Below are 108,763 nucleotides of genomic sequence, written 5' to 3' on the forward strand. Positions count from 1 at the left end.
GTGCGGTCGTTCGGGGTGCCGTCGATGGCCTCTTGCACCTCGGCATAATTCAGCGAGGCGACCGAGCGCATCAGCCCGCGCAGGAACCGATGGCCGATCTTGTGGCCCTTGGCGTCGATCTGCATCCGCGCCACGAGGCAGGCGCGCGGCACGCCTTCATGCAGTGAACAGAGATCGCCCGACAGCCGGTCAGGCAGCATCGGCACCACCCGGTCGGGGAAATAGCTGGAGTTGCCGCGCTTCCATGCCTCGCGGTCCAACGCGCTGCCAGGGCGGACATAGGCAGCAACATCGGCGATGGCGACCCAGATCACATGGCCGCCGGGATTTTTCGGATCGTCGTCGGCTTGGGCGAAACAGGCGTCGTCATGGTCGCGGGCATCGCTGGGGTCGATGGTGACCAGCGGCAGGTCGCGCAGATCCTCGCGCGCGCTCAGCCCGACCGGCTTGCAGCGGTCGGCCTCTTCGATCACCGCATCGGGAAAGGCGTCGGGGATGCCGTGCTGGTGGATTGCGATCAGCGACACCGCCTTGGGCGCGGTGGGATCGCCCAGCCTGTCGGTGATCCGGGCGCGCGGCAGGCCGATACGGGACTTGGGGCCGGATTGTTCGGCCTCGACCAGTTCACCCTCCTTGGCACCGTGGCGGGCGTCTTCGGGCACCAGCCATTCGCTGCTGCCGGATTTGTCGATCGGCACGATGCGGCCACCCTCTGCCCCCTGGCGGAAGATGCCCAGGATGCGGCGCGGGTTCGATCCGATGCGGCGGATCAGCCGGGCCTCGTAATTGTGATCCTCTTCATGCACCGCGGTTAGCTTGGCAAGGATGCGGTCGCCTTCACCCAGGGCCGGGTCCGAGGCGCGCGGGATCACCAGCACGATGGGTTCCACCCCTTCGCCATGCCATTCCAGCGGCCGGGCGAACAGATCGCCGTCCTGATTGGGCGCCTTGACCTGCAGCACCGTCACCGGCGGCAGCCGGTCGGGATCGCGATAGGTGCGCTTGCGCTTTTCCAGATGTCCCTCACCCTCGAGCTCTTTCAGCACGCGCTTGAGGTCGATCCGGTCCGATCCCTTGATCCCGAATGCCTTGGCGATGTCCCGTTTCGAGGACTGGGTGGGGTGGGCGGAAATCCAGTCGAGGATCTCCTGCTTCGAAGGGATGCGTGTCATGATTTCGGCCTATCACTTCGGCGCTGCGGCGTCATTTGAAATCGGCGGCAGTGTCGATGTCGCGCAGCCGGTCGGTCAGCGCGATACGCAGGCCGGGCAGGGTGGCGATGCTGTCGGCAAGCGCATGCCGGCTGGACCATCGGGCGCCCTTGAAGGTGTCGCGCGGCAGCCGGGCCGGGTGGCGGGCGCCGACCAGCCAGAAGCCGCCATCCGGTGCCGGGCCGAAGACTGCGTCGTGATCGCCAAGCGCGGCAAAGGCGCGGGCGATATGGGCGCGGGTTATGGCGGGGATGTCCGACCCGATCAGGCAGACCGGCCCTTGGCTGGCGCGGCCCTCAGGCCGCTGCAACCCTCGCAGCATCCGCGGCCCCAGATCGCCTGGCCCCTGTGGCTGGCGGGCCAGATCGGCGGTCCAGACCCGCGATCCTATGGCTCGGTCCGGGCTGACCGCCAGAACGATCCGCCAGCGCGGATCGCGCAGCCGGCGGAGCAGGCGTGCAGATTGGTGACGATACCACCAGGCCGCCGGAATCATGCCGATCTGCCGCCCCAGCCGGGTCTTGACCTGCCCCGGGCGCGGTTCCTTCAGCATGATGACCAGGGTCCCCGGCCTCACCCCGCCGCGCGCTCCATCGACCGGTGCGGGATGCCCTCGTCGTCATAGACGGGCCCATAGGCCAAAAACCCCAGCCCCTCGTAGAATCCAAGGACCGGGACCTGGGCGCTGAGCCTGATCTTGTCGATGCTGGGGCCGGCCTCGATGGCGGTAAGGGCGGCGCGCATCAGCGCGGCCCCCAATCCCTTGCCGCGTGCCGACTGGCGCAGGCAGACCCGGCCGATGCGGGCATCGGGCGCCTCGTAAAGGATGCGCAGGGTGCCGATCGGCTCCTCCCCCTCCAGCATCAAAAGATGGGTGGCGAGATCGTCCGCCGCGTCGATCTCGCTTTCCGGGGTGACGCCCTGTTCGTCGACGAATACCTCGAAACGCAGATCGTAACAGGCCTGGCGTTCTGCAGCGGTGCGCGCCTCGACGATTCTCATGCGAAGTAATCCCGCAGGATGCGGGAATAGATCGCCTTGAGTTGATGGATCTGTTCGATCGGTACGCATTCGTCGACCTGATGCATGGTCTTGCCGACCAGCCCGAATTCGACCACCGGGCAATGCGCCTTGATGAACCGCGCGTCCGAGGTGCCGCCCGAAGTGGAAAGCTCCGGCGTCACGCCGGTTTCTGCCTGGACCGCCGTTGCCACCAGATCGCTGAGCGCGCCGGGTTCGGTCAGGAACGCCTCGCCCGAGATCTTGATCTTGATGTCGATCTTCACCCCGAACTCCTCAGCCGCGCGCGCGGCCTCTTCGTTCAGCCAGGCGCTGAGCGTGGCGCCGCTGTGCAGATCGTTGAACCGGATGTTGACGGTGCCGCGGCATTGCGCCGGGATCACGTTGGTGGCCGGATTTCCGGTGTCGATGGTCACCACCGCCAGGGTCGAGGCATCGAAATGATCGGTGCCCTGGTCCAACTCGCGGCTGGCTAGCCGGTCCATCAGTCGCGCCATCGCCGGCAGCGGGTTCCTGGCCCGGTGGGGGTAGGCGGAATGGCCCTGAACCCCGGTTACGGTGAACCAGGCCGACATTGAGCCGCGCCGGCCGATCTTGATCATCTCGCCCATGGTGTTGGGGCAGGTGGGTTCCCCCACCAGACAGACGGCCATCGCCTCGCCTTCCTGGTTCATATAGTCCAGCAGCGCCACGGTGCCGTCCACTGCATCGCCTTCCTCATCCCCGGTGATCGCCAGGATAACGGCGCCCTCGGGCGGGGTGGCGATGACGAAATCCACCGCCGCCGCGGCAAAGGCGGCGACGCCCGATTTCATATCGGTGGCGCCGCGACCATAGAGGATGCCGTCGATCTCTTCGGCCCCGAAGGGCGGGTGGGTCCAGGCGGCAGCATCTCCGACCGGCACCACATCGGTATGACCGTTGAAGCCGAAGGTCCTGGCATGGTCCTTGTCCCCCCAGCGGGCGAAAAGGTTCGCCACCCCGCCGCGATCCACCCGGGCGCAGTCAAAACCGGCATTGCCAAGCAACCGCTCCAGCAGCACCAGCGCGCCGCCCTCCTCCGGGGTGACCGAGGGGCAGCGGATCAGATCGGCGGTCAGGCGGACGGGGTCGATGGGGGACATGGCGGTATATTCCTGTGATTTCGGGCGCCCGCGGTATCGCGTCGGGCTGATCGTTGCCAAATTGCGGCGAAAACGGTCGAAAGCCAAGCCCGCGCCCGGTTGTGAAGGCGCGACATGCGCGTAAACTTGCAGCGCAGTGGGAAACCTCGTAATCAGCGGAAAAAATCCGGGACAAATGAAACATCTCTTCGCTGCTATCCTACTGGCCGCGACGGTTCTGATCCAGTCCGCCGCCGCTGAAACCCTGACTGTGACCACGGTTGACCGACGGCCTTTCTCGATGGTCGAGGACGGCAAGGAGACCGGCTTTTCCATCGAACTTTTCCAGGCTCTGGCGAAATCGCTGGGCTGGGATTTTCAGGTCAAGCGGATGGACACCTTCGCCGACATGCTGACGGAGGTCGAGCAGTACCGGGCTGATCTGGCGATTGCCAATATCTCGATCACTTCGGCGCGTGAGGTGATGATGGATTTCAGTCAGCCGATCTTCGAGGCGGGGCTGCAGATCATGGTGCCTGCCGGCCAGACTACGGGGCCGTCACTGCTCAGGGCACTGTTGTCACGCGATCTGATGCTGGCCATCGGCGCCGCCTTTCTGTTGCTGCTGGCCGGCGGCATGCTGATGTGGCTGTTCGAACGTCGGGCCCAGCCCTATTTCGATCGTCCGGCGAAGGAGGCCTGGTTCCCGTCTTTCTGGTGGGCGTTGAACCTGGTGGTGAACGGCGGCTTTGAGGAGCGGGTTCCGCGCACGGTATTCGGGCGCATCTTCGGGGTGCTGCTGGTGGTGTCGTCATTGTTCATCGTGTCGGTCTTCGTCGCCAAGATCACTGCGGTGATGACCGTGGACGCGATCAGCGGATCGGTGAATTCGGTCAACGATCTTTATGGCAAGCGGGTGGCGACGGTCAGCGGCTCCACTGCCGCGGGGTTCCTCGACCGACGCGAGATCAATTATAACGGCTATTCCGGACTTGATCAGATGCTGCGTGCCTTCGAGGATGGCGTGATTGATGCCGTGGTCTTCGATGCGCCGATCCTGGCCCATTACGCGACCCATGCGGGGCGCGAGTATGCCAGCCTTGCCGGGCCGGTCTTCCTGCGCGAAAACTACGGTATCGCCTTCACCAGCGGCAGCCCGCTGGTCGAAGATGCGAATCAGGCGCTGCTGGCGCTGCGTGAAAACGGCACTTACGAGCAGATTTATCGCAAGTGGTTCGGCGCAATGCGCTGATATCGGCGGCCGGGAGCCAATCCCGGCCCGCTGGCTGAGGTTGCCGCCCTCAGTTCAGCAAGCTGTCGGGCTCTAGCTGATCGTCGCCGAAGAAGGGCACCATCTGCGCCACGATCACCGCGTTTTCCTCAAGTGCCCGCTGCATCAAGGCGCGTTCCTCGGTGTCGATTTCGTGGCCTGCGTCTTCGCGTTCGGCCAGGGTGCCGTAGCCGGTCACATCAAGCGGTGCTGTGTCGGCTTGCTTGAGGATCGCCACGGTTTCACGTACCGCCTCGGCTTCGTCGACACCGGAAGCATAGCACATCAGCGCCGCCCCGGTGGCCCCGTCGGGCAGGCCGTCGCCGGCCTTGCGGCCGATCTGGACCAGCAACGTATAAACCTGCTGGCGTGAACGTTTCGTTTTGTCAGTCATGACGCCTGCCTTATCTTTAGCCGGTGGATCTGGTCAACCGTTGCCTGAGAGTCTCAGGTTTATTCAAAATTTTCCTAAAATACGCGTGGAAGCGCATATTTTTGCCCAATTCCTTGCCCAGAGTATATGCCGGAACGCAACCGACTGCAGGCTGTCACTCTTAACGATTGAGGTATATCATGGTTTCGGCAACCGAGCTTCCTATCGACACGTCCGCATCCGCGATGGATATGGCCGAGGCCATGTTCGGCTCCGGGATCGAGATCAAATCGGCCAGCTATACCGGGTCGAATTCGGCCTCTGGGATTTATTCCGATGGCGATGCGGTCGCACCCAATCTGACGCCATCCGACACGGGGGTCATCCTGTCGACCGGGAAGGCGACAGATATCACCAATAGCTGGGGCAGCGCGAACCAGTCGGATAGGACCACGACCGAGTTCAGGACACCGGGCGATTCCGACCTGTCCCATCTGGCCGGTCAGCAGACCTATGATGCTGCGGTGTTCGAGGCGGAGTTTGTGCCCGACGGCGATACGCTGACCATGCAGGTGGTGTTTTCCTCGGAAGAATATCTGGAATATGTCAATTCCGGGTTCAACGATGCGGTCGGGATTTGGGTCAATGGCGTCAAGGCGGAGCTGACGGTCGGCACCGGCGACATCACCATCGACAACATCAACAACGAAAGCAACTCGAACCTCTATCTCGACAACCCGGTCAGCTCTGACCCCTATAACACCGAGATGGATGGCCTGACCGTGACCCTGACGCTGAAGGCGCCGGTGAACGCGGGCGAGGTCAATAGCATCAAGATCGGTATCGCCGATGCGGGGGATGCGAAATACGATAGTAACCTGCTGATCGCCGGTGATTCGATCCAATGTGCGCTGATCGCGGGCGACGATGTGATTACGGTCGAGGGCGATTCCGGAACCTTCGATCTGCTGGCCAATGACGTCAGCTATACCGGGGCGACGCTGACGATCACCAAGATCAACGGTCAGGACGTCGTGGCCGGCCAGACCATCACCCTGCCCTCGGGCGAGGATGTGACGCTGAATGCCGATGGTACGGTGACCATTCACCCCGATGGCGATGACGAGACCAACACGTTCACCTATGAGGTGACGGATAGCGACGGCAATACCGATACCGCCTTCGTCAAGATGACGACAGTGCCCTGCCTGGTGGCCGGAACCCTGGTGGCGACGCCCGAGGGGCTGGTCGCGGTCGAGGAGCTGCAGCCGGGCGATCTGGTGATGACCCGCGACGACGGCGCGCAGCCGCTACGCTGGGTCGGTCGCGCCACCCGCGCGGCCGAGGGGCGCGACGCGCCGGTGGTGATCGAGGCCGGCACTCTGGGCGAACACGACCAGGTGGAGCTGTCGCAGAACCACCGTGTGCTGCTGCGCTCGGCCCGGGCCGAGCTGTTGTTCGGGGAGAATGAGGTTCTGGTCAAGGCGAAGGATCTGCTGAACGACAAGACCGTGCGCCTGCGTCGTGACGGCTCTGCCGTGACCTATGTGCACCTGTTGTTCGACCGCCATCAGATCATCCGCGGTAACGGGCTGGAAAGCGAAAGCTATCATCCCGGCGACGAGACGCTGGCAAGCTTCGATCCCGATACGAGGGATGAGTTGCTGCGGTTGATGCCGGAGGTCGCCGAACATGGTGCTCAGGCCTATGGTCCGGCGGCTCGGATGTCGCTGAAAGGCTATGAAAGCCGGGCGGTTCTGTCAGACTGACCCGCAACCGGTTCGGGAAACGGAAAAGGGGCGGCCCGCTGGGACCGCCCCTTTCTTGTCTTGCCCGTTACGCCGGATCAGTCGCGCAGCAGCTCGTTCACGCCGGTTTTCGAACGGGTCCGTTCATCGACCCGTTTCACGATCACCGCGCAATAGAGGTTCACGCCGTTCTTCGACGGCATGGTGCCCGCGACGACCACGGAATAGGGCGGCACCTCGCCATAGCTGACGGCACCGGTTTCGCGGTCGACGATCTTGGTCGACTGGCCGAGAAAGACCCCCATGCCCAGAACCGAGCCCTCGCGCACGATCACACCTTCGGCCACTTCGGAGCGGGCACCGATAAAGCAGTTGTCCTCAATGATCACCGGGCCGGCCTGCAGCGGTTCCAGCACGCCGCCGATGCCGGCGCCGCCGGAGATGTGGCAGTTCTTGCCGATCTGCGCACAGGAGCCGATGGTCGCCCAGGTATCGACCATGGTGCCGCTGTCGACATAGGCGCCGAGGTTGACGAAAGAGGGCATCAGCACCGCGCCCGGCGCGATATAGGCCGATTTGCGCACCACGCAGTTCGGCACCGCGCGGAAACCGGCGGCGCCCCATTCATTGTCGCCCCAGCCTTTGAATTTGCTGTCGACCTTGTCCCACCAGCCGCCGCCCTGCGGGCCGCCGTCCTGCATCTCCATGTCCTTGATGCGGAAGCCCAGCAGAACCGCCTTCTTCGCCCATTGGTTGACGTGCCAGTTGCCGTCTTCCTGTTTCTCGGCCACCCGCAGCTTGCCGGCGTCGAGCGCGTTCAGCGTGTCTTCGATGGCTTCGCGGGTCTCTCCGCCGGTCAGGGGGGTGATCTGGTCGCGGGTTTCCCACGCGGCCTCGATGGCGGCTTCCAGTTGGGCGTTGGACATGGGTCTCTCTTCCTGTGCGGTCGTGGCGTCAGACCGGCTATAGACCGGGACGCGCGCGTGGGGCAAGATAACGATGGCTATGGCCGGGAAACGGCGTCTTCAGGCGGCTGAGCAAACGGGCATAGCTGTAGCCCAGATCCGAGGCCTTGGCGACGCGCTCGCCGGTTGACGCATGGACCAGGGCAAGGCCCGCGCCGGCTTCCCGCAGGGCATAGCCCCTGCGATGCAGCCGGTCCTGCAGCTCTTGCCAGTCTCGGGCATTGGCGAAATCCTTGGCGAGGAGCGCCCGTAAGGGGGGCGATGAGCCGCTCATCAGGCTTGTCGGCCTTCTTCGCGCGACTGCGAGGATAGAGATCGCAGCGGATCGCCTCGGCGATCAGGGCATTCACCTCGCCACCTTCCTGCGCGGCAATATGATGCAGCGCCGCCAGCGTGGTGCGGTCGAGCCGCAGGGGAAACGTGATCTTGTCCATGGCGATAGCCTGCGCGAGAGCGGTTAATGCCGGATTAAGTCGTAAGCGGGCTGGTGCTGCGGTAACTCTGGCGCCGGGCCATTGCATCGAACCAGCCCTGCAGCGCAGGATGGCCGGCGAGCATCTCCTTTCCTTCCGCGGTCGCCGCGAAGAAGCCCAACATCGGTGCAAGATGGACATCGGCCAACGTCAGTACCCGACCGGACAGGACCAGCCCTTCTTCCGCGATGTCGTCCAACGCCGAGAGAACCCGCCGTGCACGTTCCAGCCCCTCGGCAATGATCGCCTCGTCCGGGCGCTTCCCGTCCAGTGGTGCGAAAATCCGCTCGCCATAGACCTGGCGGACCAAGGGCCAATAGCCCCATGAATCGGCAATCCCCTCGACCTGGGCCATCCGCGCCAGGCTGCGTGGATCGCCGGGAGTGAAGCACCCGTCTGCATGGGCGGCGTCGAGATAGCGCAGGATCGCTGCGGTTTCGTAGAGCTGCAAGCCCTCCTCCTCCAGAACCGGCACCGCGTGGAACGGATGCGGGGTCGCATCGGTGCCGGCGAAAGGATCAATCTCGACAATCCTGGCCTCAAGCCCGCATTCCGCCAACATCATGCGCACGCTTTGGCAGTAGGAGCTGGGCGGATAGGTGTAGAGCGTCAGCGTTTCGTGCGGGGGGTTGGACATCGGCGGGTCCTCATGCGATCCGGGGGCTGATCCCATGGTCCGGCAAGACGGAGCCGGGCGCAACGCAAGACTGGAGAGGCAGATGGCCAAACAGATCCACAGCATGATCCGTGTGCTCGACGAGGCGCGCTCGGTCGCCTTCTATGACAAGGCCTTCGGGCTGAAGGTCGCCGACCGGCTGGATTTTCCAGATTTCACCCTGGTCTATCTCAGCAATCCGGAAACCGAATTCGAACTGGAACTGACCATCAACAAGGACCGGACCACGCCCTACGACCTGGGCGATGGGTACGGCCATCTGGCGGTTTCGGTCGATGATCTGGAGGCCGAGCACGCCAGGTTCGAGGCCGAAGGCCTGGCGCCGCGCAAGCTGGTGGAATTCGCGCCGGGCGGCGAGGTGATCGCCAAATTCTTCTTTGTCGCCGATCCCGACGGTTATCAGATCGAGGTCCTGCAGCGCGGCGGCCGTTACCTCTGATCCGGATGGGCAGCCCGTCAGGGCTGCCCGCGCATCGCTCTCAGTCCAGGAACTCTGCGGTCGAATAGCCCTGGATATAGAGCAGTGAAGTCAGATCACCGAAATTGACCCGCACGTCGCATTGCGCCGCCACCGTCGGCTTGGCATGCAGCGCCACCCCGGTGCCGGCGCGGCCCAGCATGCCCAGATCGTTGGCGCCATCGCCCACCGCGATCACCTCGGCATCAGAGAGGCCAAGCCGCGCGGTCACCTGTTCCAGCGCTTCGACCTTGGCGGCACGGCCCAAGATTGGCATCTGCACGGTGCCGGCCAGAACCTCGCCCTCGACGATCAGCGTGTTGGCGCGGTTCTCGTCGAAGCCCAGCCAGGCGGCCACTGTGCTGGTGAAGGCGGTGAACCCGCCCGAGACCAGCACCGCATAGGCACCATTCCCGCGCATGGTCGCCAGCAGCGTCTTGCCGCCGGGCATCAGGGTGATCCGTTCCTCAAGCACCTGTTCGATCACTTGCGCCGGCAGCCCTTTCAGCAGCGCGACCCGCTCGATCAGCGCGCCTTCGAAGTCCAGCTCTCCGTTCATCGCGCGGGCGGTGATCGCCTTCACGTGATCGCCGACGCCGGCCATGTCGGCCAGTTCGTCGATGCATTCCTGCTGGATCATGGTCGAATCCATATCGGCCAGCAGCATCTTTTTCTTTCGCCCCTCGGTGGGTTGCACCACCAGATCGACGGTTATCTTCTGCAGGTCGTTCCAGACGTCCCAGCGGTTTTCCGGCATTGCGGGCAGGGAGAATTCCGCGGCGCGACCGGGGGCCAGCCAGGCGATCTCGCCGCCGCCCCAGGCGTTGCGCAGGGACGAGACGAGGGCCGGGTCCATTTCCGGCCCGGCGGGAGAGGTCATGAGGGTGGCGACAAACATCGGCGCGCTCCGGTTCAAAGGGAGGATTCGCGCCGGTAATAACGCTGGCGGCGGGGCGTTTGCCAGCCCCTGTGGCAGTCCTGTGGGCTATTGCAGCCTCAGGGATCGCCAGTTTCCGACATCAGCACGGCGATGAACCGGGTGCTGGGCAGTTCAGCCAGGATGATCATCACCATGGCGGTCAGCGGGATTGCAAGGATCGCCCCCATCATGCCCCAAAGCGCGGTCCAGATCGCCAGCGACAAGAGTACGGTGAAAGGCGACAGGTTGACCGACCGGCCCAGGAACTTCGGTTCGATGTAATAGGCGACGATCATCTGCGGCACCATCAGCGCCACAAGCGCCAGCGCGGCATGGCCGAAAGAGGCATATTGCACCAGGCTGGTGGCCACCGGGAAGGCCACCGCGATCACCGAGCCGATATAGGGAATATAGTTCAGGATCGCGATCAGGATTGCCCAGAACACCGGAAAGTCGATGCCCAACGGCCAGAGAACGCCCAGCGAGACCAAGCCAAGGATCACGTTCACCAGCGTCTTCGCCGCCAGATATCCGCCGATCCGTTCGTTGATCTGGCGCACCACATCCAGCGTGCGCTCGGCCTGCTGGCTGCGGTCGAGCGCGCTGCGGGTCTTTTCCGGCAGACCGTCAAGTTCGGCGATGATGAAGATCGCATAGAGTGCCGCGGCCACCACTACCGAGCCGGCATTGGTGATGGTGCTGAGCACGATCGGCATCAGCGTCGAGATGTCGAGCATATCGGTGAGCTTTTGGCTCAGTTCGGCCCAGCTGGGTAATTCATCGACCCCCAGAATGTGCAGCAGCCTGGTCTGCAGCGCATCGAAATTCTGGGCATAGCGCGGCACCGCTGCCGAGATTGCCGCCGCATTCGAGGTGATGAAAGCCGCCAGAATCAGCACCCCGGCGACGATGCCGACCAGAACAATCAGGCGTCGCCAGCGTCGCCCCAGCTTGCCGATCAGCGGCAGGCGGACCATCGCGTCGGCGGCGGTGGTCAGGATGTAGACGACGATCACCGCCATCAGCACCGGCAAGAGGATCGACTGGCCGACCCGCAGAAGCCAACCGATCATCAAGAGCAGTGCGATGGAATAGGTCGTCACCATCAGCCGGTTGCGGCCTTCGATCTGCATGTTGTCGTCTTCCTCTTGGGGCAAAGCCGCGATGCGGCGGCACGGACCACAAAAGCAGGCCCGGCGAATGCGGGCAATGGGGCGATCGGAAATGTCATCGCTGTGGCCCCATGTTTCCGATAGGAGACGGCATTCCTCAGGCATCACGAAAAAGCGACCTTTCGGCGATAGCTTGCGACAAGAGGCGTATTGCGCGGATTTCGAATCGCACGTATATCCCGCCTCGGGACACCCCTCCCCAACGAGGGGCGCTTATCTGGAAGGTTAAGTCGAAATGACTGACAAGCATCCGGCAACGCGGCCGGCAAACCCGCGTTTCTCCTCTGGCCCCTGCGCCAAGATCCCCCATTACAATCTTGAGATGCTCGCCGACGCCGCACTTGGCCGGTCGCACCGTGCCGCTGTTGGCAAGGACAAGCTGAAAGCCGCGATCGAAACGACGCGCGACATTCTCGGGGTTCCCGCTGATTACAAGATCGGCATCGTGCCCGCGTCGGACACCGGTGCGGTCGAAATGGCCCTCTGGTCGATGCTCGGTGCCCGCAAGGCCACCATGCTGGCTTGGGAAAGCTTCGGCGCTGGCTGGGTGACCGATGTGGTCAAACAGCTCAAGATCGACGCCGAAGTGAAAACCGCCGATTACGGTCAGATCGTCGATTTCGCCGATGTCGATTTCAACACCGACGTTGTCTTCACCTGGAACGGCACCACATCTGGTGTGCGCGTCCCGAACGGCGACAAAATCCCTGCCGACCGTGAAGGTCTGACCATCTGTGATGCGACCTCGGCTGCCTTCGCTCAGGACCTGCCTTGGGACAAGCTCGATGTCACCACTTTCTCCTGGCAGAAGGTGATGGGGGGCGAAGGCGCCCACGGCATGCTGATCCTGAGCCCGCGTGCGGTCGAACGGCTGGAAAGCTATACCCCCGCCTGGCCGCTGCCGAAGATCTTCCGCATGACCAAGGGCGGCAAGCTGAACGAAGGCATCTTCCGGGGCGAAACGATCAACACGCCCTCGATGCTGGCGGTTGAGGATTATCTGGTTGCCCTGGATTGGGGCAAGAAGATCGGTGGTCTGCCGGCGCTGATGAAACGCGCCGACACCAACGCCAAGGTAATCTGGGACTTCTGCGACGAACACGACTGGATCGACAACCTGGCCGAAGATCCGGCCACCCGGTCGAACACCAGCGTCTGCCTGAAGTTCACCGACGACCGGATCAAGGATACCGCAGTCTTTGCCAAGGCGGTCGCCAAGAAGCTGGCCGATTACAACGCCGCCTATGACATCGGTGCCTATCGTGATGCGCCGGCTGGCCTGCGCATCTGGTGTGGCGCCACGGTCGAAGCTGCCGATCTGGAAAAACTGACGCTCTGGCTGAAGTGGGCCTTCGAGGCCTGCATCGCAGAGCAGGAATAAGATCGCGATCGGGCCCGGGGCCCGCGCAGAGCTTATCGGCAGGGCGGGCTCAGGCCCGCCTGCCTTTCCCCATTTACGACTTTTGAAGGAGCGCCTGACATGGCCCCCAAAGTTCTGATTTCCGACAAACTGTCGCCCGCCGCCGTTCAAATCTTCAAAGATCGCGGCATTGACGTCGATTTCCAGCCCGACCTGGGCAAGGACAAGGACAAGCTGGCCGAGGTGATCGGCGCCTATGACGGCCTGGCGATCCGTTCGGCCACCAAGGTGACCGAGAAGATCCTGGAAAACGCCACCAACCTGAAGGTGATTGCCCGCGCCGGTATCGGCACCGACAACATCGACAAGGAAGCGGCAAGCAAGAAAGGCGTGATCGTGATGAACACGCCCTTCGGCAACATGATCACCACCGCCGAACATGCCATCGCGATGATGTTCGCCGTGGCACGGCAAATCCCCGAGGCCTCGGCTTCGACCCAAGCCGGTAAATGGGAAAAGTCGAAGTTCATGGGGGTCGAGCTGACCGGCAAGACCCTGGGCGTGATCGGCGCCGGCAACATCGGTGGCATCGTCTGCGACCGCGCTCGCGGTCTGAAGATGAAGGTCATCGCCTTCGATCCGTTCCTGTCGGAAGAGAAGGCCGACAAGATGGGCGTCGAGAAGATCGAGGAGCTGGACGATCTGCTGAAGCGTGCCGATTTCATCACCCTGCACGTGCCGCTGACCGATTCCACCCGTAACATCCTGAGCAAGGAAAACCTCGAGAAGACCAAGAAGGGCGTGCGCATCATCAACTGTGCCCGCGGTGGCCTAGTCGATGAGGTCGCCCTGGCCGAGCTGATCAAATCCGGCCATGTTGCCGGCGCCGCCTTCGATGTCTTCTCGGAAGAGCCGGCGAAGGAAAACCCGCTGTTCGGTCTGCCGAACGTGGTCTGCACCCCGCACCTGGGCGCCGCTACCACCGAAGCGCAGGAAAACGTCGCCCTGCAGGTCGCTGAGCAGATGTCGGATTACCTGCTGACCGGCGCCGTCACCAACGCGCTGAACATGCCGTCGGTCACCGCCGAGGAAGCCAAGGTCATGGGGCCCTGGATCAAGCTGGCCGGTCACCTGGGCAACTTCATCGGTCAGATGACCGAGGAGCCGGTGAAGGCGATCAACATCCTTTATGACGGTGTCGCTGCCGAGATGAACCTCGAGGCGCTGAACTGCGCCGCCGTGGCCGGGATCATGAAGAAGTTCAACCCGGACGTGAACATGGTCTCTGCGCCGGTTGCGGCGAAGGAAAAGGGCATCAAGATCTCGACCACCAATCAGGACAAGTCGGGTGTCTTCGAAGGCTATATCAAGCTGACCGTCGTGACCGAAAGCCGCGAACGTTCGGTGGCCGGCACCGTCTTCTCGGATGGCAAGCCGCGGTTCATCCAGATCAAGGGCATCAACATCGACGCCGAAGTGGGCGAACATATGCTCTATACTACCAACGAGGACGTGCCGGGTATCATCGGCAAGCTCGGCTCGTTGCTGGGTGAGCATAAGGTGAACCTTGCCAACTTTACCCTTGGTCGCGCCACCCAGGGCGGCGAGGCAATCGCCATCGCCTATCTGGACGAGCCGCTGAAGGCCGATGCGGTTGACGCGTTGAAAGCCACCGGCATGTTCCGTCAGGTCAAACCGCTGGAATTCAAAGTCGCCTGATCGCGCCTGCGCGAGAATGAACTGAAAACGACACTTAACGGGTCGCCGCATGAACAGATGCGGCGGCCCGATTCGTTTCATGCTGCAGGCTGTTGGATACCCTTCTTGCACATGAGGCTCGGGACACGGATGCAGCAGACGACTGTTCTGGATTTCTTCGCCGCCATGGCCGCAATTTTCGAGGCTGAAGGCCGCCCGGAGGCGGCCGAGACGGCGGCGGCGCTTTGTGCGCTGGCCAATCCGGAACTTACTCCGCTGACCGGCATGGCCGACGCCGATCCCATCCGTGACCTGTTGTTGACCTCGTCTCTACCGGTCGCGGCGGCAATGCTTGGCGTTCTCGATCAAATTCCCTGGGGCATTAACCCGGTCGCGGGTCAGGCCTCGGACGAAGCATTGTCTTCCTATGTCAGCAGCGACCTGATGGGGCCGGAATCGCCGATCCATTCGGAACACCTGCGGGTCGGGCTGTTCTATCAACGGCCGGGCACCCGCTATGGGTTGCATTCCCATGCCGCTGCGGAAACCTACGTAATCGTGGCCGGACGTGCGCTCTGGACCGCGGGGGATCGCCAAAAGCAACTTGGCCCTGGCGATTACGTGCATCACAGTACCTATCTTCCCCATGCTTGCCAGACCGGCCCCGAAGGGGTTGTCGCACTGTGGCGGTGGAGCGGGGATATTGACGTCAGCTCTTATCGTATCCACGACGGTCTGGGCGCCTTCGGGATCTGAAAGGCGCCCAGGCCAGGGGGCTGACTGACGTCAGGCCATCGCGCGCGCCGCCGCGTCCTCTGAGCACCACCACAGCGAAGATCAGCATCGACAAGAGCGATAGCAGCGAACCGATCTTGGCCAGGGTTTCGCCGTCATGGCGCAGGGCCATGGCGATGCCGGGAACGATGGTAATCAGCCCGGCGGTGGCAATCAACAGATGGACCAGAGGCAGTGGGCCTTCCGCCGCGGTGGGGACTGCGTGGTAATAGAAGGCGAAGATGGCGCAGGTGACCCAACCCAGCAGGTTGAGATGCGCATGCGCCGCCGCCATGGAATGGTCGCCGCTGGCGGCCATCTGGATGCCCCAGGCCATCCCGAGAACCACCGAGATCACCCCAAGCAGCATGAAGTAACGTGCAATTCCGTTCATCTGTTCCGTCCCTTTCTGTTGGGCCGGCGCCGATACCGGCAGGCCGGCTTTGCCCGGACGTCCCGGTCCCCCTCCCCGCCGCGTCCATCTTCAGCCTGCCCCAGCTATGGCTATTCTCAAAGAAGATTGATCGCATTGGGGGTTTTCCAGAAGCCTGACCGGCCGTTGGCCTTTCCCCAGACTTCGGTTTCGGGCATCACGGGACCAAAGCAGGATCCCCGAGCCGGAGGCGTGAACAATGAGCAATGCGATCTATGCCGTGGCCGATATTCACGGAAGGCACGATCTGCTCGAACGGGCGCTCGATCTGATCGCCCGCGATGGCGGTGACCGGGCCGAGGTGGTGTTTCTTGGCGATCTGGTCGATCGGGGCCCCGACAGCCGCGGGGTGATCGAAACCCTTCGCACCGGGATCGAGGAAGGGCGGGCTTGGCGGGTGCTGCTGGGCAATCACGACCGCATGCTTGCACGGTTTCTGCGGGCTGGTGACATTCACGATCGGCAGATTCGCTCGGGCATCTCCTGGCTGCACCCCCGCGTCGGGGGGCTGGCGACGCTGGCGTCCTACGGTATCGAGACCGGGCCCGAAGTGCCCCCGGCCGAGCTGTTCGCGGCGGTGCAGCAGGCGGTGCCGGCAGAGCATCTGACCTTTCTTGAAACGCGCCCCCGGGCGCTGGAACGCGAGGGGCTCTTGTTCGTTCATGCCGGTATTCGCCCTGGCGTCGCGCTGGCGGATCAGGACCCGGAGGATCTGATCTGGATCCGCGACGCGTTTCTCGACCATCCCGATCCGCATCCCTGGCTGGTGGTGCACGGGCATACCGCCCTTGAACATCCGCAGCACTTCGGCAATCGCATCGACCTGGACGGCGGCGCCGGCTATGGCCGCCCCTTGCATCCGGCCGTGATCGAAGGCGGCAAGTGCTGGCTGCTGACCGAGCGTGGTCGCGAGGCGCTGGAGCCAGGGGCTGACTAACACAACCTAGTGCGGCAGAGCTCGGCGGCAAGGGGCCGTGTCACCCTGACCCGCGTCACTCAGGCGCGGTGCAAACGGCTGGCCTCTGGTTCGTTCTGAATTAAATTACGTGCGTCACCGGAACCCGGGCGATGCCGTTGCCCATGTCGCGCAACATCGGAGCCGAATTGCATATGCCAGCCAAACCCTCAGCCCGACAATTGATTACAGCCGCGCCGAAACGACTGCTCAGGCAATCGTCCTACTGGGCGCTGATATCAGGGGCGCTCTGGCCGGTGCAGGCCGGGATCATCGCCTGGGTGATCGCGCAATGGGCGACGGGGCACCTGGGCACCGGCGCCTGGGCGGCTGCGGGCGCCTTCGCGGCGCTGGGGATCGGCCGGGGCTGGGCCGACCGGATGGGGGCGCGGCGGGCCTTTGCCGCGGCCGATCAGGTGATTGCCGAACAGCGCCGGCTGCTGCTCGACCGCGAAACGCTCAGGATGGACGGCCGCGCCTCTTCGGCCGATCTGGCGGCGCTGTTGTCGGAGAAGCTGGCGATGGTCAGCCCCTATATCTCGCGCTATACGCCGGCGATGTCGCGCACCGCGGTGCTGCCGACCCTTTACCTTGCCTGCACCTTCTATGTCTCGTGGATCGCAGGTCTGATCCTGGTGGTCGCGGGGCCGCTGATCCCGGTCTTCATGGCGCTGGTTGGCATGGCCGCGAAAGAGGCCAGCGAACGCCAGATGGCGCAGATCGGCGACATGAACGCGTTGCTGATCGACAGGATTGCGGCGCTGCCTGACATCCTGCTGCTGAACGCCGCCGATCGGTCGCGCGCCGATTTCGCCGACAAGGCCGAAGGGCTGCGCAAGCGCACCATGGCGGTGCTGCGGGTGGCCTTTCTGTCGTCGACGGTGCTGGAGCTGTTTGCCGCCATCGGGGTGGCGATGGTCGCAGTCTACACCGGCTTTTCCCTGTTGGGAGAGATCACCATCGGTGCCTGGGCAACGCCGCTGACCCTGGGAGAAGGCGTGTTCATCCTGCTGCTTGCGCCGGAGTTCTTTCAGCCGCTGCGTGATCTGGCCTCGGCCTGGCATGACAAGGCCTCTGCCGATGCGGTCAGTGCCGAGCTGCAGGCTCTGGAAGCTGCGGAAACCCCGCCGGTGCTGGGCCATGGCGCCCCGGCGTCGCGCCTCGAGGGGCCGGCGCGGCTTGAGATGACGGGGGTCAGCCTGACCCGGGGAGGTGTCAGCCGGGCCTTGCCCGATTTGGCTGTGGAACCGGGCGAAAGCGTCGCGCTCAAGGGGCCCAGCGGGGTCGGGAAATCCACCATGCTCGACCTTGCCGCGGGGCTCCTGCGGCCCGAAAGCGGCGAGATTCGCGTGGCTGGCCAGCCGCTGGATGACGAGACCGCGGATGGCTGGCGTGCCCGCTTGGCCTTCGTGCCGCAATCGGTGCATGTGCCCGATGTCACCCTGCGCGATTTTCTCGATCCGCATCGCAGCGGGGCCGACATGACTGTGGCGCTGGCGCGGGCCCGGGCGACGGGGATCGTCGATGCCCTGCCCGAGGGGCTTGAAACCCGGCTGGGCGAAACCGGTGCAGGCGTGTCGGGGGGGGAGGCACGGCGGCTGTTGCTGGCGCGGGCTTTCCTGTCGGGGGCCGAGGTGATCCTGGCGGATGAACCAACTGCCGATCTCGATCGTGCGACGGCAGCAGAGATCACCGCGGCCTTGGCTGATCTGCGCGCATCAGGATGCACGGTGATCGTGGCGACCCATGACCCGGTTCTGTGTGCGGCAATGGATCGCGTGGTCGAATTGGAGGGCGCGGCATGAAACGTCTGTGGGTGATCCTGAAACTGCTCTGCTCGGCCGATCCCTGGGCAATGGGGCGCGGGGCGGCGCTGACCGTGGTGGTGCTGATCATGGGTGCGGCTCTGCTGGGGCTGTCGGGCTGGTTCATTACCGCGACCGGGCTGGCGGGTATCGCCGGTATCGGTATCGCCTTCGATGTCTTCCGGCCCTCTGCTGGGGTGCGCTTCCTAGCCCTGGGCCGCGCCGCGGCGCGTTACGGAGAACGGCTCTTGACCCATGATGCGACGCTCCGGGCGCTGGCCTCGCTCAGGATCACGCTGATGCGCCGGCTCGAGCTGTGGCCGATGGAGGCGCTCAGGCGTCTGCGGGGGGCTTCGGCGCTGACCCGAATCACCGCGGATGTGGATGCGCTGGATGGGGTGGCGCTCAGGCTGGCGCTGCCGCTGACGGCAGGGGTGATCACCCATCTTGTGGCATTTGGGCTGCTGGCGTGGCTGGTGACGCCGCTGATCGCGCTGAGCCTGACTGCCGGGTATCTGATCGGGGGCGCGCTGGTGCTGCTGCGGGTGGCGGCGCGAACCCTGGCGCCCTCGACCCGGGCCGAGACTGCGATGCAGGCATTGCGCCGCGGGGCCATCGGTCTGTTTCGTGGCCAGCGCGAGGTGATTTTGCAGGGGGCGCTGCCGGATTGGCGCGCGCGGATCGATACCGAGGAGGCCGAGGCACGCGCCGCCCACGATCTGCTGGATCGTATCGACGGTGGTGCGGGGTTTGCCCTGTCGTCGCTGGTTGCGTTGCTCACGGCGCTTGTGCTGGGTCTGTCCGGCGGGTTGATCGCGGCGGGGGGCATCGACGCGGCGCAGGCGGCGATCGGTGTCTTTGTGGCGCTGGCGCTGGCCGAAACCGTGTTGCCGCTGCGCCGGGGCGTGGCCGAGATCGGTCGGATGCGCGATGCCGCTGCCCGGGTTCTTGCCGATGTGCCCGATGGGCCGGCTCCGGTGGCGGCGGCGACACGTTCGCCCGATCCGGACCCCGACGCAGGGATCGAGCTGTGCGATGTCACCCTGATGCGCCCGGGCCGCGACCTGCCCCTGGTCGAGGGGCTGAGCTTTTCGGTCGCGCCTGGTGAAATGCTGGTGCTCAGTGGTGCCAGCGGTGCCGGCAAGAGCACTTTGCTGGATGCGCTGGCGGCGGTCTCGCCGATCGCCGGGGGAGAGATTCGCTGTCTGGGCGTGCCTCTCGCGGATTGGCCCGAATCGGAATTGCGCCAGCACCTGATGCTCTTGCCGCAACGCAGTGCACTGCTGGGTGGAAGCATCCGCGACAATTTGGCGCTCTCGGTCGGGGAGCTCACGGATGCGGCTGCCTGGGAGGTGCTGCGGGCGGTTGAACTGGAGCGGGTGGTGGCCGACCGTGGCGGTCTGGATGCCATCCTGGGAGAGGGGGGCGCAGGCCTGTCCGGGGGCGAGGCGCGGCGTCTCTCCCTGGCTCGTGCGCTGCTCAGGAAACCCAATATCTTATTGCTGGACGAGCCTACGGAGGGGTTGGACCCGGCGACCGCCAGGGCTGTGATTCAGGGCGTCCGCAGCTATCTTCCGACCGCTGCGATCATCGCGGCGAGCCACCGCGCAGCAGAAGCCGAAAGCGCCGACCATCATAGGGAGCTGAATGGGCCGCGAGGAAATTCGATTATGAATCAATAACTCCTTTGACGCAGATCAAATCAGCTTCCCGCCTCAAGGGTGTAGCTGGTAAAAGTAGAAAATCATGCATTTTCAAGGCAGGTTTGTGTCCTATGGACCTGCAGAACCAAACCCGAGGAGATGCACATCATGCATATTGATGTCGTCGAGCTGTCGCGCCTGCAATTCGCGATGACGGCTATGTACCACTTCCTCTTCGTGCCGCTGACGTTGGGTCTTTCGATCCTCGTCGCGATCATGGAGACCGTCTATGTAATGACGAACCGCCCCATCTGGCGTCAGATGACCAAGTTCTGGGGCTCCCTGTTCGGCATTAACTTCGTTCTCGGTGTCGCCACCGGGATCACCATGGAATTCCAGTTCGGTATGAACTGGTCCTACTACAGCCATTATGTCGGCGACATCTTCGGCGCGCCGCTGGCGATCGAGGGGCTGATGGCCTTCTTCCTCGAAGCGACCTTCGTGGGGCTGTTCTTCTTCGGCTGGGATCGGATGTCGAAGGTGGCGCATATGGTCGTCACCTGGCTGGTCGCCCTCGGGTCGAACCTGTCGGCGCTGTGGATCCTGATCGCCAACGGCTGGATGCAGAACCCCGTCGGTGCCCAGTTCAATCCCGACACCATGCGGATGGAGATGACCTCTTTCTTCGACGTGCTGTTCAACGAAGTGGCGCAGGCGAAATTCGTGCATACGGTGTCGGCCGGTTATGTGACTGCCTCGGTCTTCGTGATGGGGGTCGCGGCCTGGTACATCCTGAAAGGCCGTCACATCGAACTGGCGCGCCGGTCGATCACTGTCGCTTCTGCCTTCGGCCTGGCGGCATCGCTGTCGGTCGTGGTTCTGGGGGACGAGTCGGGCTATTCCGCCAGCCACACCCAGAAAATGAAGCTCGCCTCGCTCGAAGCGATGTGGGACACCGAAGAGGCCCCGGCCAAGTTCACCCTGATCGGTATTCCCGACCGCGAAGCGCGCGAAACCCACTATGCGGTGGAAATCCCGTGGGTCATGGGGCTGATCGGCACCCGGTCGTTGACCCAGGAAATTCCCGGCATCAACGATCTGGTTCTTCAGGCACAGGACAAGATCCGTTCGGGCCTGATCGCCTATGATGCGCTGATGACCATTCGCACGGAACGGGCCAACACCCCACCCGAGGTTCGCGCCGCCTTTGAGGAACATTCGGCAGATCTGGGCTTTGCCTTCCTGCTGAAACGTTATGTCGACGATCCGCGCAGTGCGACGGACGCACAGATCGCGATGGCTGCCGACGATACCGTGCCGGGGGTCGGGCCGCTGTTCTGGGCATTCCGGATCATGGTAGGTCTGGGCTTCAGCTTCATCGCGGTGATGATCTATTTCGCGGTAACCGCGAACCTTCGGGGCATGCGGTTCCCGCGCTGGGCACTGCGTCTGGCCGTGATCATCATCCCCTTCCCTTGGATCGCGGCTGAACTGGGCTGGTTCGTGGCCGAGTTCGGGCGTCAGCCTTGGACGGTGGATGGCGTGCTGCCCACGGTTCTGTCGGCCTCGCGCCTGAGTGTGGCAGACCTGCTGATCACGCTGGCCGGCTTCGTGACGCTCTACACCATTCTCTTCATCATCGAGATGGGCCTGATGATCAAATACATCCGGAAAGGCCCGATCGAGGATGTGGAGGAAACCGAAATCTGGATGGCACGCCATGAAGACCGTCTGAAAAACAACGGCGGCCTGGCCGAGCCTGCGGAGTAACAGCCATGATCCTTTCTGAACTGATTGATCTCGATATCCTTCGCGTGATCTGGTGGGTGCTGCTGGGCGTCCTGCTGATCGGCTTCGCCCTGACGGACGGCTTCGACATGGGGGTCGGCGCGCTGCTGCCCTTCGTGGGCAAGTCCGATGTCGAACGCCGGGTGGTGATCAACACCATCGGCCCGGTGTGGGAAGGCAACCAGGTGTGGTTCATCCTGGGCGGTGGCGCCATCTTCGCCGCCTGGCCGCCGCTCTATGCGGTCAGCTTTTCGGGTTTCTACCTGGCGATGTTCACCGTTCTGGCGGCGCTGATCCTGCGTCCGGTGGGCTTCAAGTACCGGTCGAAACGCGACAGCGCGGCCTGGCGTAATGGCTGGGACTGGGCGCTGTTCGTCGGCGGCGCGGTTCCGGCGCTGCTGTTCGGTGTCGCGGTCGGCAACGTGCTGCTGGGCGTGCCCTTCCATCTGAGCGATGATCTGATGTCCTTCTATGACGGCAACTTCTTCACCAAGTTCGTCGGCCTGCTGCGCCCCTTCGCGCTGCTGTCCGGGGTGGTGTCGCTGTCGATGCTGCTGATGCATGGCGCCGCCTGGCTGACGCTGAAGACCGAGGGCCCGGTGCAAATCCGCGCCCGCACCATTGGCACCTATGCCGGGATCGTCGCCGCGGTTACCTATGCCCTGGCCGGTGTCTGGCTGGCCTTCGGGGTGGAAGGCTTTCATATGGTCGGTGAAGTGCCTGCCAATGGTCCGTCGAACCCGCTGTATAACGAAGTGGCGCGCGGCGGGTCTTGGCTGGCGGCCTATAGCCTGCGCCCCTGGATCGTCATTGCCCCGATCATGGGCTTTGTCGGTATCGCCATGGCGGTGATGGGCCTGCGGGCGGGGCGCGAGGTCTCGACCCTGCTGTGGTCGAAACTGGCGATTACCGGGATCATCTCCAGCGTCGGTTTGACGATGTTCCCCTTCATCCTGCCGTCGATCGTCGATCCCAACAGCTCGCTTTCGGTCTGGGACAGCTCTTCGTCGCAACAGACGCTGTTCGTGATGCTGGTGATGGCGGTGATCTTCGTGCCGATCATCCTGGCCTATACGGCCTGGGTCTACAAAGTGCTCTGGGGCAAGGTGACGGAAGAAGAAATCACCGGGTCCGGCCATAGCTATTGAGGAAGGAAAAAGAGAATGTGGTATTTCGCCTGGGTCTTGGGCCTTCCGCTGGCTGCGATGTTCGCCGTGCTGAACGCCATCTGGCTTGAGATGCGCGAAGATGCGCGACTGACTGAGGAAGACGGCAAAAAGTAAGCCGCGGCCTTTATGAAGTTTAGGGAAACGGGCGTCTTCTGGGCGCCCGTTTTTCATTGCCGGCCCAAGGCGGACCGCGCATCACATGTGTCGTCTTGCGGCCAGATCAACGGCTGTGCTGCCGTTGCCAAGGCAGATATGCCCACCGGATTATCAACTGGACTACACCTTTCTCGCCGATTGGGCCGAGGTGCCTGAAGAGCTGGTGATGAATTGCATCGGACCAGCCAGAGCGCACCAATACGACAACTATATGTTGTGGATATGGGGCGGAAGGCACAAGATACGTGTCTGTCCAGGTTGCCTATGTTGCACGTGGAACACTTGGTGTCAGCCGGCGTCCCGGGGATGGGTGATCCCCTCCATCACCGTCACGGGCGGCAATGAAACAATCTTTTGTGGCATCGCGGGATAGCGGCTGAACACAAGTGGTTCGTTTCACAAGATGCAAGTATGATGATCAAATATAACTGTTATGATGTCCTTTGAGACATAATGTTTCTCTTGTCGATTGGCAGGTGCGGGCAGACCGGCTGGCATGTCGAAGAACCGCAGGATTTTGTCCCGCATGCCACATGTGGAGCCGCGGCCCGACCCGGGGAAGAGGAGCCCCGTCCGGGACCGCGTGAGGGGAGGGGAAATTGGACATCTTGCAACTGCTGGTCAGCGGGCTGGCAAATGGCTGCGTGTACGGTCTGATCGCGCTGGGGTTCGTCCTGATCTACAAGGCGACCGAGGCGGTGAATTTTGCCCAAGGCGATTTGATGATGCTGGGGGCCTTCGTCACGCTGGGCCTGAGCAATGCGGAGTATGTCGGCCTGCCGTTCTGGTTGGCGGCGCCCTTGGCCATCGCGATCATGGCCGGGGTGGGCTACTTGCTGGACCTGCTGATCCTGCGCCACATCTTCGGGCAGAACCAGACAGCGGTGGTGATCCTGACGATCGCCTTGGGTTTCGTGTTGCGCTTTGTCGCCGGGGCCATCTGGGGGCACGAGCCGCAGACTCTGCAAAGCCCGCTGGCGATGGGGGACATCCGGCTGGGCGGCGTGGTGCTGGGGATGGCGGATGTGGCGGTGATCGTGGTCACCGTGCTGCTGACCATCTGTCTGTATCAGTTCTTCCAGCGCACCAAGCTGGGGCTGGCGATGCAGGCGGCGTCGCAGAACCAGATGGCGGCCTATTACATGGGGATCCCGGTGAAGCGGGTGCAGGGGCTGATCTGGGGGCTCTCGGGCGCGGTGGCCGCCGTGGCGGGTATCCTCTTCGCGTCAAAAGGTGCAATCGATCCTAACGCAGGGCTTTTGGGCATAAAGGCCTTTGCCGCGGCGGTGATTGGCGGTTTCGGCTCGCTTCCCGGGGCGCTGGTCGGCGGGCTGATCGTCGGGGTGATCGAACCCTTCGCCTCGCGTTACCTCGCCGCCGGTTATTCGCAGATCGCGCCCTATGCACTGCTGCTCTTCGTTCTGGTGTTCCGCCCGCACGGCCTGTTCAGCCAGGTCCGCGTCAAGAAGGTCTGACCCATGCGTATCCACTTTAAGACCTCCTATGACCACGACATCCGGTTGTTCCCGGATTGGTGGAGCTTTTCGATATATGCCGCGCTGGTGATCGTCGCGGTGATCCTGCCCTGGCTTCTTGGCGATTTCTTTCTGGGCGAGGTCACCAATGTGCTGATCTGGGCCATTGCCGGGCTTGGCCTGATGCTGCTGACCGGCCAGACCGGGCAGGCAAGCCTGGGGCACGCGGCCTTTCTGGCGGTGGGCTGTTATTCCTGCATCATCCTGATGGAACACGGCTGGCCCTTCCTGCTGGCCTTTCCGGCGGCGGGTATCATCACCGGGCTGTTCGGCACGCTTTTCGCCATTCCGGCGGTGCGGCTGCATGGCATCTATCTGGCGATCGCCACCATTGCCCTGTCTGTGCTGGCTGACGATATCATCGTGCTGCTCGATCCCTGGACCGATGGGGTCAGCGGCAAGTTCGCCCCGGTGATCGACATCTTCGGGCTGGAAATCGAACGTTGGAGCACGCCGGCGCGGTTCTATTGGCTGGTGCTGGCGGTGACGATCCTGTGCACGCTGGCCTATCGCAACCTGCTGCGCGCGCCCCTGGGCCGCGCCTTTGCCGCAGTGCGCGATTCCGAGGTTTCGGCGACCGCCATGGGCGTGCATATCGCCCTTACCAAGGCGGCGGCCTTTGGCCTGTCCTGCGCGATCACCGGCTTGGCCGGGGCACTGATGGGGTTTTTCGCTGGCGCCTTCAATAACGAGACATTCTCGATCACCATTTCCATCAACCTGCTGATGATGATCGTCATCGGCGGCCTGGGGTCGATCCACGGGGCGTTTTTCGGCGCCATCGTCATCGCCTTTTTGCCGCAGGTCCTGTCGATGGTGACCGATACGCTGGGCGGCGGTATTGCCATTCCGGGGCTGGAGATGGGGGTGTTCGGCGCGATCCTGATCCTCTTCATCCTGTTCGAACCGATGGGCATCTATGGCCGCTGGCTGAAGATTCGCACCTGGCTCGAGCTTTTCCCCTTCGCGCGCAAGGACATGTTCCGCCGACAGAAATCCTATCTGAAGACGGAGCGGCTGAGATGAGTCTTCTTGAGATCGACCGCGCCACCTTGAAATTCGGCGGGGTGACCGCCGTGAACGACCTGAGCTTTTCGGTCGAGGAAGGCGAGGTTTACGCCATCGTCGGCCCCAACGGGGCGGGGAAATCCACCGTCTTCAACCTGATCTCGCGGTTCTACGAACCCTATTCGGGTCGCATCAGCTTTGCCGGGGAAAACCTGCTGGACCGGCGCGCCGATGCGGTGGCCGATCTGGGCATCGCCCGGACCTTCCAGAATATCGAGCTTTTCGATCACGCCACCGTCCTGCAAAATCTGCTGGTCGGCCGCCATCGGCACCGCCGTACCTCCATGATCGAGGAGCTGCTGTTCACCCCCCGCGTCCGGCGGGAGGAGCGGCGCCATCGCGAGGTGGTGGAGGAGGTGATAGATTTCCTCGATCTCCAACCCTATCGCGACAAGATGATCGCCGGCCTGCCTTACGGCGTGCGCAAGGTGGTGGAACTGGGCCGGGCGCTGGCCTCGGGGCCCCGGCTGTTACTGTTGGACGAACCCGCCTCGGGTCTGTCGGTCGAGGAGACGCAGGACATGCGTTGGTGGATCGACGATATCCGCAAGCAGATGGGCGTCACCGTGTTGATGGTGGAACACGACATGGGGCTGGTCGCGGGCGTGTCCGACCGGGTGCTGGCGCTGGCCGACGGTGCCAAGCTGGCCGAGGGCACACCGGTCGAGGTGCAGAGCGATCCGGCGGTGATCGCCGCCTATCTGGGCGCCCCAGCGGATGGGGGGGTGGCCTGATGGGAAAAACCATTTTGGAGATCAAGAACCTCGAAAGCTTCTATGGCCCGATCATGGCGATCCGGGGCGTCAGCCTGAAGGTGGAAGAAGGCAAGGTCGTTACTGTTCTTGGGGCGAACGGTGCCGGCAAATCGACCCTGATGAAGACGATTTCGGGTATCATGGACCCGGAAAAGGGCCAGATCCTGTTCGACGGGGAAGAGATTCAGGGCCGCGAACCCCATGCCATCGTGCGCCGCGGCATCGTGCATGTCCCCGAGGGGCGCGAGGTCTTTCCGCTGCTGAGCGTGGACGAGAATCTGAGCCTGGGCGCCTATTCGCGCCACGACCGGGCCGAGATTGCGCGAGATCGCGACATGGTCTTCGATTATTTCCCGATCTTGGCCGAGCGCCGCAATCAGGAGGCCGGAACCCTGTCCGGCGGGCAGCAACAGATGCTGGCGATCGGGCGCGGGCTGATGCTGCGCCCAAAGATCATGCTGCTGGATGAACCGAGCCTCGGCCTCTCTCCTCTGCTGGTGCAGGAGATCTTCGCCATTCTCAAACGGGTGAACCGCGACGAGGGGGTGACGATGATGCTGGTCGAACAGAACGCCCGCGTGGCGCTCGATCTGGCGGATTTCGGCTATGTGATGGAGATCGGCCGCATCGTGATGGAAGGCACGGCAGATCGCCTGATGCAGAGCGAGGATATCAAATCCTTCTATCTCGGGCATCAGGAGGAAGGGCAGCGCGGTGAACGCCGCTGGAAACGCAAGAAGACCTGGAGGTAGGCCGATGAATGCGCAGGCGCCCAATATGACAGATGTTCGCGGCGTTCAGGTCAACGCCCGCCCAGGCAGCAGGCCGGCGCTGGTGGATGGCTGCGATACGATGGTGAAGCTGTTCGCCAAACGCTGCGCCGAACTGGGCGACCGGGTGGCACATCGCGAAAAGGATCTGGGGATCTGGCAGTCCTATTCCTGGCACGATTATTGGACCCATGCCAAATGGCTGGGCCTTGGTCTGCGCGCATTGGGGCTGCGGCGGGGAGAGGTCGTTTCGATCCTCAGCGAAGACCGCAAGGAATGGCTCTATGCCGATCTGGGCATCCAGGGGGTGGGCGGGATTTCCTCGGGAGTCTATACCACCGATTCCGCCGCGCAGCTCGAATACCTGCTGCGCGATTCCGACAGCCGGTTTCTGTTCGTCGAGGATGACGAACAGCTCGACAAGTTCCTCGAGATCGAACATCTCGCGCCGCAGGTGCTGAAGGTCATCATCCTCGAGAAAGAGGGGCTGCACGACCTGCGTCACGAAAAATGCGTCTTCATCGACGAGCTCTATGAGACCGGCCGCGCCTTCGAGGCCGAGAACCACGGGTTTTTCGAGGCGGAGATCAGCAAGGCCCGGCCCGAGGATGTGGCGCTGCTGATCTATACCTCGGGCACCACGGGGGCGCCCAAGGGGGCGATGCTGACGCAGGAGAATATCGTCGCCGCGATGATTTCCGGCATGCACGCGCTGCCGGCCTATCCCGAGGATGAACAGCTCTGCTTTCTGCCGCTGTGTCATATCCTCGAACGCGATGTGTCGATCTATTTCCCGCTGGCTGCGCGGTCGACAGTCAATTTCGCCGAAAGCGTCGAGACAGTCTTCGACAACCTGCAAGAGGTGTCGCCGGCGCATTTCACCGCCGTGCCGCGGGTCTGGGAAAAAATCTATTCCAAGGTGCGGGTGCTGACGCAGGAGTCGACCGCCATCGGCCAATGGGCCTTTGGGCGGGCGCAGAAGGCGGGGGCGGCGCGGGCCGAGTATCTGATCGCCGGTAAGCGGGCACCGGCGCCGGTCTCGGCACGCTATGCGGTCTGGGATTTTCTGGTGCTCAGAAACCTGCGGCGGATGCTCGGGCTCGACAAGATGCGCCGCTGCACCACAGGGGCGGCGCCGATCTCTCCCGAACTGCTGAAATGGTATTGGTCGATCGGTGTGCGGCTGATCGAAGGCTATGGGATGACCGAAAACACCGGCATGGCTACGATCAACGCGCCCGAGACCAACCGTGTCGGCACCGTGGGCCAGCCCGTACCGGGCGTGCAGGTGCGCATCGCTCCGGATGGCGAGATTCAGACCCTGAGTCTCAGCAATTTTCCGGGCTATTGGCGCAATAGTGAAAAGACGGCCGAGACCTTTACCGAGGATGGTTGGCTCAGGACAGGCGATATCGGCAGTCTGGACGCGGATGGCTATCTGCGGATCACCGGGCGGTTGAAGGACATCATCATCACCGCGGGCGGCAAGAACATCACACCGTCGGAAATCGAAAGCCGGCTGAAGTTCAGCCACTATATTTCGGATGCGGTGGTGATCGGCGACCGGCGCAAGTTCCTGACCTGCCTGATCATGATCGACCAGGAGAATGTCGAGAAATTCGCCCAGGACACCAAGGTGCCGTTCAGTGATTTCGCCTCGCTCTGCGCCGCCGAAGAGGTGGTCTCTCTGATCCGGGCCGAGGTGGAGGCGGTGAACGGGGAATTCGCCCGGGTCGAGCAGATCAAGGATTTCCGTCTGATCAATATCCTGCTGACAGCCGAGGACGAGGAACTGACCGCAACCATGAAGCTCAAGCGCAGTTTCGTGGAGAAGAAACACATGGCGCTGATCGAGGAGATGTACTGAGCTAGTCTGATCTTGCCGGCCGGAAGGAGGAGCCGCGCCGGCGCAACGGGAGGAACGACAATGAAGAGACTGACCAAGGCCCTTGCTGCCATGGCCATCGCCGCCGGGCTGTCCGGCATGGCGCAGGCCGCCACCCAGGGGGTGAGCGATGACGAGGTCGTCATCGGTTCCGTCAACGACCTGAGCGGGGTCTTCGCCGCCATCGGCGTGCCGGCGGTGAACGGGGCGCAAATGCGGTTTGACGAGATCAACGCGCAGGGCGGCGTTCATGGCCGCAAGATCCGTTTCGTGGTCGAGGACAACGGCTATCAGATCCCACGGGCGATGCAGGGCTACAACAAGCTGCTCAATCGCGACAAGGTCTTTGCCATGCTGTTGTCGATGGGCACGCCGATGAACCTGGCCGGGTTCAAGCTGCTCGATCCCAAGGGCATCCCGAACGTCAGCCCGCTGTCGGCTGCGCGTGAAATGCTGAAAGAGCCGATGCACAACAAGTTCACCGGTTTTTCCAGTTATTGGGATCAGGTGCAGATCGGGGTGGAGTATCTGGCCAAGGAAAAGCAGGCGACCAATATTTGCACCATGTATCTGCCCACCGATTTCGGTGAGGAAATCGCCAACAGCGCTAAGGACGTCACGGCCCGGTTGGGGCTGACCTTTGCGGGGGAGACCACCCATAAACCCGATGAGCTGGATTTCGTCGGCTCCCTGACCAAGCTGAAGGCCGAAGGGTGTCAGGTGATCGTCATGGCGCTGGGCGTGCGGCAGGCAATCACCGTGGTCGGCACTGCCAAGAAACTGGGCTGGAACGACGTGACCTTCATGAACACCTCGGCCGGGTTCTTGTCGGTGGTGGCCGCCGTGCCCGGCGGGGTGACGGAAGGGCTTTATGCATCCTCCGGTTGGGTCGATATGAAAGCACGCGCCGATCAGCCTGAGGTCGCCAAGTTCATCAATGACTACAAGGCGAAATACGATCAGGACCCGGGTGGCTTCGCGTTGTTGGGCTATGCGGCGGCGGATACGCTGGTGCGTGCGCTTCAGGCCGCTGGCCCCGAGCTGACACAGGACAGTTTCATCGCCGGGATCGAGTCTCTGGATTATTATGATCCGCTCTCGGACATGCAGGTGAGCTATGGTCCTGACGATCACCAGGGCGTCAACGATGTGGTGATTTCCATCGTCGAAAATGGCCAGTGGAAGGTGCTCGACCGGCGCTGAGCGCCTTTTGCCATCAGGCAATGTTGAACCGATGCGCGGTGGCGCATCGGTTCCTTTGGCTGCCGCCATGCCGCAACTACACGCCCAAAAAAATGCTAGTTACAAAAATCCTGATTTGCACAGCGTTCCTGTTACATTAAACAGGTCACTCAGTCGTACGCGCTGCCGAAGGGAAGAGGAATGCGGCGGGCTCCGTCAGCAGGTGGTCGCGAACGGTGGAATTGGCATTTCGTTGCCATGACTGGTCAAAGGGAGGACTCACATGACCAATCGGAGAACTGTGCTGCGCGCGGTGGGCGGGGCGGCCCTGGCTGCCTTGACCTCTGGAGTGCTGGCGACCTCGGCGCTGGCGCAGGAGGTTACGCTGAAGCTGCATCAATTCCTGCCGGCTCAGGCCAATGTGCCCAAGCTGGTTCTGGATGTCTGGGCCGATAACATCGAAAAGGATTCCGGCGGGCGGATCAAGATCGACCGCTATCCTTCGATGCAGCTTGGTGGCAAACCGCCAGAGCTGATGGATCAGGCGATCGACGGGGTCGCCGATGTGGTCTGGACCGTGGTCGGATATACGCCGGGCCGCTTTCCCTCGACCGAAGTGTTCGAACTGCCCTTCATGATGACCAACGCGCGTGCCACTACGCGCGCCTATTACGAGATGTTCGAAGAGCATATGAAGGACACCGAATTCAAGGATGTCCATATCCTGGCTGCCTGGGTGCATGGCCCCGGGGTGATCCACAGTGCCGATCCGATCGAACATCCCTCGGATATGCGGGGGATGAAAATCCGCGGTGGCTCGCGTCAGGTCAATACGCTTCTGACCCAGCTCGGCGCTACCCCGGTCGGCATGCCGGTGCCCGCGATCCCCGAAGCGCTGAGCAAGGGCGTGATCGACGGCACCACCATTCCCTGGGAAGTGACCCAATCGCTCAAGGTGCCGGAACTGGTCGAGAACCACACCGAATTCGCCGGCGCCGCGCTTTATACAGTGACCTTCGTCATGGCGATGAACAAAGAGAAATACGAAAGCCTGCCGGATGACCTGAAAAAGGTGATCGACGACAACTCAGGGCTGGAATTCTCGATCTTCGCCGGCGGCACCCAGGCCGATGCCGATCTTCCTGCGCGCGAGATTGCCATGGAGATGGGGAACACGATCATCACGATGACCCCGGAGCAGACCGAGGAATGGCGCAAGGCGGCCCAGCCGGTCTATGATCAGTGGCTGGCGGACATGCAGTCCAAGGGCATCGACGGTCAGGCGTTGCTGGACGAGGCGCATGCGCTGATCGCGAAATACACCCCGATGTATTCGAACTGATCGCCTGAGCGATCGGACCCGGGCCGCGGCGGCGCTTGGCGCCGCGGTCTCGTCTTCGGAGGTGAGAACCAATGCAAAACATGATGAGGAGACTGGCCCGCCTGATGGCAGTGGCCGGCGGGCTGGTGCTGAGCGCGCTGATCGTGATGACCTGCCTGTCGATTATCGGGCGCCGGCTGGGGATCGGCCCGATCACCGGGGATTTCGAACTGGTCGAAGCCGGCGTGGCCTTTGCCATTTTCGCCTTTCTGCCGCTGTGCCAGATCACCGCCGGACATGCGTCGGTGGATGTGCTGACCAATCTGTTCCCGGCGCGGGTGAACCGGTTCCTGCGGATGGTGACCGAGGCGATCTTTGCCGCCGTTCTGGTGCTGATCGCCTGGAAACTGTTCGACGGGATGCTGGCGAAAAAGCAGCATAACGAAACCTCCTTCCTGCTGCAGTTCCCGCTCTGGTGGGCCTATGCGGCCAGTCTGTTGGGCGCGGTGGTCGCGGCCGTGGTGGGGATCTACATGGCTGGCGTCAGGATTTCGGAATGCTTGACCGGCCGCATTCAAATCTGGGACGGGGTCGAGACCGGCCACCCGATGGAGGCTGAACAATGAGCGCACTTGATGTCGGGATTGCCTCCTTTCCGGTGTTGATGGTCCTGATCTTTCTGCGGGTTCCGATCGGGCTGGCGATGTTCGTGACCGGCCTGGGTGGGCTGGTGATCGTCACCGGCGACACCACCGTCGCTTTCGCCCGGTTGAAAAGCGAAACCTATACCACCTTCTCCAGTTATTCGCTGACCATCGTGCCGATGTTTCTGTTGATGGGCCATTTCGCCACCCTGGGCGGCATGTCCTCGGCGTTGTTCAAGGCGGCGGAAAGCTGGCTGGGCCACCGCAAGGGCGGCGTCGCCATGGCGGCGATCGGCGCCTGTGCCGGTTTCGGCGCGATCTGTGGGTCGTCCCTGGCCACCGCAGCCACCATGGGCCGCGTCGCTCTGCCCGAGCTCAAGCGCTATGGGTATGATGGTGGTTTCTCGACTGCGACGCTGGCTGCGGGGGGGACGTTGGGCATCCTGATCCCACCCTCGGTGGTCCTGGTGATCTATGCCATCCTGACCGAACAGAATATCGCCAAGCTGTTTCTCGCGGCCTTCGTCCCAGGGCTGCTGGCGGCGCTTTGCTATGTCATCGCAATTTCGGTCTATGTGCGGCTCTATCCCAAATCCGCCGGGGTGCGGGCGCGGGTGCCTTATGGCAAACGCTTCCTGGCGCTGCTCAAGGTCTGGCCGGTGCTGCTGGTCTTCGGGCTGGTGGTGGGCGGCATCTACCTGGGCTGGTTCACCCCGACCGAGGGCGCTGCCGTGGGGGCCGCCGGCACCGGGCTGATCGCCCTGCTGAACGGCGGGCTCAACCGGGTCACTCTGGTCGACAGCTTCTATGTCACCGCGCGCTCGACCGCGATGATCTTCTTCATCGTTCTGGGGGCCGGGTTCTATAACGGCTTTCTGGCGCTGACGCAGGTGCCGCAGGAACTGTCTAACTATGTCGTCAGCCAGGGTTTCAGCCCCTGGGTGGTTCTGGCGCTGATCCTGGTCTTCTATCTGGTCTTCGGCTGCCTGATGGACAGTTTGTCGATGATCTTGCTGACCATCCCGATCTTCTATCCGGTGATCAGCGCGATGGATTTCGACCTGGTGCATCTGGCCGATCTGCAGGCCAGCGCGGCTATGGAGGTGCTTAAACACGGTGTGCCGGACGGCATGGGCGCGGATATGCTCGCCTCGATCAAGAGCGCCATCGCCGCGGGGGCGGAACTGACCCGCGATCAGATGAAGGCTCTGGATATCCGCGTGAGCCGGGCCATGGCCAATCGGATCGAGACCGAACATGTCGCCATCTGGTTCGGCATTCTGGTGCTGATCGTGGTCGAGGTCGGCCTGATCACCCCGCCGGTGGGCATGAACCTGTTCATCATCAACGCGATGGATCGCAAGACGCGGATGGTCGACACTTATAAGGCGGTGATGTTCTTCGTCACCTCGGACATCCTGCGGGTGATCCTGCTGGTGGCCTTCCCCTCGATCACCCTGTTCCTGCTGCGCTAGCGGCGGGAGCCTTGGACAACTTCAGGCCCGGTCCCCCAGGTGGGGGCCGGGTCTTCTGCTGCCGGGGCAGGGGGATCAGATCGGCTGACCGCGCAACAGGCGGGGCAGATCGCCGGTCAGACCGGCTGCCTCGCGGATGAAGGTGCGGCGCAGGGGCGGCAGGGCATTGACCAGCCCCAGCCCCAGATCGCGGCCCATTCGCAGGATCGGGTTGTCGTTCGAGAAAAGCTTGTTGAATGCGTCCGTCGCCAGCGCCAGCGTCGCGGTGTCGAACCGGCGCCATTGCTGATATTGCTCCATCACGTCGCCGGCGCCGATGTCCTGGCCGCGTCGGGCGGCTTCGACCACTACCTCGGCCAGTGCGCCGACATCGCGCAGCCCGGCGTTCAACCCCTGGCCGGCGATCGGATGCATCCCATGCGCCGCGTCGCCCACCAGCGCCAGCCGCTCGGCGATGAAGCTGTTGGCGATTGTCAGGTTCAGCGGATAGCTCCAGCGCGCGCCGGCCAGCTTGATCTCACCCAGGAAACCGCCGAAGCGCGGCCGCAGCGCGGCCAGGTATTCATCTTCGGGCAGGGCGTTGATCGCCGCCGCCATCTCGGTTCGTTCGCTCCAGACGATGGAGCTGCGGTTTCCGGTCAGCGGCAGGATCGCCAGCGGCCCTGGCGGCATGAAGAACTGGTGTGCGATGCCGTGATGCGGTTTTTCGTGTTCGATGGCGCAGACCAGCCCAGTTTGGCCATAGTCCCAGCCGGTGCGCTTGATGCCGGCGCGGCTTGCGGTGCCGCTGGCGCGCCCGTCGCAGCCGACCAGCAGCTTGGCCGACAGCACCTGTCCATCGGCCAGCGTCACGCTGATCTGGCCCGGTTCGACCTCCTGCGCGACGACGGTGCCGGCGATCTGGGTGATGCCGGGGTCTTCGTCCATCGCCTGCAGGAAGGCGGGGCGCAGGTGGCGATCCTCGACCATGAAGCCCATCGGCCCTTCCTCGATCTCGGAATGATCGAAATGCAGGAAGAAGGGCGAGGGGCCTTCACCGGCATGGCCGTCGGTAACCTTGATATCCAGCATCGGCTGCGCTTCGGCCACGATGCGGGGCCAGACGCCGATGCCATCCAGCAGCCGTTTAGACGCCAGCGCCAGCGCATAGGCACGCCCATCAAAACCCGTGTCCTTGCGGGTGCTTTGGGGCATCGCGTCGATGACGGTGACGCGCTGGCCCGCTTGGGCCAGTGCCAAAGCCAGCGCCGGGCCGTTCAGCCCGCCGCCCACGATCAGGATATCGGAATCTGCAGTCATGGCGCGCACTATGCCTCTGGCTTCGGGATTGTCCATGCGTGGAGCTGTCGCTACCGTCACGAAAAAGCAAATCAGCAGGGGAACCGGGATGCAAGACTGGTTGAAGATGACGGCGGCGGATCTGGGGCGCGGTATCGGCATGGGAGAGATCGACCCGGTCGAGCTGACGCAGACCTATCTGGAGGCCATCGCGGCGCATCCGATGCAGGATCGAATCTATGCCCGGCTGACCCCGGAGCGGGCTCTGGCCGAGGCCGGCGCCGCGCGGAACCGCGCCAAGGCGGGGCTGCGGCTGTCGCCGCTCGACGGTGTGCCGGTCAGTTGGAAGGATCTGTTCGATACCGCTGGCATCGGCACCGAGGCGGGTTCGGCGTTGCTGAAGGGGCGGGTGCCTGCGCATGACGCGCTGGTTCTGAAGAACGCGACAGCCATGGGGCTGGTCTGCCTGGGCAAGACGCATATGAGCGAACTGGCCTTCTCCGGTCTCGGGCTGAACCCGATCACCGCCACCTCGCCCAATGTGAATTATCCCAATGGTGCGCCGGGTGGCTCCTCCTCCGGTGCCGCGGCTTCGGTCGCCTTCGGGCTGGCGGCGGCTGGGATCGGGTCGGACACCGGTGGATCTGTGCGCATCCCCTCGGCCTGGAACGATCTGGTCGGGCTCAAGACCACCTCGGGGCGGCTCAGCCTCGAAGGGGTGGTGCCGCTCTGCCTGAAGTTCGATACCGTCGGCCCGCTCGCCCGCAGCGTCGAAGATGCCGCGTTGCTGTTCGCGGCTCTCGACGGCAGTGCCCATGCGCCCGATCTGCGCGGTGCCACGCTGGAGGGCAAGCGTCTTGCGGTGTTGAAGACTGTCGCGCTCGATGATCTGCGCGAGGCGCCGGAACGCGCCTTTTCCGAGGCATTGACCCGGCTCAGCATGGCCGGCGCCGAAATCGTCGAGATCGAGGTGCCCGAACTGGCCGAGGCCTTCACCCTGACACCGGTCCTTTATACCGGTGAAGCCTATGGCCTGTGGCGCGATGTGATCGAGGCCAACCCGGAGGCGATGTTCGCCGAGATCCGCGACAGGTTCCGTGCCGGTGCCAAATTCTCCGCCCCCGATTACGTCGCCGCCTGGTCGCGACTTACCGCGATCCGTCTGGCCTGGGACGAGGCGGTGGCCAGTTTCGATGCCGTGGTTTGCCCGACCTCGCCGATCCTGCCGCCCGATCTGGATCGGCTGGAGGAGGATTCGGATTATTACGTCACCGAAAACCTGCTGGCGCTCCGCAATACCCGGATTGGCAATCTGATGGGGCTCTGTTCGGTCTCGTTGCCGACGGGGACGCCAAGCTGCGGGCTGCAGATCTTGACCCCGCCCGAGACCGAGCCGGCACTGTTGCGGCTTGCGGCGGCGGTTGAGGCAGTGCTGGCCTGATTGCCACATTTGCCCAAGGCTTCATCGGGTTAGTCTGGACGCAAGCGCCACCTTTCTGTAACCTCCCTTGCAAACGGGACGTGAATGATCCCGATCCAGAGGCAGACATCAATGGACTATCCCGAGCGGTTTTCGAACCTGCCGCCCTATGCGTTTCCGCGCCTGCGCGCGCTGCTGGACGATCATGCGTCCGGCGGCGACGTCGTGCATATGACCATCGGGGAACCCAAGCATGCCTTTCCCGAGTGGGTCACGAAGGTGATCGTCGACAACGCGGCGGGCTTTAACAATTATCCGCCGAACGAAGGCACGCCCGAGCTGCGCGGCGCCATCGCCGACTGGGTGGGGCGCCGTTATGGTGTGACGGTCGATCCCGACACCCAGGTCATGACGTTGAACGGCACCCGCGAGGGGCTTTATAACGCTGCCATGGCGCTTTGTCCCGAAGTGAAGAATGGGCAGAAGCCGGCGGTATTGATCCCGAACCCCTTCTATCAGGTCTATATGATCGCGGCGATTTCCGTGGGGGCCGAGCCGGTGTTCCTGCCTGCCACCGCCGCCAGCGGTCATCTGCCCGATTTCTCCGCCCTGTCGGAAGAGGTGCTGAACCGCACCGCCATTGCCTATGTCTGTTCGCCGGCGAACCCGCAGGGGGCGGTGGCGAGCCGGGAGTATTGGGCCGATCTGATCGCCTTGGCCGAGAAATACGATTTCCGCATCTTTGCCGACGAATGCTATTCCGAAATCTATCGTGACACCCCGCCGCCGGGTGCCTTGAGCGTGGCGAAGGAGATGGGCGCCGATCCCGAACGGGTGACGCTGTTCAATTCGTTGTCGAAACGGTCGAACCTGCCCGGGTTGCGCGCGGGTTTCGTTGCCGGCGGGCCGGCCAGCGTGACGCGGATGAAGACGTTGCGAGCCTATTCCGGTGCGCCGATCCCGGGGCCGCTGCAAGCCGCCGCCGCCGCGGTCTGGGCGGATGAGGCGCATGTGATCGAAAACCGCGCGCTTTATCAGGCGAAATACAAGGTCGCGGACGAGGTCTTCGCGGGCGTGCAGGGCTACATGCCGCCCGAGGCGGGGTTTTTCCTCTGGCTGCCGGTCGACGATGGCGAGGAGGCGGCGAAAAAGCTCTGGTGCGAGACCGGGGTCCGGGTGTTGCCCGGTGCCTATCTTGCACGCGAGGCGGACGGCTTTAACCCCGGCAAGGGGTTCATCCGGGTGGCGATGGTCGCCCCCGAAGATCAACTCCGCGAGGCGCTGGGGCGCCTGCGGGATTGCCTCTACGGATAACAAGAAACGAAGCAGAACCGAGGACAGGCATGGCATATCAGACTCGCAGCCGCGACCCGCTGCTCGACAGCGACATGCAGGCGGTCATCGAGAAACGCGGCAAGGAACTGATCGGGATCGCCCTGGTCTGCCTGGGCCTTGCGGCGGCGGCGATGATCGGCTCTTACACCCCGGACGATCCGAACTGGATGGTCTCGACCGATGCGCCGGTACAGAATTGGCTGGGCCGGCTGGGCGCCTCGATCGCCGCGCCGCTGTTCATGGTCGTGGGTGGGGGCAGCTGGGGGATCGCGCTGGTGCTGATCGGCTGGGGGCTGCGCTATGCCTTCCACAGCGGCGAGGAGCGCGCGGTGTCGCGGCTGATCTTCGCGCCGATCGCCATCGCTCTCGGGTCGGTCTATGCCGCAACGCTGGTGCCGGGCGATCTGTGGCGCGCCACCCACAGCTTTGGTCTGGGGGGGCTGTTCGGCGATACCGTCGTGGGCGCGTTGCTGACGCTGCTGCCGCTCGGGTCGCATTTCGCGGTCAAGCTTCTGTCGCTTCTGGCTGCTGGCGCCATGCTGGGCATGGGGGCCTATGTGCTGGGTTTCACGCGCCCTGAAATTCAGCGCGCCCTGCGATTCATCGTGGTCGGTCTGATCATGGTCTACGGTTTCCTTGCCAGCCTGCTGGGCAAGGGCGGTGTCGGCGCGGCGCATGTGGCGCGGCGCAAGATGACCGATTTCATCAGCCATCGGGCCGAGCGGCGCGAAAGGGTCGCGGCTGAAAAGGCTTATCAGCAGCAGATCGCCTGGGAGGCAGAGCAGGCCCGTGCCGTCGAAGAGGCTGCGGCGCTGGCCGCGGCTGAAGAGGAGGCAGAGGCGCAGGTGATCGAACCGGTTTATGCCGCGCCGCGCGCGCAGGCGCCGATCCCGGTGCACCGCGCGCAATCCGCCGATTACGACCTGCCGCCGGCACGGATGCAGCCGGAACAGGCTGCTGCGCCGCGGGTGGAGCCTCGGGTTACCGCACCGGCGCCGGTTGCCACTCCGGTTTCCACTCCGGCCCCGGCGCCCGTTTCCGCTCCGGCCGCATCCGCGCCGGCGCCGGCCGCGCCGCGTCGCGACCCGCAGCCGGCCGAGGAACGCGTCGGCTTCCTGTCGCGCATGCCGTCTTTGCTGCGCCGGTCCGAACCTGCGCCCGAACCGATGCCGGCGTCAGAACTGGTGGAGGCCGAATGCCTCGCCGACGATCAGGATATGCCCGGCAATGATCGTATTCGCGCCAAGATCGCCGATGCGATCCGCGCCAGGTCGCAATCCGGTCAGCCGGTTGAGCCGGAACCCGATCCGACGCGTCCGCTGACCAAGGGGCGAGGGCATGGGCCAAAGCCTCTGTTGTTCAATCCGCTGCGCAGGGTGTTGCCGTCGCCGCAGGCCGAACCGCAGGTGCCCGCCATGCTGCCGCCGGAACCGCCGGTGACGGCAGCCCAGGCCGCCATCGCGCCGCAGCCTGATATCGCCATGCCGGAGCCGGTTCTGCACGCGCCCGAACCCGTCGTGCCGTCAGCGCCCGAGCTGGACGCTCATCCTGCGCCGCAGCCGCAGGGGCAGCCCGGGTATAGCGATCCATACGCCGAGGCCTATGAGGCGGCCTATGCGGAGAGCTACGTCGAATATCAGGAGCCGGCGCAGGTGGATTACGCGCTCGAGCCGGCATATCAGCCCGCCCCCTCCCCTACCTCCGTGCCCGCGGATGCGGCGGTGGAATATGTTCCGCAACCGGTTCCCGAAGTTGCGCCGCAGCCGATCGCCGCGGCGGCGTCCCTGCGGGCCGCCATCCCGCCGGCCCCGGAGCCGCGCAAGGTGGTGCAGCCCCCGGTTCGCAAGCCGGTCCAGCCCTCGCGCCGGGCGCAGGCTGAGGCGCAGCCGGGTCTGACCTTCGAAGAACATCACAGCGATTTCGAACTGCCGCCGCTGGGTCTGCTGGCCAATCCTTCCGAAATCGAACGCCATTATCTCAGCGACGAGGCGCTGGAGGAAAACGCGCGGATGCTGGAAAACGTGCTCGACGACTATGGCGTCAAGGGCGAGATCGTCAGCGTGCGTCCCGGCCCTGTCGTCACCATGTACGAGCTGGAGCCGGCGCCGGGCCTCAAGGCGTCCCGGGTGATCGGCTTGGCCGACGATATCGCGCGGTCGATGTCGGCGCTGTCGGCGCGGGTGTCCACCGTGCCGGGCCGGTCTGTCATCGGTATCGAACTGCCGAACGAGAATCGCGAAAAGGTAGTGCTGCGCGAAATCCTTGCTGCCCGCGATTTCGGTGACAGCAAGATGAGCCTGCCGCTGGCGCTCGGCAAGGATATCGGTGGCGATCCGGTCGTCGCCAACCTGGCCAAGATGCCCCACCTGCTGATCGCCGGGACCACCGGGTCGGGTAAGTCGGTGGCGATCAACACCATGATCTTGTCACTGCTTTACAAGCTGACGCCCGAGGAATGCCGGCTGATCATGATCGACCCGAAGATGCTGGAACTCTCCGTCTATGACGGCATCCCGCATCTGCTTTCCCCCGTTGTGACCGATCCGAAGAAGGCGGTCGTCGCGCTGAAATGGACCGTGGGCGAAATGGAGGATCGCTATCGCAAGATGTCGAAGATGGGCGTGCGCAATATCGAAGGCTATAACGGCCGGGTGCGCGATGCCTTGTCCAAGGGAGAGATGTTCTCGCGCACGGTGCAGACCGGCTTCGACGACGACACCGGCGAACCCGTGTTCGAGACCGAGGAATTCCAGCCGGTCGCGCTGCCCTATATCGTGGTGATCGTCGACGAGATGGCGGACTTGATGATGGTCGCGGGCAAGGAGATCGAGGCTTGCATCCAGCGTCTGGCGCAGATGGCGCGGGCGTCGGGCATTCACCTGATCATGGCGACGCAGCGGCCGTCGGTCGACGTCATTACCGGCACCATTAAGGCGAACTTCCCCACCCGGATTTCGTTCCAGGTGACTTCGAAGGTCGACAGCCGCACCATCCTGGGCGAACAGGGCGCCGAACAGCTTCTGGGCATGGGTGACATGCTCTATATGGCAGGCGGGGCCAAGATCACCCGCTGTCACGGGCCTTTCGTCTCCGACGAGGAAGTCGAGGAGGTGGTGACTCATCTCAAGCAGTTCGGCCCGCCGGATTACATCGGCAATGTGCTGGACGGTCCGGACGACGATAAGGCCGAAAGCATCGACGCGGTGCTGGGGCTTTCGACCGGGGGCAATACCGACGGCGAGGATGCGCTTTACGATGCCGCCGTGCAGGTGGTGATCAAGGATCGCAAATGCTCCACCTCCTATATCCAGCGGAAACTGGCGATCGGCTATAACAAGGCCGCGCGTCTGGTCGAGCAGATGGAAGAGGAAGGTCTGGTGAGTCCGGCGAACCATGTCGGCAAGCGGGAAATCCTCGTTCCGGAACAGTAATAAGACCGGGCGCCGCAGCAGGTCGGCGCCCCTTCGCACACCGCGCCCGTGCCGGCTTTTATTCCGCGCGGGCGCTCTTATGTTGGGATCCATGAAACAGATCGCTTTCGCCTGTGCGCTCGCCCTGGCTGCTCCGCTGGCCGTATCCTTGCCCCTGACCCTGATGGCGCCCGCTGCTGCCCGGGCCGCCGAGAAATTGCCGTTGTCGGCGATTTCTGCCTATCTGAACGGGATCACGACGGCGAAAAGCTCGTTCACGCAGATCAACGATGACGGCAGCCTGTCGACGGGCCAGCTTTTCCTCAAGCGGCCGGGACGGGCGCGGTTCCAGTATGATCCGCCCAGCGGCGCGGCGGTGATCGTCGGGGCCGGTGCGGTGGTGATCCATGATCCGAAATCGAATCAGCCGCCGGAAAGCTATCCGCTCAGCCGGACGCCGCTGTCGATCATCCTGGCAAGCCATGTGGATTTGGGGCGCGCCAATATGGTGGTGGGGCACGATTTTGACGGGACCGCCACCATCGTGACGGCGCAGGACCCCGATCACCCGGACGCGGGCAGCATCCAGTTGATGTTCACCGCCGCGCCTGTCGAATTGCGCAAATGGGTGATCGAGGATGCCAGTGGGGCCCGGACCACGGTGATCCTTGGCGCTCTGGAGACGGGAATGGAGCTGCCGGGCAGCCTGTTCACCTCTGGCGGTGGCGGGGTGCCGTCGAACCTGCGCTGAAGTCTGGGAACGGGTCAGCGGCAACTGGACAGTTGCGCGTTGTACATCTTCGCGCGCTGATCGACATCGTCGGCGACCCGCAACAGCCAGCTTTTGCCATTGTGACTGCCGCGGGCATAGCCCGAGTGGCCTTCGTGATAGGCCAGATACTGGTTGCGGGTGTCGGTCAGGGAGATGCCGTTGCGTTCGTAGGTGCGTGTCATGTACCAGCCGACGAAATCGGCGGAGTCGCGCATCTTGTCCCGCTTGGCCCGCCGGTTGCCGGTCGAACGGCGATATTCGTCCCAAGTGCCGTCCAGCGCCTGGCTGTATCCATAAGCGCTGGATTGCCGCCCCATCGGCAGCACCCCCAGCACATAGCGGAACGGCGTCCGGGCATCGGCGCGATACCGGCTTTCCTGATAGATGAGCGCCATCTGGACATGCATCGGCACGCCGTATTTCCGCTCGGTCGAGCGGAAGGCACGTTTATACTCGGGACGCTGGGCCAAGATGCTGCAAGCGTTGTCCAAATTCCGTGGGGGCGCCTTGTAGCCGCCGCCACAAGACGCAAGAATCAGGATCAGCATTAGCGCGCTCAGAGGTCTGCTCATCTGCCTCGTGCCTTTTTTTGCGAATTTTAGCGTATATCTGCGGGGATGGAAACACATTCGCCGTGACCGGGCGGAGAGCCTGAGGGAAACAACTTTTGCGTGTGAGGACTGTCATGTTTGGTGCCACAGATTGTTTCTTGGAAACCGGCCGGGAGGGTTGGACAATCGGGGACGGTTACGGTTAAGAACGGGGAGTAGGGGCTGTACAACCAATGCTGAAAACACGCGCGAAATATCACCTGGGCCAGGTCGTTCGACACCGGAAGCATCCGTTTCGCGGGGTGGTTTTTGACGTGGACCCGGAATTTTCCAATACCGAAGAGTGGTATGAGGCGATTCCCGAGGAAAGCCGCCCGATGCGCGAGCAGCCTTTCTATCACCTCCTGGCCGAGAACGAGCATACCTACTATGTCGCCTATGTCTCGGAGCAGAATCTGATCGCCGACTACTCGGGCGAGCCTGTGGATCATCCCGATATCCCCGAGATGTTCGGCCCGTTTCAGGACGGGTCTTACCCCCTTCATTTCCAATTTAACTAAAATGGCCGGTGTCTGATCGCGCGGCTGGCGCTGTGCCGGCCCTCGGTGCGGGCCCGGCACAGCGCGTCGTGGTTCAATACCCCAGGGCGCAGCCGTCCTTGCGCGGATCGCTCGCGGCTTCGAGCACGCCGTCGGGGCGGATGCGGATCGCCTGGGCACCACCGATCGGGTCGGCGGGGATTTTGACCTGATGGCCCATGTCTGCCAGCTCTTGCCGCACCGCGTCGCTATAGCCGCGTTCGACCTGCATCACGCCGGCGTCGGCGAAGCTGCGCGGGGCATCCAGCGCGGCCTGCAGATCCATGCCGAAATCGCGCAGGTTGCTGACCACCCGGGCATGGCCGTTGGGCTGATAAGCACCGCCCATCACCCCGAAGGGCATCAGCCCGCGCTCGTCGCGCAGCATTGCCGGGATGATCGTGTGCATCGGCCGGTTGCCGCCGGTCAGTTCGTTCGGGTGATCTGGTTCCAGGGTGAAGCCGGCGCCGCGATTCTGCAGCAGCACGCCGAAGCGGTCGCTGGCGATGCCTGAACCGAAGCCCCAATAGATCGAATAGATCAGCGATACCGCCATGCGATCACGGTCGACCACGGTGATGTAGATAGTATCCTTGTGCACCGCCTCGCTGACGGTCGGGGGATTGATCATGGCGCGATTGATATCGATCAGCCCGGCCAGCTTTGCCGCGGTCTCAGGGGCCAGCATATGCTCCAGCCGTGCGGTGCGATCGGGATCGGCGATGAAGCGGTTGCGCGCGTCATAGGCCAGCTTTGCTGCCTCGGCCTCCAGGTGGGCACGTTGGGCGCCGAAGGGATCCATGCTTGCGATGTCGAAATGCGACAGGATCTTCAGCATCAGGATTGCCGTCGCGCCCTGACCGTTGGGCGGATGTTCGAACAGATCGGCCCCGTTGTAGGGACCGGAGACAGGCCGCCCTTCGGTGCAGCGGGTGGCGGCGAAATCGTCCAGCGTATGCATGCCCCCCAACGCGTTGAGCGAGGCGCAGAGATCCTCGGCCACCTCGCCGGTATAAAAACCGTCACGGCCCAGCCTGGCGACCCGTCGCAGCACCTCGGCCTGGCCGGGGGCGCGGAAGATTTCCCCGACCTTGGGCACCCGGCCGTCGATCAGATAGGCCTCTCGCGCGCGGCCCTTCAAAGCCGGTTCGTCCTTGATCCAGTCAAAGGCCACCCGTGGGGCCACCGGCACACCCTCTTCCGCGTAATGGATCGCCGGGGCCAGCAGAGTGTCAATTCCCAGTTTCCCGACGGTTTCGGACAGGTGGCAAAAGGCATCCATGGCGCCGGGAATGGTGACGGCCTCGACCTCCTGGATCGGGACGGTCGTCAGCCCGCGGTCCCGCAGCGCCGCGGCGCTGGCGGCCTTGGGTGCCCGGCCCGAGCCGTTCATCGTTTTCATCTCGCCAGTGGCGGGGTCGGTATAAAGAACGAAGCAATCGCCGCCGATGCCGGTCATTTGCGGTTCGCAAATTCCCAGCAGAACCGCCCCCGCGATGGCCGCATCCATCGCATTGCCGCCCCGGCGCAGAATATCGACGGCCGCCTGCGCCGCCAATGGATGAGACGTGGCACACATTCCGTTTGTCGTCAGCACCTCGGACCGGCCGGGGGTCTGGAAATCGCGCATCTCGAAGTCTTCCCTGTTGTTGCCGGGGGAGATTAGGTCGCTCCCGGGGGATTGCCAACTGTCGAGAGCGGGAGAAAAGGCAGGAGGAAAGAAGTCCTCGGCGCCGCGCATCGGGTGGGGGCTATGACAGCGCGGCGCCGAGGGAAGCTAATTGCAGCTACGGCCCCTTTTATCACAGGGCATTCAGGCAGCAGTGTGCTCCGATTGCGGCAGATTCAGGGCGCGGTGTGAGATAAGGCTCCGTCGTCTTCGCCCCCCGGCAGAGCGAAAGCCATCGAAAGCGTGTTGCGCTGTGCGCGGCGGTCGTAGCGCACCGAATTGGTCAGCGCGTGGATCAACCCCCAGCCGAAGCCGCCTTCGGGCAATTCCGATGCGCCGGACAGATCATGGGTCTTGGGCTGGGGCAGTTTGCCTTCGGGCATCGGCAACCCATTGTCCGAAATCCGCAGCACCAGCCGCTTGTCTTCCAGTCGGGCGGTCACGGTGATGATGCCATCCTCGCGCTCGCGATAGGCATGTTCGGTGACATTGTTGATCGCTTCGGCCAGCGCCAGTTCCACATCGCCGGCAATCTGCTCCGGCAGTTCAAGAGTCCGCAGCCGAGCCATCACGGCGACAATGCCGCCGCGCGCTGCCAGCTCCGTGGCTCTGAACCTGTGCGTGAAACGCTCTGGCATCGCGGTTATCCGCCACTCCGGCAAGCACGGGGCCGCCGGTTCAGCCCTCCAGTCCGATCATGGCGTCGTCGATCGACGGAAACAGCGTGAACACCGTATCCATCCGCGTCAGCCGTAACACTTTGTCGACCAGCGGCGTCAGCCCGGCCAGATCCAGCTTCCGCCCCTCGCCCAATTGCTTCATCGAGGCCACGATCGCACCCAGACCGCTCGAATCTATGAATTTCACCGCCGAAAGATCCAGGATCACCCGATCAGGCCCGTTTGCCGTTTCGGTCCGCATGTCTTCCTTGAATTTGATCGCGACAGCCGCATCTATTCGCTCCGCGTTGACGGCAACGATACAGGTGTCGCCCCTTTGTGTACTGCTCAGGAACATGGTTCTCCTCAGGTGGTAATTCGGGCATTTTCACGCTAATCGGTAATTCTTACTATTCGGTTTTCCGATACCCGTGGAGGAGTGGGGATGAAAGAGGTAGTGATCGCCGGGGCCGCACGGACCCCGATGGGAGGGTTCCAGGGCATTTTCAACGGCGTCGCAGCGGCGGAACTGGGTGGAGCGGCAATCCGCGCTGCGCTGGCCGGAGCCGGGGCCACGACCGTGGACGAGGTGCTGATGGGCTGTGTGCTACCGGCGGGGCAGGGACAGGCGCCGGCGCGGCAGGCCGGTTTTCTGGGCGGTCTGGGCGAAGAGGTGCCGGCCACAACGCTGAACAAGATGTGCGGCTCGGGCATGAAGGCGGCGATGCTGGCCTTCGATCAGATTGCGCTTGGCCAGAACGACGTGATGATCGCCGGCGGCATGGAAAGCATGTCGAATGCCCCATATCTGCTGCCGGCAATGCGTGGCGGTGCCCGCATCGGCCATGGCCAGACCATCGACCACATGTTTCTCGACGGGCTGGAGGATGCCTATGACAAGGGCCGGCTGATGGGCACCTTCGCCGAGGATTGCGCTGAGGCCTTCCAGTTCACCCGTGAGGCGCAGGATCAATATGCGCTGGGATCGCTCGACAACGCGCTCGAGGCCGAACGCTCCGGGGCTTTCGAGGCGGAAATCGCTCCCTTCACCCTGCATGGCCGCAACGGTGAGCAGGTCTTCACCACCGATGAACAGCCCGGCAAGGCGCGGCCCGAGAAGATCCCGATGCTGAAACCGGCCTTCCGCGCTGGCGGCACGGTGACTGCGGCGAACTCTTCCTCGATCTCCGATGGCGCCGCGGCGCTGGTCCTCGCCTCCGCCGAAGCGGCCGAGGCTCAGGGGCTGACGGTTCGCGCCCGCATCCTGGGCCATGCCAGCCACGCACAGGCGCCGTCGCAATTTCCCACCGCCCCGGTGCCGGCGGCGAAAACCCTGCTCGACCGGATCGGCTGGCGCGCCGAGGATGTCGATCTCTGGGAGGTGAACGAGGCCTTCGCCGTCGTCCCGATGGCGTTCATGCGGGAAATGAAGGTGTCGCGCGACAAGATCAACGTCAACGGCGGTGCCTGCGCCTTGGGTCACCCGATCGGGGCCAGTGGCGCGCGGATCATGGTCACCTTGCTGAACGCGCTGGAAAAACGCGGGCTGAAACGCGGTATCGCGGCGATCTGCATCGGTGGCGGCGAAGGCACCGCCATCGCCATCGAATTGGTCTGAGACGCGGCAAGCGCTCCGCTCCCGCCCGGGACGGCGTCGCTTTTTCTGGCCTGAAATATCCTCGGGGGTGAATTGGCCGTCAGGCCAAGAGGGGGCAGACAGCCCCCTCCCTTGCCTGGCTGCGCGATGTTCGGGCTGTGGCGAAATGCCCGCGCCGTTCAGGCCAGAGGTTTGACGTTCGTCCGTCAATCCGGATACCGCTCCCGGCGCAGAGGGGGTTGCCGTCGCCGGTTGTTTCAAGAGAGGTTCTTTGCCGATGTCACTGGATTATCGCGCCCTGGCGCAGAATATCGCCGCGCTGACTGCGGGCGAAACGGATCAGATCGCACTGATGGCGACGCTTGCCTGCGAGGTTCACCATGCCGACAGCCGGTTCGACTGGACCGGATTTTATCGTGTGGTCGGGCCCGAACTTCTCAAGATCGGTCCCTATCAGGGCGGTCACGGTTGCCTGACGATTCCGTTTTCGCGTGGGGTCTGCGGCGCCGCCGCGCGCAGCGGAGAGGCGCAGCTTGTCCCCGATGTCGAGGCCTTCGCCGATCATATCGCCTGCTCCAGCTCGACCCGGTCGGAACTGGTGCTGCCGGTGCGCGATGCTGCGGGGCGGCTGATCGGCGTCTTCGATATCGACAGCGACCAGCCCGATGCCTTCTCCGAAGCTGATGCCGCCGCCTTGCAGGCCATTCTCGATGATACGTTCGCGCGGCCCTGATCTCGGGGCCGGGGGGGGCGGCGGTGCCATTGGCCACAGATGGCCGGGCCGGCGGAAACCGCCACCGGGAGGGCCTTGGGGAGAATGTCACAAAGAGGATGCGGAGCCGGGGAAAACGCCTCAGTCTGTGCCCGACATCGCTGAACTAACACATGGCACGGCGTCCGCCGCGTTTTTCCCGAAGGGACGATCAAGATGAGTTTCGAAGCCTGGAGCGTGTTCGCGTTGTTCTGGGTGGCGTTCGTCACCACGCCAGGACCCAATGCGGTCAATTGCATCTCCAACGGCATGACGCTGGGTTTTCGCCGGGCACTGGTGGGGGTGCTGGGCATTCTGACTCAGGCGACCAGCTTTCTGCTGTTGTCGGCGGCAGGGGTGACTGCGTTGATCGCGGCATCGCCCACCGGGTTTACAGTGGCAAAATTCGCCGGTGCGGCGGTGCTGATCTGGTTGGGGATACGGGGCTGGATGAACGCCGGCAAACCCGCCCCGACCGAACTCCGCCCGGCGCGCCATGTCTATCTGCACGCGCTGGCCATTGCCACGATCAATCCGAAAAGCGTGGCCGGGTATTTGGCGGCCTTCTCTGCCTTCGTGCAGCCGCAGGTGCCGATCTGGGATCAGATGGCGGTGATCGTGCCCACTGCGTTGGTGCTGACCACGCTCAGCTATACCGGCTTCACCGCTCTGGGCGCGCTGATGGGGCGGGCGGCGCTCGGGGCGGTGTTCAACGTCTGGGTGCGCCGTCTGTTGGCAAGTTGCTTCATCGTCTACGGCCTTCTTCTGGGCCTGGCCGCGGCTCCACAGCCGGCAGGCTAGGCCTTTGCCATTCGGCGAGGGGGCGCCTTGTCGTCCATTGCCTGCAACGGGACCTTGACCTAAAGCGATTGAGCAGAAGGAGATGCCGCGATGACAGCGCAGCCCATGACACCGCCGGTCGTGCAAAGCGGGGACAGCCCCAAGGGGCTGGCCTTTGCGATCTCCACCTATCTGATGTGGGGGGTGCTGCCGCTCTATCTCAAGCTCGTCAGCCATATCTCTCCGGTCGAGGTGGTGGCCCACCGGGTGCTCTGGTCGGTGCCGGTCGCGGGGGCGCTGTTGATTGCCCTGGGGCGTACCGGCGACCTGCGCCGGGCATTGGTTCATCCGCGCACCCTGCTGCAGGGCTGTCTGACGGCGGCACTGATTTCGGTCAATTGGGGCATCTATATCTGGTCTATTGCGAATGATCATGCACTAGATGCGGCGTTGGGCTACTATATAAACCCGTTGTTCAGTGTCTTTCTCGGCGCCGTCCTGCTGCGCGAGCGGTTGGGCCGGGCACAGATCGTGGCGATTGTCCTGGCGGCGGTGGCGGTGCTGATCCTGGCGGTTGAAAGCGGCCATATCCCCTGGCTGTCGCTCAGCCTGACGCTGAGTTGGGGATTTTACGCCTTCTTCAAGAAGTCGCTGCCGATCGGGCCCAATCAGGGATTCCTGCTCGAGGTCCTGATCCTGCTGCCGCTGGCCCTGGGTTACATCCTCTATCTGAGCCTTCAGGGGGAGAGCCACTTCAGTGCTGGCGGGCGGGACATGTGGCTGCTGCTGGGTTGCGGGCCGGTCACCGCGATTCCGCTGATCGTCTATGCCAATGGGGCCAAGCTGCTGCGTCTGTCGACCATCGGCATTCTGCAATATATCACGCCGACGATGATCTTCCTGGTCGCGGTCTTCCTGTTCGGAGAGCCGGTTGGCCGGGGGCAGATGATCGCCTTTCCGATGATCTGGCTGGCTTTGGCGATCTATACCGGTGCACTGATCGGCCAGAGCCGGCGCCGCGGATGAGGTGCTGAGAGCCGCTTTTCGGGCATGTCTGATCGGCGGGGCGAAGGGGGCCGTTCGCCTGCGGTCTGCGTTGCGTTTGGCTTCAGGTGCGCGCCAATACGATATTCGCAGAGTGTGGAAAGCGCAGTGCCGGACCCTGGAGATATTCTGCAAGCCCTGTCAGGAACGCTTCCACAGCATGTTCGGCGCTCTTGTTGGCAAGGCCGGAAAGCTTGTCTCCGGTATGCATTCCGCCCATTGCGCCTGCTGCAAACGCCTTGGCATCTGGGTGGTGCAGAATAAGAGTAACCGCCTCTATCTCGATGTCTTGAAATCCAGCGTCCTCGAAAAGATCGCGGAGGTCACTGCCCTCGGACAAGCTGCAAATTGCCCGCACCGCGTCACCGGCCTCTTTCCCGACATGGGCGTCGAGTGCTGCTGCCTGCGCGCTGAGCATTGGATTGACATCCAGCCCTCTCTGCACGCAGAACGCAACGCGGCCCTCGGGTTTCACGACGCGTCGAAGTTCACACAACGCGGCTGGTCGGTTGGGAAAGAACTGCAGTGCCTGCTGGCAAAGGGCGAGATCGAAATGATCGTCGTCGAACGGCAACTCGGCGGCATCTGCCTCCACCCAATCGGCATCAAGTCCGGCGCTCGCGGCGAGTGAACGTGCGACGTCCAACATCTCCGGGCTATGATCGACTGCGGTTAGACGAGCGGGGGCTAGTTTCGCCGTCTGCCTGGTGATCACGCCGGTGCCACAGGCGAGGTCAAGAACGTGTTCGCCTGCTCGGGGGCTGGCCCGGCGCAGCATCTCTCTTGTCCATGGTTCGAAAATGACCGGAACCAGAACGGATTGATAACGGTCGGCAAAGCCAGATGGTTTACGCATGGTCCCCTTCTCCCTTGGCCATTGCGCTTAAGGCGACCTGAGGTCACTTCTGATCGGGAACAGAGGGCCTTGATCACTGTGAAAAGCATAGGTGAAGCACCGTAGTTCCCAAAGCGAAGATTGATATCTGGATCGGGGGAGTGGCCGATCCGAGCCGTTGATATCCGCAAAGGCGTGCGCGTACCCCATGTCTCAAGCGCAGCCTGTGGCCGGCCCCCATCACTCACGATGCTGCAAGTCCTGAAGGCTCGCCCGCACGCGGGGGATGAAAACCGCTCGGGCATGCAGGCTAATGTCCCATTGGCACAGTGGGTGATCGGCGCCGGTGGATCGCGATTTTCAGTAAGCGATCGGATATGCCGGATCGGCTGCGCTCTGGCCTCCTCGGCGACAGGGCCGGTGTCCCGCCTTGGCTCAGGACAACGCCTTGCGGTATTCTAGGAACCTCGGATCTGTCTTGACGCGGGCCGCCATCGCCTCGCGCAGTTCGCCCACTGTCTTGTGCGGCCGCATCACCACCTCGAAAAGGCTGATCAGCCCATCCTCGCCCAGGGTGATCAGATCGACCCCTACCGCATCGAGCCCGTTGACCTTGCACTGGAACTCCAGCGCCCAGTCGTTGCCCGCGCCCATCACCCGGCGATAGCGGAAATCGCTGAAGACCTGGCCGACGTGGCCCAGGACGGCGGCCACCGGGTCCCGTCCGGTCCAAGTCGCCCAATAGGTCGGCGGCAGGAAACGGACGTCTTCGGCCAGCACCTCGGCGATCTTCTCGTGATCGCCCGAGGCGATGATCTCCAGCGCCTTGGCGATGGTCGGGTGCATGTCGGGGTGCAAATCTGCGGTCATCTCGGGGTTCTCCTCCTCCGGCTCCGGCGGCAGCTTGGCGGCGCGATGGCGTTCCGGCAAGCTTGACGTCAGGACGCGGTAGGGTAGGACCGGGACATGAGCGATTACAATCCCCCCATGGACCCTCTGGATATCCTCTACGAGGATGCGCAGCTTGTCGCCGTCAACAAGCCGGCCGGGCTGTTGTCGGTACCGGGCCGGGGCGCGCATCTGGCCGATTGCCTGCTGAGCCGGGTTCAGGCCGCCTTTCCCGACGCGCTGCTGGTGCACCGGTTGGACCGCGATACCTCGGGCGTGATCGTCTTCGCGTTGACACCGCACGCGCAGCGCAACCTGTCGATGCAGTTCGAAACGCGGGTGACCAGGAAGACCTATGTCGCGCGGCTCTGGGGCCGGCTGGAGCCGAAGACCGGCACCGTCGACCTGCCGCTGATCGTCGATTGGCCGAACCGGCCGCGGCAGATGGTCTGTCACGACACCGGCAAGCCTGCGGTCACCGACTGGAAGGTGATGAAATACGACACAGCCGAGACGCGGGTGCGGTTGTTCCCGAAAACCGGGCGCAGCCACCAGCTTCGGGTCCATATGCTGGCGCTGGGTCACCCGATCCTGGGCGATCCGTTCTATGCCGAAGGTCCGGCGCGCGATTTCCCCCGGCTGATGCTGCATTCCGAGGAATTGCGGATCAAGAACCCCGAGGGCGGTGTGTCACTCAAGCTGCGGGCGCCGGCCCCGTTCTGAGCCGTCGGGTCAGACCTCGATCCGCATCCAATCGGCAGGCAGGATATCGGGGTTTTGCAGCTTCGGATCGCCGAACCATTTGGCGGGACCCGCGACGCGCTTGTCGTCATGCGCGTTCAGCCAGGCGCCCCACCAGGAAAACGACGAATTGCCGATGATGTTGTGCCGGCAGAGCGACATCAGCCGCATATCCTCGAAATCCGTCTCCGGCCCGTTGAAATCGACCACCACCTTTTCCACCGGCAGGGGCAGGTTGGCCTTGGCCCAGTCTGGATCGTCGGAGAAGACGAAGACCGTGGGGGTGCCCTTCACCCCATCGAGCACGCGGGCAAGCGCCGCGTCGTAATAGGCCTGATCGCACAGCACATGCGCCCCGAGCGTCAGGTAATCGCCGCGCCGCACATGCAGGGCGATGGCCGTGGTCTCGGCGATTCGGGCGGCCATGTCGGCGTTCTGCGGCGTGCTGAAGGCGGGGAAGGTGAAGTCGCGGCGGATCACGTCGCCGACCCCGGCGAAATAGCGCTCGCTCTGCCAATAGCCATGCAGATAGGTGTCGTCGCCCCAATCCGTGAAGGCCGGGTTAAATCCAAGGCCACGTTCGCGGCGAAACCGCGGATGGCGGCCGAACCCGCGCCAGAGCGCATAGGCGAGAAACCCGTCATGCTTGGCCGGCGGCAGCACGCTCGGATCGGCCAGCGGCAGGTCGAAGACCCGGGTCAGGACGCCTTCGTTTCGCCGCAGCGCACCGCGCGAATCGATGGCCAAGGGCACACCCAGCCGGGCCGCCAGGGCGCGGCCGGCGGCATATTGGAACATCTGGTTGCCAAGACGGCCATGCAGGCGGGTATAGATCATCGGGGGTCTCGCAGGGCTTTTCATCGTCTTTAGGGGGATTTCAGCAACAGGGCCAGTCCGGCGCGCGCTGTCGGGGCTTGACCGGCGGGGGCGCGCGCGCCTATGGGGGCATCAGGTTCGGGTGCCCTGCCGTTCGCAAGCGTCACGCTTTGGTGAAACCCGGAATTTGCTCTGATGTCCTACTCTCCCAGGCATGCGAGCGATGGTAATGCGAACGCCCGTCACCCCCCGCGTCATGCCGTATTCGGAGACGAGGTTCAGGATGAGTGTATCCGAAGATCACCCCAAGATCGCGGGCTTCAAGGCCCGGGCGAAATCTCTGCGCGCCAAGCTGGCGGCGCAGGGCACCGAGATCAGCCATTCCCAGGCCCTGGAATTGGTGGCGCATCAGGAAGGCGCGCGCGACTGGAACACCCTGCGTGCCCTGGCATCGCGGCCAGTGCGTGACACCAACGCGCGGCCCCTGGCTGTGGGCGACCGGGTGACCGGGCGCTATCTGGGCCAAGCCTTTACCGGCCGGGTCCATGGGCTCAGCCACAGCCCCTATTCGCCGCATATGCGGATCACCCTGCATTTCGATGATCCCGTCGATGTGGTGCGCTTCGACAGTTTTTCATCCTTTCGCCAAAGGGTGACCGCGACGATCGACGAAAACGGCCGCTCGCCGCAAAAGACGTCGGACGGGGCGCCACAGATGATCGTGGTGCCGGCAGGGTTGTGAGGCGCAGACAGCCAGCGCCCCGTCGGCCGCATCTGACGACGTTGGAAAGCGGGGCACGGTCCCCTGCTTCTTCTCGTTTCAAATACGGCCTATCCCGCCCGGAACGCTGGCGCGGGGTCGCCGGACCGGGCACAAAAAGAAAGCCGCCCCGAAGGGCGGCTTTCCAGATGACGCGGACCTGCGGGGTTTATTCCGGGGTCCAGCCGCTGACGGCCTTGATTTCCATGAAATCCTCGATCCCGAAGATGCCGGCCTCGCGGCCGTTGCCGGATTTCTTCATGCCGCCGAAGGGCGCGCCGGCCGACCGCGGCTTGCCGTTCATCTCGACCATGCCCGAGCGCAGCACGCGGGCCATGCGGTTGGCACGGGCCGGATCCTGGGTCTGGACATAGTTGGTCAGCCCGTATTCGGTGTCATTGGCGATGGTGATCGCCTCTTCCTCGGTGTCGAACTTGATGATCGACAGCACCGGGCCGAAGATTTCCTCGCGCGCGATGGTCATGTCCGGGGTCACGTCGGCGAAGACGGTCGGTTTGACATAGAAACCCTTGTTGAAGTTTTCCGGCAGGCCGGGCCCGCCGGCGACCAGACGGGCGCCTTCGTCGATGCCCTTCTGGATCAGGCCCTGGATCTTCTCCCACTGGGTCTTGTTGACCACCGGGCCCATGTGGTTGCCTTCGTCATGAGCGCTGCCCACGGCGACTTTCGAGGCGACCTCGGCGGCGATTTCCACTGCCTGATCATAGATCTCGGATTGCACCAGCATGCGCGACGGCGCGTTGCAGGATTGGCCGGTGTTGTTCATCATGTGCAGAACGCCGCGCTTCACCGCCTTTTCGTCGGCATCGGCAAAGACCACATTGGCGCCCTTGCCGCCCAGCTCCAGGTGCACCTTCTTCAGGGTTTCGGCGGCATTCTTCGAGATCGCGATGCCGGCGCGGGTCGAGCCGGTGAAGCTGACCATATCGACGTCCGGATGGCCCGACAGGCGGGTGCCGACGCCGGTACCGTCACCGTTCACCAGGTTGAAGACCCCTTTGGGGAAACCGGCGGCATCGACCAGTTCGGCGAAGACCATGGCGTCGAGCGGGCTTTCCTCCGACGGTTTCAGGATCATGGTGCAGCCGGCGATGGCGGCGGCGCCGACCTTCAGCGTGATCTGGTTCATCGGCCAGTTCCACGGGGTGATCAGCGCGGCGACGCCGACGGCCTCATAGATGATGCGGTCGTTCGGGTATTTCTCATCGAGCGGCCGGTCGAACTGGAACTTCTTGGCGGCATTGATGAAATTCTTCAGGTGGAACGATCCCGCCCCGACCTGCTGGGTCCGAGCCAGGTCGATCGGCGCGCCCATGGCGATCGACATCGACTGGGCCAAATCCTCGCCCCGTTCCATGTAGATTTCCAGCAGCTTCTCGACCAGTGCGATCCGCTCTTCGACCGGGGTGGCCATCCAGCCCGGCAGGGCTGCCTTGGCAGCGGCGACGGCGGCATCGGCATCGGCAGCGCTGCCCAGGGAGATCACCGCGCAGGGCTCTTCGGTCGAGGGATCGATCACCTCGCAATCGCGTGCGTCAATCGGCGCGACCCATTCGCCATTGATATAGAAATTCCGCTTCTCGATCATTTTGATACTCCCAACTCGGCGGTTTTCGCCGACCGGGCGGTCGGCGTGTCGGCGTCACTCTGTCATTGCGAAGGAATGGGGACAAGTCAGGGATGGAACCCGGCGCAGGAACGGTTACATTTGCGGCAGAACGCAATCGAAACAGACCACGATGAGGAGAGATATCATGGGCCTGCGCATCAACGATACCGTGCCGAATTTCACCGCGATGACCGATCAGGGTGAAATCACCTTCCACGACTGGATCGGCGACAGCTGGGCGATCCTGTTCTCGCACCCCAAGGACTTCACCCCGGTCTGCACCACCGAATTCGGGGCGGTGTCGCAACTGGCCGACGAATGGGCCAAACGCGGCACCAAGGTGATCGGCCTGTCGGTCGATGGCGCCGAAGAGCACAAGAAATGGAAGACCGATATCGAGGGCTTCTCGGGCGCCAAGGCGGGCTTTCCGATCATCGCCGACAGCGATCTGAAAGTGTCGAAGCTGTTCGACATGCTGCCGGCCGAGGCCTATCTGCCCGATGGCCGCACCGCTGCTGACAGCGCCTCGGTTCGCGCCGTCTTCATCATCAGCCCGGACAAGAAGGTGCAACTGATCATGGTCTATCCGATGTCGGTGGGCCGCAACTTCGCCGAGGTGGTGCGCGCGTTGGACGGTCTGCAGCGGACCTACCAGCAGCCGCTGGCAGTGCCGGCGAACTGGACCGTGGGCCAGGACGTGATCGTGGCGCTGTCGCTGGACGACGCTGCGGCAGAAGAGAAATACGGCGCGCTCGACAAGAAGCTGCCCTATCTGCGTTTCGCCAAGAACCCGGACTGAGAGGTCAGGCCCGCTGCGGGCGCAGGGCGACCTGTGCCCGATAGACGGCCCGATTGAATTCCCGCGCCAGCTTGCCGCTGGCGCGGGTTTTTTGTTGGATGGTCGACCCGCCGATCTGCTGGGCGATCTCGCGGTTGCCGTTGGGCAGGATGGCGTGCACCGGCTGATGGGTGATCCAGTGCATCTGCAGGAAGGTATCGACGGGGCGGTCGATGGCCTCGGTCGCGCGCAGCAGTCGCGCGGCAGCGCCGCGCCCGACCACCTGGCAGATGCATTGCAAGCCGATCACCTTCGGCAGGATGAAGCGCATATCTCCGTCCCGTGCCAGAATGGTGGTGGGTGTCTCGCGCTGCTTGACCGGCAGGCGGATGTACATCTCCGGATTGCCGTGGCTCTCGATCAGCCTGAGCGCACGGGCAAGGCCGTCCGCATCCACCGCCAGATCATCCTCGACGATCAGGGCATAGTCCCAGCCGGCCGCCACGATCCGCTGCCAGCATTTGCGATGGCTGAGGAATACGCCTATCTCTGCCGGGCGCAGCGCAAAGGGATAGCGCGGCCGCCACAGATTGCCGGGCGCCGTCACCACATCGGCGATCTGCGCCGGATCGCGGCCATTCACCGCCTCGACCAGCTCAGCCGCCGGCAGATCGTGCAAAAGCCGCTCTGCATTCGGGCGGCGGGCGGTGCTGGCGGACATATGGATGATGAGGGAATTCATGGCGCGCTTTCTGGCCGATCCGGGGGCGGCGGTGGCTATTTCAACAAGCCTTTGAGGGTTTGGGAAAATTCCGAATAGTCGCCCTGTTCCTGTGCGCGTTCCAGGTCCATCGTCAAGAGCAGTTCGCGGATCAGCGCCAGCCGTTCCTTTTCCCGGGTCTCGACAATCGTCTTGGCTGCCTCGGCCCGGGCGCGTTCGGCTTCGGCCAAATCGCGCTGGATGCGGGCAACACGTTCGGCATTGCCGAGGCTCTTGCTTTGCAGCCAGGCATGCAGGGCATTGAGGCTTTCCTGCTTGAACTGGGTCGCCTCGACCATGACGGCGTTCTGTTCCTCGGCGCTCAGGGTCACATTGGCCAACTGGCGCACGATCGTGTCGACCTTGCGACGAAACTCCGGTTGGGCGGGCAAGCTATCTTCCGTCGCTACCGGGACAGGCGTCCGGTTTTGGCCATCGCGGCTGAGCCGCTGGACCTCGATAAAGGTGCGTATCACTGCCTTGGTCGCGCGGATCGCATTGTCCGAATTGAGGACGGTCGCCAGCAGGATCACGCCTTCCTCGGTAAAGGCGTTCGGGGTGCGCAGACGCTCTGTCATGTCGGGCCGTGAGGTCACGAAGTGTGATCTCACCTGCCGGGTCTGTTCCGGTGTCAGCTTCAGCACGAATTCATCGGTGAACCGGGCCTTGTGGCGTGACACCTGCTGGTTCACAACGCGCGTTTCCACTCCGAACAGCCGCGCCGCCTCGCGGTCGAGAAGCAGGGGCACGTCGAACAGGTCGATGATCGCCGGGGTGGGGTGGGTCATGAAGCGGATATCGTCCTGAGATCACAGTCTGTGATCTCAGTGAAAACAGGGCCGCGCCGGGGGCGCAACAGAAAAGCCCCGGCAGTGCTGCCGGGGCTCGTGAAACGCGGGGGGAGGGGGAGATTACTCCGCCTCTTCCTCGGTTTTCTCTTCTTTCTTCATCTCTTCGCCGGTCTCCTGATCGACGACTTTCATCGACAGGCGAACCTTGCCGCGGTCGTCGAAGCCCAGCAGTTTGACCCAGACTTCCTGACCTTCCTTCAGCACATCCGACGGATGGTTCAGGCGGCGGTTTTCGATCTGGCTGACGTGGACCAGACCGTCCCGCTTGCCGAAGAAGTTCACGAAGGCGCCGAAATCGACGATCTTCACGACCTTGCCCTTGTAGACCTTGCCTTCTTCCGGCTCTGCCACGATCGAATAGATCATGTCATAGGCCTTCTGGATGGCTTCGCCGTCGGCAGAGGCGATCTTGATCACGCCGTCGTCGTTGATGTCGACCTTGGCGCCCGAGGTTTCCACGATCTCGCGGATGACCTTGCCGCCCGAGCCGATCACTTCCCGGATCTTGTCGGTCGGGATCTGCATGGTTTCGATGCGCGGAGCGTGAACCGAGAATTCGGCCGCTTCAGTCAGCGCCTTGGACATCTCGCCCAGGATGTGCATCCGGCCTTCCTTGGCCTGCGCCAGGGCTTTTTCCATGATCTCAGGCGTGATGCCCGCAACCTTGATGTCCATCTGCAGCGAGGTGATGCCGTCGGAGGTGCCGGCAACCTTGAAGTCCATGTCGCCCAGGTGATCCTCGTCGCCGAGGATGTCGGTCAGAACCGCATAGGAGCCGTCGTCTTCCAGCACCAGGCCCATTGCCACACCGGCGACCGGCGCCTTCAGCGGCACGCCCGCATCCATCATCGACAGCGAACCGCCGCAGACCGAAGCCATCGAGGAGGAGCCGTTCGATTCGGTGATCTCGGACACCACGCGGATGGTATAGGGGAAGTCGGTCGGGGCCGGCAGAACCGCTTGCAGCGCGCGCCAGGCCAGCTTGCCATGGCCGATCTCGCGACGACCCGGCGACCCCACGCGGCCCACTTCACCGACCGAATAGGGGGGGAAGTTGTAATGCAGCAGGAAGTTCGATTTGAAGTTGCCGTGCAGCGCGTCGATGAACTGTTCGTCATCACCGGTGCCCAGAGTGGTTACCACCAGGCCCTGAGTCTCGCCACGGGTAAACAGCGCCGACCCGTGAGTCCGCGGCAGCAGCCCGGTTTCGCAGACGATCGGGCGGACCTGATCCAGCGCACGGCCGTCGATGCGGCGGCCGTTCTTGACCACATCGCCACGCAGCACGTTCGATTCCAGCTTCTTGATCGCGGAGCCGAGGTTCGCATCTTCAAGCTGTTCGTCGCTGAGCGTGGCCTTGATGGCCTCGACCGCGGCGGCGACGGCGGCTTGCCGCTCCAGCTTGTTGGTGATGGCGAAGGCGGCACGCATCTGATCTTCGCCGGCGGCTTTCACGGCAGCATAGAGATCGGCATAATTCGGCGGCGTAAAGTCGAAGGGTTCTTTCGCGGCGTCTTCGGCCAGGGCGATAATCAAGTCGATCACCGGCTGGATTTGTTCGTGCGCGAAGGTCACGGCGCCCAGCATCTCGGCTTCGGTCAGCTCATAGGCTTCCGATTCCACCATCATCACGGCATCCTTGGTGCCGGCGACGACCAGATCGAGGCGTTGTTCCGGGTTCAGGCGCAGCTGGTGCATGTCTTCGACAGTCGGGTTCAGCACGTATTCGCCATCGACGAAGCCGACGCGGCAGCCGCCGATCGGGCCCATGAAGGGCACGCCCGAGATGGTCAGCGCGGCCGAGGCGGCGATCATGGCGACGATATCGGGATCGTTGACCAGATCGTGGCTCAGCACGGTGCACATCACCAGCACTTCGTTCTTGAAGCCGGGAACGAAAAGCGGACGGCAGGGCCGGTCGATCAGACGGGCGGTCAGCGTTTCTTTTTCGGTCGGTCGGGCTTCGCGCTTGAAGAAGCCGCCCGGGATTTTACCGGCGGCATAGTATTTCTCTTGATAATGCACGGTCAGCGGGAAGAAGTCCTGACCGGGCTTTTGTTCCTTGGCAAAGGTCACGTTGGCCATCACGCTGGTCTCGCCGAGCGTCGCGATGACCGAGCCATCGGCCTGGCGCGCAACTTTGCCGGTTTCCAGAGTGAGGGTTTCCTCGCCCCACTGCATAGATTTCTTGGTTACATTAAACATCGTGTTTTCCTGTTAGGAAGCGCTCCCAGGCGTATCCCGGGTCTCCCGTTTGCGTGGCGGCCCCATTGCCGCCGCCCCCTATCCTCTTGCATGTGCCCAGGGGCTGAAGGCGTCACGTCTCAGATGGGGCGCGCATACAGGAGTTCTGGCGTTTTGGGAAGCAGGGAGTTTCCTGGCCCCGGGATCGTCATGGGGGTGTTACAGTGCTGTCAGCCGGGGTGGCTAAGGCCCGCGTCAACAGAACGTGACAGGGGCCAAAGATGCGCATTCCGGATTATCCCGCCGGTGAGGCGGGGCAATGGGCGGCGGTCGACCGGTATTTCAGCGACCCCTTGGCGTCGAGCGATCCCGCTTTGGAACAGACCCTGGCGGAAAACGCCCGCGCCGGTCTGTCAGATCGCGTCGACCTGGGCGAAGGCCCGGCGCTCGAGGTGCTGCCTTCGCTCGACGGGCTCTTCGATCTGGTTTTTATCGACGCGGACAAGCCGAACACCCCCGGTATCTGGAGCAGGCCTTGCGGCTGACCCGCCCGGGCAGCGTCATTGTCGGCGACAATCTGGTGCGTGGCGGCGCGGTGGCCGATCCGGGCAGTATGGATGCGAATGTGCAGGGTGTAGGCGCCCTTTTGCAGATGATTGCCGATCACCCCCGGCTGGACGCGACGGCGATCCAGAGCGGGGGAAGGAGGTGATGGCTTTGCCCTGGCAATCGTGGTTTAGCGCGGTCACCTTCATCCCCGCAGGATTTTGCCCAGCATATCGGTTTTCCAGTAATACTGATGGGCCAGCGCCAGGCTGACATGCGCGGTGATCAGCAGCCAGAACAATGGACGCAGCAGATCCGCATGCAGGGCCCTCGCCACTGCGCTGCCATCGTAATACGCCAGCGCTCCGGTCACCGGCATGGCGAAGAACAGCAGGTAGAACACCCACTGGCCGCTGCGCGCGAGGATCCGGTAAAACAGTGGCGCGCCCAGCGGTTCGGGTGGGACGCCCCGGATCAGCCGCAGCGCCAGCCGGATCGCAGCCAGTACCAAAATGGCGGCGCCCACTGCGATATGAACATGCGCCGGCGGGACGATCCCCAGATCAATCCCCTTGCCGCCCATGCCTTGCGGCAGCAGGAGGTTGAACAGGACCAGCACCACCATGGCCCAATGCAGGATCCGTTGCATAAGAGAAAAGCTCTGAGGTAGATCGCGCACGGCCCTCATCCTTCCAGTTCCGAAAATGCTGAGCCGGCGATACATCTATTGTCGGCCGGGCACATTGACCGAACGCAAATCCGCTGTGAATTTCCGGCGACATCCGGAAAAGGCGCAGAGAACCTGGCGCGCATGAAAAACGCCCGCTCCTTGGGGAGCGGGCGCTTTCAAGTCTTGAAAAGACCTCGGTCGGCTTAGCGACGCAGGCCGAGACGCGCGATCAGGGATTGATAGCGGGCTTCATCCTTGCCTTTGAGGTAATCCAGCAGCTTCCGGCGCTGGGCGACCATCTTCAGCAGGCCACGGCGGCCGTGGTTGTCTTTCTTGTGGGTCTTGAAGTGCTCGGTCAGCGTCGCGATGCGCGAGCTGAGGATTGCAACCTGAACCTCGGGCGACCCGGTGTCACCTTCCTTGGTTCCGTATTCCTTCATGACGCGGGCTTTTTCTTCCGGCGTAATCGACATCGGGGTCTCCTTTACAGAGCTAGAGTGGATGGCGCAGGCCGGGATGTCGTCCAGCACAGGCCCATGGAGAAAACCCGCGGCGATTCCGCCACGGGATGCGGGCGTATAGGCGGTTTTGCCCAGCTTGGCAAAGAAAAACCTCAGACTGTCCGGGAGGCCGGCGGCAGCCAGAGTTCGGGCTCCTTGGCATAGGCGATGTAAAGCGGGTGTTTCGGATGCCCCGCCTTGCTGAGCCCGAGGTGATGGAGCGGCCGGCCGGTGGCGCGCAAAAGCGTCTCGACCGCCGGGCCGCGATCCAGATGCGCGCCATGGGTTCCCCAGCCGCAGATCACCTGATCGGCCCAGCCGAGGCTATCCAGCAATGCGTCGTCATTGCCTGGCCCGATCGGATCGGAGGCGCGGCGCATTGCGCGCGGATCGGTCTCGCGCCAGGCGAAGATGTTGGTGACACGAAAGCCGCCGAATCCCAGCGCCCGGGCGCGGCGTTCGCAGCGTTCGACCGTGGGATCGTTCTGCACCTCGGTCGCGGTGGAGGGGTTCAGCATGATGAAGCTCACCCGCGCAGCTCCGGATTCCCAGACGCGGGTCAGGCTGTAGCGGTATCCCTCGCAATCGGAATAGACGGCGACAGAGGCCGTATCGTCCTTGGTATGGCTGCGGGTGATCATGGGTCCGTTTTAGCCTGGCCACCGATCGAGCGAAAGGCTCCGGCACAGGGGGCTCTGCCCCCGTCGCCCTGACGGGCGCCTCCCCCGCCGTATTTGCGCCGAGAAGAAGGGGCACAGTGCGTGCTCTTCTTCTCGTGTCAAATACGGCCGCCGGAGGCAGGCGCCCCGTAGGGGCGTTATTGGTTGAAGACCCGGCTCGGGTGCAGCTCACCCGCCTTGTAGATGCCGACAGCCACCGCCTTGCCATCGAAGGAGGCCCAGCATTCGTCGCCATATTCCACATCCGAAGGCAGTACGATGCCGGGGTTGCCGTTCCTGAGCTTGGCCGCACCTTCGGGGGTGCATTTCACCTCCGGCAGATCGGCGAGCCCCTTTTCGAGCGGGAGCAGGTATTGATCGAGGTCCGGCGTCTTCGCCATCTCGTCGATCTGCTCGATGCCCAGCCCGTCTTCGGCGTCGAAGGGGCCCGACCAGATCCGACGCAGCCGCACCACATGGCCATGGCAGCCGAGCACCGCGCCCAGATCGCGGGCGATGGAGCGGACATAGCCGCCCTTGCCGCAGGTCATCTCGAGCTCGACATGATCGGCGTTGGGCCGGTCGGTCATCACCAGTTCCTCGACCCAGAGCGGGCGCGCCTCGACCTCGAACTCCTCGCCGTCGCGGGCCAGTTTGTAGGCGCGTTGGCCGTCGATCTTCACGGCGGAGAATTTCGGCGGCACCTGCATGATGTCGCCGACGAACTGGCCGAGCGCCGCCTTGATCTGATCGTCGGATGGGCGCGCGTCGCTGGTCGCGATCACCTCGCCCTCGGCGTCGTCGGTATTGGTGGCCTGACCCAGTCGCACGGTAAAGCGATAGGCCTTCAACGCGTCGGTGATGAAGGGAACGGTCTTGGTCGCCTCTCCCAAGGCGACGGCAAGGACGCCGGTTGCCTCGGGATCGAGCGTGCCGGCGTGGCCGGCCTTTTTCGCATCGAGCGCCCAACGCACCTTGTTCACCACCGCGGTGGAGGTAAGGCCTGCGGGTTTGTCGACCACCAGCCAGCCGGAAATATCGCGCCCTTTGCGTTTGCGTGCCATGTCGTCCCCGATGTCATGCGAATGAGGCCGGGGGCCTAGCCGATGGCGGCGTGTCTGTCAATTTCGCAACCGCTGCAACGCCGGATTACTCGGCGGTCTCCACCACGCCGACGATGGGGCCGAGGGCAAAGCCCGGGTCGTCGCGATCGATCTGCGGCGCATAGAGCCGTGAGATATTCCCATCGAAATAGAGCGCCTGCGGCAGGTTCAGCTCGTCGCGGAAGAACCGGCCGAATTCATGAAAGGTCACCGCATTGCGCGACAGCGCGAAGACCGCGCGGGTCCCCTCGGCACTGGTTCCCACCCCGTTGCGGATATAGCGGGAGCTGCTGTCGGGCAGGAAGCGCGGGTGCAGCGCACCTTCGATCACCAGCATCGGCCCCGATTGGGTGGCATAGGTGCAACTGGGCTTTTCAGCGATATAGCGCAGGGTCTCGATCACATCGGCGCGGCCCGGGCGGATACAAAAGACGCCGTTCGGCAGCAGGCCGAAGTTGCCGGGCCCGGCATTGGGAACGACCTGTTTCAGCTCCTCGCCCCGCTCGACATAGAGGCCGACGGGAGAGCGATCCTGATGATACATGCCGGCATTCATCGCGAAGACCAGCCGCTCGCCCCGCGTCGCCAGCATCGCGTTGACCGCGCCGAACTGGCCCAGCCCCTGGCCCTGGTCGTCTTTCAGGAACAGGCGCAAGTCCTCCTGCGCGGGGTCAACCTCGCACAGGGTATAACGATTGCCTTCGAATTCGGTGTCGCGACACTCTACCGCTCCGGCGGGGGAGGCCAGGGTGAGGCCCAGCAGGATCAGAGCCGCGCGGATCACGTGTCCAGATCGCGGCGCACCGCGTCTTGCGACAGCATGCGGCGGGTTTCGTCCATCTGGTCGAAGGTCTCGTCAAGCTGGAAGCGCAGGTCAGGGGTGAACTTCAGCCCGGCCTTCTTGCCGATGATGCGCCGCAGTTCGCCCTTGTTGCGGGCCAGAAGCTTGACCACATCCTCCTGCCCCTTGCCGCCCAATGGCAGCACATAGGCAGTGGCGATCTTCAGGTCGGGGGAGATGCGCACCTCGCCCACGGTGACCGACATGCGGTTGAGGTCGGGGTCATGGATATCGCCACGCGCGAGCACCTCGGCCAGCGTGCGCCGGATCAGCTCGCTCACCCGCAGTTGGCGCTGCGAGGGGCCGGCCCCCTCATGGAATCTGTTCTTTGTCATTCTTCCGATCTAGGCGCTTGTCGGGGCTTTGCCAAGCGGTGCCTGAGGCGGTAGGAGTTTGCGGGACTGACAGCGAAAGGGCGCCGAGATGACAATGAAGCCGGGAATCGTGGTGACCGGGGCATCGGGCCGGATGGGGCAGATGCTGATCCGGACGGTGGCGGCAAGCGACAAGGCGCATCTGGTCGGCGCGGTTGAACGATCGGGGCATTCCTGGATCGGCCGCGATGTCGGCGAGGCGATGGGCGGCGCGCCGCTGGGCGTTACCGTGACCGACCAGCCGCTTGAGGCCTTCGCGCGTGCCCAGGCGGTGATCGATTTCACCGCGCCGGAGGCGACGCTGGAATTCGCGGCATTGGCGGCACAGGCGCGGGCGGTGCATGTGATCGGCACCACCGGCATGACGGACGCGCAGATCGCCAAGCTGGAGCCGGCGGCACGCCATGCGGTGATCATCCGGGCCGGCAACATGAGCCTTGGCGTCAACCTCTTGGTGCAATTGACCAAACGGGTGGCTGCGGCGCTGGATGAGGATTTCGACATCGAGGTGATCGAGGCGCATCACCGCAACAAGGTCGATGCGCCCTCGGGCACCGCGCTGATGCTGGGCGAGGCCGCGGCCGAGGGACGCGGCGTCAAACTGGCAGATGTGGCTGACCGGGGCCGCGACGGCATCACCGGCGCGCGCGAACGCGGCCACATCGGATTTTCCGCCATTCGCGGCGGCGATATCGTGGGCGAGCATGATGTGTTGTTCGCCGCTGATGGGGAGCGGATCATCCTGCGCCATGTCGCGACCGATCGGGCGATCTTTGCCCGCGGGGCGCTGAAGGCGGCGCTTTGGGGGCAGGATCAGGCGCCAGGCGAATACGATATGGTCGATGTGCTGGGGTTGTGACCCCGGCGGAACGTTTCGGGGCGATCCGGTCGCGAATCGCCCCGATCGTTCAGACCATGCGGATCACGTCTTTTTCGATCGCGAGCATGTATCCGCGCCGGGCGATGGTCTTAACCAGAAGTTCGCTGATCATCTGATTGCCCAGGGTGTCGCGTAGCCGCTTGATTCGGGTGGCGCCGGCGGCCTCTTCGCAATCGGCGGTATCGCGGCCCGAGATCATCGCTTCGATCTCAACGCCTGACAGAACCTCGTCATCGAGCCGCGCCTCGGCCAGAACCGCCAGGGTCTCCATCGCCGCGGCGGTCAGCTTGAACCCCATGTTGTTGAGATAGACGGTATTCTCCTCCCGGCTGATCAGCAGGGAATTGACCTGGATGCCCGCACGTTCGACCTGCGCCATGCGGCGGTTGAGGCCGGCCAGCAGCACCAGGAACACCAGGGCGGCCACCATCATCGCGGTGGCGAAGACCAGTAAAACGAAGATCACCATCCGATAGCTTGCCAGCGTGTCGGAAAAGGCGGTGCCGGACTGGGCGAGGATTTCCAGAAGCTTGATCTCGGCCTCTGTCGTCAGATCGGTTTCGACAAAAAGCTTTTCGACCTGTGCGTTGAAGGCATTGGCATCGGGCAGTGTCAGCAGCAGCAGCCCGCCGGCGGCTGCCAGAATCGCCACGATGGTCGCGATGCCCCAGGCGACCACGCGGCCCCCGGGAAAGCCGCGCCCGCGCGGCCGGCCAGATCGTTCAGAACCTGAGGAAGAAACGTCCGGCATTCGCCTTCCTCCCCTCAAGCCCGTCGGGGCCGAAGACCGACACCACGTTGAGCAGTGTCCAACCATTTTGTCTGAGCCGCGCCGAAACTTCCGCCCTGGCGGATTGTCGATCGCAGCTCTGCTGAAGCTGCATGACGCCGTAATGCAGCTTCAGCGGATTGTCCCGCTTGGCCTTGTAATCGGCGAAACACTCCGCCGCCGAGGCGGGAAGCGCAGCCAGAAGACCCAGCATGAGGACGAGGGAAAGGGTGATCTGTTTCATGGGGCCATCCTGCCGTGACTGCAGCGGTTATTCAATAACCACAGGGTCTTGGGGTCTTTGATATCAGATAACAAGGGGCTGTTATTGCCTGTCTTGCGGGGGGAAGGGCAGGGTCGGGGCATCCAAGACTTCGGCCACCCCGGTCGGAGGTCTCACGCAGAAAGGAGCCCCCTCATGCACCGCAAATTCATCGCTCTGGTTTCGGGTCTGGCCGTTGCTGTCGCCCTGACCGCCGCCAGCACCGCCCCCGCCCGCGCCGACAACGATGCCGCCAAGGTTCTGGCCGGGATCGCCGCGCTGGCGATCATTGGCGCCGCGATCGACAACAACAACCGTTCGACTGTGGTCGAACGCCAGGTGATCGTGCCGCCGCGCCCGGCCTATGGCTATGCGCGTCCGGTCTATGCGCCGCCGCGGACCGTCTATGTGCAACCGCAGCGCAATGTCTATGTGCAGCGCAATGTGGTCCGGCATGTCGACAAGAACGTCTATCGGCAGGTCAACAGGCATGTGAACAAACGCGTGGATGCGCGGGTCGACAAACATGTGAAGGTCTATCGCCAGCAGCCCGGTCGGCCGTTCCACGAGAATCGGCGCTGAACCTCGCTTTCCTCCTCTTGGCGCCACGGGGCGGCCCCATCGGGCCGCCCTTTTTGTCACATCTGACCCGTGGTTTCCCGGCGGGGGAGTTGCAACCGTCCCGGCAATGCCGTTTGATACGGCTATTCAGACTCGGACAGGACCCGCAGCGGCGTTTTGGCCCCGTATATTTCTCGGGAGAGCCCGCCGCTTGGTGCATTGGCGCCGCCGCCGTATTGAGGGCGACGACAGGGCCCTGCCCAATCAAACAGACATGAACGGGCGGGCGGAATGAAACCCAAGCTTTTGACGACTCTGAAAACCTATACCGTGCCGGAGTTCGGTGCCGATGTGTTGGCCGGTATCACCGTGGCGATGGTGGCCCTGCCGCTGAGCCTGGCGATCGCCATCGCTTCGGGGGCCGAGCCGGCGGCGGGGCTGATCACCGCCATCGTCGCGGGGTTCCTGATTTCGGCCTTCGGCGGCAGCCGGGTGCAGATCGGCGGGCCGACCGGTGCCTTTATCGTGGTGGTCTATGGGGTGATCGCTCAGCACGGCTATGACGGGCTGGTGCTGGCGACGCTGATGGCCGGGCTGATCCTGATCGTGGCCGGCTGGCTGCGGGCCGGCAGCCTGATCGCCTTCGTCCCTGAACCGGTGATCAACGGTTTTACCATCGGCATCGGGGTGATCATCGGCTTCGGCCAGATCTCGAACTTCTTCGGGTTGAGCCTGGTGCATGAGCCGGCCGATTTCATCGAGAAGATCCCGGCGCTCTGGGCTGCCCGGGATACGGTCAACTGGCAAAGCTTCGGCATCGGTCTTCTGACCATGGTGGCCATCGTGGCGCTGCGGCGGCTGTTCCCGCGATTCCCCGGGCTGATCGTGGCGGTGGGGATCGGGTCGGCGCTGGCGGCGCTTCTGGTGCTGCCGGTCGACACCATCTTTTCCCGCTTCGGCGCCTTGCCCGACCGGTTGCCGGTGCCGCATCTGCCTGCGATCAGCTATGCCCGGGTGATCGAACTGCTGCCCTCGGCGGCGGTGATCGCCTTCCTCGCGGGGGTCGAATCGCTGTTGTCGGCGATGGTGGCGGATCGGATGATCGGTGGCCATCACCGCCCCAATGCCGAGGTTCTGGCCCAAGGCATCGCCAATGTCGGGTCGTCTTTGTTCGGCGGGTTGCCGGCGACCGGGGCGATCGCGCGCACTGCCACCAACGTGCGCGCGGGTGGCAAGACCCCGGTGGCCGGCATCGTGCATGCCTTGACGATTCTGGTGGTGATGATGGTGGCGGCGCCGCTGGCCGGCTATCTGGCGATGCCGGCGCTGGCGGCGCTTTTGATGCTGACCGCCTGGAACATGACCGAGCCGCACAAGTGGCGCGACTACATGAAAGCGCGGCCTTCGGATCGGGTGCTGCTGTTGTTGACCCTGGTGCTGACCGTGGTGGCCGATCTGACCGTGGCCATTGGTGTCGGCGTCGCCGTCGGCCTGGCGCTGCGGCTCAGACGGCGCGAGGTGCCGCCGGCCGATTGGCACACGCCTGACCGCTGATCCCCCTTGCGTTGCCCCGTCCTGCGGGGCAGCAACGACACATGAGCACCCCTGATTATCATCTGGAGGAAGAGCTGCACGCGCAGGGCTTCCTCCGTGTTGCCGGCGTTGACGAGGTTGGTCGTGGCCCGATCGCCGGCCCGGTCACCGCCGCCGCCGTCATCCTGTCCCCCGGGGCTATCCCTGAGGGACTGAACGATTCCAAGCAATTGACAGCCCGCCGCCGCGAGGCGCTGGAACAGGCGCTGATTACGGCGGCCGAGGTCTCCATCGCCCATGCCAGTGTCGAGGAGATCGACGAGATCAACATCCTGCGCGCCAGCCATCTGGCGATGGAGCGCGCGGTGGCCGCGCTGGATCCGCCGCCCGATTTTCTGCTGATCGACGGCAACATGATTCCCCGCGGTCTGACAATTCCGGCGCGTGCCGTGGTGAAGGGTGACGCGACTTCAGTGTCGATCTCGGCAGCCTCGATCATGGCCAAGACCTGCCGTGATCGGCTGATGGTGGATTTGGCGCAACACTACCCCGGCTACGGCTGGGAGACCAACGCGGGCTACCCCTCCAAGAGCCACAAAAACGCGCTCCGAGATTTGGGGATAACCCCACATCATAGGCGTTCGTTCAAGCCTGTGCACAACATCTTGTATCAAGGCAAATCAGTAAGTAGCTGATTCAAAAAAGAAATTGACGAAGAATCACGATTGACTCATCTTTACTGCTAATATGCGAGCGCGAAAACGCGCCGTTCTATGAGGCAGTACAATGACAAGAACCAATGCAAAGGGGGCGCCCGCGCTCCCTCTCAATACCATATTGTCCGGCGATTGTATCGAGGTGATGAACTCCCTTCCCGAGGCGAGTGTCGACCTTATTTTCGCGGATCCCCCCTATAACCTGCAGCTCAAGGGCCAGTTGCATCGCCCGGATAACAGCCAGGTGGACGCGGTCGATGATCACTGGGATCAGTTCGATTCCTTCGCCGCCTATGACCAGTTCACCAAGGCCTGGCTCAAGGCGGCGCGGCGGCTGCTGAAACCCAATGGGGCGATCTGGGTGATCGGCTCCTATCATAACATCTTCAGGGTCGGCGCCTCGCTGCAGAACGAAGGCTATTGGATCCTCAACGATGTGGTCTGGCGCAAGTCGAACCCGATGCCGAACTTCCGTGGAAAACGGCTGACCAACGCGCATGAGACGATGATCTGGGCATCGAAATCCGAAGGCGCGAAATACACCTTCAACTACGAGGCGCTGAAGGCGCTGAACGAAGGCGTGCAGATGCGCTCGGACTGGGTGCTGCCGATCTGCACCGGTCATGAACGCCTGAAGGATGAAAACGGCGACAAGGCGCATCCGACCCAGAAGCCGGAATCGCTGCTGCATCGCGTTCTGGTCGGGTCCACCAACCCGGGCGACGTCGTGCTCGATCCGTTCTTTGGCACCGGCACCACCGGCGCGGTGGCCAAGATGCTGGGCCGTGACTTCATCGGTATCGAGCGCGAAGAGGCCTACCGCAAGGTGGCCGAAAAGCGCATCTCCCGCGTGCGGAAATTCGACCGCGAGGCGCTGCAGGTCAGCACCAGCAAGCGCGCCGAGCCGCGTGTTCCCTTCGGCCAGCTGGTCGAACGCGGCATGCTGCGCCCGGGCGAAGAGCTGTTTTCGATGAACAACCGCTACAAGGCCAAGGTGCGCGCCGACGGCACCCTGATCGGTGGCGAGGTCAAGGGCTCGATCCATCAGGTCGGTGCCGCGCTCGAGGGCGCGCCGTCGTGTAATGGCTGGACCTACTGGTGCTTCAAACGCGACGGCCAGACCGTTCCGATCGACGTGCTGCGCCAGCAGATCCGGTCCGAGATGCGGCAGAACTGATCCGGCATTTTCCGAATACCGCCAGTGTCCCGTGGCCAATCCCGGGACACTAACCTGTGCCCCGCCCTCGTGGCGGGGTCTTTTTGTTTTTGGGGGGCGGCGTGGCGTGTGGCGGGATGTTGCCGTGGTGCGCCTTCGGGGCCTCGCCCCCTGCCATTCTCCGCTTGGCCCGGCTAGGAATGGCCATCCGTTCTTTCCAGTCTCGAAGGGGGCGCAAAGAAGATGAGCGACAGCGAAGGCGGCCATCCCGATCGACAGGTGCGGCGCATGTCGGGCCTCGTCCCGCACGCCTCGTCCGCGGAGATGCCCGCGAAATACACGCAGGCGGTGCTCCGGCGTCACAAGCGCGAAGGCATGGAACTCGCGGTGCGTGCGCGTTGGCTCGCTCTCGCGGTGATCGCCGTCTTCATGGTCTTTGTGATCCCGCATTGGCAGGTCCTGTTCTATCACGGCATCCTCGCGCTTCTGGCGCTGAACGGTTGGCTGATCCGGCGGGTCGGTCGTGTCGGTCAGTCCCGGGCCGAGCTGACGCTGATCTTCGCCGATCTGGCGATCCTGACCCTGGGCATCGTGCTGCCCAATCCGCTGGCCGACGACAGCCTGCCGCTGGCGATGCATTATCGCTACGGCAATTTCATCTATTTCTTCGTGCTTCTGGCGGCGGGGACGCTGGCATTCTCCTGGCGCACGGTGATCGCGATCGGCACATGGACCGCCGCGATGTGGATCCTCGCGATGACGGCGGTCTGGTGGCTGGCGCCGATATATCCCGACCTGACGCTGGCGGTCCAACGCGCCTTTGCCGGGGCCTCCCCCGACCTGGTCGCGGCGCTCGATCCGAACTCGATCGAGATGCGGATCAGGATACAGGAGGTCGTGGTCTTCCTGATTGTTGCGGTGACGCTGGCATTTTCATCCCGCCGGTTCGATCAGCTACTGGTGGAAAATGCCGCATTGGAACGCGCCCGGGCGAATCTCTCGCGGTATTTTTCGCCTAATGTGGTCGAAGATCTGTCCCGGAACGATGAGCCCCTGTAGAAGGTGCGCCGGCAGGACGTCGCGGTGCTCTTCATCGACATCGTCAATTTCACCGGCTTTTCGGCAGAGCGTGACCCCTATGAGGTGATCGAGGTCCTGCGTCAGTTTCATACCCGGATGGAGGCCGAAGTGTTTCGCCATGGCGGTACGCTCGATAAATATCTGGGCGACGGCCTGATGGCGACCTTCGGCACGCCGATGATTACCGGCCGGGATGCCTCCAATGCGCTCGACTGTGCGCGTGGGATGATCTCGGTGATAGATCGATGGAACCTCGAACGCAGCCGGATGCACGGGCCGGAAATCCGCGCTGGTATCGGGGTACATTACGGGGCCGCCGTGCTGGGCGATATCGGCAACGATCGGCTGGAATTCGCGGTGATCGGCTCCGCCGTCAATATCGCCAGCCGGCTTGAGGCGCTGACCCGTCCGCTTTCCGCCCGGCTGGCGATCAGCGACCGGCTGCGCGCGCGGGTGCTGGAGGAAACCGGGGGCAGCGCCGCGGCCCCGGGGGGCGCGCTCGATGGCCTGGTCCGGCTGGAGGATCAGGTCGTGCGCGGTCTTGAGGACAAGATGACGCTCTGGGCGCTCCATTAGGGGGGCTCTGCCCCCCGGCCTGCGGCCGCCCCCCGCCGTATTTGGAACGAGAAGAAGTGGCGCGCGCTGCGTTTTCTCTTCGTCGCAAATACGGCCGCCGGAGGCTCCCTCATATGCCCTTCGCGGGGGGGAGGGAGGTGTCTAGAGGCTGCCGCGGGGCATCGGGTTCGTCGCCTTGGTATAAGGCGCCCAGTCGGTGATCTCGGGGTAGTGGGTCTTGCGCCAGGCGCGCACGCGCGGGTTCATCGTCCGGCGCCAGAGCGGCGGGATCATCGCTGCCATGGTCATGATCGGATAGCCATAGGGCAGTTGCGGCGCCTCTTCTTCGGTATAGTTCTGTAGAAGGGGGAAGCGCCGGTCGGGTTTGTAGTGGTGATCGGAATGGCGTTGCAGGTTGATCAGCAGCCAGTTGGTGGCCCGATGCGCCGCGTTCCAGGAATGCCGCGGCAGCACGTGTTCGTATTTGCCGTCTCCCAGATATTTGCGCGTCAACCCATAGTGTTCGACGTAATTGACCAGCTCCAATTGCCAGATCGCGACGCCTGCCTGCAGCAGGAACAGGCCCAGCCCGGCCCAACCGCCCAGGCCCGCGGCGAGTGTGATCATCACAAGCTGCAGCGCCCAATAGCGCCAGAAGGGGTTGCGTCGGTCGCTCCAGCGCAGGTCCTTGCGGGCGAGCTTGAGCTTTTCGGCGTGGAAGGCCGATAGCCAGACCTGCCGCAGCACCCGGGGATAAAAGCGATGGAAACCCTCGTTATAGCGCGCGGTGACCGCGTCGCGTGGGGTGCCGACATAGGAATGGTGCACCAGCAGGTGTTCCGAACGGAAATGGGAATAAAGCACCATCGACAGCAGCAGATCGCCAAGGAAGCGTTCGAACCGGTCCTTCTGGTGCATCAGCTCGTGGCTGTAATTGATGCCAACCGTCCCGGTGATCACCCCCATGCCGAAGAAGAGGGCGATCTTTTCCAGCAACGAGAGGTGATCACTGTGAGTGACGTAGAAGATCAGCCCGAAGAGGGTGATGAATTGCAGCGGCACCCAGGCGGTGGTCAGCATCCGGTACCAGAACAGATCCTCGGCCGGGGTATCGGGGTCGGCGTTTTCCAGGTTCAGCCCAGTCGCCGCGTCAATGGCGGAAAAAAGATGCCAGGTGATCAGGGGCGGCAGCAGCACGGTCCAGCCGCCGACGATGCCGCCCAGCCAGATGGTCGGGATCAGCAGGAGCGTGGCCCAGAAGGGCGCGGCGCTTTGCCAGCGGGCGATTACGTCGCGAGGGATCATCCGGCACCTCCTGCCGCCTGTGCAAAATCGCCGATAAGTCTAGCCGATCAACGGCAAAAGGCCATGGGTCACTCTGCCCCGCCGCGCCAGAGGTCATAAGCCTTGCGCATCACTGTCGGCAGGTCGGAGGGGCGGAAGTCGTGGCGCTTGACGATCAGCAACCCCTCGGGGGCGGGGCCATCGGGCAGCGGTGCGGTTTTAAGTGTCAGGATCAGGTGAAAATGGGTGAAGGTATGGCGCACCTCGCCCGGCAGGACCTGCCAGTCGGCAGGGAAGGGCGGGCAGTCCGCTGCCGGGCTTTCGGCCCAGGGCGAGCCTGGCCAGCCCAGCATGCCGCCCAGAAGGCCGCTGTCGGGGCGACGTTCCAGCAACAGCGCGCCATCGGCGCGTTGGGCGAGATAGGCGACGCCCCGGCGCACCGGCTTGGCCTTCTTCGGCTGTTTCTTCGGCAGCTCCGGCGCAGTGCCGGCGGCGCGGGCCCGGCAGGGATCGCGCCAGGGGCAGATGCCGCAGGCCGGTGATTTCGGCGAACAGATCGTCGCGCCCAGATCCATCACCGCTTGGGCATAATCGCCGGGACGGTCCTGCGGTGTCAGCTCGGCGGCGCGCGCCTTCAGTTCGGGCTTGGCGTCGGGCAGGGGCGTGTGGATGTCGAACATCCGCGCCATCACCCGTTCGACGTTGCCGTCCATCACCACCTCGGGCGCATCAAAGGCGATGGCCGAGATCGCGGCGGCGGTATAGGGGCCGATCCCGGGCAGGGAGAGGAGTGCGTCGTGATCCAGGGGGAAGACCCCGCCATGATCGGCGCTGACCGCACGGGCGCATTTCAGCAGGTTGCGGGCGCGAGCGTAATATCCAAGCCCCGCCCATTCGCCCATGACATCTGCATCCTCGGCCGCCGCCAGCGCCTGAACCGTCGGCCAGCGGCTGGTGAAGCGGTGGAAGTAATCGCGTACCGCGGCCACCGTGGTCTGTTGCAGCATCACTTCGGACAGCCAGACCCGATAGGGATCGGGCACCATTCCGGCCTGGCGATCGGCGGGGGCGACGCGCCAGGGCAGATCGCGGGCGTGGTGGTCGTACCACTCCAGCAACTGGGTGGAGAGGGCGGGCTCGGGGGCGGTGTCACGCAATCTTTATTGCTTTCTCTGGCCGGTTTCGCTGGCGCTTGGGCAGGTGGACCCTAGAATAGTGGGGAACCGAATGGAATCCATCAATGGCGCAGCGACGATCTTCGACAACACGCGGTTTCAAACGAACCGATACATTGCTGAACGATCAGATCCGCCGCGCCGGTGAAAGCCGTGGCTTTGCGGTGACCCGCGTGCTGACTCATTGGGCCGAGATCGCCGGGCCCGAGATCGCCAGTATCGCGCGCCCGGTCAATATCGGCTATGGCCGCCAAGGCTTTGGCGCGACGCTGACCATCCTGACCACGGGCGCCCAGGCGCCGATGCTCGAGATGCAGAAGGAAAAGCTGCGCGAGCGGGTGAATGCGGTCTATGGCTATAACGCGATCAGCCGGGTCCGTATCACCCAGACCGCGCCGACCGGGTTCGCCGAGGGCCACGCCCGGTTCGAACCGATGCCGCCGAAGCAGGCGCCACAGCCCTCTCCCGAGGTGGAAAAAGAGGTCTCCCGCACCGCCGAAGGCGTCGGCGACGCCGATTTGCGCGCGGCCCTTGAACGTCTGGGCCGCAACGTTCTATCCAAACGCAGTCACTGAGAAAGGGGTACATATGACCCGACTGGTTCCCGCGCTTTCCGCGGCCGCCCTGTTGATGGCCGGCGCTTTCGTTTTCTCCGATCAGCCGGGCCGCGCGCCGGCCTCCTGGTTGGTCGGCAGCGCCCAGGCAGCGGATGACGCCGCCGAGATCGACACCTCGACCATTCAGGATATGGTGCTGGGTGCCGAAGACGCGCCGGTGACCATCGTCGAATATGCCTCGTTCACCTGCCCGCATTGCGCGACCTTCGATCAGGGGCCGTTCAAGAAGCTGAAGGCCGACTATATCGACACCGGCAAGGTCAAGCTGATCTATCGCGAGGTCTATTTCGATCGTTACGGGCTGTGGGCGTCGATGATCGCGCGTTGTTCGGGCGATACCACCAAGTTCTTCGGGATCACCGATCTGATCTTCAAGGGACAGAACGATTGGGTGCGCGCCGGTGGCCCGTCCGAGATCGTCGACGCGCTGCGCAAGATCGGCCGTCTGGCCGGGATCGAGAACGATCAGCTCGAGGCCTGCCTGCAGGATAACGTCAAGGCGCAGACACTGGTGAGCTGGTATCAGGAACACGCCAAGGAAGACGGCATCGACGCGACGCCGACCTTCATCATCAACGGTAAGAAGGTTCCGAACCAGGCCTGGGACGACTTCAAGGCGGTGATCGACGCGGAGCTGGCCAAGCAATGACCTCCCCGCTCGAAGGCCTGAAAGTCGTCGAACTGGCGCGTATCCTGGCCGGCCCCTGGGCCGGTCAGACCCTGTCCGACCTGGGCGCCGAGGTGATCAAGGTCGAGGCGCCGCGCGGTGACGATACCCGCGCCTGGGGCCCGCCCTTCGTCGAGTGCGAAGGCGAGACCTCGGCCGCCTATTTCCATTGCGCCAACCGCGGCAAGGCCTCGGTCATCGCCGATTTCGCCACGCCCGAGGGGCAGGAAAAGGTGCGTGATCTGGTGCGCGACGCCGATATCCTGATCGAGAACTTCAAGCTCGGTGGCTTGAAGAAATACGGGCTGGACTATGACAGCCTGAAAGAGGTCAATCCGCGGCTGATCTATTGCTCGATCACCGGCTTCGGCCAGACCGGGCCCTATGCGCATCGCGCCGGCTATGACTTCATCATTCAAGGTATGTCCGGGCTGATGTCGATCACCGGCGAGCCGGGCGGCCAGCCGCAGAAGGCGGGTGTGGCGATCACCGATATCTATACCGGCATCTATTCGGTGACCGGTATCCTCGCTGCACTTTATCAGCGCGAACGCACCGGAAAGGGCCAGCATATCGACATGGCGCTGTTGGATGTGGCGGTTTCAGTCACCGCCAACCAGGCGATGAATTATCTGACCACCGGGGTGTCGCCGGGGATGATGGGCAACGCGCATATGAACCTGGCGCCCTATCAGGTGTTCGACTGCGCCGACGGCCATATCATCATCGCCACCGGCAACGATCCGCAATATCAGCGGCTGTGCCGTATCCTTGGCCTCGAAGAGATGGCCGAGGCGCCGGAGTTCCTGCACAACAAGGATCGTCTGGCCAATCGTGCCGATCTGATCGCCCGGCTGACGGCGGCGACGTCGCAGCGGGGTAAGGCCGATCTTCTGGCCGCCTGCGAGGCACAAGGCGTGCCTGCCGGGCCGATCAACAACATGGCCGAGGTGATGGCCGACCCGCAGGTTGTGGCTCGTGGCATGCAGATCGAACTGGACGGGGTGCCGGGTGTGCGCTCGCCCTTCGTCTTCTCGGATGCCGAGCTGAACCTCAGCCATGCAGCGCCGAAACTGGGGCAGGACGACCTCAAGTAAGCGATCAATGGCGGCGGGTCACTCCGCCGCCAGATGCCGTTCGCCGCGGGCCTGGGCCAGGGCGATCTGCTTTTGCCGCTCGCGGAACCGGGCCTTGTCCTCTTCCGAGGTCTCGTTGATGCAGTGATGGCAGGAGACCCCGGCCTCGTATTCCGGGCGCGCCTTGTCTTCCTCGAGGATCGGACGGCGGCAGCCATGGCAGAGGTCATAAGGCCCCTCTTTCAGCCCGTGCCCCACCGACACCCGGTTGTCGAAGACAAAGCATTCGCCCTGCCAGGTGCTGTTTTCCGCCGGCATTTCCTCAAGATAGCGCAGGATGCCGCCCTTGAGGTGATAGACGTCCTCGACCCCCTGGCCGAGCAGGAAGTTGGTGGATTTCTCGCAACGAATGCCGCCGGTGCAGAACATCGCGATCCGCTTGTTGTGGAACCGGTCCTTGTTGGCCTCCCACCAGGCGGGGAAATCGCGGAAGCTTTCGGTATGAGGATCCACCGCACCCTCGAAGGTGCCGATGGCGACCTCGTAATCGTTGCGGGTGTCGATCACCGCCACGTCGGGGCTGCGGATCAGGTCGTTCCACTCCTCCGGCTCGACATAATGGCCGACGCGGGCCTTCGGGTCGACATCCGGTTGGCCCATGGTGACGATTTCCTTCTTCAGCCGCACTTTCATGCGGGCGAAGGGGGGATGATCACTGGCCGCCTCTTTCCACTCCAGATCGGCGCAGCCGGGCAGGGCGCGGATATGCGCCAGTACCGCGTCGATGCCGGTGCGCGGGCCGGCGATGGTGCCGTTGATCCCCTCGTGGGCCAGAAGTAGCGTACCCTTGACCTGTTCCGCAAGGCAGAGGTCAAGAAGCGCCGGCCGCAGGATTGCGGGATCGGCAAAGCGGGTGAAGTGATACAGTGCGGCGATCGTATACATGGATGCGGATTTACGCCTTCATCCCCCGTCCGGCAAGGGCGGAGCGCTTGTGTCACCGTGCAGGATTGACGCGGGGGCATCGGCTTTCTACCCATTTGATAGGTATAAGGAGGCCGCCATGACCCATGCCATGATCGTGATCGACGTTCAGAACGATTTCTGCCCGGGAGGGGCGCTTGCCGTCGAGCAGGGGGACCGGATCGTTCAGCCGATCAACGAGGCGATGGGAGACTTCGACGCGGTGATCTTGACGCAGGACTGGCACCCGGCGGATCATTCCTCCTTTGCCGGTAATCACCCCGGCAAGGCGCCGATGGAGATGATCGAGCTGCCCTATGGGCCGCAGGTGCTCTGGCCGGATCATTGCGTGATCGGCAGCAAGGGGGCGGATTTCCATCCGGAGCTCGATACCAGCCGGGCCGATCTGATCCTGCGCAAGGGGTTCCGCCCGGCGATCGACAGCTATTCCGCGTTTTTCGAAAACGATCGCCGGACCGCCACCGGATTGGAAGGATATCTGCGCACGCGTGGTATCGAGAAATTGACGCTGGTCGGTCTGGCGACGGATTTCTGTGTCAATTACTCGGCTGTCGATGCGGCAAAGCTCGGGTTCGATGTCACGGTCCGGCTGGAGATGTGCCGGGGCATTGATGTCGGCGGCTCGCTCGATGCGGCGCTGGCGGGAATGCGCACTGCTGGCGTAACGCTTGGGTGATATCCGCGCGCTTGCACGACGATGACGCTGAATAATGATTTTGATTGTAAATTGTTAAGACCCGGCAGTGTAATTTGACCGGGGGCAAATCTGACACGGTCGGGGAGTCCGTCGATGCACCAGGCAGCGCCACCGGTCGGCGATCCATTGGCCGATTTCGAGTACCGGAACAATCAGGCCGGGTTGCTTGTCCGATATGCACGCGGGCGGGTGGCAAGTTTCGGTCGCCGCCAGATCATGACCGTTTCCGGCGGGCTGATTTTGTGGATGATGAACGGGCCGCTGTCGGGCGCGGTCGCCATGCTGATCGCGATCCTCGGCGAGGCTGTCGATTGTTATTATCTGCGGGGGATCGAGGCGCGATTGCTACGGGGGCAGCCGTTGGCGCGGGTGCAGCGGATCAGCACCCTGACCGCCGGGTTTCAGGCGCTGACCATCTCGATCTGCATCGCGCTTTCCTGGTTCGGCAGCCGGACCTCTGAATCGCCGCTTTTCGCTGTAGCCTTTCTGGCCGGAGCCGCAATCAACGGCGGGGTGGTGCTGCCGTATCATCGCGGTGCGGGGACTGTCCGTTTGGCGATCTTCGGCATCTTGCCGGTGATTCTGTTCGGGGTGTCCTATCTGAGGGACGGGCTTTCGGGCACACGTCTGGTCATGGATGCGGCCGGCACGATGTTGCTGGGCTTTATGATATATAGCTTCCTGGATTTCGCTGTCGCGGGGTTTCGGCGGCATCTGCGGGATACGCGCGAACTGGTCGAAAAAGGGGGGGAGCTGAAGGCGCTGAACCGCAGGCTTGCCGCCCAGCAGAAAGAGGCGCATCGCTTGGCGCTGGTGGCGCGTCATGCCAATGACAGCGTGCTTTTGTTGAACCGGAGAGGTCAGATTCTCTGGGTGAACGAGGCGTTCACCCGCACCACAGGATATACTGCGGAGGAGGCGATCGGGCGGATGCCCGGGGCGCTGCTGAACGGACCGGAGACCGATCTGGCGACGGTGGACAGGCTGCACGAGGCCTTGGCCCAGGGCATCCCCTTCCGCTGCGAGGTTCAGAACCGCACCAAATCCGGAGAAACCCTCTGGATCGAGACCAATCAGGTGCCGGTGATCGACGAACATGGCGAGGTCGAGATGATCGTCGCGGTGGAGCGCGATGTGACCAGGGCCAAGCAACACGAACAGGATATGATCGTCGCCCGTCATGCCGCCGAAGAGGGCGCGCGCGCCAAGGCCGAATTCCTGGCCACCATGAGCCATGAAATCAGGACGCCGATGAACGGGGTGATCGGCATGGCCGATCTGCTGGCGGAAAGCGGCCTGACCGAGGATCAGCGGGTTTATACCGACACCATTCGCAGTTCGGCCCAGGCGCTGCTGACGATCATCAACGATGTGCTTGATCTATCGCGGCTTGATGCGCGCAAGATGACGCTGGCGCCGGAGGATTTCGACCTGAAGACCTGCGTGCTGGAGCCGACGCGCCTGCTCAGGCCTCAGGCCCGTGGCAAGGGGTTGGCCCTCAAGCTGGAATTCGAGGGCGACGGCCCGTCCTATCTGCATGGAGACGACAGCCGGTTGCGCCAGATTTTGATCAATCTGCTCGGCAATGCCATCAAGTTCACCCACGCCGGCGGCGTGACGGTGCGCGTGCGCAATCGCCAGGCGGCGAAGGGCGGTGCCAATCTGGTCATCGAGGTGGAAGACACCGGCATCGGCATTCCGGAAGACAAGCTCGAGCATATTTTCGAACGTTTCGCCCAGGCCGATGCCTCGACCACGCGGGAGTTCGGTGGCACTGGCCTGGGGCTGACCATCTCGCGGATGCTGATCGAAGCCATGGGCGGGACCATCAAGGTCCGCTCCGTCCCCGGACAGGGGGCCTGTTTCACCGTTGCCCTGCATCTGCCCGAGGCGCAGGAGCCGCCCAGGGACGACACCTGCATCGCCGATTTCTCGGATGCGGAACTGCGCCGGATTTTGAAAGGCAAACATATCCTGACCGCCGAAGATGCCGAGGTGAACCGCACGCTGATCCGCAAGTTCCTCTCTGGTTTCGAGGTCGATCTGGAGTTCGCACATGATGGTCGCGAAGCCGTCGACAAGGCGCTGGCGCAGCGGCCTGATCTGATGCTGATGGACATGTCGATGCCGGAACTGAGCGGTATCGAGGCCACCCGCCTCATTCGCGCCGAGGCCGATCACCAGCCGGTCATCATCGCCCTGACCGCCAATGCCTTTGACAGCGATCGCGCCGCCTGTCTCGACGCGGGGATGGACGGGTTCCTCAGCAAGCCGGTCCGGCGATCCGATCTTCTGGCCGTCATGGCGCAGCAACTCTCTGTCGTGCGGGGGGAGGCCGTCGGATAAGGCCGCCCCGATGATCGACGACAGGGGGATTTCCCCTGTTTCTGCTTGGCCCCGGGGGTTTTCGTGACGTATCACCCTCGGGCAGCAAGAAAAGAGGCCCGCCGTGGTGGATATCGCAACCCGAGTCTATAATCATAAGTGGAAGATCGACCCGATCGTCCGCTCGCTGATCGACACCGATTTCTACAAGCTGTTGATGTGTCAGTCGGTGTTCCGCAACCGACCCAAGACACAGGTGACCTTTTCGCTGATCAACCGGACCGACAAGGTGCCGTTGGCCAAGCTGATCGACGAGGGAGAGCTGCGCGAACAGCTTGATCATATCCGCTCGCTCAGCCTCAGCCGGGGGGAAAGCACCTGGCTCAGGGGCAATACCTTCTATGGCAAGCGTCAGATGTTCCGCCCCGATTTCATGGAGTGGTTCGAAAAACTGCGGCTGCCGCCCTATTATCTGGAACGCCGCGGTGATCAGTATGAGCTGACCTTCGAAGGCGACTGGCCTGAGGTGATGCTGTGGGAAATCCCCGCGCTTGCCGTGCTGATGGAGCTGCGCAGCCGGGCCGTGCTGAACGATCTGGGCCGGTTCGAGCTCAAGGTGCTCTATGCCCGGGCGATGACCCGGCTGTGGGAAAAGATCGAACGGCTGCGGGAGCTCTCGCCGCTGGGCATCGCCGATTTCGGCACCCGCCGCCGGCATTCCTTCCTGTGGCAGGACTGGTGCGTGCAGGCGATGATCGAAGGGCTGGGGCCGAAATTCACCGGCACCTCGAACTGCCTGATCGCCAAGGAACGCGACCTCGAGGCGATCGGCACCAATGCGCATGAGCTTCCGATGGTCTATTCCGCCCTGGCCGAAACGGATGCGGAACTGGCCCAGTCGCCCTATAAGGTGCTGGAGGACTGGCAGGAGGAGCACGAGGGCAACCTGCGGATCATCCTGCCCGATACCTATGGCACCAAGGGCTTTTTGGAAAACGCACCGTATTGGCTGGCCGGCTGGACCGGCATCCGTATCGACAGCGGCGATCCGGCGGCGGGCGCCGAGGTGGCGATCGACTGGTGGAAGGCCCGGGGCGAGGATCCGACGAAAAAGCTGGTGATCTTCTCCGACGGGCTCGATGTCGACAAGATTGTCGAATTGCACAGTCAGTTCGCCGGCCGGGTCAAGGTCAGCTTTGGCTGGGGCACGCTGCTGACCAATGATTTCCGTGGTCTTGTGCCGAATGATGCGCTGGCCCCTTTCAGCCTGGTCTGCAAGGCGGTCAGTGCCAACGGCAGCCCGACGGTGAAACTGTCGGACAACCCGGAAAAGGCGATGGGCCCGGCGGCAGAGATCGAACGCTACAAGCGTGTGTTCGGGGTGGGCGAACAGAAGCGGATCAAGGTGGTGGTGTAAGCCGCCATCGCACCGGATTGCAAAACGGCCGCCCATGATGGGGCGGCCGTTCGCGTTTCAGCGCCTCAGCCGTGATAGGCGGCGACGGTCTTCAGTTGCGAGAAGCCGTAAAGCGCCTCAAAGCCCTTCTCTCGGCCATGGCCGGATTTTCCGACCCCTCCGAAGGGCAGCTCGACCCCACCGGCGGCGCCGTAGTTGTTGATGAAGACCTGACCGGCGTGCAGCTTCTTGGCCAGCCGCATCTGCCGCGATCCGTCGCGGCTCCAGATGCTGGCGACCAGCCCATAATCGGTGCTGTTGGCGATCTTCACCGCTTCCTCTTCGGTGTCGAAGGGGATCAGCACCTGCACCGGGCCGAAGATCTCGTCCCGCGCCAGTGCGTGATCGCCCGGCACATCGGCAAAGAGCGTCGGGCAAAGATAGGCGCCCTCGGCCGGGGCATGGCCCACCACCTCGCCCTGGGCGGCCACGGTTAGATCGGCCCCCTTGGCGAGAAAGCCCGACACGATCTCTTTCTGGCGGGCGGAGATCAGCGGCCCCATCCGCAGGTCTTCCATCGCAGGGCCGACGGTGATGGCGCCATAGGCCTCGGCCATCCGGCGCTTGACCTCGTCATAAACGCCGCGCTGCACCAGGACGCGGGAGGAGGCGGAGCAGGTCTGCCCGGCGTTCTGACAGCCGGCATTGACCAGGAAGGGCAGCGCCGCGTCCAGATCGGCGTCGTCGAACACCAGCTGCGGCGACTTGCCGCCCAGCTCCAGCGTCACCGGGATCACGTTCTTGGCGGCCGCCGTCTGCACCAGGATGCCGGTCGGCACCGATCCGGTGAAACTGATGTGATGGATACCCGGATGCGCGGTCAGCGCCGCGCCCGCCTCGGCGCCGATCCCCGGCACCACGTTCAGCGCACCGGCGGGCAGCCCCGCTTCCATCGCGATATGGGCAAAGGCCAGCGCCGTCAGGCAGGCCTCTTCCGCCGGCTTCAGCACCGCGGCATTGCCCATGGTCAGCGCCGCGCCGACCGACCGGCCGATGATCTGCATCGGATAGTTCCAGGGTACGATATGTCCCGTCACCCCATGCGGCTCGCGCAGGGTATAGACGGTATAACCCTCCATGAAGGGGATGGTCTGGCCATGCACCTTGTCGGCGGCGCCGCCGTAGAATTCGCAATAGCGTGCCAGCGCGATGGCATCGGCGCGGGCCTGGCTCAGCGGCTTGCCCACATCCATCGCCTCCAGCACCGCCAGGCGCTCGACATTCTCCAGCACCAGCTGACCGATGCGGGTGATGATCCGGCCACGCTCCAGCGCGGTCATCCGGCCCCAGTCTCCCTCCAGCGCGGCCTCAGCCGCCTGCACCGCCGCGTCGATATCGGCGGCGCCGCCACGGGCGATCTGGCAGATTGCACTGCCGTCCGACGGGTTGACCAGCGGCAGGGTCTCGCCGCTTTGCGCCGGCACCCATTTGCCGCCGATCAGGCAGAGGGTGGGATCGAACCAGATGGGGTTGGTCTCGCTCATGAAAGGCTCCTGACGTCTCGGGGCGGTATCCTGCCCCTTCTTCTCGTTCCAAATACGGCCGCCGGAGGCATCGGCGCAGCCGATCTGCCCGACAGGCCACCGGCGCCCCGATCCGCCCTGTTCAGCCCAGTGCAGGCAGGGTCGGCGCGGCGGCGATCAGGGTTTGGGTATAGGGGTGGCGCGGTGAAGTGAAGACCTGTTCGGTCTCGCCTTCCTCGACGATCTCGCCCGATTGCATCACCAAAACGCGATCGGTCACCGTGCGCACCACGCTCAGGTCGTGGCTGATGAAGAGATAGCTCAGCTGATAGGCGGCGCAGAGCTCCACCAGCAGATCGAGGATCTGCGCGCGCACCGAGACATCGAGCGCGCTTACCGCCTCGTCGAAGAGGATCAGCTCGGGTCGGATGATCAGGGCGCGGGCGATGGCGATCCGCTGCCGCTGCCCGCCCGAGAACTCGTGGATGTATTTCTTCGCGTCCGTGGCCTTCAGCCCCACCGCCTCCAGCGCCTCGGCGATCGCCCTGTCGCGGGTGGCCCCGGTCGGCGGCGTGTCGAGCAGATGGAAGGGTTCGGTCACCAGCCGGTCGACCCGGTGGCGCGGGTTGAAGCTGCCGAAGGGGTCCTGGAACACCACCTGCATCCGGCGTCGCACATCGGGATCCGGTTTGTGCCCGGACCAGACCGGTTTGCCATCTAGCAGGATTTCGCCGCCCTGCAATGGCTCCAGCCCCAGAAGCGCCCGGGTCAGGGTCGATTTCCCGCAACCGGATTCGCCCACCAGCCCCAGCCGCTCGCCACGGTTCAGGGTGAAGCTCACCCCCTTGACCGCGCGGTGATAGCCGGGATCGCGGAACAGGTGCTTGCGCGGCAGGCGGTAGTCGCGCACCGCCCCCTTCACTTGCAGCAGCGGCTCCGGCGCCGGCGGCTCGGGCAATGTCACCTGATGGCCCGAGGCTTCGAACAGCATCTTGGTATAGGGATGCGTCATGTTGCGAAACAGCTCGCGCGTCGGGCCTTGCTCGACCAGCTCGCCGTGGCGCATCACCACGATGCGGTCGGCCATGTCCGATACCACCGCCAGGTCGTGGGTGATCATCAGCAGCCCCATGCCGAAATCGGCGACCAGGCTTTGCAGCAGATCGAGGATCTGCGCCTGCGTCGTCACATCCAGCGCCGTGGTCGGCTCGTCCGCGATTAGAAGCTTCGGGCGCAGGGCGATGGCCATGGCGATGACGACGCGTTGGCGTTGCCCGCCTGACAGCTCGTGCGGGAATCGCGACAGCGGAAAGCGGTCCTCGGGCAGGCCGACGCGGTCCAGCATCTCACGCGCGCGGGCGCGGGCCTGATCCTTCGGCATCGCCTTGTGGATCAGGATGGTTTCCATCACCTGATCGCCGATGGTCTTGACCGGGTTCAGCGCCGTCATCGGCTCCTGGAACACCATGCCGATCTCGCGGCCGCGCAGGCTGCACATCTGCGCCTCGTTCCGCGCCAGCAGGTCCTGGCCTTCCAGCAGGATCTTGCCCTGTGTCTCGGCCCGGTCGGGCAACAGCCCGATGACCCCCAGTGCGGTCATCGACTTGCCCGATCCGCTTTCGCCGGTGACGGCGACGATCTCGCCCGGGGCGACGGAAAAGCTCACGTCTTTGAGGATCGGCAGGCCGCCGATTTGCAGGGACAGGTTCTGGATATCAAGAAGGCTCATGATCGGCGCACCCGCAGTCGGGGGTCGAGCAGGTCGCGCAACCCGTCGCCCAGAAGGTTCAGCCCCAGCACCGTCAGCACGATGGCAAGGCCGGGGATCAGCGCCATATGCGGCGCCAGGCTGACCATGGTCTGGGCATCGGCCAGCATTCTGCCCCAGCTTGGCACCGGCGGTTGTGCGCCGAGCCCGACATAGGACAGCCCCGCCTCGGCCAGGATGCCGAGCGAGAACTGGATGGTGCCCTGCACGATCAGCAGGTTCAGCACGTTGGGCAGGATATGTTCGAAGGAAATCCGCGTCTGCGACTTGCCGGCGACGCGGGCGGCCATGATGAACTCCCGCTCCCACAGCGACAGGGCGGCGCCGCGGGTGATCCGGGCGAAGACCGGGATGTTGAAGATCCCGATGGCGATGATCGCATTGATCGCACCCGGCCCCAGGATGGCGGTGATCAGGATGGCGATCACCAGCGAGGGGAAGGCGAAGACCAGATCGTTGCCGCGCATGATCAGCTCATCCAGCCAGCTGTCCTTGCGGGCGGCGGCCATCAGCCCCAGCGGGATCCCCAGCGCCATGCCGATGCCGACGGCCACCAGCGCCACCGCGATCGAGGTCCGGGCGCCGACCATGATCATGCTGAACATGTCGCGGCCGAAGTGATCGGTGCCGAACCAATGGCTGGCCGAGGGCGGCCTGAGCTTTGCCGGGATATCCATCGCGGCGACGTCGTAGGGTGTCCAGATAAAGGAGACCAGCGCCGCCAGCACCACGAGGCAGGACAGAAATCCGCCCAGTATCAGATTTCGTCTCATGTGCGCTGCCTCAGTCGGGGGTCGACCGCGGCATAGGCCAGATCGACCAGAAAGTTCACGGTGATGACGGCGAAGACCAGCAACATAACCACCGATTCCACCACGATCAGATCGCGTGCGGTGATCGCCTGGAACACCAGCCGACCGAGCCCGGGCAGATAGAAGACCTGTTCGATGATGATGGCGCCGGCCAGCAGGAAGGAGAATTGCAGCCCGATGATCGTCAGGACCGGGATCATCGCGTTGCGCAGGGCGTGGCGCCACAGCGCCTGCCGCCGGCTCAGCCCCTTGGCGCGGGCGGTGCGCATGAAATCCTCACCAAGGATATCGAGCAGCGCCGACCGCATCACGCGCGCCAGAATCGCCGCCTGCGGCAGCGCCAGCGCGATCGCCGGCAGGGTCAGCGAATGAATGCCGGTCCAGAACCCCTTGTTCCAGCCGGCAAAGCCGCCGGCGCCGAACCAGCGCAGGTTGATGGCGAAGATCAGCACCAGCATCATCGCGAACCAGAAGTTCGGGATCGCCACGCCCAGTTGCGTCGCCCCCATCACCGCCATATCGCCCGGCTTGCCGCGCCGTGCGGCGGCATAGATGCCGGCGGGAAAGGCGATCAGCGTCGACAGCGCCAGCGCATAGAGCGCCAGCGGCAGCGATACCCAGAGCCGGTCGGTGACCATCTTGGTCACCGGTGTGCGATAGGTATAGGAGGTGCCGAAATCGCCATGCAGCATGCCGCCCACCCAATCGAGGTAGCGTTCGATCTTTGGCACATCGAGGCCCAGCTCGGACCGCAGAGCTTCGATGGTGTCGGGCTGGGCGTTGATCCCAAGCATGAAGGAGGCCGGATCGCCCGGCGCGATTTCGATCACGAAGAAGATCACCAGGCTGGCGACGGCCAGGCTGAGGATCAGCGAGATCAGGCGTTTGAGTGAATAGCGTAACATTGACGGCACGTTAGGGGCGCCCTGCGGAGAGGTCCAGAGCCAGACTGACGATCTGCCGGGGCGTAAATCTCGCCTGCGCAGTTCGTCAGCGGTCCTGACCTTTCCTGAGGGGCCGTGGAGGGGTCAGGAGGCTGTCGCCCCGGTGGGAATGATCGCCGGTTTGGCGTTCAACTCGTCAATCGAAAACCCGGCGATGGATTTGAACCGCGCCGCATGGGCGGCCAGATCGGCGGTGGGGATCACGTCGTCGATATTCTCGAAGTCCCCGCCGCAGATATCCTCGACCATCTGCAGCACCGCGTCCGGTCCGCCGCCCTTGCGGTTGGCCAGGCCCACGGCGGTGGTCAGCGGGCGAATCTGGGCCTCATAGGCTTCGAGCGCCGCCGGGGTGACGCCATGGGCCAGCAGGCTGGCGCCGATGACTCGGGCATCGACGATCGCCTGGCTCGCCCCGTTGGAACCGACCGGATAGGTCGGATGCGCGGCGTCTCCCATCAGGGTGACCCGGCCCTCGGTCCAGCGCGGCAGCGGATCGCGGTCGACCATCGGGTATTCGAACACCTGATCGGCGCCGGTGATCAGCGCCGGCAGGTCGATCCAGCCGAACCGCCAGCTTTCGAAATCGGGCAGGAACTCCTCGATCTTCGCGGCGCGGTTCCAATCCTCGCGCCGCCAGTCGTCGCTGGGATCGAAGCGTTTCTCGGCGATCCAGTTCATGGTGACCAGGCCGGTCTCTGGATCGGCAGCGGAAATCGGATAGGCCACGGCGCGCAGGCTGTCGTGACCGATCATCACCATCGCGCCGCCGCCCTTGTAATCGGGGGCCTGCGTCGTCGCCCGCCAGAGGATGCGTCCGTCCCAGATCGGCGCGCCCTCATCGGGGTACATCTGCGCGCGCAGTGCTGAATGGATGCCGTCGGCGGCGATGACCAGATCGCCAGGGATGCGGCTGCCATCCTCAAGGATCAGTGTCGCGCCGTCCTCCTCGATCTCGAAGCCCTCGGCGCGGGCGCTGGTAACGATGCAATCGGCCCCGGCCCGGGCGATCAGCGCATCATGCAGCATCATCTGCAGCCGCCCGCGATGGACCGAAAACTGCGGCCAGGCATAGCCGGCGCCTTCGCCCCGGGGTTCCTCCCAAATGGTGTGGCCGAACTTCGAATAGAAGCCCAGTTGCCGGGTCCGTACGCCGATGGCATCAAGCTGAGCCTCAAACTCCAGGTCGAAGAGTTCGCGCACCGCATTGGGTTGCAGATTGATGCCGACACCCAGTGGCCTGATCTCGGGCGCGGCCTCACAGATGCGGAACGGCAGGCCGATTTGATGCAGCGTTAGCCCGAGGCTGAGCCCGGCAATGCCTGCGCCTGCAATAAGAATGGTCATCTGTCTTTCTCCTCCCGCGTCTCCCACGCGCAGAGAAAGCAGGCCTCGGGGCCTGATGCAAGCCGGATCGGCGCTCAGCGCTGTCGGGAGGTCAGAGCGCTGTCGAAAATCCGGTTGGCGTGCTGGTCCAGATATATCCGCAGCCAAGGGGTGAATCGGTCGGGCTGGTGCGCCACTTCGGCCAGCAGATCGTGATAATCGACCCAGCGTAGTTCCATCACCTCGTGCGGGTCGGGAGAGAGCGGCAGATTCTGCGGTGCCTGGGCCAGATAGACAGACACTTCTTCATGTTCGGTCAGGCCGCCGCCGACATCGGCGCGATATTCCAGCTGCTGGCGAAAGTCCGGGGAGAGGCCAGTGATCCCCAATTCCTCGCGCAGACGCCGGATGGCGCAGGCGCTGGCTTTTTCGCCCCAATGCGGATGGGTGCAGCACGTATTCGTCCAAAGCCCCGGGGTGTGGTATTTCTCCAGGGCGCGGCGTTGCAGCAGGATGTCGGTGCCGCGCTGAACGAAGACAGACACCGCCTTGTGTCTGAGCCCGAGGCGATGCACCTCCAGTTTGTCGACAGGGGTAAGCGTGCCGTCCACCCAGGCGGGGATCGACTGGGTCATCGTGGGGCCGCCTGTGGTGCGGAGCCATGAAGGGCGGTGCTGTGAAAATCGGTGCAAGTCATCATGTGGTCGACAGGGGCGTCAGTTTGGACCGGGACGGGGCGGTTGCCTCCCGGGATAGAAAGCTAGGCGGTGACAGCGGTGTCTTCAATGACCTGGCGGGATGTCAAAGGCCGCACCCCTGACACGGGATGCGGCCTGATCCGTCTGCCCTTGTGCCCCTCACGGGCGCGGGGTCATTCGCTGGCTGGAGTGTCGTCGCCGGCCTCTTCGGCAGGCGTCTCGGCGGGAACCGGCGCCAGGCTGACGAGGTAGGCATAGACATCCTCCCCTCCCTTGGGGAGCTTGAAGCTCATCATTGACTTGGCTTTCTTGCTGTCCAGATGATGCCGCAGGAATTTGCGCGGATCCTGAACGTATTCGAGAAAGGCCTCCTTATCCCAGATCAGCCCGGCCTCGCCGGCGGCGACCAGATCCTTGCCATAATTGAAATCCGGAAAGGTGCCGGCCTGGCGACCGATCACACCGTAAAGATCGGGGCCGGTGCGGCCGCCCTTGACGATGACCTCGCCGCTGTCGGTGATGATGGAATGGCAGGCCCTGCATTTCCCGAAGAGCTTTTCGCCCTTGGCGACGTTGCCGTCGTCGGCCAGCGCGGGGGCGGCGATCAGGGCGGCAAGGGCGGTTGCGATCATTCGGTTCATGGCTTCCTCTCCTTGATTTGCTTTCGCAAGATAGCGTCGGGCGCTTGCCCGGAGTCAATTGGCAACTTGCCGCGCGGGGGGCCGGCGTTTCGCCCTAGCGGGCGAGCTGCGACCAACAGGGCAAGATATCTCCCTCGGCGGGGGTGGCGGCGAAGGCGGCGCGGGCGATGGCGCGCGACAGGCAAAGCGCGGCGGCATGGCCGATCTCGGTCAGGTCGCGTTCGGGCGTTTGCATCTGGCGGGCGCCGGTGGTCAGGGCGAAAACCAGATCGCCATCGCCCGGCGCATGGGCCGGCACGCAGGCGCGCCCGATGCCGTCATGGGCGGCGGTGGCCATGCGCTGGCACTGGGCCTTAGTCAGTGCGGCGTCTGTGGCGACGATGGCGATGGTGGTATTGGCGCGGGTCTCGCGCAGAGGCTGGCCACCGTTGGCAGCCATCATCGCGGCGAACTTGCGGCTGTCGAGACTGCGGCCAAGCCCGGTTGTCGGGTCAGGGCCCATGCCGCCGAATTCGCCGTCCACCTCGAAGGGCGCCGCCCAGAAATGCCGATCGCCCGGCGTGGTCACTGCCCCCATCGGGTTGGCCGCGACCAGGGCGCCGACGGTGATGCCGTTGTCCAGCACGAAGGAGGCAGAACCGAGCCCACCCTTGACCATCGCGGTCAGGGCGCCGGTGCCGGCGCCGGCGGTGCCGATGGCGAATTCCTCGCCCAGATTGGCAAAGGCGGCCTTCCCCAGCGCGCGATAGGGGTTTTCGGCCCAATCCTTGGCGCCGCCGTTCAGCAGATCGAAGATGATCGCCCCGGGCACCAGCGGGATCAGCGCGGAGCCGAGCCTGAGACCGCGGCCTTCGGTCCGAAGCGCCTCCATCACCCCCGAACAGGCGTCCAGCCCATAGGCGGAGCCCCCCGAAAGTACCAGTGCGTGCACTTCGGTATTGGTCTTGTCGGGGGCGAGCAGATCGGTCTCCCGGGTGCCGGGGGCGCCGCCCATCACATGGACAGATGCGGTGAAGGGGCGGTCGGAGCTCAGCACCGTGGTGCCGGATTTCAGCCGGTGGTCATGGGCGTTTCCGACCTTGAGACCGGGGACATCGGTAATCAGATTGCGGGGGCCTGGGCGCATGGCGACCTCTGAAGTTCAGGGCAGTGATCGCCCCTTGCGGGACGATAGTCTTGGTTTGCACGCGCCTTGGCGCGCGGGTGACACCGGCGGCAGGGTTCGGGCCGAACCGATGCTGCCGTCCGGAAGGCATCGTCCCCACCGGTTTTCATCGACGCGGAGGGAACAACGCGGGGGTGAGGCTCTGTCTGGCATCGCGACGCGCTGGGCGAGGGTGTTTTGCGCCTCGAACCTCAGGATCGGCGCTGCCGTCCAACCGGATATCGTGGGGACAGTAGGGCGCGGGCAGGGGGGGCACAAGAGCAGGCGGAGGGTCACTCTTCCTCGACCCGGCCACGCAACGCCTTGACCTCGCCGCGCACCTTCTTGGCGGTGAGCCGGCGGCGGATCGACCCCTTGGTCGGCTTGGTGGCAATGCGGCGTTTGGGGGCAACCAGCGCCTGCTGGATCAGCGCCGCCAGCCGGTCGCGGACGATCTCGCGGTTGCGGGTCTGGCTGCGGGTCTCGTCGCACTGCAGGACGATGGCGCCCTCGGTGGTCCAGCGCCGGCCGGCCAGCCGTTTCAGCCGCCCCTTGACGGCCGGTGTCAGCGATGGCGAACGGGCGGCTTCGAACCTGAGTTCGACGGCGGAGGAGACCTTGTTCACGTTCTGCCCGCCGGGGCCAGAGGCCCGGATGAACTGTTCGGTCAGTTCCCAGTCGGCAAGGGATATGTCATCGGTGATACGCAGCATGCCAGCACAGTATCGCGTTCGGCGCGCACGAAAAAGGGCCGCCCGTGAGGGAGGCCCTTTCGAAAGCTCTCGGAGGTGGGGTCGGTTAGATCATCGACCGATCCACGCGGGCGGACATACCGCTCAGGTTTGCCTTAAACGGCTGCCTCCCGCGTTGTCCCGACACCTCGCTCCAATACCTTTCTCGACACTGGATCACCTCCTTTGCTTGGCTGTTACCGTTATCATCAGCTTGGCACAGGAGTTCTGGTTCACCAAAGGAAATCGTCAGGCGGAGTCGCGGCGGGTCAACATTTGCGCAACGATCAGGCGAAACGGCAGCAGCGCCACGATCGCCAGTGACAGTTTCACCAGCCAGTCTGCCGTACCGAGCGAGACCCAGAGCGGCATCATCGGCCCCGCGCCCAGGAGAGGCAGCTGTTCGTTGGCCCAGGCAACATCGTTGGTCGGGTCGATCCAGCCCAGTTGCAGCGAGAAGGCGATGGAGAAGAACAGCGCGGTGTCCGCCGCCGACCCCACTAGGGTCGAGGCCAGCGGAGCGCGCCACCACTTGCCCTCGCGCAGGGCCGAGAAGATGGCGACATCCAGCATCTGCGCCACCAGGAAGGCGGTGCCGGAGGCGAGCGCCACGCGCAGGGTCACCAGCGGACCGAACTCTCCGCTGATCTGGGTGCCGACCAGTGAACACATCACGCCGACGACAAAGCCGGCAAAGACCACCCGGCGGGCGGATGCGGCGCCATAGACGCGGTTCATCACATCGGTGACCAGAAAGGCGAATGGATAGGTGAAGGCGCCCCAGGTCAGCCATTGGCCGAACAGGAATTGCACCAGGATGTTCGAGGCCACCACGATGGCGGCCATGGCAAGAATGCCGGGAATATGCGATCGGTTCATGTCTGAGGCCCGTTTTGACAAGGTAGCGGCGACTTGTCCCACTGCGGCCTCGGAGCCGGGCGGGCAGGGCTCCATAGCGCGCCGTGGCCTTGCAGGCAAGGATTTCGGCCTAATCCGGCAGGGTGTAGTCGACCAGTTCGGTGCGTTGCAGCCGCAGGAAGTTGTCGTCCGACACCATCGTCGCCCGTAGCCGCCCCTTTCCATCGCGCCAGATCGACACGCCTTCCAGGTTGTCATGCACCCCCGGCGCGGTGGTCAGCAGAGTTTCCTCCTGCCCCGGGCTGTCGGCTTCGATGTTCCAGCGCCGCAGCCGGCTGCGAAAGCCCAGAAGGGTCACCGCGCGCTCCAGCACGTAGAGCCTGCCATCGGGGCCGAAATCGGCGCCGACCGGCAGGAAGCGGCCCCGGGGCGGCAGGGAAAAGACCACGCGCCACTGGCCTTTCTCCAGCCGGTAGACGGGGATTTGCCCATTGGCGTCCCGGCCCCCCTCGGGCAGGGTATAGAGCCTCCCTGTCGGGTCGATCGCCAGCGCCTCAAGCGACCGGTTGCCGGGCAGGCCGCGAAAGACCTGCGGATCGTTCAGCACTTCGGCGGCGGCATCGGGGCGACGATAGCGGGCAACACGGTGGACCCCCTCGAAAGAGACATAGAGGGTTCCATCGGGTGCGACCGCCAGGCCTTCGGAATCGCCGATCGGGCCTTTCATCGGGCGCCCCGCGCTGGACCGCAGGCGCCAATGGCCGGTGGTCCGGGCTGCAGTGACCTGCCCCTCGGCATCGCGGGTCAGCCGGGCGGTCATCAGTACGGTCCGGTCGCTCAGCACCGTGGCGGACAGTCCATCGTCAGAAAGCTCCAGCGCCGATAGCCCGCCGAACCAGGGGTCGCTCTGCGCCCAGGTATGGCTGCCCAGCAATTGCGCCTTTTGCGCCCCACCGGTATCGGAGGTGTCGCAGCCGAAACACAGTAGAAGGCTCAGCGCGAGTGCAGGACCGAGACGCATTGTTTGGGCAGATCGGCCAGCACGTAATCGCGGCGCTTCTTCGGTTTCGGGGCATTCGGATCGGGCGGCGGCGGGTTCAGGATGTTGTTGACCCATTCCTGCGCGTCGGCGCAGCCATCGCCGGGCGGCGGCGCATCCTGATCGACGCAGCCGCGCGCGCCGCGCGGACAGTTCAGCCGAACGTGGAAGTGATAGTGATGTCCCCACCAGGGGCGGATCTTGCGCAGCCAGCTCCGGTCGCCGGTCTCGTCCTTGCACATTTGCACCTTGGCGCCGGGAAAGACGAAGATGCGGGCGACGCGCGGGTCGCTGGCGGCGGCGCGCAGAAGCGCGTGGTGCTGCGGTGTCCAGGAACTGTTCACATAGGCACCGTTCGACCGGCGCATCGAGATCGAGGAAATCTTCTCGCGGTCCTGCCGGCTGAGGTTCAGCCGGTTCGGCGGCAGCATCCAGATATCGGCGTCCAGACCGATCTGATGGCTGGCGTGGCCCGATGTCATCGGGCCGCCGCGCGGCTGGCTCATATCGCCGACATAAAGCCCCTTCCAGCCGGGCAGGGTGGCGGCGAAACGGCTCAGATCCTCGATGAAGGCGACGGTTTCGGGCTGCGCCCAGTTGCGGTTCCGGCTCAGTCGCATGGCCTGCCAGGTGGGGCCGGTTTCGGGCAGAGTCTCGCCGCCGGCCATGCAGCCCTTGGCATAGCTGCCATAGGGGGAGGGGCGTTGCTGCGAGGGGGTGGTTTTGGCTCCGAACAACTGTTTGGCCGTCGGTTCCGCCCAGCTTGCCGGTGCGCTCAGGATCAGACAGAGGATCAGGCTCAGCCAGGCGATGGGGCGAGTCATCGGGATGCGTCTCCTTCCGGTTCGACCCAGCGTAGCAGGATCAACCCCAAGAGGAAAAGGAAGATCAGCGGCGAAACGCCGATCTGCTGGCTGCCGCTCAGCAGGGTGACGGTGCCGATGGCGAGGGGCGCGATGAAGGAGGTCGCCTTGCCGGCCAGCGCATAGAGCCCGAAAGAGGCGGTCATCCGGTTCGGATCTGCCTGGCGCACCAGCATGGTCCGGCTGGCCGACTGGATCGCGCCACCGGCGGCGCCGATGATCGCGCCGAAGATGTAGAAGACGATATCGGGCAGGGCAGAGCCTTCGGGCAGGGCAATGCCGAAGACTGATGCCGGGCTGACGAAGATGATGCCGATCGCCACCGCAGTCAGCAGCAGGATGCAGGCCGTGATCACCGGCTTGGGGCCGAAGCGCTGATCGGCGCGACCGCCGGCCCAGGCGAAGATCGCGCCGGAGACGATGGCGAGAATGCCGAAGATGCCGGTATCGACCACCGACCAGTTCAGCACCCCGGCGGCATAGATGCCGCCGAAGACATACATGCCATTCAGCGCGTCACGATAGAACATCGAAGAGGCCAGATAGGCGAAGAGCGAGGGCCGCTGTGGCAGGCGTCGCAGGGTATGGGCCACATCACAAAGTGCCGCCACCACCGTACCGCGTTGGCTGCGGGCTCCGGTCAGTGGATCGCGGACCCAAAGGAAGAAGGGGATCATGAAGACGGCATACCAGATCGCCGTCAGTGGCCCGACGAAGCGGGTGCCTTCGCGGGCGGCGGGGTCGAGCCCGAGGGCCGGGGCGAGGCCGAGAAAGGTCTTCCCGGTGCTGGCGCTTTCGGCGAAAAAGCCCAGCATGATCACCAGCGAGACCAGCCCGCCGACATAGCCGAAGGCCCAGCCGTTGCCCGAGATGCGGCCGATCTCTTCCCGGGTGCCCAGATCGGGCAGCATGGAATTGGTGAAGATCGTGGCGAATTCCATCCCGATCATGCCGATCGCGAAGAGGCAAAGCGTCAGGGTCAGGTTGAAATGTCCCGGCGCGGCGAACCATAGGCCGGCGGCGCCGATCACATAGAGCAGCGAGAACAGCCAGACCCAGCGCAGCCGGTTCCCTGACAGATCGGCCATCGCGCCCAGGATCGGGGCGAGCAGCGCGATGATGACGCCCGCCGCGCCGATCCCGAACCCCCAGGCCGATTGCGCGGCGCTGCCATCGCCCATCAGTTCCTTTATGTAGGGGGCGAAGATAAAGGTGATCAGCAAGGTGTTATAGGGTTGACTGGCCCAGTCGAAAAAGAACCAGCCCCAGATCCGCTTTCTGGTGGAAATGCCTGTCATGTCTGTCCCCGAGCGCTTTGCGCCGATATGACCGGGCCGCCGGGCGGGAGGCAAGCGCGGATCGCCGGGGGGCCGGTTTCCGTTGCGCGATATGGTCGCGATGCCCGGGCACCGGCCAGAATGCGGCCGCAGGGCCATGCGGGCCTTGCCCTTTCGCGATCGCGTCCTTAGGTCAGGGAACGGTCTGAAAGGGAAAAACCGATGCAGTCTCTGTTCCAAGTCCTGATGCTGATCTTGAGCATCGCTCAGTTCTTCATCATCGCTCATGTGATCATGAGCTGGCTGATCAACTTTCAGGTGCTGAACCCGCGCCAGCAGCTGGTGGCGCAGATCTGGTACGGTCTGAACCGGGTGCTGGAGCCGGTCTATGGCCCGCTGCGCCGTCTGTTGCCGCCGATGGGCGGGCTCGATCTGGCGCCGCTGATCGCGCTCTTGGGCATCTATGTGATCGAGATCGTGTTGCGCAATAACGTGGCGGCCTTCTACTGATCTGGCGTCTTTCCCCGATCCTGTCGCCGGTCGCGGGCTGAAAAGGCCCCCGGCGATGGTATCTGTGCTGCTCTTGCGCGTCCCCGAGCCTTGTCCCCCGAGTCGCGCTGTGGGACAGTAGCGGCCCGAGCAGTTCTTCCCCCCAGAGGCCAAACCATGACCGACCCGCTGCCGCTTTTGCGCGATGTCTTCGGATTCGATGCCTTCCGCCCCGGGCAGGGAGAGATCGTCGAGGCCGTCGCCAAGGGCGAGAATGTGCTGGCAATCATGCCGACGGGGGGCGGCAAATCGCTCTGTTTCCAGCTTCCAGCGTTGATGCGCGAAGGGGTCACGGTGGTGATCTCGCCGCTGATCGCGCTGATGCGGGATCAGGTGCGGGGATTGCAGGAGGCCGGGGTCGAGGCCGGCGCGCTGACTTCGGGCAATACGCAGGAAGAGACTGACGCGGTTTGGGAGGGGCTGGAGGCCGGGCGGCTGAAGCTGTTGTATATGGCGCCGGAACGGCTGGCTTCCGGCGCGGCACTGGGGATGCTGCGGCGGATCGGCGTCAGCCTGATCGCGGTGGACGAGGCGCATTGCGTCAGCCAGTGGGGCCATGATTTCCGCCCCGATTACCTGCGCATCGGCGATCTGCGCCGCACGCTTGATGTGCCGCTGGCCGCTTTCACCGCGACCGCGGATCAGGAAACGCGGGAAGAGATCGTCCAGAAGCTGTTCGACGGTGAGCCGCCGCGCACCTTTCTGCGCGGTTTTGATCGGCCGAACATCCATCTGGCCTTTGCCGCCAAGGACAGCCCGCGCCGCCAGATCCTCGACTTTGCCGCCGCCCGGCGGGGCAGCTCCGGCATCGTCTATTGCGGCACCAGGGCGAAGACCGAAGCGCTGGCCAAGGCGTTGGGCGATGACGGCCATAGCGCCTGTTTCTATCACGGTGGCATGGAGGCCGAGGATCGCCGCGCGGTCGAGACCCGCTTTGCCCGCGAGGACGGGCTGATCGTGGTCGCCACCGTCGCCTTCGGCATGGGGATCGACAAGCCCGATATCCGCTGGGTGGCGCATGCAGATCTGCCGAAGTCGATCGAGGCCTATTATCAGGAGATCGGCCGTGCCGGCCGCGATGGCGCGCCGGCGGAGACGCTGACGCTCTATGGTCCTGACGACATCCGTCTGCGGCGGTCCCAGATCGACGAGGGGATGGCGCCGCCGGAACGCCGTGCCGCTGATCACGCCCGGCTGAATTCGCTTCTGGGCCTGGCCGAGGCTTTGGGGTGTCGGCGGCAGGCGTTGCTCTCCTATTTCGGCGAGGTCTCCGAACCTTGCGGGAATTGCGATCTGTGCGAGACACCGCCCGAGCTGTTCGATGCCACCACGCCGGTGCGCATGGCGCTATCGGCGATCCTGCGCACCGAGGAATGGTTCGGCGCCGGCCATCTGACGGATATCCTGATCGGCAACATGACTGACCGCATCCGCGAGCGGGGGCATGACCGGTTGCCGACCTATGGGGTGGGCAAGGGATACGACAAGCGGCAGTGGGCAGCGATCTTCCGGCAGATGATGGGGCGCGATCTGGTGCGCCCGGATCCCGAACGCCATGGCGCGCTGAAGATGACCGATGCCGCCCTGCCGGTGCTGCGGGGGGAGGCGACGATCACCCTGCGTCAGGATGTGATCCGTCAGGCGGCGGGGCGGCGCCCGGCGGTCAAGGCGCTGGTGTCGGAAGAGGACGCGCCGCTGCTGTCGGCGCTGAAGGCCAAGCGGCGCGCGCTGGCCGAGGCCGCGAAAGTGCCGGCCTATGTCATCTTTCCCGACCGCACCCTGATCGAGATGGCGGAAAACCGGCCGGCCAATCTGGACCAGATGGCACGGGTCAACGGGGTGGGTGCCAAGAAGCTGGAACGCTATGGCGCGGAATTCCTGGCGGTGATCAACGGCGCGGTTGAGGAAACCCACCCGGCGCGCCGCAAGCTGGCGGGGCATGATGCCGGCAGCCTATATGACCGGCTGCTGGAGGCGCAGGCGGATCTGGCGCGTGGCGAGGCTGGCACCGAGAAACCGATGAGCTGTTCTGCCGCCGAGCTGGCCAAGCTGGCGAAGATGCGGCCGCGCGATCACGGTGACCTGGTGCGACTTCTTGGCGAGCGTCGGGCGGATCGTTTCGGCCCCGCCTTTCTGGACGTGCTGCGCGACGCGGGCTAGATTCAGGGGAAACGGATTTTGGGGAACAGAGCATGTTGGTGGTGATCTCTCCGGCAAAGAAGCTGGACTGGGCGGAACGCGATCTCGAGACGACGGAGCCTGCCTTTCCGGCCGAGGCGGCGGCGCTGGCCCAAGTGGCGCGTGGGCTGAGCGCGGAAGATCTGCAGAAGCTGATGAAGATTAGCCCCGATCTGGCCCGGTTGAACCGCGACCGGTTCCGCGATTTCCAGGATACGCCCGCCGCCGATCTGACCCGTCCCGCCGCGCTGGCCTTTGCCGGCGACACCTATCAGGGGCTTGAGGCCGCCTCGCTCGATCCCGAGGAAATGGATTGGGCGCAGGACCATCTGCGCATCCTGTCGGGGCTCTATGGCGTGTTGCGCCCGCGCGATGCGATCCAGCCCTATCGGCTGGAGATGGGCAGCCGGCTGAAAACACCGCGCGGCAAGTCGCTGTATGACTGGTGGGGTGACAGGATTTCCAAGGCCCTGAACGATCAGGCTAAGGCTGTCGGTGCGGATGTGCTGATCAACTGCGCCAGCCAGGAATATTTCGGCGCGGTCGATTTGGCGGCGCTGAAGCTCAGGGTGATCACCCCGGTCTTCATGGAGGACAAGCAGGGCGGGCCGAAGATCGTCAGCTTCTATGCCAAGCGGGCCCGAGGCGCGATGGCGCGCTTCATCATCCAGCACCGGCTGAGCGATCCCGCCGGCATCATTGATTTCGACACCGGGGGCTATGTCTATCGCCCCGATCTGTCCGAGGCCGACAAGCCTGTTTTCATTCGCCCCTATGAGGCCAATTCGAAGTAAATCCCGGCCAATGTCCGCTGCCGGCCCTGTCGCCAGCGGCGAGGAATCCTTGCAAAGCCCGCGCCGTCCTGCGACCCTTGCGGCCACAGGACGGAGGGTTCCATGCATCGTTTTCTGCGCGCGTTTTTTTCGATTGTTTTCATCGCCTTTGCTGGGGCTGCCCTGGCGCAGCAGGCGCAACCTCCGATCCCGGCCTTCCGCTATATCGGCACCGGCGACATGGATTTCTATGGCTCCGATCTGGATGCGCTGTTTGACACCGATCTGGACAGTTGCCTCAAGGCCTGCACGCTGAACGACCGCTGCACCGCCTTCACCTTCAACACCCGGTCGAACGCCTGCTTCCCCAAGAACGGGGTGAGCGAGCGCAAACCCTATGTCGGTGCGCTTTCGGCCGAAAAGGTGGTGACGCCTGCCAAGGTGATGACGCTGGGCGCCAAGCGGGCGGCTGAGCTGAGCTTTCTGAAAAGCGATGATTTCGGCGGCGCGCGAGACCAGGCGCGCAGCCTGGGCGTGACCCATCGCGCCGGCGGGATCGAATTGCAGGCCGCCTTGGATGCAGCGCGCACCACCGGGGATACCGCCCAGGCCGCCAATTGGACCGGCATCGCCGTGGCGCTGAGCGATCAGGGCGCGCTTTGGACCGAATATGGCCGGCTGCTGCTGGCTATCAGGACCAGCAAGGACAGCCTGCGGCAGGATTACGATCGGCGCGCCGGGCTTGCCGCGCTCAACGGCTATTTGCGGGCGGAAAAGGATCCGGCGCGGGTGACCGCGCTGCAGGTGCTGGCTGAGGCGCTGGAGCGGCAGGGCCGCGGGCGCGATACGCTGTTCGCGCTCAGGCTGGCCAGCCAGATTCAGCCGCGCCCCGACATTCTCGCCGCACTGGACGAGGCGGTGGGCAAATACGGTTTCCGCGTCACCGATACCACGGTCGAAAGCGACAGTGATGCGCCGCGCATCTGCGCCCAGTTCTCGGAACCGCTGGTACAGGCGGGGGTGGATTACGAAACCTACGTCAAGCTGCCCACCCCCGGCCTGGTGGTCGAGGCGAAGGACAGTCAGCTCTGCATCGACGGGGTGGAGCATGGCCAACGTTATGTCGTGACCCTTCGCAAGGGGTTGCCGGCGGCGAGTGGGGAGGTTCTGGCCAAGGATGTCGAGATCACCCATTACGTCCGCGACCGCAGCCAGAGCGTGCGCTTCCCTGGCCGCGCCTATGTGCTTCCCAAGGCGGCCGAGGCGGCGCTGCCGGTGCGGACGGTCAATGTCGATACGCTGGACCTGACGCTCTACCGGGTCAGCGACCGCAACCTGATCCGGGCCATTCGCGACGATTTCTTCGCCCGCCCGCTGAGCCAGTGGCAGCAGCAGGAGCTGTCCGACAGTTTGGCGGTGGAGAGCTGGAAGGGGACGGGTGAAGTTCAGAACAGCCTCAATCAGGACATGACGACGCGCCTGCCGATGGGCGCGGCGATCGCCGGTCAGCCGACCGGGATCTATGCGTTGGTGGCCAAGGTGCCGGGCGCCGATCCTTACGACAATCCGGGCGCGACGCAGTGGTTCGTGCTGTCCGACCTGGGGCTTTCCACCCTGTCGGGCGCCGACGGGCTGCATGTGCAGGTCGAGGGGCTGTCCGACGCTCTGCCGCGCGCGGGGATCGAGGTCACCCTGATCTCGCGCGCCAATGGCGTGCTGGGCACCGCCGTCACCGATGCCTCTGGCCACGCGCTCTTTGCGCCGGGGCTGGCGCGGGGCACCGGTGGCGCGGCGCCCGGGCTGGTGCTGGCCCGGCAGGGGGAGGAGGACATGGCCTTCCTGTCTTTGACCGAGCCGGCCTTCGATCTGTCGGATCGCGGTGTCGCCGGTCGGGCGCCGGCGGGGCCGATCGACGTTTTCCTGACCACCGATCGCGGCGCCTATCGCGCCGGCGAGGTGATCAATGCCACGGTGCTGGCGCGGGACGATACCGCACAGGCGATCGACGGTCTGCCGCTGATCGCCATCCTGTCGCGCCCCGACGGGGTGGAATACAGCCGCCAGATCTCGGACGGTGGCCAGGCGGGCGGCCATGTCTTCAGCTTCCCGGTCGGTGCCAGCGCCCCGCGCGGCAGTTGGCGGCTGGAGGTGCGCAGCGATCCCGAAGCCGCGCCGCTGACGGTCCAGACCTTACTGGTCGAGGATTTCCTGCCCGAACGCATCGACTTCGCGCTGAGCCTTGCCGATGACGCCCTCCACCCCGGCGACACCCCGCCGCTGCATATCGAGGCGCGCTATCTCTTCGGCGCTCCCGGCGCGGATCTGAGCGTCGAGGGCCAGGTGGTCCTGCGCGCCGCCAGCAGCGTCGAGGGGTGGCCCGGCTATCGCTTTGGCCGCTATGACGCCGAGAACCGGCCGCAAAGCAGCTATTTCGGTGGCGAGAAGACCGATGCCAAGGGGCTGGTCGATGTCGGTATCGACATCCCGCGGCCCGAGGCCGAGGGTCAGCCGCTTGAGGCCGAGGTGATCGCGCGGCTCGCCGATGGCTCTGCCCGGCCGGTGGAACGGCGGCTGACGGTGCCGGTGCGCCCCGACAGCGCGGTGATCGGCATCAAGCCGCTGTTCGACGATGTGGTCTCTGAAGGCAGCGAGGCGGGGTTCGAGGTGATCGGCCTGTCCGCTGACCTGACGCCCGAGCCGATGGCGGTGCATTGGACGCTGAACCGGGTCGAGACGCAGTATCAATGGTATCAGCTTTACGGCAATTGGGATTGGGAGCCGGTGACCCGCCGCAGCCGCGTCGCCAGCGGTGATGCGACGCTGGGCGATAGCCCGTTGAAGATCGCCCATCCGGTCGATTGGGGCCAATACGAGCTGGTGGTGGAACGTACCGGCAGCGATTATGCCGCTGCCTCGGTCGATTTCTATGCCGGCTGGTATGTCTCGGGCGATGCCTCCACCACGCCGGATCGGCTGGATCTGTCGCTGGATCGCAGCTCTTACGCGGTGGGGGAGACGGCCCAGCTCAGGATCGTGCCGCGCGTGGCGGGCACGGCGCTGATCACGGTGATGGCGGATCGGGTGATCTCGCGTCAGGCGGTGACGGTCGCGGCGGGGGAAACGGTGATCCCGTTGGCGGTGACGGCGGATTGGGGCACAGGCGCCTATGTGACGGCAACGGTGATCCGACCGATGGATGTGGCCGCCGGCCAGATGCCGGCGCGGGCCATCGGTCTGGCCCATGCCGCCGTCGATCCCGGCGACAAGGCGCTGGCGGTTTCCATCGCCGCGCCTGAACTGACCCGCCCACGCGGCACCGAACGGGTGCGCGTCGATGTGGCCGGCGTCAAACCGGGGCAAGAGGCCTGGCTGACGCTCGCGGCGGTGGATGTGGGCATCCTCAACCTGACCGGGTTCAAGAGCCCGGATCCGCAGGCCTATTACTTCGGTCAGCGCCGCCTGGGGGTGGAACTGCGCGATCTCTACGGCCGGCTGATCGACCCGATGAACGGGGCGATGGGCACGGTGCGCTCGGGTGGCGATGCCGGTATGGGGGCGGGGCTGCAAGGCCCGCCGCCGACGCAGGATCTGATGGCGGTCTTTTCCGGCCCGGTGCAGGTGGGCGAGGATGGCGCCGCCTATGTCGATATCGCTCTGCCCGATTTCAACGGTACCGTGCGGCTGATGGCCGTGGCCTGGAGCGATCACGCAGTGGGTCAGGCGCAGTTCGACATGATCGTGCGCGACCCGGTGGTGGTGACGGCCAGCGTGCCGCGATTCCTCGCCCCGGGAGACGAGGCGCGGGTGCATCTGGACATTACCCATGCCGATGGCCCTGTTGGCGAGGCGTCGGTCGCGCTGAGCGTTCAGGACGAGGGCATCGCGCTTGGGGCCAACCCGGCTCCTTTCACCCTGACCGAGGGCGGCAAGGTGATGCTGGACATCCCGGTGCGCGCCACCCGGGCCGGCGATCCGGTGATCGAGCTGGCGCTGACCACCCCGGCCGGCCAGGTGCTGAGCCAGAGCCTGCGGCTGCCGGTGCGCGCCAATGATCCCGAGATCGCCCAGACCCGCCGCTTCACCCTCAAGGGCGGGCAGAGTTTCGCCTTTACCGAGGATGTCTTTGCCGGCCTGCGCGCGGGCACCGGCAGCGCGATCCTGTCGGCCGGGCCGCTGGCGCGGTTCGATGTGCCGGGGCTGTTGGCGACGCTCGATCGTTACCCCTATGGCTGCACCGAACAGGTGACCAGCCAGGCGATGCCGCTTCTCTATCTGTCCTCGGTTGCCGATGCGCTGGGGCTGGGCAATGGCCCGGCGGTCGACAAGCGGATCGACGAGGCGGTGACGCGCATTCTCAGCCGTCAGGCCTCGGGCGGGTCGTTCGGCCTGTGGCAGGCGGGATCGGGGGATTTCTGGCTCGATGCCTATGTCACCGATTTCCTGTCCCGCGCCCGGGCCGAGGGGCATCCGGTGCCTGACCGCGCCTTTACCCAGGCATTGGACAACCTGCGCAACCGGGTGAACTATGCCCCCGATTTCGATGCCACCGACGACGCCGGCGGCGATATCGCCTATGCGCTGATGGTGCTGGCGCGCGAAGGCGCGGCGGCGATGGGCGATCTGCGCTATTACGCCGATGTGAAGGGCGGCGATTTCGGCACGCCCTTGGCGGCGGCACAACTGGGCGCGGCACTGGCGGCCTATGGCGATCAGCCGCGTGCGGATGTGATGTTCGCACGCGCAGGGAACCTGCTGACGCAGCAGAAGGCCCAGGAAACCCGGTTCTGGCAGGCCGATTACGGCAGCCCGCTGCGCGATGCCGCCGCGGTGCTGACCCTGGCGGCCGAGGCCGGTAGTACCGCGGTGGACCAGGCGGCGCTGGCCACCCGTGTGGCGCAGGCCGGTGATCAGCGATCCACCCAGGAATCGGTCTGGACGCTGATGGCAGCCCATGCGCTGGTGAAATCGCCTGAGGTCTCTGGCCTGCTGGTCGACGGGCAGACCGTCGCCGGCCCCTTCGTGCGCCGGCTGGCGGATGACGGGGCGGGCGGCCAGACCATCACCGCCGCCGATGGCGCGACCACCGACCTGACGCTGACCACGCTCGGCGTGCCCGAGGTGGCGCCGGAGGCCGGCGGCAGCGGCTATGCCATCACCCGGCGGTTCTTTACGATGGAGGGCAAGCCGATCGAGGGCAGCGCCTTCCACGTCGGTGACCGCTTCGTCGCGGTGCTTGAGGTCACGCCGGTCGAAAAGCTGGGCGCGCGGCTGATGGTCAATGATCCGCTGCCGGCGGGGTTCGAGATCGACAACCCCGCGCTTCTGCGCTCGGGCGATGTCGGGGCACTGGATTGGCTGACCCTGTCCGAGGCCGATCATACCGAATTCCGCTCGGATCGGTTTCTGGCGGCGGTGAACCTGCGCGATCCGGACAAGATCACCCTGGCCTATGTGCTGCGGGCGGTGACGCCCGGCAGCTTCCACCAGCCGGCGGCCTCGGTCGAGGACATGTATCGCCCGGCCTTCCGGGCACGGACCGCGACCGGTCAGATCACGGTGGGCGAGTGATGCCGGGCCGCACCGTCGCCATGGCGCATTGGCGCCGTCTTGACGGTGACGGCACCGACCGCTGCACCCTGTCGCGCGCCGATCAGGGCTGGCTGCTGACCGGCCAGGCCGATTGGCACGAGGCGGGGGTGGAGCATTCGGTGCTTTATACCGTGCGCTGCGGGCCGGATTGGAAGACGCTGTCGGCCGATATCACCGGCGAGCGCGAAGGTGAGGCGGCGGAACTGCGCATTCAGTCGGGGTCCGAGGGCTGGCGGCTGAATGATGTGCTGCAGCCGGCGGTGGCGGGCTGCGTTGATATCGACCTCTGTTTCACCCCGGCCACCAACATGTTGCCGCTGCGGCGGTTGGGCGCGGGGGCAGACGAGCTGTCGCGGCTGCGCGCGGCCTGGCTGGTGCCGGGGCTCGATCGGCTGGAGTGTCTGAACCAAAGCTATGCCTCCTGCGGGCAGGGGGCGGTCGATTACGCCACAGAGAATATGCAGGCGCGGCTGGAGGTCCACCCGAGCGGCTTCGTGACCCGCTATCCCGCGCTCTGGGATGGTTGGGTCGATGCCTAGGAAGCCGCTCTTCGCGCGGACGCTCATCGCGGTGGCGCTGGTGCTTTATGCAGGCGCACTGCTGCGCGACGGGGCCGACGCCTGGGTGGCGGCGACCGATCTGCCGCCGGTTCTGGCCGAGACCTCGGTCGAGGTGCGGGACAGGGACGGGCGGCTGATGCGTGCCTATCCGGTGGCCGACGGACTGATGCGGCTGTCGCCGCCCGTGGCCGGTGGCGTCGATCCGCGCTTTGTCGCCATGCTGATGGCTTACGAGGACAAGCGCTTTGCCCGCCATTCCGGCGTCGATCCCCGGGCGATGATCCGCGCGGTCGGGCAGGCGCTCTGGAACGGGCGGGCGGTCTCTGGTGGTTCCACCCTGACGATGCAGGTGGCGCGCCTTCTGGAGGATGGCAGCACCGGCCGCTGGTCCGGCAAGCTGCGGCAAATCCGGGTGGCGCTGGCGCTGGAACGGCGGCTGGACAAGGCGTCGATCCTGTCGCTTTACCTGACCCACGCGCCCTATGGTGGCAATATTGAAGGCATCCGTGCCGCGACGCTCGCCTGGTTCGGCAAGGAACCGGGCCGGCTGACCCCGGCCGAGGCCGCGCTGTTGGTCGCCCTGCCGCAAGCACCGGAAACCCGCCGCCCCGACCGCCACCCGGAAGCGGCGCGTGCCGCCCGCGACCGGGTGCTGGCGCGGATGCGTGCCGCTCATGTCATCACCGCGGAGGAAGCGGAGGGCGCCGCCCGCGCCCCCCTGCCGCGCGCCATGCGACCCTTTCCGATGCTGGCGCCGCATCTGGCCGATCGCGCCCACGCCGCCGATCCGCTGGCGCGACGGGTCGATCTGACGTTGGACGCCGATCTGCAGGCGCGGCTTGAACCCTTGCTGCGCGAGGCGGCCGAACAGGCCGGGCCGCAGGTGTCCGCCGCGCTGGTGGTGGCCGATCACCGCAGCGGCGATATCCTCGCCTCGGTCGGATCGGCGGGTTATGGCGACGGGCTGCGCCAGGGCTATGTCGATATGACGGTTGCGCTCCGTTCGCCCGGATCGACGCTGAAGCCGGTGGTCTATGGGCTGGCCTTCGATCAGGGGTTGGCGCATCCCGAAACGCTGATTCATGACGGGCCGGTGATGTTCGGCCGCTATGCACCGCGCAATTTCGACGGGCTCTATCGCGGCGATGTCACTATCCGCCACGCCTTGCAGATGTCGCTGAACATTCCGGTGGTCAAGCTGACCCGTGATCTTGGCCCGGCGCGGGTGATGGCGGCACTGCGCCGCGCCGGGGTCGACCCGCAGTTGTCCGGCGGTACGCCCGGGCTGGCCATCGCGCTGGGGGGCGTGGGCGTGACGCTGGAGGATCTGGTGCAGCTTTATGCGGCGCTGGCCGAGGGCGGGCAGGGCCCCCTGCTGCGTTGGCGGGCTGGGGAGCCGATGGCCGAGGGGGCTGGGGTGATCTCGGACACCGCCGCCTGGCAGGTGGGCGACATCCTGCGCGGACTGACCCCGCCACCCGGGGCGCCGGCACGGGTGCTGGCCTATAAGACCGGTACGTCTTACGGCCATCGGGATGCCTGGGCGGTGGGCTATGACGGGGCGCATGTGATCGGCGTCTGGATGGGCCGGGCCGATGGCACCCCGGTGCCCGGTGCCTTTGGTGGTGAGCTGGCGGCGCCGGTGCTGTTCGAGGCCTTCGGGCGGCTGAAAACGGCCTTCGACCCGCTGCCGCCACCGCCGCCCGCCACGGTGATCACCACCACCGCCAATCTGCCGCAACCGCTGCGCCGCTATCGCCCGCGCGGCGAGGTGGTGCAAAGCGAGGGGCCGAAGCTGACCTTTCCGCCCGATGGCGCCCGCCTGGCGCCGGGGGATGGGCGGTTGACGCTGAAGCTGAACGGTGGCGCCGCGCCCTTCACCGTGCTTGCCAACGGGGCAGCGGTGGAGACCGGGATTTACGGGCGGGAGTTCGACATTCCTGCACCGGGCCGCGGGTTTTCGACATTGGTCGTGGTGGATCGCGAGGGGCGATCATCGCGGGTATCGGTGGAATTGCAGTAACGCTTGCGCCACTGGCGAGCGCACCTAGGATGGTGTCAGCTCATCTGTGGGAGGAGAGACGATGCGTTTCGCAAACTGGACACTGGCCGCAACCCTCTGCCTCGCGGCTCCGATGGCGCAGGCGGCCTGTGCCTCGGAGGAAGAGATCGACGCCTTTGTCGAAGCCTTCGGCGCCAAGTCCCCGGCCAAGGCGCTGGCGGTGGGCGGCGACATGGCCGATGCGATCTGTTCACAGGCCAAGCTGATCCTGGCGCTGTCCGACGTGATGGGCCCGGTCGTGGGCTATAAGGCCGGGCTGACCAGCGCACCGGCGCAGGAACGCTTCGGTGTGAGTGAACCGGTGATGGGCGTGCTCTATCACGACACCATCCTGCCCGACGGGGCCGAGGTGGCTATGCCCTGGGGCGCCGTGCCGGTGTTCGAGGCCGACCTGATCCTTGAGGTCGGCGACGAGGCGATCAACGCGGCGCAGACGGTGGATGAGGTGATGGTCCATGTCGCCGCCGTGCGCCCCTTTATCGAGCTGCCCGATCTGATGCTGGCGAAGGGCGAGACGATCGACGGCGTCACCCTGACCGCCATGGGCGTCGGCGCCCGCTATGGGGTGATGGGCGAGGGGGTCGCGGTGACCGACCCGGCGGTGATGGCCCAGGCGCTTGGCGCGATGCAGGTGGTGCTGCGCGCGGCGGATGGCGAGGTTCTGGCCGATGTCCCGGGCGCGGCGGTGCTGGGGCATCCGGCGCAGTCCGTTCTCTGGCTGCGCGACAAGGGGGTGAAGTTCAAGCCGGGCGATCCTGGTCTCGGTCGGCTCCTTCGGGCCGCTGATGCCCCCCGCCAAGGGCAAGGGCGGCGCCAGCGTCACCTATGTCGGCCTGCCCGGTGATCCGGTGGTGCGGGTGACGTTCAAGTAGCGGGGACCGGGGCGGCGGTGCTGAACTGACGCAAGCGCCTGAGAGGCCGCCGCCACGGCCCGGGCCGGAAGGTCGTGGCGCACCCGCAGATTTTCAATGGTGTGCCGCGACCCCGGATGTCGGCTTTGCGGGATATTCCGTTGAAAAACTCTGGTTGTCTGGCGGGCGGCGCGCTGATTCACTTGCCGCGAGGCAAGTGGAGTGCATGGCAATGATGGGACCGCGGCAGGAAGCGCAGGGCGC

At 64.4% G+C, this 108,763-nt stretch carries 102 protein-coding genes (1 of these 102 cut by a window edge); 55 read left to right on the forward strand and 47 right to left on the reverse strand.

Going from position 1 to position 108,763, the window contains the following annotated elements; all coding sequences use genetic code 11:
• The 4 genes in view from rnr to dapE are tightly spaced (at most 31 nt apart) and all read right to left on the reverse strand, a layout consistent with a single transcriptional unit that may run on beyond the window.
• Nucleotides 1–1,172: the 5' portion of a ribonuclease R gene (gene rnr, locus G455_RS0105830; protein ID WP_028092836.1), read on the reverse strand. The gene continues 1,078 nt to the left of window position 1, outside the view; the window shows 1,172 of its 2,250 coding nt (coding positions 1–1,172); it begins with the start codon at nt 1,170–1,172; its stop codon lies beyond the left edge, outside the window.
• 31 nt (nt 1,173–1,203) lie between these two features.
• The gene (locus tag G455_RS0105835; RefSeq protein WP_035366223.1) at nt 1,204–1,764 is read right to left on the reverse strand and encodes a TIGR04282 family arsenosugar biosynthesis glycosyltransferase; all 561 of its coding nucleotides are present in this window, start codon (nt 1,762–1,764) and stop codon (nt 1,204–1,206) included.
• A gap of 20 nt (nt 1,765–1,784) precedes the next feature.
• Nucleotides 1,785–2,213, reverse strand: a complete 429-nt coding sequence (locus G455_RS0105840) for a GNAT family N-acetyltransferase (protein WP_035366224.1) — start codon at nt 2,211–2,213, stop codon at nt 1,785–1,787.
• A complete protein-coding gene (gene dapE / locus G455_RS0105845; RefSeq protein ID WP_028092839.1) occupies nt 2,210–3,355 on the reverse strand; it encodes a succinyl-diaminopimelate desuccinylase in 1,146 nt (381 codons plus the stop codon). The genes G455_RS0105840 and dapE overlap by 4 nt, the downstream gene beginning before the upstream one ends.
• Before the next feature lie 175 nt (nt 3,356–3,530).
• Here dapE and G455_RS0105850 point away from each other — a divergent pair, with 175 nt between their 5' ends.
• On the forward strand, nt 3,531–4,586 hold the full coding sequence (locus G455_RS0105850) for a transporter substrate-binding domain-containing protein (RefSeq protein ID WP_028092840.1): 1,056 nt from the start codon (nt 3,531–3,533) through the stop codon (nt 4,584–4,586).
• A 49-nt stretch (nt 4,587–4,635) separates the two neighbouring features.
• On the opposite strand, the gene G455_RS0105855 is transcribed toward G455_RS0105850, so the two are convergent.
• On the reverse strand, nt 4,636–4,998 hold the full coding sequence (locus tag G455_RS0105855) for a hypothetical protein (protein WP_028092841.1): 363 nt from the start codon (nt 4,996–4,998) through the stop codon (nt 4,636–4,638).
• 179 nt (nt 4,999–5,177) lie between these two features.
• On the opposite strand from G455_RS0105855, the gene G455_RS0105860 reads away from it, so the two are divergent.
• Nucleotides 5,178–6,746, forward strand: a complete 1,569-nt coding sequence (locus G455_RS0105860) for a choice-of-anchor L domain-containing protein (RefSeq protein WP_028092842.1) — start codon at nt 5,178–5,180, stop codon at nt 6,744–6,746.
• 77 nt (nt 6,747–6,823) lie between these two features.
• Here G455_RS0105860 and dapD read toward each other — a convergent pair whose 3' ends face one another.
• From dapD to G455_RS26355, 3 genes are all read right to left on the reverse strand, one after another.
• Nucleotides 6,824–7,651 (reverse strand): 2,3,4,5-tetrahydropyridine-2,6-dicarboxylate N-succinyltransferase, encoded by an 828-nt coding sequence (gene dapD, locus G455_RS0105865; RefSeq protein ID WP_028092843.1) that lies wholly within the window; start codon nt 7,649–7,651, stop codon nt 6,824–6,826.
• A 37-nt stretch (nt 7,652–7,688) separates the two neighbouring features.
• Nucleotides 7,689–7,964 (reverse strand): hypothetical protein, encoded by a 276-nt coding sequence (locus tag G455_RS26350; RefSeq protein WP_051312217.1) that lies wholly within the window; start codon nt 7,962–7,964, stop codon nt 7,689–7,691.
• A 194-nt stretch (nt 7,965–8,158) separates the two neighbouring features.
• The gene (locus G455_RS26355) at nt 8,159–8,800 is read right to left on the reverse strand and encodes a glutathione S-transferase family protein (protein WP_035366227.1); all 642 of its coding nucleotides are present in this window, start codon (nt 8,798–8,800) and stop codon (nt 8,159–8,161) included.
• An 82-nt stretch (nt 8,801–8,882) separates the two neighbouring features.
• Between G455_RS26355 and G455_RS0105880 the strand changes: the two genes are divergently transcribed.
• Nucleotides 8,883–9,278, forward strand: a complete 396-nt coding sequence (locus tag G455_RS0105880) for a VOC family protein (protein WP_028092845.1) — start codon at nt 8,883–8,885, stop codon at nt 9,276–9,278.
• Nucleotides 9,279–9,318: 40 nt separating this feature from the next.
• Here the strand turns inward: G455_RS0105880 and serB are convergent, their stop codons facing one another.
• Nucleotides 9,319–10,194, reverse strand: coding sequence for a phosphoserine phosphatase SerB (gene serB / locus G455_RS0105885; protein WP_028092846.1), 876 nt, complete (start codon nt 10,192–10,194; stop codon nt 9,319–9,321).
• A 98-nt stretch (nt 10,195–10,292) separates the two neighbouring features.
• Entirely contained in the window at nt 10,293–11,348 is a 1,056-nt protein-coding gene (locus G455_RS0105890; RefSeq protein WP_051312219.1) for an AI-2E family transporter, read from the reverse strand.
• 274 nt (nt 11,349–11,622) lie between these two features.
• On the opposite strand from G455_RS0105890, the gene G455_RS0105895 reads away from it, so the two are divergent.
• The 3 genes from G455_RS0105895 (at nt 11,623) to G455_RS25520 (ending at nt 15,201) form a co-directional block, all read left to right on the forward strand.
• Entirely contained in the window at nt 11,623–12,768 is a 1,146-nt protein-coding gene (locus G455_RS0105895; RefSeq protein ID WP_028092848.1) for a phosphoserine transaminase, read from the forward strand.
• A gap of 99 nt (nt 12,769–12,867) precedes the next feature.
• Nucleotides 12,868–14,466, forward strand: coding sequence for a phosphoglycerate dehydrogenase (serA, locus tag G455_RS0105900; protein ID WP_028092849.1), 1,599 nt, complete (start codon nt 12,868–12,870; stop codon nt 14,464–14,466).
• Between the two features lie 129 nt (nt 14,467–14,595).
• Nucleotides 14,596–15,201 carry a dimethylsulfonioproprionate lyase family protein gene (locus tag G455_RS25520; protein ID WP_051312221.1) on the forward strand — a complete coding sequence of 202 codons (606 nt, stop codon included), beginning with the start codon at nt 14,596–14,598 and terminating at the stop codon, nt 15,199–15,201.
• Here G455_RS25520 and G455_RS23420 read toward each other — a convergent pair.
• The gene (locus tag G455_RS23420) at nt 15,155–15,613 is read right to left on the reverse strand and encodes a hypothetical protein (RefSeq protein ID WP_229861716.1); all 459 of its coding nucleotides are present in this window, start codon (nt 15,611–15,613) and stop codon (nt 15,155–15,157) included. The two genes, G455_RS25520 and G455_RS23420, sit on opposite strands and share 47 nt — an antisense overlap.
• Before the next feature lie 238 nt (nt 15,614–15,851).
• Here G455_RS23420 and G455_RS0105915 point away from each other — a divergent pair, with 238 nt between their 5' ends.
• The 15 genes from G455_RS0105915 (at nt 15,852) to G455_RS0105985 (ending at nt 33,803) form a co-directional block, all read left to right on the forward strand.
• Nucleotides 15,852–16,589, forward strand: coding sequence for a metallophosphoesterase (locus G455_RS0105915; protein ID WP_028092850.1), 738 nt, complete (start codon nt 15,852–15,854; stop codon nt 16,587–16,589).
• A gap of 131 nt (nt 16,590–16,720) precedes the next feature.
• Nucleotides 16,721–18,412: a thiol reductant ABC exporter subunit CydD gene (gene cydD / locus G455_RS0105920; protein WP_229861717.1), complete on the forward strand. Its 1,692-nt coding sequence runs from the start codon at nt 16,721–16,723 to the stop codon at nt 18,410–18,412.
• The gene (locus G455_RS23425; RefSeq protein ID WP_051312222.1) at nt 18,409–20,094 is read left to right on the forward strand and encodes an amino acid ABC transporter ATP-binding/permease protein; all 1,686 of its coding nucleotides are present in this window, start codon (nt 18,409–18,411) and stop codon (nt 20,092–20,094) included. Before cydD ends, G455_RS23425 begins: the two co-directional genes overlap by 4 nt.
• A gap of 129 nt (nt 20,095–20,223) precedes the next feature.
• Nucleotides 20,224–21,825 (forward strand): cytochrome ubiquinol oxidase subunit I, encoded by a 1,602-nt coding sequence (locus tag G455_RS0105930; RefSeq protein ID WP_028092852.1) that lies wholly within the window; start codon nt 20,224–20,226, stop codon nt 21,823–21,825.
• 5 nt (nt 21,826–21,830) lie between these two features.
• Complete coding sequence (gene cydB, locus G455_RS0105935) at nt 21,831–22,991, forward strand: cytochrome d ubiquinol oxidase subunit II (protein ID WP_028092853.1); 1,161 nt, start codon at nt 21,831–21,833, stop codon at nt 22,989–22,991.
• Nucleotides 22,992–23,006: 15 nt separating this feature from the next.
• On the forward strand, nt 23,007–23,126 hold the full coding sequence (gene cydX, locus G455_RS23430) for a cytochrome bd-I oxidase subunit CydX (protein WP_035366228.1): 120 nt from the start codon (nt 23,007–23,009) through the stop codon (nt 23,124–23,126).
• A gap of 641 nt (nt 23,127–23,767) precedes the next feature.
• The gene (locus G455_RS0105945) at nt 23,768–24,643 is read left to right on the forward strand and encodes a branched-chain amino acid ABC transporter permease (protein ID WP_028092854.1); all 876 of its coding nucleotides are present in this window, start codon (nt 23,768–23,770) and stop codon (nt 24,641–24,643) included.
• Between the two features lie 3 nt (nt 24,644–24,646).
• Nucleotides 24,647–25,729 (forward strand): branched-chain amino acid ABC transporter permease, encoded by a 1,083-nt coding sequence (locus G455_RS0105950; protein WP_028092855.1) that lies wholly within the window; start codon nt 24,647–24,649, stop codon nt 25,727–25,729.
• Entirely contained in the window at nt 25,726–26,505 is a 780-nt protein-coding gene (locus tag G455_RS0105955; RefSeq protein WP_028092856.1) for an ABC transporter ATP-binding protein, read from the forward strand. Before G455_RS0105950 ends, G455_RS0105955 begins: the two co-directional genes overlap by 4 nt.
• The gene (locus tag G455_RS0105960) at nt 26,505–27,278 is read left to right on the forward strand and encodes an ABC transporter ATP-binding protein (RefSeq protein WP_028092857.1); all 774 of its coding nucleotides are present in this window, start codon (nt 26,505–26,507) and stop codon (nt 27,276–27,278) included. Before G455_RS0105955 ends, G455_RS0105960 begins: the two co-directional genes overlap by 1 nt.
• Before the next feature lie 25 nt (nt 27,279–27,303).
• A complete protein-coding gene (locus tag G455_RS0105965) occupies nt 27,304–29,163 on the forward strand; it encodes an AMP-dependent synthetase/ligase (protein WP_229861718.1) in 1,860 nt (619 codons plus the stop codon).
• Between the two features lie 60 nt (nt 29,164–29,223).
• Nucleotides 29,224–30,384 (forward strand): ABC transporter substrate-binding protein, encoded by a 1,161-nt coding sequence (locus G455_RS0105970; protein WP_028092859.1) that lies wholly within the window; start codon nt 29,224–29,226, stop codon nt 30,382–30,384.
• A 262-nt stretch (nt 30,385–30,646) separates the two neighbouring features.
• Nucleotides 30,647–31,705, forward strand: coding sequence for a TRAP transporter substrate-binding protein (locus G455_RS0105975; protein WP_028092860.1), 1,059 nt, complete (start codon nt 30,647–30,649; stop codon nt 31,703–31,705).
• A 71-nt stretch (nt 31,706–31,776) separates the two neighbouring features.
• On the forward strand, nt 31,777–32,310 hold the full coding sequence (locus tag G455_RS0105980; RefSeq protein WP_028092861.1) for a TRAP transporter small permease: 534 nt from the start codon (nt 31,777–31,779) through the stop codon (nt 32,308–32,310).
• The gene (locus tag G455_RS0105985; RefSeq protein WP_028092862.1) at nt 32,307–33,803 is read left to right on the forward strand and encodes a TRAP transporter large permease; all 1,497 of its coding nucleotides are present in this window, start codon (nt 32,307–32,309) and stop codon (nt 33,801–33,803) included. Before G455_RS0105980 ends, G455_RS0105985 begins: the two co-directional genes overlap by 4 nt.
• 75 nt (nt 33,804–33,878) lie before the next feature.
• Here G455_RS0105985 and G455_RS0105990 read toward each other — a convergent pair whose 3' ends face one another.
• Nucleotides 33,879–35,138 (reverse strand): FAD-dependent monooxygenase, encoded by a 1,260-nt coding sequence (locus G455_RS0105990; protein ID WP_407636237.1) that lies wholly within the window; start codon nt 35,136–35,138, stop codon nt 33,879–33,881.
• 52 nt (nt 35,139–35,190) lie between these two features.
• Between G455_RS0105990 and G455_RS0105995 the strand changes: the two genes are divergently transcribed.
• The 4 genes from G455_RS0105995 to G455_RS0106010 all read left to right on the forward strand — a co-directional run bounded on the left by G455_RS0105995 (nt 35,191) and on the right by G455_RS0106010 (nt 41,997).
• Entirely contained in the window at nt 35,191–36,522 is a 1,332-nt protein-coding gene (locus tag G455_RS0105995; protein ID WP_028092864.1) for an amidase, read from the forward strand.
• A gap of 111 nt (nt 36,523–36,633) precedes the next feature.
• Complete coding sequence (locus G455_RS0106000) at nt 36,634–37,815, forward strand: aminotransferase class I/II-fold pyridoxal phosphate-dependent enzyme (RefSeq protein WP_028092865.1); 1,182 nt, start codon at nt 36,634–36,636, stop codon at nt 37,813–37,815.
• Nucleotides 37,816–37,844: 29 nt separating this feature from the next.
• On the forward strand, nt 37,845–41,267 hold the full coding sequence (locus G455_RS0106005; RefSeq protein ID WP_028092866.1) for a DNA translocase FtsK: 3,423 nt from the start codon (nt 37,845–37,847) through the stop codon (nt 41,265–41,267).
• Nucleotides 41,268–41,358: 91 nt separating this feature from the next.
• Complete coding sequence (locus tag G455_RS0106010; RefSeq protein WP_028092867.1) at nt 41,359–41,997, forward strand: LolA family protein; 639 nt, start codon at nt 41,359–41,361, stop codon at nt 41,995–41,997.
• Nucleotides 41,998–42,011: 14 nt separating this feature from the next.
• On the opposite strand, the gene G455_RS0106015 is transcribed toward G455_RS0106010, so the two are convergent.
• A complete protein-coding gene (locus G455_RS0106015) occupies nt 42,012–42,590 on the reverse strand; it encodes a transglycosylase SLT domain-containing protein (protein WP_028092868.1) in 579 nt (192 codons plus the stop codon).
• Between the two features lie 212 nt (nt 42,591–42,802).
• Between G455_RS0106015 and hspQ the strand changes: the two genes are divergently transcribed.
• Complete coding sequence (gene hspQ / locus G455_RS0106020) at nt 42,803–43,129, forward strand: heat shock protein HspQ (RefSeq protein ID WP_028092869.1); 327 nt, start codon at nt 42,803–42,805, stop codon at nt 43,127–43,129.
• Nucleotides 43,130–43,202: 73 nt separating this feature from the next.
• On the opposite strand, the gene G455_RS0106025 is transcribed toward hspQ, so the two are convergent.
• The 3 genes from G455_RS0106025 to G455_RS0106035 form a co-directional block, all read right to left on the reverse strand.
• Nucleotides 43,203–44,777, reverse strand: coding sequence for a gamma-glutamyltransferase family protein (locus tag G455_RS0106025; RefSeq protein ID WP_028092870.1), 1,575 nt, complete (start codon nt 44,775–44,777; stop codon nt 43,203–43,205).
• Nucleotides 44,778–44,992: 215 nt separating this feature from the next.
• On the reverse strand, nt 44,993–45,454 hold the full coding sequence (locus G455_RS23435) for an ATP-binding protein (protein ID WP_051312224.1): 462 nt from the start codon (nt 45,452–45,454) through the stop codon (nt 44,993–44,995).
• A 40-nt stretch (nt 45,455–45,494) separates the two neighbouring features.
• Complete coding sequence (locus G455_RS0106035; protein WP_028092871.1) at nt 45,495–45,833, reverse strand: STAS domain-containing protein; 339 nt, start codon at nt 45,831–45,833, stop codon at nt 45,495–45,497.
• An 87-nt stretch (nt 45,834–45,920) separates the two neighbouring features.
• Between G455_RS0106035 and G455_RS0106040 the strand changes: the two genes are divergently transcribed.
• The 4 genes from G455_RS0106040 to rarD all read left to right on the forward strand — a co-directional run bounded on the left by G455_RS0106040 (nt 45,921) and on the right by rarD (nt 49,629).
• On the forward strand, nt 45,921–47,093 hold the full coding sequence (locus G455_RS0106040; protein WP_028092872.1) for a thiolase family protein: 1,173 nt from the start codon (nt 45,921–45,923) through the stop codon (nt 47,091–47,093).
• 256 nt (nt 47,094–47,349) lie between these two features.
• Nucleotides 47,350–47,805: a GAF domain-containing protein gene (locus G455_RS0106045; RefSeq protein WP_028092873.1), complete on the forward strand. Its 456-nt coding sequence runs from the start codon at nt 47,350–47,352 to the stop codon at nt 47,803–47,805.
• A gap of 195 nt (nt 47,806–48,000) precedes the next feature.
• Nucleotides 48,001–48,624: a LysE family translocator gene (locus tag G455_RS0106050; protein WP_028092874.1), complete on the forward strand. Its 624-nt coding sequence runs from the start codon at nt 48,001–48,003 to the stop codon at nt 48,622–48,624.
• A 90-nt stretch (nt 48,625–48,714) separates the two neighbouring features.
• Nucleotides 48,715–49,629 carry an EamA family transporter RarD gene (rarD, locus tag G455_RS0106055; protein ID WP_035366230.1) on the forward strand — a complete coding sequence of 305 codons (915 nt, stop codon included), beginning with the start codon at nt 48,715–48,717 and terminating at the stop codon, nt 49,627–49,629.
• Nucleotides 49,630–49,711: 82 nt separating this feature from the next.
• Here rarD and G455_RS23440 read toward each other — a convergent pair whose 3' ends face one another.
• Both G455_RS23440 and G455_RS0106065 read right to left on the reverse strand, forming a co-directional pair.
• A complete protein-coding gene (locus G455_RS23440; protein WP_084437009.1) occupies nt 49,712–50,503 on the reverse strand; it encodes a class I SAM-dependent methyltransferase in 792 nt (263 codons plus the stop codon).
• 414 nt (nt 50,504–50,917) lie between these two features.
• Nucleotides 50,918–51,328, reverse strand: a complete 411-nt coding sequence (locus G455_RS0106065; RefSeq protein ID WP_028092876.1) for a nuclear transport factor 2 family protein — start codon at nt 51,326–51,328, stop codon at nt 50,918–50,920.
• A gap of 120 nt (nt 51,329–51,448) precedes the next feature.
• Between G455_RS0106065 and G455_RS0106070 the strand changes: the two genes are divergently transcribed.
• On the forward strand, nt 51,449–52,093 hold the full coding sequence (locus G455_RS0106070) for an RluA family pseudouridine synthase (protein ID WP_028092877.1): 645 nt from the start codon (nt 51,449–51,451) through the stop codon (nt 52,091–52,093).
• Between the two features lie 9 nt (nt 52,094–52,102).
• Here the strand turns inward: G455_RS0106070 and G455_RS0106075 are convergent, their stop codons facing one another.
• Entirely contained in the window at nt 52,103–52,948 is an 846-nt protein-coding gene (locus G455_RS0106075) for an alpha-1,2-fucosyltransferase (RefSeq protein ID WP_028092878.1), read from the reverse strand.
• 262 nt (nt 52,949–53,210) lie between these two features.
• Between G455_RS0106075 and G455_RS0106080 the strand changes: the two genes are divergently transcribed.
• Nucleotides 53,211–53,669 carry a glyoxalase superfamily protein gene (locus G455_RS0106080; protein WP_028092879.1) on the forward strand — a complete coding sequence of 153 codons (459 nt, stop codon included), beginning with the start codon at nt 53,211–53,213 and terminating at the stop codon, nt 53,667–53,669.
• A gap of 187 nt (nt 53,670–53,856) precedes the next feature.
• Here the strand turns inward: G455_RS0106080 and G455_RS0106085 are convergent, their stop codons facing one another.
• Entirely contained in the window at nt 53,857–55,296 is a 1,440-nt protein-coding gene (locus tag G455_RS0106085; RefSeq protein ID WP_028092880.1) for an aldehyde dehydrogenase family protein, read from the reverse strand.
• Between the two features lie 166 nt (nt 55,297–55,462).
• On the opposite strand from G455_RS0106085, the gene G455_RS0106090 reads away from it, so the two are divergent.
• Nucleotides 55,463–56,116 (forward strand): peroxiredoxin, encoded by a 654-nt coding sequence (locus G455_RS0106090; protein WP_028092881.1) that lies wholly within the window; start codon nt 55,463–55,465, stop codon nt 56,114–56,116.
• 4 nt (nt 56,117–56,120) lie between these two features.
• On the opposite strand, the gene G455_RS0106095 is transcribed toward G455_RS0106090, so the two are convergent.
• From G455_RS0106095 to pnp, 3 genes are all read right to left on the reverse strand, one after another.
• Nucleotides 56,121–56,837 (reverse strand): glycosyltransferase family 25 protein, encoded by a 717-nt coding sequence (locus G455_RS0106095; protein WP_028092882.1) that lies wholly within the window; start codon nt 56,835–56,837, stop codon nt 56,121–56,123.
• A 35-nt stretch (nt 56,838–56,872) separates the two neighbouring features.
• Nucleotides 56,873–57,643, reverse strand: a complete 771-nt coding sequence (locus tag G455_RS25525) for an ORF6N domain-containing protein (protein WP_051312228.1) — start codon at nt 57,641–57,643, stop codon at nt 56,873–56,875.
• A gap of 123 nt (nt 57,644–57,766) precedes the next feature.
• A complete protein-coding gene (pnp, locus tag G455_RS0106105) occupies nt 57,767–59,911 on the reverse strand; it encodes a polyribonucleotide nucleotidyltransferase (protein WP_028092883.1) in 2,145 nt (714 codons plus the stop codon).
• Between the two features lie 260 nt (nt 59,912–60,171).
• Between pnp and G455_RS26790 the strand changes: the two genes are divergently transcribed.
• The gene (locus tag G455_RS26790; RefSeq protein WP_028092884.1) at nt 60,172–60,435 is read left to right on the forward strand and encodes an O-methyltransferase; all 264 of its coding nucleotides are present in this window, start codon (nt 60,172–60,174) and stop codon (nt 60,433–60,435) included.
• Nucleotides 60,426–60,602, forward strand: a complete 177-nt coding sequence (locus tag G455_RS26795) for an O-methyltransferase (protein WP_205620459.1) — start codon at nt 60,426–60,428, stop codon at nt 60,600–60,602. Before G455_RS26790 ends, G455_RS26795 begins: the two co-directional genes overlap by 10 nt.
• A 39-nt stretch (nt 60,603–60,641) precedes the next feature.
• Here the strand turns inward: G455_RS26795 and G455_RS0106120 are convergent, their stop codons facing one another.
• From G455_RS0106120 to rbfA, 6 genes are all read right to left on the reverse strand, one after another.
• The gene (locus tag G455_RS0106120; RefSeq protein WP_161629387.1) at nt 60,642–61,115 is read right to left on the reverse strand and encodes a cytochrome b; all 474 of its coding nucleotides are present in this window, start codon (nt 61,113–61,115) and stop codon (nt 60,642–60,644) included.
• A gap of 194 nt (nt 61,116–61,309) precedes the next feature.
• Nucleotides 61,310–61,579, reverse strand: coding sequence for a 30S ribosomal protein S15 (rpsO, locus tag G455_RS0106125; protein ID WP_028092886.1), 270 nt, complete (start codon nt 61,577–61,579; stop codon nt 61,310–61,312).
• Between the two features lie 140 nt (nt 61,580–61,719).
• Nucleotides 61,720–62,247: a DUF1643 domain-containing protein gene (locus G455_RS0106130; protein WP_028092887.1), complete on the reverse strand. Its 528-nt coding sequence runs from the start codon at nt 62,245–62,247 to the stop codon at nt 61,720–61,722.
• A gap of 176 nt (nt 62,248–62,423) precedes the next feature.
• A complete protein-coding gene (gene truB / locus G455_RS0106135; RefSeq protein WP_028092888.1) occupies nt 62,424–63,329 on the reverse strand; it encodes a tRNA pseudouridine(55) synthase TruB in 906 nt (301 codons plus the stop codon).
• Nucleotides 63,330–63,414: 85 nt separating this feature from the next.
• A complete protein-coding gene (locus G455_RS0106140; protein WP_028092889.1) occupies nt 63,415–64,152 on the reverse strand; it encodes a phosphodiester glycosidase family protein in 738 nt (245 codons plus the stop codon).
• Nucleotides 64,149–64,544: a 30S ribosome-binding factor RbfA gene (rbfA, locus tag G455_RS0106145; RefSeq protein WP_028092890.1), complete on the reverse strand. Its 396-nt coding sequence runs from the start codon at nt 64,542–64,544 to the stop codon at nt 64,149–64,151. Before rbfA ends, G455_RS0106140 begins: the two co-directional genes overlap by 4 nt.
• An 88-nt stretch (nt 64,545–64,632) precedes the next feature.
• Between rbfA and dapB the strand changes: the two genes are divergently transcribed.
• A complete protein-coding gene (gene dapB / locus G455_RS0106150; protein WP_028092891.1) occupies nt 64,633–65,442 on the forward strand; it encodes a 4-hydroxy-tetrahydrodipicolinate reductase in 810 nt (269 codons plus the stop codon).
• A gap of 49 nt (nt 65,443–65,491) precedes the next feature.
• Here dapB and G455_RS0106155 read toward each other — a convergent pair whose 3' ends face one another.
• A complete protein-coding gene (locus tag G455_RS0106155; protein ID WP_028092892.1) occupies nt 65,492–66,214 on the reverse strand; it encodes a winged helix-turn-helix domain-containing protein in 723 nt (240 codons plus the stop codon).
• The gene (locus tag G455_RS0106160) at nt 66,186–66,476 is read right to left on the reverse strand and encodes a hypothetical protein (RefSeq protein WP_028092893.1); all 291 of its coding nucleotides are present in this window, start codon (nt 66,474–66,476) and stop codon (nt 66,186–66,188) included. Before G455_RS0106160 ends, G455_RS0106155 begins: the two co-directional genes overlap by 29 nt.
• Nucleotides 66,477–66,650: 174 nt before the next feature.
• On the opposite strand from G455_RS0106160, the gene G455_RS25535 reads away from it, so the two are divergent.
• The 6 genes from G455_RS25535 to G455_RS27150 all read left to right on the forward strand — a co-directional run bounded on the left by G455_RS25535 (nt 66,651) and on the right by G455_RS27150 (nt 72,116).
• Nucleotides 66,651–67,076: a hypothetical protein gene (locus G455_RS25535; RefSeq protein ID WP_051312232.1), complete on the forward strand. Its 426-nt coding sequence runs from the start codon at nt 66,651–66,653 to the stop codon at nt 67,074–67,076.
• Nucleotides 67,077–67,346: 270 nt separating this feature from the next.
• Nucleotides 67,347–68,609: a SulP family inorganic anion transporter gene (locus G455_RS0106170; protein WP_028092894.1), complete on the forward strand. Its 1,263-nt coding sequence runs from the start codon at nt 67,347–67,349 to the stop codon at nt 68,607–68,609.
• A gap of 41 nt (nt 68,610–68,650) precedes the next feature.
• Nucleotides 68,651–69,283, forward strand: a complete 633-nt coding sequence (locus tag G455_RS0106175; RefSeq protein WP_028092895.1) for a ribonuclease HII — start codon at nt 68,651–68,653, stop codon at nt 69,281–69,283.
• A 91-nt stretch (nt 69,284–69,374) separates the two neighbouring features.
• Nucleotides 69,375–70,481, forward strand: a complete 1,107-nt coding sequence (locus G455_RS0106180; protein WP_028092896.1) for a site-specific DNA-methyltransferase — start codon at nt 69,375–69,377, stop codon at nt 70,479–70,481.
• Between the two features lie 222 nt (nt 70,482–70,703).
• On the forward strand, nt 70,704–71,519 hold the full coding sequence (locus tag G455_RS27145) for a hypothetical protein (protein WP_308434061.1): 816 nt from the start codon (nt 70,704–70,706) through the stop codon (nt 71,517–71,519).
• Between the two features lie 3 nt (nt 71,520–71,522).
• A complete protein-coding gene (locus G455_RS27150; protein WP_308434062.1) occupies nt 71,523–72,116 on the forward strand; it encodes an adenylate/guanylate cyclase domain-containing protein in 594 nt (197 codons plus the stop codon).
• Nucleotides 72,117–72,257: 141 nt separating this feature from the next.
• Here the strand turns inward: G455_RS27150 and G455_RS0106190 are convergent, their stop codons facing one another.
• Nucleotides 72,258–73,400, reverse strand: coding sequence for an alkane 1-monooxygenase (locus G455_RS0106190; protein WP_028092897.1), 1,143 nt, complete (start codon nt 73,398–73,400; stop codon nt 72,258–72,260).
• Nucleotides 73,401–73,468: 68 nt separating this feature from the next.
• A complete protein-coding gene (gene mutY / locus G455_RS0106195; protein ID WP_028092898.1) occupies nt 73,469–74,536 on the reverse strand; it encodes an A/G-specific adenine glycosylase in 1,068 nt (355 codons plus the stop codon).
• 83 nt (nt 74,537–74,619) lie between these two features.
• Between mutY and G455_RS0106200 the strand changes: the two genes are divergently transcribed.
• From G455_RS0106200 to G455_RS0106210, 3 genes are read left to right on the forward strand one after another with little or no spacing between them, the layout of a single operon-like run.
• Nucleotides 74,620–75,129 carry a DUF721 domain-containing protein gene (locus tag G455_RS0106200; protein WP_028092899.1) on the forward strand — a complete coding sequence of 170 codons (510 nt, stop codon included), beginning with the start codon at nt 74,620–74,622 and terminating at the stop codon, nt 75,127–75,129.
• Nucleotides 75,130–75,142: 13 nt separating this feature from the next.
• Nucleotides 75,143–75,820 carry a DsbA family protein gene (locus G455_RS0106205; RefSeq protein ID WP_028092900.1) on the forward strand — a complete coding sequence of 226 codons (678 nt, stop codon included), beginning with the start codon at nt 75,143–75,145 and terminating at the stop codon, nt 75,818–75,820.
• Nucleotides 75,817–76,935, forward strand: a complete 1,119-nt coding sequence (locus G455_RS0106210; protein ID WP_028092901.1) for a CaiB/BaiF CoA transferase family protein — start codon at nt 75,817–75,819, stop codon at nt 76,933–76,935. Before G455_RS0106205 ends, G455_RS0106210 begins: the two co-directional genes overlap by 4 nt.
• An 18-nt stretch (nt 76,936–76,953) precedes the next feature.
• Here G455_RS0106210 and trhO read toward each other — a convergent pair whose 3' ends face one another.
• Complete coding sequence (gene trhO, locus G455_RS0106215; RefSeq protein WP_028092902.1) at nt 76,954–77,859, reverse strand: oxygen-dependent tRNA uridine(34) hydroxylase TrhO; 906 nt, start codon at nt 77,857–77,859, stop codon at nt 76,954–76,956.
• Nucleotides 77,860–77,977: 118 nt separating this feature from the next.
• On the opposite strand from trhO, the gene pncA reads away from it, so the two are divergent.
• The 3 genes from pncA (at nt 77,978) to pncB (ending at nt 82,337) form a co-directional block, all read left to right on the forward strand.
• On the forward strand, nt 77,978–78,574 hold the full coding sequence (gene pncA, locus G455_RS0106220; RefSeq protein WP_028092903.1) for a bifunctional nicotinamidase/pyrazinamidase: 597 nt from the start codon (nt 77,978–77,980) through the stop codon (nt 78,572–78,574).
• 114 nt (nt 78,575–78,688) lie between these two features.
• On the forward strand, nt 78,689–80,941 hold the full coding sequence (locus G455_RS23465; protein ID WP_051312234.1) for a PAS domain-containing hybrid sensor histidine kinase/response regulator: 2,253 nt from the start codon (nt 78,689–78,691) through the stop codon (nt 80,939–80,941).
• A 106-nt stretch (nt 80,942–81,047) separates the two neighbouring features.
• Nucleotides 81,048–82,337 (forward strand): nicotinate phosphoribosyltransferase, encoded by a 1,290-nt coding sequence (gene pncB / locus G455_RS0106230; protein ID WP_028092904.1) that lies wholly within the window; start codon nt 81,048–81,050, stop codon nt 82,335–82,337.
• Between the two features lie 65 nt (nt 82,338–82,402).
• On the opposite strand, the gene G455_RS0106235 is transcribed toward pncB, so the two are convergent.
• From G455_RS0106235 to G455_RS0106295, 13 genes are all read right to left on the reverse strand, one after another.
• Nucleotides 82,403–83,860, reverse strand: coding sequence for an aldehyde dehydrogenase family protein (locus tag G455_RS0106235; protein ID WP_028092905.1), 1,458 nt, complete (start codon nt 83,858–83,860; stop codon nt 82,403–82,405).
• A 121-nt stretch (nt 83,861–83,981) separates the two neighbouring features.
• On the reverse strand, nt 83,982–85,568 hold the full coding sequence (locus tag G455_RS0106240) for an ABC transporter ATP-binding protein (RefSeq protein WP_028092906.1): 1,587 nt from the start codon (nt 85,566–85,568) through the stop codon (nt 83,982–83,984).
• On the reverse strand, nt 85,565–86,380 hold the full coding sequence (locus G455_RS0106245; protein WP_028092907.1) for an ABC transporter permease: 816 nt from the start codon (nt 86,378–86,380) through the stop codon (nt 85,565–85,567). Before G455_RS0106245 ends, G455_RS0106240 begins: the two co-directional genes overlap by 4 nt.
• Nucleotides 86,377–87,324, reverse strand: coding sequence for an ABC transporter permease (locus G455_RS0106250; RefSeq protein WP_028092908.1), 948 nt, complete (start codon nt 87,322–87,324; stop codon nt 86,377–86,379). The genes G455_RS0106245 and G455_RS0106250 overlap by 4 nt, the downstream gene beginning before the upstream one ends.
• Nucleotides 87,325–87,447: 123 nt before the next feature.
• The gene (locus G455_RS0106255) at nt 87,448–88,707 is read right to left on the reverse strand and encodes a flavin-dependent oxidoreductase (protein WP_028092909.1); all 1,260 of its coding nucleotides are present in this window, start codon (nt 88,705–88,707) and stop codon (nt 87,448–87,450) included.
• A gap of 74 nt (nt 88,708–88,781) precedes the next feature.
• Nucleotides 88,782–89,321 (reverse strand): isopentenyl-diphosphate Delta-isomerase, encoded by a 540-nt coding sequence (gene idi / locus G455_RS0106260; protein WP_028092910.1) that lies wholly within the window; start codon nt 89,319–89,321, stop codon nt 88,782–88,784.
• A gap of 236 nt (nt 89,322–89,557) precedes the next feature.
• Complete coding sequence (locus tag G455_RS0106265) at nt 89,558–90,025, reverse strand: c-type cytochrome (RefSeq protein ID WP_028092911.1); 468 nt, start codon at nt 90,023–90,025, stop codon at nt 89,558–89,560.
• A 94-nt stretch (nt 90,026–90,119) separates the two neighbouring features.
• Nucleotides 90,120–91,151 carry a P1 family peptidase gene (locus G455_RS0106270; RefSeq protein ID WP_028092912.1) on the reverse strand — a complete coding sequence of 344 codons (1,032 nt, stop codon included), beginning with the start codon at nt 91,149–91,151 and terminating at the stop codon, nt 90,120–90,122.
• Nucleotides 91,152–91,462: 311 nt separating this feature from the next.
• The gene (arfB, locus tag G455_RS0106275; RefSeq protein WP_028092913.1) at nt 91,463–91,882 is read right to left on the reverse strand and encodes an alternative ribosome rescue aminoacyl-tRNA hydrolase ArfB; all 420 of its coding nucleotides are present in this window, start codon (nt 91,880–91,882) and stop codon (nt 91,463–91,465) included.
• 267 nt (nt 91,883–92,149) lie between these two features.
• The gene (locus tag G455_RS0106280; protein WP_028092914.1) at nt 92,150–92,779 is read right to left on the reverse strand and encodes a queuosine precursor transporter; all 630 of its coding nucleotides are present in this window, start codon (nt 92,777–92,779) and stop codon (nt 92,150–92,152) included.
• A 109-nt stretch (nt 92,780–92,888) separates the two neighbouring features.
• Nucleotides 92,889–93,779, reverse strand: coding sequence for an esterase-like activity of phytase family protein (locus G455_RS0106285; RefSeq protein ID WP_028092915.1), 891 nt, complete (start codon nt 93,777–93,779; stop codon nt 92,889–92,891).
• Nucleotides 93,752–94,621, reverse strand: coding sequence for a penicillin-insensitive murein endopeptidase (mepA, locus tag G455_RS0106290; protein WP_035366236.1), 870 nt, complete (start codon nt 94,619–94,621; stop codon nt 93,752–93,754). Before mepA ends, G455_RS0106285 begins: the two co-directional genes overlap by 28 nt.
• Nucleotides 94,618–95,985, reverse strand: a complete 1,368-nt coding sequence (locus G455_RS0106295) for an MFS transporter (protein WP_407636239.1) — start codon at nt 95,983–95,985, stop codon at nt 94,618–94,620. Before G455_RS0106295 ends, mepA begins: the two co-directional genes overlap by 4 nt.
• A gap of 174 nt (nt 95,986–96,159) precedes the next feature.
• On the opposite strand from G455_RS0106295, the gene G455_RS0106300 reads away from it, so the two are divergent.
• The 7 genes from G455_RS0106300 to G455_RS23470 all read left to right on the forward strand — a co-directional run bounded on the left by G455_RS0106300 (nt 96,160) and on the right by G455_RS23470 (nt 108,492).
• Complete coding sequence (locus G455_RS0106300) at nt 96,160–96,447, forward strand: YggT family protein (protein WP_028092918.1); 288 nt, start codon at nt 96,160–96,162, stop codon at nt 96,445–96,447.
• Between the two features lie 156 nt (nt 96,448–96,603).
• On the forward strand, nt 96,604–98,646 hold the full coding sequence (gene recQ, locus G455_RS0106305; protein WP_028092919.1) for a DNA helicase RecQ: 2,043 nt from the start codon (nt 96,604–96,606) through the stop codon (nt 98,644–98,646).
• Nucleotides 98,647–98,678: 32 nt separating this feature from the next.
• Nucleotides 98,679–99,458 carry a peroxide stress protein YaaA gene (yaaA, locus tag G455_RS0106310; RefSeq protein WP_028092920.1) on the forward strand — a complete coding sequence of 260 codons (780 nt, stop codon included), beginning with the start codon at nt 98,679–98,681 and terminating at the stop codon, nt 99,456–99,458.
• A gap of 102 nt (nt 99,459–99,560) precedes the next feature.
• A complete protein-coding gene (locus G455_RS0106315) occupies nt 99,561–105,005 on the forward strand; it encodes an alpha-2-macroglobulin family protein (RefSeq protein ID WP_028092921.1) in 5,445 nt (1,814 codons plus the stop codon).
• Complete coding sequence (locus G455_RS0106320; protein WP_028092922.1) at nt 105,005–105,565, forward strand: putative glycolipid-binding domain-containing protein; 561 nt, start codon at nt 105,005–105,007, stop codon at nt 105,563–105,565. The genes G455_RS0106315 and G455_RS0106320 overlap by 1 nt, the downstream gene beginning before the upstream one ends.
• Nucleotides 105,558–107,609 (forward strand): penicillin-binding protein 1C, encoded by a 2,052-nt coding sequence (gene pbpC / locus G455_RS0106325; RefSeq protein WP_028092923.1) that lies wholly within the window; start codon nt 105,558–105,560, stop codon nt 107,607–107,609. The genes G455_RS0106320 and pbpC overlap by 8 nt, the downstream gene beginning before the upstream one ends.
• 61 nt (nt 107,610–107,670) lie before the next feature.
• A complete protein-coding gene (locus G455_RS23470; RefSeq protein ID WP_308434064.1) occupies nt 107,671–108,492 on the forward strand; it encodes a 2-keto-4-pentenoate hydratase in 822 nt (273 codons plus the stop codon).
• Nucleotides 108,493–108,763: the final 271 nt, after the last annotated feature.

The sequence above is a fragment of the Pseudodonghicola xiamenensis DSM 18339 genome (assembly GCF_000429365.1).
Taxonomy (GTDB): domain Bacteria; phylum Pseudomonadota; class Alphaproteobacteria; order Rhodobacterales; family Rhodobacteraceae; genus Pseudodonghicola; species Pseudodonghicola xiamenensis.

Excerpts from the sequence above, each read along its gene's own strand:
- G455_RS0105965 (WP_229861718.1), top strand. The coding sequence starts at position 27,304 with ATGACAGATGTTCGCGGCGTTCAGGTCAACGCCCGCCCAGGCAGCAGG.
- G455_RS0106280 (WP_028092914.1), bottom strand. The coding sequence starts at position 92,779 with ATGAACCGATCGCATATTCCCGGCATTCTTGCCATGGCCGCCATCGTG.
- G455_RS0106300 (WP_028092918.1), top strand. The coding sequence starts at position 96,160 with ATGCAGTCTCTGTTCCAAGTCCTGATGCTGATCTTGAGCATCGCTCAG.
- G455_RS0105985 (WP_028092862.1), top strand. The coding sequence starts at position 32,307 with ATGAGCGCACTTGATGTCGGGATTGCCTCCTTTCCGGTGTTGATGGTC.
- dapE (WP_028092839.1), bottom strand. The coding sequence starts at position 3,355 with ATGTCCCCCATCGACCCCGTCCGCCTGACCGCCGATCTGATCCGCTGC.
- G455_RS0105990 (WP_407636237.1), bottom strand. The coding sequence starts at position 35,138 with ATGGACAATCCCGAAGCCAGAGGCATAGTGCGCGCCATGACTGCAGAT.
- G455_RS0105850 (WP_028092840.1), top strand. The coding sequence starts at position 3,531 with ATGAAACATCTCTTCGCTGCTATCCTACTGGCCGCGACGGTTCTGATC.
- rarD (WP_035366230.1), top strand. The coding sequence starts at position 48,715 with ATGACAGCGCAGCCCATGACACCGCCGGTCGTGCAAAGCGGGGACAGC.
- rbfA (WP_028092890.1), bottom strand. The coding sequence starts at position 64,544 with ATGACAAAGAACAGATTCCATGAGGGGGCCGGCCCCTCGCAGCGCCAA.
- G455_RS0106050 (WP_028092874.1), top strand. The coding sequence starts at position 48,001 with ATGAGTTTCGAAGCCTGGAGCGTGTTCGCGTTGTTCTGGGTGGCGTTC.
- G455_RS0106315 (WP_028092921.1), top strand. The coding sequence starts at position 99,561 with ATGCATCGTTTTCTGCGCGCGTTTTTTTCGATTGTTTTCATCGCCTTT.
- G455_RS0106245 (WP_028092907.1), bottom strand. The coding sequence starts at position 86,380 with ATGAGACGAAATCTGATACTGGGCGGATTTCTGTCCTGCCTCGTGGTG.
- G455_RS0106035 (WP_028092871.1), bottom strand. The coding sequence starts at position 45,833 with ATGTTCCTGAGCAGTACACAAAGGGGCGACACCTGTATCGTTGCCGTC.
- dapB (WP_028092891.1), top strand. The coding sequence starts at position 64,633 with ATGACAATGAAGCCGGGAATCGTGGTGACCGGGGCATCGGGCCGGATG.
- G455_RS0106075 (WP_028092878.1), bottom strand. The coding sequence starts at position 52,948 with ATGATCTATACCCGCCTGCATGGCCGTCTTGGCAACCAGATGTTCCAA.
- hspQ (WP_028092869.1), top strand. The coding sequence starts at position 42,803 with ATGCTGAAAACACGCGCGAAATATCACCTGGGCCAGGTCGTTCGACAC.
- G455_RS0106040 (WP_028092872.1), top strand. The coding sequence starts at position 45,921 with ATGAAAGAGGTAGTGATCGCCGGGGCCGCACGGACCCCGATGGGAGGG.
- dapD (WP_028092843.1), bottom strand. The coding sequence starts at position 7,651 with ATGTCCAACGCCCAACTGGAAGCCGCCATCGAGGCCGCGTGGGAAACC.
- G455_RS26790 (WP_028092884.1), top strand. The coding sequence starts at position 60,172 with ATGCGCATTCCGGATTATCCCGCCGGTGAGGCGGGGCAATGGGCGGCG.
- G455_RS25520 (WP_051312221.1), top strand. The coding sequence starts at position 14,596 with ATGCAGCAGACGACTGTTCTGGATTTCTTCGCCGCCATGGCCGCAATT.
- G455_RS0106025 (WP_028092870.1), bottom strand. The coding sequence starts at position 44,777 with ATGCGCGATTTCCAGACCCCCGGCCGGTCCGAGGTGCTGACGACAAAC.
- G455_RS0105975 (WP_028092860.1), top strand. The coding sequence starts at position 30,647 with ATGACCAATCGGAGAACTGTGCTGCGCGCGGTGGGCGGGGCGGCCCTG.
- pncA (WP_028092903.1), top strand. The coding sequence starts at position 77,978 with ATGACCCATGCCATGATCGTGATCGACGTTCAGAACGATTTCTGCCCG.
- G455_RS25535 (WP_051312232.1), top strand. The coding sequence starts at position 66,651 with ATGCACCGCAAATTCATCGCTCTGGTTTCGGGTCTGGCCGTTGCTGTC.
- G455_RS0106270 (WP_028092912.1), bottom strand. The coding sequence starts at position 91,151 with ATGCGCCCAGGCCCCCGCAATCTGATTACCGATGTCCCCGGTCTCAAG.
- G455_RS0105955 (WP_028092856.1), top strand. The coding sequence starts at position 25,726 with ATGAGTCTTCTTGAGATCGACCGCGCCACCTTGAAATTCGGCGGGGTG.
- pnp (WP_028092883.1), bottom strand. The coding sequence starts at position 59,911 with ATGTTTAATGTAACCAAGAAATCTATGCAGTGGGGCGAGGAAACCCTC.
- G455_RS0105835 (WP_035366223.1), bottom strand. The coding sequence starts at position 1,764 with ATGCTGAAGGAACCGCGCCCGGGGCAGGTCAAGACCCGGCTGGGGCGG.
- G455_RS23470 (WP_308434064.1), top strand. The coding sequence starts at position 107,671 with ATGCGTTTCGCAAACTGGACACTGGCCGCAACCCTCTGCCTCGCGGCT.
- G455_RS0105980 (WP_028092861.1), top strand. The coding sequence starts at position 31,777 with ATGCAAAACATGATGAGGAGACTGGCCCGCCTGATGGCAGTGGCCGGC.
- G455_RS0106080 (WP_028092879.1), top strand. The coding sequence starts at position 53,211 with ATGAGTGTATCCGAAGATCACCCCAAGATCGCGGGCTTCAAGGCCCGG.
- G455_RS0106155 (WP_028092892.1), bottom strand. The coding sequence starts at position 66,214 with ATGCCGGACGTTTCTTCCTCAGGTTCTGAACGATCTGGCCGGCCGCGC.
- G455_RS0106090 (WP_028092881.1), top strand. The coding sequence starts at position 55,463 with ATGGGCCTGCGCATCAACGATACCGTGCCGAATTTCACCGCGATGACC.
- G455_RS0106130 (WP_028092887.1), bottom strand. The coding sequence starts at position 62,247 with ATGATCACCCGCAGCCATACCAAGGACGATACGGCCTCTGTCGCCGTC.
- G455_RS0106010 (WP_028092867.1), top strand. The coding sequence starts at position 41,359 with ATGAAACAGATCGCTTTCGCCTGTGCGCTCGCCCTGGCTGCTCCGCTG.
- serB (WP_028092846.1), bottom strand. The coding sequence starts at position 10,194 with ATGTTTGTCGCCACCCTCATGACCTCTCCCGCCGGGCCGGAAATGGAC.
- G455_RS0106255 (WP_028092909.1), bottom strand. The coding sequence starts at position 88,707 with ATGACCATTCTTATTGCAGGCGCAGGCATTGCCGGGCTCAGCCTCGGG.
- mepA (WP_035366236.1), bottom strand. The coding sequence starts at position 94,621 with ATGACTCGCCCCATCGCCTGGCTGAGCCTGATCCTCTGTCTGATCCTG.
- G455_RS0106070 (WP_028092877.1), top strand. The coding sequence starts at position 51,449 with ATGAGCGATTACAATCCCCCCATGGACCCTCTGGATATCCTCTACGAG.
- G455_RS0106015 (WP_028092868.1), bottom strand. The coding sequence starts at position 42,590 with ATGAGCAGACCTCTGAGCGCGCTAATGCTGATCCTGATTCTTGCGTCT.
- yaaA (WP_028092920.1), top strand. The coding sequence starts at position 98,679 with ATGTTGGTGGTGATCTCTCCGGCAAAGAAGCTGGACTGGGCGGAACGC.
- G455_RS0106200 (WP_028092899.1), top strand. The coding sequence starts at position 74,620 with ATGGCGCAGCGACGATCTTCGACAACACGCGGTTTCAAACGAACCGAT.
- cydD (WP_229861717.1), top strand. The coding sequence starts at position 16,721 with ATGCCGTTGCCCATGTCGCGCAACATCGGAGCCGAATTGCATATGCCA.
- G455_RS0106065 (WP_028092876.1), bottom strand. The coding sequence starts at position 51,328 with ATGCACCCGACCATCGCCAAGGCGCTGGAGATCATCGCCTCGGGCGAT.
- trhO (WP_028092902.1), bottom strand. The coding sequence starts at position 77,859 with ATGTATACGATCGCCGCACTGTATCACTTCACCCGCTTTGCCGATCCC.
- G455_RS0106085 (WP_028092880.1), bottom strand. The coding sequence starts at position 55,296 with ATGATCGAGAAGCGGAATTTCTATATCAATGGCGAATGGGTCGCGCCG.
- G455_RS0105995 (WP_028092864.1), top strand. The coding sequence starts at position 35,191 with ATGCAAGACTGGTTGAAGATGACGGCGGCGGATCTGGGGCGCGGTATC.
- G455_RS0106000 (WP_028092865.1), top strand. The coding sequence starts at position 36,634 with ATGGACTATCCCGAGCGGTTTTCGAACCTGCCGCCCTATGCGTTTCCG.
- G455_RS23425 (WP_051312222.1), top strand. The coding sequence starts at position 18,409 with ATGAAACGTCTGTGGGTGATCCTGAAACTGCTCTGCTCGGCCGATCCC.
- G455_RS0106170 (WP_028092894.1), top strand. The coding sequence starts at position 67,347 with ATGAAACCCAAGCTTTTGACGACTCTGAAAACCTATACCGTGCCGGAG.
- G455_RS23465 (WP_051312234.1), top strand. The coding sequence starts at position 78,689 with ATGCACCAGGCAGCGCCACCGGTCGGCGATCCATTGGCCGATTTCGAG.
- G455_RS0105855 (WP_028092841.1), bottom strand. The coding sequence starts at position 4,998 with ATGACTGACAAAACGAAACGTTCACGCCAGCAGGTTTATACGTTGCTG.
- cydB (WP_028092853.1), top strand. The coding sequence starts at position 21,831 with ATGATCCTTTCTGAACTGATTGATCTCGATATCCTTCGCGTGATCTGG.
- G455_RS0105895 (WP_028092848.1), top strand. The coding sequence starts at position 11,623 with ATGACTGACAAGCATCCGGCAACGCGGCCGGCAAACCCGCGTTTCTCC.
- G455_RS0106190 (WP_028092897.1), bottom strand. The coding sequence starts at position 73,400 with ATGATCCCTCGCGACGTAATCGCCCGCTGGCAAAGCGCCGCGCCCTTC.
- G455_RS0106205 (WP_028092900.1), top strand. The coding sequence starts at position 75,143 with ATGACCCGACTGGTTCCCGCGCTTTCCGCGGCCGCCCTGTTGATGGCC.
- G455_RS0106095 (WP_028092882.1), bottom strand. The coding sequence starts at position 56,837 with ATGAATTCCCTCATCATCCATATGTCCGCCAGCACCGCCCGCCGCCCG.
- rpsO (WP_028092886.1), bottom strand. The coding sequence starts at position 61,579 with ATGTCGATTACGCCGGAAGAAAAAGCCCGCGTCATGAAGGAATACGGA.
- G455_RS0105960 (WP_028092857.1), top strand. The coding sequence starts at position 26,505 with ATGGGAAAAACCATTTTGGAGATCAAGAACCTCGAAAGCTTCTATGGC.
- G455_RS0106320 (WP_028092922.1), top strand. The coding sequence starts at position 105,005 with ATGCCGGGCCGCACCGTCGCCATGGCGCATTGGCGCCGTCTTGACGGT.
- G455_RS0106180 (WP_028092896.1), top strand. The coding sequence starts at position 69,375 with ATGACAAGAACCAATGCAAAGGGGGCGCCCGCGCTCCCTCTCAATACC.
- G455_RS0106005 (WP_028092866.1), top strand. The coding sequence starts at position 37,845 with ATGGCATATCAGACTCGCAGCCGCGACCCGCTGCTCGACAGCGACATG.
- G455_RS0105950 (WP_028092855.1), top strand. The coding sequence starts at position 24,647 with ATGCGTATCCACTTTAAGACCTCCTATGACCACGACATCCGGTTGTTC.
- truB (WP_028092888.1), bottom strand. The coding sequence starts at position 63,329 with ATGGCACGCAAACGCAAAGGGCGCGATATTTCCGGCTGGCTGGTGGTC.
- pbpC (WP_028092923.1), top strand. The coding sequence starts at position 105,558 with ATGCCTAGGAAGCCGCTCTTCGCGCGGACGCTCATCGCGGTGGCGCTG.
- cydX (WP_035366228.1), top strand. The coding sequence starts at position 23,007 with ATGTGGTATTTCGCCTGGGTCTTGGGCCTTCCGCTGGCTGCGATGTTC.
- G455_RS0105915 (WP_028092850.1), top strand. The coding sequence starts at position 15,852 with ATGAGCAATGCGATCTATGCCGTGGCCGATATTCACGGAAGGCACGAT.
- G455_RS0106160 (WP_028092893.1), bottom strand. The coding sequence starts at position 66,476 with ATGAAACAGATCACCCTTTCCCTCGTCCTCATGCTGGGTCTTCTGGCT.
- G455_RS0106045 (WP_028092873.1), top strand. The coding sequence starts at position 47,350 with ATGTCACTGGATTATCGCGCCCTGGCGCAGAATATCGCCGCGCTGACT.
- G455_RS0106250 (WP_028092908.1), bottom strand. The coding sequence starts at position 87,324 with ATGTTACGCTATTCACTCAAACGCCTGATCTCGCTGATCCTCAGCCTG.
- G455_RS23440 (WP_084437009.1), bottom strand. The coding sequence starts at position 50,503 with ATGCGTAAACCATCTGGCTTTGCCGACCGTTATCAATCCGTTCTGGTT.
- G455_RS0105890 (WP_051312219.1), bottom strand. The coding sequence starts at position 11,348 with ATGCAGATCGAAGGCCGCAACCGGCTGATGGTGACGACCTATTCCATC.
- G455_RS23420 (WP_229861716.1), bottom strand. The coding sequence starts at position 15,613 with ATGAACGGAATTGCACGTTACTTCATGCTGCTTGGGGTGATCTCGGTG.
- G455_RS0105840 (WP_035366224.1), bottom strand. The coding sequence starts at position 2,213 with ATGAGAATCGTCGAGGCGCGCACCGCTGCAGAACGCCAGGCCTGTTAC.
- G455_RS23435 (WP_051312224.1), bottom strand. The coding sequence starts at position 45,454 with ATGCCAGAGCGTTTCACGCACAGGTTCAGAGCCACGGAGCTGGCAGCG.
- G455_RS26355 (WP_035366227.1), bottom strand. The coding sequence starts at position 8,800 with ATGTCCAACCCCCCGCACGAAACGCTGACGCTCTACACCTATCCGCCC.
- G455_RS0105930 (WP_028092852.1), top strand. The coding sequence starts at position 20,224 with ATGCATATTGATGTCGTCGAGCTGTCGCGCCTGCAATTCGCGATGACG.
- G455_RS27145 (WP_308434061.1), top strand. The coding sequence starts at position 70,704 with ATGAGCGACAGCGAAGGCGGCCATCCCGATCGACAGGTGCGGCGCATG.
- G455_RS25525 (WP_051312228.1), bottom strand. The coding sequence starts at position 57,643 with ATGACCCACCCCACCCCGGCGATCATCGACCTGTTCGACGTGCCCCTG.
- G455_RS0106210 (WP_028092901.1), top strand. The coding sequence starts at position 75,817 with ATGACCTCCCCGCTCGAAGGCCTGAAAGTCGTCGAACTGGCGCGTATC.
- idi (WP_028092910.1), bottom strand. The coding sequence starts at position 89,321 with ATGACCCAGTCGATCCCCGCCTGGGTGGACGGCACGCTTACCCCTGTC.
- arfB (WP_028092913.1), bottom strand. The coding sequence starts at position 91,882 with ATGCTGCGTATCACCGATGACATATCCCTTGCCGACTGGGAACTGACC.
- G455_RS0106175 (WP_028092895.1), top strand. The coding sequence starts at position 68,651 with ATGAGCACCCCTGATTATCATCTGGAGGAAGAGCTGCACGCGCAGGGC.
- serA (WP_028092849.1), top strand. The coding sequence starts at position 12,868 with ATGGCCCCCAAAGTTCTGATTTCCGACAAACTGTCGCCCGCCGCCGTT.
- G455_RS0106265 (WP_028092911.1), bottom strand. The coding sequence starts at position 90,025 with ATGAACCGAATGATCGCAACCGCCCTTGCCGCCCTGATCGCCGCCCCC.
- G455_RS26350 (WP_051312217.1), bottom strand. The coding sequence starts at position 7,964 with ATGAGCGGCTCATCGCCCCCCTTACGGGCGCTCCTCGCCAAGGATTTC.
- G455_RS0105970 (WP_028092859.1), top strand. The coding sequence starts at position 29,224 with ATGAAGAGACTGACCAAGGCCCTTGCTGCCATGGCCATCGCCGCCGGG.
- G455_RS0106240 (WP_028092906.1), bottom strand. The coding sequence starts at position 85,568 with ATGAGCCTTCTTGATATCCAGAACCTGTCCCTGCAAATCGGCGGCCTG.
- recQ (WP_028092919.1), top strand. The coding sequence starts at position 96,604 with ATGACCGACCCGCTGCCGCTTTTGCGCGATGTCTTCGGATTCGATGCC.
- G455_RS0105860 (WP_028092842.1), top strand. The coding sequence starts at position 5,178 with ATGGTTTCGGCAACCGAGCTTCCTATCGACACGTCCGCATCCGCGATG.
- G455_RS0105880 (WP_028092845.1), top strand. The coding sequence starts at position 8,883 with ATGGCCAAACAGATCCACAGCATGATCCGTGTGCTCGACGAGGCGCGC.
- G455_RS0106285 (WP_028092915.1), bottom strand. The coding sequence starts at position 93,779 with ATGCGTCTCGGTCCTGCACTCGCGCTGAGCCTTCTACTGTGTTTCGGC.
- G455_RS0106235 (WP_028092905.1), bottom strand. The coding sequence starts at position 83,860 with ATGAGCGAGACCAACCCCATCTGGTTCGATCCCACCCTCTGCCTGATC.